Source organism: Ruegeria sp. CG8 (genome assembly GCF_056537165.1).
On sequence record NZ_JBQFRA010000004.1, the window covers coordinates 171,000 to 286,342 of the forward strand.

General features: G+C 61.7%; 98 protein-coding genes and 2 pseudogenes (2 of these 100 cut by a window edge). 54 read left to right on the plus strand and 46 right to left on the minus strand.

All coding sequences use genetic code 11. The annotated features are described in order from the left end of the window. The 9 genes from ACR0EF_RS13865 to ACR0EF_RS13905 form a co-directional block, all read right to left on the minus strand. Positions 1–586 carry the 5' portion of an ABC transporter permease gene (locus ACR0EF_RS13865; protein ID WP_170365990.1) on the minus strand. The gene continues 671 nt to the left of window position 1, outside the view, so 586 of the gene's 1,257 nt are visible here — the first part of the coding sequence; its start codon is at positions 584–586; its stop codon lies beyond the left edge, outside the window. Then, positions 583–1,503 (minus strand): ABC transporter permease, encoded by a 921-nt coding sequence (locus ACR0EF_RS13870; protein ID WP_170341829.1) that lies wholly within the window; start codon positions 1,501–1,503, stop codon positions 583–585. The genes ACR0EF_RS13865 and ACR0EF_RS13870 overlap by 4 nt, the downstream gene beginning before the upstream one ends. A gap of 12 nt (positions 1,504–1,515) precedes the next feature. Continuing rightward, complete coding sequence (locus ACR0EF_RS13875) at positions 1,516–2,628, minus strand: ABC transporter ATP-binding protein (RefSeq protein ID WP_093963159.1); 1,113 nt, start codon at positions 2,626–2,628, stop codon at positions 1,516–1,518. A gap of 124 nt (positions 2,629–2,752) precedes the next feature. Then, the gene (locus ACR0EF_RS13880) at positions 2,753–3,877 is read right to left on the minus strand and encodes an extracellular solute-binding protein (protein ID WP_170341827.1); all 1,125 of its coding nucleotides are present in this window, start codon (positions 3,875–3,877) and stop codon (positions 2,753–2,755) included. Positions 3,878–4,228: 351 nt separating this feature from the next. Then, positions 4,229–5,311, minus strand: coding sequence for an ABC transporter ATP-binding protein (locus tag ACR0EF_RS13885; protein ID WP_170372742.1), 1,083 nt, complete (start codon positions 5,309–5,311; stop codon positions 4,229–4,231). A gap of 3 nt (positions 5,312–5,314) precedes the next feature. Continuing rightward, positions 5,315–6,970: an alpha-glucosidase gene (locus ACR0EF_RS13890; protein WP_170371970.1), complete on the minus strand. Its 1,656-nt coding sequence runs from the start codon at positions 6,968–6,970 to the stop codon at positions 5,315–5,317. 9 nt (positions 6,971–6,979) lie between these two features. Continuing rightward, a complete protein-coding gene (locus tag ACR0EF_RS13895; RefSeq protein WP_093963163.1) occupies positions 6,980–8,128 on the minus strand; it encodes a carbohydrate ABC transporter permease in 1,149 nt (382 codons plus the stop codon). A gap of 11 nt (positions 8,129–8,139) precedes the next feature. Further along, positions 8,140–9,147, minus strand: a complete 1,008-nt coding sequence (locus tag ACR0EF_RS13900) for a carbohydrate ABC transporter permease (protein ID WP_170372740.1) — start codon at positions 9,145–9,147, stop codon at positions 8,140–8,142. Positions 9,148–9,210: 63 nt separating this feature from the next. Continuing rightward, entirely contained in the window at positions 9,211–10,479 is a 1,269-nt protein-coding gene (locus ACR0EF_RS13905) for an ABC transporter substrate-binding protein (protein WP_170372738.1), read from the minus strand. A 231-nt stretch (positions 10,480–10,710) separates the two neighbouring features. On the opposite strand from ACR0EF_RS13905, the gene ACR0EF_RS13910 reads away from it, so the two are divergent. The 5 genes and pseudogenes from ACR0EF_RS13910 (at position 10,711) to ACR0EF_RS13930 (ending at position 15,722) form a co-directional block, all read left to right on the plus strand. Then, positions 10,711–11,742 carry a LacI family DNA-binding transcriptional regulator gene (locus ACR0EF_RS13910; RefSeq protein WP_093963166.1) on the plus strand — a complete coding sequence of 344 codons (1,032 nt, stop codon included), beginning with the start codon at positions 10,711–10,713 and terminating at the stop codon, positions 11,740–11,742. Positions 11,743–11,744: 2 nt separating this feature from the next. Beyond that, positions 11,745–13,043 (plus strand): annotated as a pseudogene (locus ACR0EF_RS13915) (GH1 family beta-glucosidase); the annotation flags it as partial. Between the two features lie 48 nt (positions 13,044–13,091). Continuing rightward, the gene (locus tag ACR0EF_RS13920) at positions 13,092–14,072 is read left to right on the plus strand and encodes a glucokinase (RefSeq protein WP_244952458.1); all 981 of its coding nucleotides are present in this window, start codon (positions 13,092–13,094) and stop codon (positions 14,070–14,072) included. Between the two features lie 39 nt (positions 14,073–14,111). Next, complete coding sequence (locus ACR0EF_RS13925; protein ID WP_170367402.1) at positions 14,112–15,038, plus strand: carbohydrate kinase family protein; 927 nt, start codon at positions 14,112–14,114, stop codon at positions 15,036–15,038. 18 nt (positions 15,039–15,056) lie between these two features. Next, complete coding sequence (locus ACR0EF_RS13930; RefSeq protein ID WP_170372734.1) at positions 15,057–15,722, plus strand: D-lyxose/D-mannose family sugar isomerase; 666 nt, start codon at positions 15,057–15,059, stop codon at positions 15,720–15,722. Here ACR0EF_RS13930 and ACR0EF_RS13935 read toward each other — a convergent pair. After that, the gene (locus ACR0EF_RS13935; protein ID WP_170372732.1) at positions 15,716–16,681 is read right to left on the minus strand and encodes a cation efflux transmembrane domain-containing protein; all 966 of its coding nucleotides are present in this window, start codon (positions 16,679–16,681) and stop codon (positions 15,716–15,718) included. The genes ACR0EF_RS13930 and ACR0EF_RS13935 overlap by 7 nt on opposite strands. Before the next feature lie 41 nt (positions 16,682–16,722). After that, the gene (locus tag ACR0EF_RS13940; protein ID WP_170372730.1) at positions 16,723–18,348 is read right to left on the minus strand and encodes a GMC family oxidoreductase; all 1,626 of its coding nucleotides are present in this window, start codon (positions 18,346–18,348) and stop codon (positions 16,723–16,725) included. 161 nt (positions 18,349–18,509) lie between these two features. Here ACR0EF_RS13940 and ACR0EF_RS13945 point away from each other — a divergent pair, with 161 nt between their 5' ends. Beyond that, on the plus strand, positions 18,510–20,060 hold the full coding sequence (locus ACR0EF_RS13945; RefSeq protein WP_170372728.1) for a trimethylamine methyltransferase family protein: 1,551 nt from the start codon (positions 18,510–18,512) through the stop codon (positions 20,058–20,060). A 42-nt stretch (positions 20,061–20,102) separates the two neighbouring features. Here ACR0EF_RS13945 and ACR0EF_RS13950 read toward each other — a convergent pair whose 3' ends face one another. The 7 genes from ACR0EF_RS13950 to ACR0EF_RS13980 all read right to left on the minus strand — a co-directional run bounded on the left by ACR0EF_RS13950 (position 20,103) and on the right by ACR0EF_RS13980 (position 27,849). After that, the gene (locus ACR0EF_RS13950) at positions 20,103–21,443 is read right to left on the minus strand and encodes an NAD(P)/FAD-dependent oxidoreductase (protein ID WP_170371954.1); all 1,341 of its coding nucleotides are present in this window, start codon (positions 21,441–21,443) and stop codon (positions 20,103–20,105) included. Next, positions 21,440–22,936: an aldehyde dehydrogenase gene (locus tag ACR0EF_RS13955; RefSeq protein WP_170372726.1), complete on the minus strand. Its 1,497-nt coding sequence runs from the start codon at positions 22,934–22,936 to the stop codon at positions 21,440–21,442. The genes ACR0EF_RS13950 and ACR0EF_RS13955 overlap by 4 nt, the downstream gene beginning before the upstream one ends. 3 nt (positions 22,937–22,939) lie before the next feature. Continuing rightward, the gene (locus tag ACR0EF_RS13960) at positions 22,940–23,857 is read right to left on the minus strand and encodes a dihydrodipicolinate synthase family protein (protein ID WP_170371950.1); all 918 of its coding nucleotides are present in this window, start codon (positions 23,855–23,857) and stop codon (positions 22,940–22,942) included. A gap of 152 nt (positions 23,858–24,009) precedes the next feature. Further along, positions 24,010–25,161, minus strand: a complete 1,152-nt coding sequence (gene nagA / locus ACR0EF_RS13965; RefSeq protein WP_170371948.1) for an N-acetylglucosamine-6-phosphate deacetylase — start codon at positions 25,159–25,161, stop codon at positions 24,010–24,012. After that, positions 25,158–26,189, minus strand: coding sequence for an SIS domain-containing protein (locus ACR0EF_RS13970; RefSeq protein ID WP_170371946.1), 1,032 nt, complete (start codon positions 26,187–26,189; stop codon positions 25,158–25,160). The genes nagA and ACR0EF_RS13970 overlap by 4 nt, the downstream gene beginning before the upstream one ends. A gap of 8 nt (positions 26,190–26,197) precedes the next feature. Further along, positions 26,198–26,965 carry a GntR family transcriptional regulator gene (locus ACR0EF_RS13975; protein WP_170367411.1) on the minus strand — a complete coding sequence of 256 codons (768 nt, stop codon included), beginning with the start codon at positions 26,963–26,965 and terminating at the stop codon, positions 26,198–26,200. Beyond that, the gene (locus ACR0EF_RS13980; protein ID WP_170372724.1) at positions 26,962–27,849 is read right to left on the minus strand and encodes a glucosamine kinase nucleotide-binding domain-containing protein; all 888 of its coding nucleotides are present in this window, start codon (positions 27,847–27,849) and stop codon (positions 26,962–26,964) included. The genes ACR0EF_RS13975 and ACR0EF_RS13980 overlap by 4 nt, the downstream gene beginning before the upstream one ends. A 157-nt stretch (positions 27,850–28,006) precedes the next feature. Between ACR0EF_RS13980 and ACR0EF_RS13985 the strand changes: the two genes are divergently transcribed. The 6 genes from ACR0EF_RS13985 (at position 28,007) to ACR0EF_RS14010 (ending at position 34,042) form a co-directional block, all read left to right on the plus strand. Then, complete coding sequence (locus tag ACR0EF_RS13985; protein WP_254438867.1) at positions 28,007–28,900, plus strand: N-acetylmuramic acid 6-phosphate etherase; 894 nt, start codon at positions 28,007–28,009, stop codon at positions 28,898–28,900. Positions 28,901–28,932: 32 nt separating this feature from the next. Then, positions 28,933–30,183 carry an ABC transporter substrate-binding protein gene (locus ACR0EF_RS13990; protein ID WP_170372722.1) on the plus strand — a complete coding sequence of 417 codons (1,251 nt, stop codon included), beginning with the start codon at positions 28,933–28,935 and terminating at the stop codon, positions 30,181–30,183. A 68-nt stretch (positions 30,184–30,251) separates the two neighbouring features. Further along, on the plus strand, positions 30,252–31,166 hold the full coding sequence (locus ACR0EF_RS13995) for a carbohydrate ABC transporter permease (protein WP_093963180.1): 915 nt from the start codon (positions 30,252–30,254) through the stop codon (positions 31,164–31,166). A 14-nt stretch (positions 31,167–31,180) separates the two neighbouring features. After that, positions 31,181–32,020: a carbohydrate ABC transporter permease gene (locus ACR0EF_RS14000; RefSeq protein WP_170341791.1), complete on the plus strand. Its 840-nt coding sequence runs from the start codon at positions 31,181–31,183 to the stop codon at positions 32,018–32,020. Then, positions 32,017–33,045 (plus strand): Gfo/Idh/MocA family protein, encoded by a 1,029-nt coding sequence (locus tag ACR0EF_RS14005; protein WP_170341174.1) that lies wholly within the window; start codon positions 32,017–32,019, stop codon positions 33,043–33,045. Before ACR0EF_RS14000 ends, ACR0EF_RS14005 begins: the two co-directional genes overlap by 4 nt. A 1-nt stretch (position 33,046) precedes the next feature. Then, positions 33,047–34,042, plus strand: coding sequence for an ABC transporter ATP-binding protein (locus tag ACR0EF_RS14010; RefSeq protein ID WP_170341172.1), 996 nt, complete (start codon positions 33,047–33,049; stop codon positions 34,040–34,042). Positions 34,043–34,052: 10 nt separating this feature from the next. Here the strand turns inward: ACR0EF_RS14010 and ACR0EF_RS14015 are convergent, their stop codons facing one another. After that, a complete protein-coding gene (locus tag ACR0EF_RS14015; protein WP_093963736.1) occupies positions 34,053–34,754 on the minus strand; it encodes a Crp/Fnr family transcriptional regulator in 702 nt (233 codons plus the stop codon). Between the two features lie 179 nt (positions 34,755–34,933). Between ACR0EF_RS14015 and hemA the strand changes: the two genes are divergently transcribed. Continuing rightward, a complete protein-coding gene (gene hemA, locus ACR0EF_RS14020) occupies positions 34,934–36,157 on the plus strand; it encodes a 5-aminolevulinate synthase (protein ID WP_170372720.1) in 1,224 nt (407 codons plus the stop codon). A gap of 58 nt (positions 36,158–36,215) precedes the next feature. Here the strand turns inward: hemA and ACR0EF_RS14025 are convergent, their stop codons facing one another. The 6 genes from ACR0EF_RS14025 to ACR0EF_RS14050 are packed head-to-tail and all read right to left on the minus strand — an operon-like array spanning position 36,216 to position 41,619. Beyond that, the gene (locus ACR0EF_RS14025; protein ID WP_170371938.1) at positions 36,216–36,491 is read right to left on the minus strand and encodes a cytochrome C oxidase subunit IV family protein; all 276 of its coding nucleotides are present in this window, start codon (positions 36,489–36,491) and stop codon (positions 36,216–36,218) included. Between the two features lie 4 nt (positions 36,492–36,495). After that, positions 36,496–37,044, minus strand: coding sequence for a cytochrome c oxidase subunit 3 (locus ACR0EF_RS14030; protein WP_170371936.1), 549 nt, complete (start codon positions 37,042–37,044; stop codon positions 36,496–36,498). After that, complete coding sequence (locus ACR0EF_RS14035; protein WP_170372718.1) at positions 37,041–38,963, minus strand: nitric oxide reductase activation protein NorD; 1,923 nt, start codon at positions 38,961–38,963, stop codon at positions 37,041–37,043. The genes ACR0EF_RS14030 and ACR0EF_RS14035 overlap by 4 nt, the downstream gene beginning before the upstream one ends. Before the next feature lie 8 nt (positions 38,964–38,971). Further along, a complete protein-coding gene (locus ACR0EF_RS14040) occupies positions 38,972–39,781 on the minus strand; it encodes a CbbQ/NirQ/NorQ/GpvN family protein (protein WP_254433978.1) in 810 nt (269 codons plus the stop codon). Between the two features lie 5 nt (positions 39,782–39,786). Continuing rightward, on the minus strand, positions 39,787–41,154 hold the full coding sequence (locus ACR0EF_RS14045) for a cbb3-type cytochrome c oxidase subunit I (RefSeq protein WP_170371929.1): 1,368 nt from the start codon (positions 41,152–41,154) through the stop codon (positions 39,787–39,789). Positions 41,155–41,169: 15 nt separating this feature from the next. Next, a complete protein-coding gene (locus tag ACR0EF_RS14050) occupies positions 41,170–41,619 on the minus strand; it encodes a c-type cytochrome (RefSeq protein ID WP_005977183.1) in 450 nt (149 codons plus the stop codon). A gap of 244 nt (positions 41,620–41,863) precedes the next feature. Between ACR0EF_RS14050 and ACR0EF_RS14055 the strand changes: the two genes are divergently transcribed. Beyond that, positions 41,864–42,970: a Hint domain-containing protein gene (locus ACR0EF_RS14055; RefSeq protein WP_170371927.1), complete on the plus strand. Its 1,107-nt coding sequence runs from the start codon at positions 41,864–41,866 to the stop codon at positions 42,968–42,970. Positions 42,971–42,975: 5 nt separating this feature from the next. Here ACR0EF_RS14055 and ACR0EF_RS14060 read toward each other — a convergent pair whose 3' ends face one another. After that, positions 42,976–44,169: an NnrS family protein gene (locus ACR0EF_RS14060; protein ID WP_170372715.1), complete on the minus strand. Its 1,194-nt coding sequence runs from the start codon at positions 44,167–44,169 to the stop codon at positions 42,976–42,978. Between the two features lie 233 nt (positions 44,170–44,402). Between ACR0EF_RS14060 and ACR0EF_RS14065 the strand changes: the two genes are divergently transcribed. The 27 genes from ACR0EF_RS14065 (at position 44,403) to ACR0EF_RS14195 (ending at position 72,527) form a co-directional block, all read left to right on the plus strand. Next, positions 44,403–46,079, plus strand: a complete 1,677-nt coding sequence (locus ACR0EF_RS14065) for a cytochrome D1 domain-containing protein (RefSeq protein ID WP_170371923.1) — start codon at positions 44,403–44,405, stop codon at positions 46,077–46,079. Positions 46,080–46,223: 144 nt separating this feature from the next. Next, positions 46,224–48,011, plus strand: coding sequence for a NapC/NirT family cytochrome c (locus ACR0EF_RS14070; RefSeq protein WP_170359696.1), 1,788 nt, complete (start codon positions 46,224–46,226; stop codon positions 48,009–48,011). A gap of 54 nt (positions 48,012–48,065) precedes the next feature. Next, the gene (locus ACR0EF_RS14075; RefSeq protein ID WP_170371921.1) at positions 48,066–48,473 is read left to right on the plus strand and encodes a cupredoxin domain-containing protein; all 408 of its coding nucleotides are present in this window, start codon (positions 48,066–48,068) and stop codon (positions 48,471–48,473) included. 213 nt (positions 48,474–48,686) lie between these two features. After that, a complete protein-coding gene (cobA, locus tag ACR0EF_RS14080) occupies positions 48,687–49,448 on the plus strand; it encodes a uroporphyrinogen-III C-methyltransferase (RefSeq protein ID WP_170372713.1) in 762 nt (253 codons plus the stop codon). Then, positions 49,441–49,791 carry a c-type cytochrome gene (locus ACR0EF_RS14085; RefSeq protein ID WP_174820311.1) on the plus strand — a complete coding sequence of 117 codons (351 nt, stop codon included), beginning with the start codon at positions 49,441–49,443 and terminating at the stop codon, positions 49,789–49,791. The genes cobA and ACR0EF_RS14085 overlap by 8 nt, the downstream gene beginning before the upstream one ends. After that, complete coding sequence (locus ACR0EF_RS14090) at positions 49,788–50,936, plus strand: cytochrome D1 domain-containing protein (RefSeq protein ID WP_170372711.1); 1,149 nt, start codon at positions 49,788–49,790, stop codon at positions 50,934–50,936. The genes ACR0EF_RS14085 and ACR0EF_RS14090 overlap by 4 nt, the downstream gene beginning before the upstream one ends. A 3-nt stretch (positions 50,937–50,939) precedes the next feature. Beyond that, a complete protein-coding gene (ahbB, locus tag ACR0EF_RS14095) occupies positions 50,940–51,929 on the plus strand; it encodes a siroheme decarboxylase subunit beta (RefSeq protein WP_170372709.1) in 990 nt (329 codons plus the stop codon). After that, positions 51,926–52,378: an Lrp/AsnC family transcriptional regulator gene (locus ACR0EF_RS14100; RefSeq protein WP_170372707.1), complete on the plus strand. Its 453-nt coding sequence runs from the start codon at positions 51,926–51,928 to the stop codon at positions 52,376–52,378. Before ahbB (ACR0EF_RS14095) ends, ACR0EF_RS14100 begins: the two co-directional genes overlap by 4 nt. Next, positions 52,375–52,857, plus strand: a complete 483-nt coding sequence (gene ahbB / locus ACR0EF_RS14105) for a siroheme decarboxylase subunit beta (RefSeq protein ID WP_170372705.1) — start codon at positions 52,375–52,377, stop codon at positions 52,855–52,857. Before ACR0EF_RS14100 ends, ahbB (ACR0EF_RS14105) begins: the two co-directional genes overlap by 4 nt. 5 nt (positions 52,858–52,862) lie before the next feature. Continuing rightward, a complete protein-coding gene (gene nirJ / locus ACR0EF_RS14110) occupies positions 52,863–54,077 on the plus strand; it encodes a heme d1 biosynthesis radical SAM protein NirJ (protein WP_073279680.1) in 1,215 nt (404 codons plus the stop codon). Then, positions 54,052–55,605, plus strand: a complete 1,554-nt coding sequence (locus ACR0EF_RS14115; RefSeq protein ID WP_170371914.1) for a nitrite reductase — start codon at positions 54,052–54,054, stop codon at positions 55,603–55,605. The genes nirJ and ACR0EF_RS14115 overlap by 26 nt, the downstream gene beginning before the upstream one ends. Before the next feature lie 34 nt (positions 55,606–55,639). After that, complete coding sequence (locus tag ACR0EF_RS14120) at positions 55,640–55,825, plus strand: hypothetical protein (RefSeq protein WP_367647728.1); 186 nt, start codon at positions 55,640–55,642, stop codon at positions 55,823–55,825. A gap of 120 nt (positions 55,826–55,945) precedes the next feature. After that, positions 55,946–56,410, plus strand: coding sequence for a DUF2946 family protein (locus ACR0EF_RS14125; RefSeq protein ID WP_170372701.1), 465 nt, complete (start codon positions 55,946–55,948; stop codon positions 56,408–56,410). Positions 56,411–56,454: 44 nt separating this feature from the next. Then, a complete protein-coding gene (locus ACR0EF_RS14130; RefSeq protein ID WP_174825228.1) occupies positions 56,455–58,578 on the plus strand; it encodes a NosR/NirI family protein in 2,124 nt (707 codons plus the stop codon). A gap of 14 nt (positions 58,579–58,592) precedes the next feature. Then, positions 58,593–60,506 carry a TAT-dependent nitrous-oxide reductase gene (gene nosZ, locus ACR0EF_RS14135; RefSeq protein ID WP_170372697.1) on the plus strand — a complete coding sequence of 638 codons (1,914 nt, stop codon included), beginning with the start codon at positions 58,593–58,595 and terminating at the stop codon, positions 60,504–60,506. A gap of 3 nt (positions 60,507–60,509) precedes the next feature. Next, a complete protein-coding gene (locus ACR0EF_RS14140) occupies positions 60,510–61,766 on the plus strand; it encodes a nitrous oxide reductase family maturation protein NosD (RefSeq protein ID WP_170372695.1) in 1,257 nt (418 codons plus the stop codon). Continuing rightward, positions 61,756–62,649 (plus strand): ABC transporter ATP-binding protein, encoded by an 894-nt coding sequence (locus tag ACR0EF_RS14145; protein ID WP_170372693.1) that lies wholly within the window; start codon positions 61,756–61,758, stop codon positions 62,647–62,649. Before ACR0EF_RS14140 ends, ACR0EF_RS14145 begins: the two co-directional genes overlap by 11 nt. Then, positions 62,646–63,467 (plus strand): ABC transporter permease, encoded by an 822-nt coding sequence (locus ACR0EF_RS14150; protein ID WP_170371900.1) that lies wholly within the window; start codon positions 62,646–62,648, stop codon positions 63,465–63,467. Before ACR0EF_RS14145 ends, ACR0EF_RS14150 begins: the two co-directional genes overlap by 4 nt. Then, positions 63,464–63,982: a nitrous oxide reductase accessory protein NosL gene (locus ACR0EF_RS14155; RefSeq protein ID WP_170371898.1), complete on the plus strand. Its 519-nt coding sequence runs from the start codon at positions 63,464–63,466 to the stop codon at positions 63,980–63,982. The genes ACR0EF_RS14150 and ACR0EF_RS14155 overlap by 4 nt, the downstream gene beginning before the upstream one ends. Continuing rightward, positions 63,979–64,878, plus strand: a complete 900-nt coding sequence (locus ACR0EF_RS14160) for an FAD:protein FMN transferase (RefSeq protein WP_170372690.1) — start codon at positions 63,979–63,981, stop codon at positions 64,876–64,878. Before ACR0EF_RS14155 ends, ACR0EF_RS14160 begins: the two co-directional genes overlap by 4 nt. A 112-nt stretch (positions 64,879–64,990) precedes the next feature. Continuing rightward, the gene (locus ACR0EF_RS14165; protein WP_170372688.1) at positions 64,991–66,022 is read left to right on the plus strand and encodes a LacI family DNA-binding transcriptional regulator; all 1,032 of its coding nucleotides are present in this window, start codon (positions 64,991–64,993) and stop codon (positions 66,020–66,022) included. Between the two features lie 98 nt (positions 66,023–66,120). Then, positions 66,121–67,422 carry an ABC transporter substrate-binding protein gene (locus ACR0EF_RS14170; protein ID WP_170341744.1) on the plus strand — a complete coding sequence of 434 codons (1,302 nt, stop codon included), beginning with the start codon at positions 66,121–66,123 and terminating at the stop codon, positions 67,420–67,422. 107 nt (positions 67,423–67,529) lie between these two features. After that, complete coding sequence (locus ACR0EF_RS14175) at positions 67,530–68,396, plus strand: carbohydrate ABC transporter permease (RefSeq protein ID WP_149775359.1); 867 nt, start codon at positions 67,530–67,532, stop codon at positions 68,394–68,396. A gap of 13 nt (positions 68,397–68,409) precedes the next feature. Continuing rightward, positions 68,410–69,240 carry a carbohydrate ABC transporter permease gene (locus ACR0EF_RS14180; RefSeq protein ID WP_170341115.1) on the plus strand — a complete coding sequence of 277 codons (831 nt, stop codon included), beginning with the start codon at positions 68,410–68,412 and terminating at the stop codon, positions 69,238–69,240. Positions 69,241–69,250: 10 nt separating this feature from the next. After that, on the plus strand, positions 69,251–70,255 hold the full coding sequence (locus ACR0EF_RS14185) for an ABC transporter ATP-binding protein (RefSeq protein WP_170359663.1): 1,005 nt from the start codon (positions 69,251–69,253) through the stop codon (positions 70,253–70,255). Further along, positions 70,252–71,025, plus strand: a complete 774-nt coding sequence (locus ACR0EF_RS14190; RefSeq protein WP_170367441.1) for an L-iditol 2-dehydrogenase — start codon at positions 70,252–70,254, stop codon at positions 71,023–71,025. Before ACR0EF_RS14185 ends, ACR0EF_RS14190 begins: the two co-directional genes overlap by 4 nt. Next, positions 71,025–72,527 (plus strand): mannitol dehydrogenase family protein, encoded by a 1,503-nt coding sequence (locus ACR0EF_RS14195; protein ID WP_170371892.1) that lies wholly within the window; start codon positions 71,025–71,027, stop codon positions 72,525–72,527. Before ACR0EF_RS14190 ends, ACR0EF_RS14195 begins: the two co-directional genes overlap by 1 nt. 12 nt (positions 72,528–72,539) lie before the next feature. Here the strand turns inward: ACR0EF_RS14195 and ACR0EF_RS14200 are convergent, their stop codons facing one another. Beyond that, a complete protein-coding gene (locus ACR0EF_RS14200) occupies positions 72,540–73,241 on the minus strand; it encodes a GntR family transcriptional regulator (RefSeq protein ID WP_170371890.1) in 702 nt (233 codons plus the stop codon). Positions 73,242–73,343: 102 nt separating this feature from the next. Here ACR0EF_RS14200 and ACR0EF_RS14205 point away from each other — a divergent pair, with 102 nt between their 5' ends. From ACR0EF_RS14205 to ACR0EF_RS14230, 6 genes and pseudogenes are all read left to right on the plus strand, one after another. Beyond that, positions 73,344–73,946 (plus strand): amino acid synthesis family protein, encoded by a 603-nt coding sequence (locus tag ACR0EF_RS14205; protein ID WP_170341773.1) that lies wholly within the window; start codon positions 73,344–73,346, stop codon positions 73,944–73,946. Continuing rightward, a complete protein-coding gene (locus tag ACR0EF_RS14210) occupies positions 73,918–74,733 on the plus strand; it encodes an alpha/beta fold hydrolase (protein WP_170372686.1) in 816 nt (271 codons plus the stop codon). The genes ACR0EF_RS14205 and ACR0EF_RS14210 overlap by 29 nt, the downstream gene beginning before the upstream one ends. Next, complete coding sequence (locus tag ACR0EF_RS14215; RefSeq protein WP_170372684.1) at positions 74,730–75,644, plus strand: flavin reductase; 915 nt, start codon at positions 74,730–74,732, stop codon at positions 75,642–75,644. Before ACR0EF_RS14210 ends, ACR0EF_RS14215 begins: the two co-directional genes overlap by 4 nt. Position 75,645: 1 nt before the next feature. Continuing rightward, a complete protein-coding gene (locus ACR0EF_RS14220; protein ID WP_170372682.1) occupies positions 75,646–76,683 on the plus strand; it encodes an LLM class flavin-dependent oxidoreductase in 1,038 nt (345 codons plus the stop codon). Positions 76,684–76,694: 11 nt separating this feature from the next. Next, the gene (locus ACR0EF_RS14225; protein ID WP_170372679.1) at positions 76,695–78,158 is read left to right on the plus strand and encodes an aldehyde dehydrogenase; all 1,464 of its coding nucleotides are present in this window, start codon (positions 76,695–76,697) and stop codon (positions 78,156–78,158) included. Between the two features lie 168 nt (positions 78,159–78,326). Next, positions 78,327–78,667, plus strand: a pseudogene (locus ACR0EF_RS14230) (preQ(1) synthase); the annotation flags it as partial. 86 nt (positions 78,668–78,753) lie between these two features. On the opposite strand, the gene ACR0EF_RS14235 reads toward ACR0EF_RS14230, so the two are convergent. From ACR0EF_RS14235 to ACR0EF_RS14250, 4 genes are all read right to left on the minus strand, one after another. Further along, a complete protein-coding gene (locus ACR0EF_RS14235) occupies positions 78,754–79,674 on the minus strand; it encodes a hypothetical protein (RefSeq protein ID WP_170341765.1) in 921 nt (306 codons plus the stop codon). 154 nt (positions 79,675–79,828) lie between these two features. Next, positions 79,829–82,975, minus strand: a complete 3,147-nt coding sequence (locus ACR0EF_RS14240) for an adenylate/guanylate cyclase domain-containing protein (protein WP_170372677.1) — start codon at positions 82,973–82,975, stop codon at positions 79,829–79,831. 509 nt (positions 82,976–83,484) lie between these two features. Further along, the gene (locus ACR0EF_RS14245; protein WP_170372675.1) at positions 83,485–84,552 is read right to left on the minus strand and encodes a ParB/RepB/Spo0J family partition protein; all 1,068 of its coding nucleotides are present in this window, start codon (positions 84,550–84,552) and stop codon (positions 83,485–83,487) included. Next, positions 84,545–85,930: an AAA family ATPase gene (locus tag ACR0EF_RS14250; RefSeq protein ID WP_170371875.1), complete on the minus strand. Its 1,386-nt coding sequence runs from the start codon at positions 85,928–85,930 to the stop codon at positions 84,545–84,547. The genes ACR0EF_RS14245 and ACR0EF_RS14250 overlap by 8 nt, the downstream gene beginning before the upstream one ends. Before the next feature lie 582 nt (positions 85,931–86,512). Here ACR0EF_RS14250 and ACR0EF_RS14255 point away from each other — a divergent pair. Next, positions 86,513–87,787 carry a replication initiation protein gene (locus tag ACR0EF_RS14255; protein ID WP_170372672.1) on the plus strand — a complete coding sequence of 425 codons (1,275 nt, stop codon included), beginning with the start codon at positions 86,513–86,515 and terminating at the stop codon, positions 87,785–87,787. A 21-nt stretch (positions 87,788–87,808) separates the two neighbouring features. On the opposite strand, the gene ACR0EF_RS14260 is transcribed toward ACR0EF_RS14255, so the two are convergent. Then, positions 87,809–90,115 carry a Tex family protein gene (locus tag ACR0EF_RS14260; protein WP_302476752.1) on the minus strand — a complete coding sequence of 769 codons (2,307 nt, stop codon included), beginning with the start codon at positions 90,113–90,115 and terminating at the stop codon, positions 87,809–87,811. A gap of 297 nt (positions 90,116–90,412) precedes the next feature. Between ACR0EF_RS14260 and ACR0EF_RS14265 the strand changes: the two genes are divergently transcribed. From ACR0EF_RS14265 to ACR0EF_RS14285, 5 genes are all read left to right on the plus strand, one after another. Next, on the plus strand, positions 90,413–92,626 hold the full coding sequence (locus ACR0EF_RS14265) for an NADP-dependent isocitrate dehydrogenase (RefSeq protein ID WP_170372668.1): 2,214 nt from the start codon (positions 90,413–90,415) through the stop codon (positions 92,624–92,626). Positions 92,627–92,943: 317 nt separating this feature from the next. Beyond that, positions 92,944–93,729 (plus strand): metallophosphoesterase family protein, encoded by a 786-nt coding sequence (locus ACR0EF_RS14270; protein ID WP_170341754.1) that lies wholly within the window; start codon positions 92,944–92,946, stop codon positions 93,727–93,729. 1 nt (position 93,730) lies between these two features. Continuing rightward, positions 93,731–94,765 carry an ATP-grasp domain-containing protein gene (locus tag ACR0EF_RS14275; RefSeq protein WP_170371871.1) on the plus strand — a complete coding sequence of 345 codons (1,035 nt, stop codon included), beginning with the start codon at positions 93,731–93,733 and terminating at the stop codon, positions 94,763–94,765. Beyond that, positions 94,762–95,649, plus strand: coding sequence for an NAD-dependent epimerase/dehydratase family protein (locus tag ACR0EF_RS14280; RefSeq protein WP_170372666.1), 888 nt, complete (start codon positions 94,762–94,764; stop codon positions 95,647–95,649). Before ACR0EF_RS14275 ends, ACR0EF_RS14280 begins: the two co-directional genes overlap by 4 nt. Before the next feature lie 191 nt (positions 95,650–95,840). Then, on the plus strand, positions 95,841–97,010 hold the full coding sequence (locus ACR0EF_RS14285) for an O-antigen ligase family protein (protein WP_170372664.1): 1,170 nt from the start codon (positions 95,841–95,843) through the stop codon (positions 97,008–97,010). A gap of 9 nt (positions 97,011–97,019) precedes the next feature. On the opposite strand, the gene ACR0EF_RS14290 is transcribed toward ACR0EF_RS14285, so the two are convergent. The 14 genes from ACR0EF_RS14290 to ACR0EF_RS14355 all read right to left on the minus strand — a co-directional run bounded on the left by ACR0EF_RS14290 (position 97,020) and on the right by ACR0EF_RS14355 (position 114,502). After that, positions 97,020–98,462, minus strand: a complete 1,443-nt coding sequence (locus ACR0EF_RS14290) for a pectate lyase (protein WP_174820310.1) — start codon at positions 98,460–98,462, stop codon at positions 97,020–97,022. 42 nt (positions 98,463–98,504) lie between these two features. After that, positions 98,505–99,224, minus strand: coding sequence for a class I SAM-dependent methyltransferase (locus tag ACR0EF_RS14295; protein ID WP_170371865.1), 720 nt, complete (start codon positions 99,222–99,224; stop codon positions 98,505–98,507). Positions 99,225–99,476: 252 nt separating this feature from the next. Next, entirely contained in the window at positions 99,477–100,415 is a 939-nt protein-coding gene (locus ACR0EF_RS14300; protein ID WP_170372067.1) for a UbiA family prenyltransferase, read from the minus strand. A gap of 75 nt (positions 100,416–100,490) precedes the next feature. Next, positions 100,491–101,921, minus strand: a complete 1,431-nt coding sequence (locus tag ACR0EF_RS14305) for a hypothetical protein (RefSeq protein WP_170341741.1) — start codon at positions 101,919–101,921, stop codon at positions 100,491–100,493. A 143-nt stretch (positions 101,922–102,064) separates the two neighbouring features. Continuing rightward, the gene (locus ACR0EF_RS14310) at positions 102,065–103,906 is read right to left on the minus strand and encodes a GumC family protein (protein WP_170341739.1); all 1,842 of its coding nucleotides are present in this window, start codon (positions 103,904–103,906) and stop codon (positions 102,065–102,067) included. A gap of 309 nt (positions 103,907–104,215) precedes the next feature. Beyond that, positions 104,216–104,656 carry a GtrA family protein gene (locus ACR0EF_RS14315; RefSeq protein WP_170367210.1) on the minus strand — a complete coding sequence of 147 codons (441 nt, stop codon included), beginning with the start codon at positions 104,654–104,656 and terminating at the stop codon, positions 104,216–104,218. A 106-nt stretch (positions 104,657–104,762) separates the two neighbouring features. Continuing rightward, on the minus strand, positions 104,763–106,178 hold the full coding sequence (locus tag ACR0EF_RS14320; RefSeq protein WP_170371861.1) for an ArnT family glycosyltransferase: 1,416 nt from the start codon (positions 106,176–106,178) through the stop codon (positions 104,763–104,765). Positions 106,179–106,448: 270 nt separating this feature from the next. Further along, a complete protein-coding gene (locus ACR0EF_RS14325; RefSeq protein WP_170372661.1) occupies positions 106,449–107,792 on the minus strand; it encodes a hypothetical protein in 1,344 nt (447 codons plus the stop codon). 129 nt (positions 107,793–107,921) lie between these two features. After that, complete coding sequence (gene asnB, locus ACR0EF_RS14330; protein ID WP_170372659.1) at positions 107,922–109,868, minus strand: asparagine synthase (glutamine-hydrolyzing); 1,947 nt, start codon at positions 109,866–109,868, stop codon at positions 107,922–107,924. A gap of 12 nt (positions 109,869–109,880) precedes the next feature. Further along, positions 109,881–110,999, minus strand: a complete 1,119-nt coding sequence (locus ACR0EF_RS14335; RefSeq protein WP_170367214.1) for a glycosyltransferase — start codon at positions 110,997–110,999, stop codon at positions 109,881–109,883. A gap of 78 nt (positions 111,000–111,077) precedes the next feature. Continuing rightward, positions 111,078–112,259, minus strand: a complete 1,182-nt coding sequence (locus tag ACR0EF_RS14340; RefSeq protein WP_170371855.1) for a DegT/DnrJ/EryC1/StrS family aminotransferase — start codon at positions 112,257–112,259, stop codon at positions 111,078–111,080. Between the two features lie 13 nt (positions 112,260–112,272). After that, the gene (locus tag ACR0EF_RS14345; protein WP_170372657.1) at positions 112,273–112,968 is read right to left on the minus strand and encodes a PIG-L deacetylase family protein; all 696 of its coding nucleotides are present in this window, start codon (positions 112,966–112,968) and stop codon (positions 112,273–112,275) included. Beyond that, positions 112,965–113,879, minus strand: coding sequence for a methionyl-tRNA formyltransferase (locus ACR0EF_RS14350; RefSeq protein ID WP_170371853.1), 915 nt, complete (start codon positions 113,877–113,879; stop codon positions 112,965–112,967). The genes ACR0EF_RS14345 and ACR0EF_RS14350 overlap by 4 nt, the downstream gene beginning before the upstream one ends. Continuing rightward, entirely contained in the window at positions 113,876–114,502 is a 627-nt protein-coding gene (locus ACR0EF_RS14355) for a sugar transferase (RefSeq protein WP_217354738.1), read from the minus strand. Before ACR0EF_RS14355 ends, ACR0EF_RS14350 begins: the two co-directional genes overlap by 4 nt. Before the next feature lie 668 nt (positions 114,503–115,170). On the opposite strand from ACR0EF_RS14355, the gene ACR0EF_RS14360 reads away from it, so the two are divergent. Further along, a protein-coding gene (locus ACR0EF_RS14360; RefSeq protein ID WP_170372655.1) for a polysaccharide biosynthesis/export family protein crosses the window boundary here: on the plus strand, positions 115,171–115,343 show its 5' end (the start). The gene runs 1,048 nt beyond the window's last position; 173 of the gene's 1,221 nt are visible here — the first part of the coding sequence; it begins with the start codon at positions 115,171–115,173; its stop codon lies beyond the right edge, outside the window.

Genomic DNA, 115,343 nt, shown 5'->3' on the forward strand with positions numbered 1-115,343 from the left:
TGAACGGCAGCAGGATCTTGCGAAACGCCTGTGCATGCGTTGCGCCAAGGTCCAGTGCCGCCTCGGTCAGCGCCAGGTCATATCGCTGCAGCCGGGCCACTAGAACCAACATGCAATAGCTGGCGATGAAGGTGGATTGGCCAATCACGGTCAGGAAAATACCGTTCGACAAAAAGCTGTCGGCGCCCAGCCCCAGCATCCGGTTGATCCGGTCCCAGAAGACCAGCGTCGAGATACCCAGAACAACGCCCGGGATCAGGATCGGAGCGATGATGATCGTGTAGTAGGTGGCGCGCAGCTTGGGCCAGATCTGGGTCAACATCAGCGCTCCGGCCAAGCCCATCGCCACCGACAGAACCACGGTTCCCGCGCCGATGATCAACGAGTTCTTGATGCCGTTCAGGATGCGTTGGTCCTGAAACAACTCGCCGAACCACTGGAAGGTCAGGCATTCCCACGGGCTCATGCGCGGGAAACCGGACGAGTTGAAGGCGGTGATCGACATGATCACCAAGGGACCCAGCAGGTAGGCGAAGAAGATCGCCAGATAGACCCAGATGCTGATACGGAGGAAGGACATGTTCATTTCCCGATATCCCCCATGTTCACCTTGAACAGGCGCATCATTGCCAACACGAACAGGATACAGGTGACCAGCAGAACGATGGCGTAGGCCGCGCCTTGTGGCCAGTCGTTGTTGTCATTGAACTGCTGATAGATCAGTTGCGTAAACCAAAGACTGGACGGCCCACCCAGGATTTGCGGTGCGGCCAGCGCACCGGCCGACAGCATGAACACCATCGTACAGCCGGAACTGATGCCGGGCTTGGCATAGGGGATGACCACCCTCCAGTGGATCCGCCACCACGGAGCGCCCAAGTCGCGCGCGGCTTCGATCTGGTTTCCATCCAGGCTTTCGATGACGTTGTACATCGGGAAGATCATCAGCAGGATGTACGCGTAGCCGAGGCCCGCATAGAGCGCGATGTCGTTGCGAATGAAATCGAACGGCGTGTCCCAGATCCCCAATCCGACGAACAGCGTGTTCAAAACACCCGTCTCTCCGAAGATGATGCGCAGCGCAAAGGCACGCAGGATCTCGTTGATCCAATAGGGGATGATCAGCATGATCGCGAAGATACGGATGTGATTGCCCTTGGACTGACCCAGATAATAGGCAATCGGATAGCAAATAATCAGGTTGAAGATCGTCACGCAGACCGCGGCGATCAACGTCCGGAAGAACACACGCAGATCAACGGCGTTGTAGGACTGGCTACCGCCTTCCGGGCCGTAGATCAGGTATTTGTAGTTCTCCAGCGTGTACACGTCCTTGGGGCCGCCGATTTCCGGGGGCGGCAGGTTGGGACGGAAGGAAAAGTCCAGCATCGACAGCTGCGGCAGAATGATCAGGCCGATCGTCCAGAACAGGACAAGTCCCAGAATCGCGAGCCCCATGCCGAAACCGTTGCGGTTGAAGAAGTCCCTGAGGAAGCCAGGCATCGTCGGGCCTCCTTATTCCGCAGCCAGCTCACCCGCCGGAACGACGACCGCGTTGCGGGTTTCGTATTCCAGCGTGATGTTCTGCCCGGTGTGATCTTTGAACGACTGCCCGTGGTTCGGGATCGAGACCTTAATCTCCTTGCCGCCCTCTCCTTCGGTGAAGATGTTGAAGACGTTGCCTTCGAATTCCTCGTGGGTCACCCGTGCCGTGACGAAGTGATCGCCGCTCGTCCCCTCGGGTGCAATCGAGAACGCCTCGGGACGGATGAACATCATGGCGTCGTCACCTTCGGCCAACTTGCCCTGATTGGCGGTCGATATCCTCGCCACCAGATCGCCGGACCGGTTGGTCGAGATCAGGGCCTCTTCGCCCATCACTCTTTTGACCTTGCCGCGGAAGACGTTGTTTTCGCCCACGAACGAGGCGGCAAAAGCGGTTGTCGGGTCGTTGTAGATGGTCTTGCCATCGGCGATCTGGTCGATCACGCCAGCGCGCATCACGGCGATGTTGTCCGACATGGTCAGGGCCTCGCCCTGGTCATGGGTGATGTAGATGAATGTGATGCCCACACGCTTTTGGATTTCGCGCAGCTCGGTGCGCATGTGCTGGCGCAGCTTGAGATCCAGCGCCGACAGCGGTTCGTCCAGCAGCAGCACGTCTGGCTCGGCGCATAGAGCGCGCGCGATGGCCACTCGTTGGCGCTGACCGCCCGACAACTCGCTGGGCAGCTTGTCACCCTGATCAGGCAGGGCGATCATGTCCAGCAGCTCGTCCGCGCGTTTGCGCCGTTCGGCGGCACTGGCCCCTTTGATCTCCATCGAAAAAGTTATGTTCTCCCACACCTTCATGAGCGGAAACAGCGCGAGGTTCTGAAAGATCAGAGCAGTAGGACGCTTGTTCGGCCCGATGCCCTTCATGTTCTTGCCGCCGATCAGGACATTGCCTTCGCTGGGCTCCAGGAACCCGGACACCGCCCGAAGGATCGTGGTCTTGCCGCAGCCCGAAGGCCCAAGGAACGAAAAGAAATCGCCCCCGTTGATGTTCACGTTCGCATCTCGCACAGCGACAAAATCGCCGAAGCGGATCCACAGGTTTTCCAGATCAACTCCGATCCCTGCACTCATTTTTGGTATCTCCCTGTGATGCAGCCTCAGGTCGCACCGCATCGTTGTCCGGCACGCGGGGCAAACGCGTGCGGGGTCCAAAGGCCCCCCGCGCGACAACGCGAGGGGCGCGATCTCAAGGCGATCAGGCGCTCTTGAACTTGTTGACGAACTCGGTCCGGGTCTCGGCATACCACGGTGCTTCGGCAGGCCACGGGTTCAGGTTGGCCAGCGAGTCGCCCGGATAGGCCTCGGCAAAGTTCTTCTTGTAGGTGTCGCCCGAATACTGGTCGGCACCCAGAACCGGCGAGTTGTAGCCGTGGCTGTCGATCGCGACACCGGCCGGCTTGGCCTGATAGGCGAAGTCAATGAAGGCGTAGACCTGGTCGATATTGGTTGCGCCGGTCGGCATCGAAATACCGTCGACCCAAGCCATCGCACCCTCGACCGGAGCCTGGTAGTGCACCGGTTCGCCAGCGGATTTCAGTGCCAGCGGCGGACCATCCCAAGTCTGTCCGACGACAACCCCTTCGTTCAGCAGGCCGTTCTTCTGGGTGTCGGCATCGTTCCAGATCAGTTTGATCCGGTCCTTGCGGGCGATACACCAGTCGGTGATCTGACCCCAGACCTTGCGCATGGTGTCTTCGTCGCCATATGCGGCCCAGACCGAGCCGGGCTCCATCTCGCCGATGCGCTCCATGTACAGACCCGCGCCCAGCATCATCGAATGTGCGCGACCCATGGTCTTGCCGGCGTTTTCTTCCGACCAGACATCACCATAGGACGGAGCGTCGCCTTCGGGCAGCCACAGGTCGGTGCGATAGGCTATGCCTTCGGTACCCCAGATATGCGGCAGCCAATGCGCGCCGCTGTCACCGAAGTTCCAGGCATCGGTGCCGATCTTGGCCATCGCCGGGTTGACCTTGTCGATCGGAACCCTGTTCATGTCGAACGGCTGCAGAAGCTCCAGCGGCTCCCACTGCAGCGACCGGTTGTTGGTCGGCGAAACGATGTCAAAGCCCTGGCCCTTGGTGGCCTTCATCTTGTTGATGATCTCTTCGTTCGAGCCGATACCGGTGTAGTTCACCTTGATCCCGGTCAGGGTCTCGAACTCTTCGATGAAGCTGGGCGGCAGGTAATCCGACCACATCAGGATGTTGACTTCGCCCGAAGATGCCAGGGCGCTTTTGCTGTACAGAGGTGCCGCCAGCGCTGCGGCGCCGGCCCCTTTCAACACCGTACGACGGCTGAAGTTTGACGATTTGGTCATTCGTGTTTCTCCCGTGTTTGGACTGAGTTTTGTTTTTTATCCGTGCGTCACGTTAGAGTTTTGCGATCGCCCCGTCAGTCCAAAAAGTGACAGTTTGCGAAATTCTTAGGTCCAGTTCCCTTGGAAGCCCAAGCCCGGAGCCCGCCCAAACAGGGCGCGACTCTGCGGGAATTCGCGCGAGGATCATATATCAAAAGGGCCGACGATACCTAACGGCGCATCGGAACTGGCCTCATGTCACACAGGGAGATCACGCGAATTTTTTGCGCATCCGCCTAATCGATGCGCATCATTTCAGCCGCAAAAATCGAATTGCGACAAATTCAGACCAGAATCACGACACGGTTGGAGCTATTTGCGCATTGACCGGCCGTCATGGAACAGGTGGATCTTCTCCGGCGCGGCAGTCACCGAAACCGTCTGGCCACGCAAGCCACGATGGATGCCCGGCAGTTTGCCGATCACCGACTCGGCGCCGGGGGCTTTCGCGAAATAGAGCAACGTCACCTCGCCCAATGCTTCGGTAAAGTCCACGGTCCCGGTCAGGATGGGGTCACCGTCGGCAACCACCAGATCCTCGGGGCGCACACCCACGTTGACCTTCTTGCCGGCGTCGGCGTCCTGGGTCGGGATGGCCGAAACTGCCGTGCCGCCACAGTCCAGCGCGACGGTCGTGGTGGCACCGGTGCCGGTGATCGTGCCCGGCAGCAGGTTCATGGCGGGCGAGCCGATGAACTGGGCCACGAATTCATTGTCAGGCGTCTCGTACAGTTCCAGCGGCGTGCCGACCTGCGCGATACCCTTGTTGGCCAGAACCACGATCCGGCTGGCCAGGGTCATTGCCTCGACCTGGTCGTGGGTGACATAGATCATCGTGCTGTCAGGCATCGCCTCTTTCAGGCGCGCGATCTCGATCCGCGTGGCCACCCGCAGGGCGGCATCCAAGTTCGACAGCGGCTCGTCGAACAGATAGACCTTGGGGTCGCGCACGATAGCCCGGCCGATGGCGACCCGCTGTCGCTGACCGCCCGACAGGGCCTTGGGCAGCCGGTCCAAAAACGGTTCCAGCTGCAGGATCTGCGCCGCGCGGTTTACCGCCGCGTCGATCTGATCGGTGGGCATCTTGGCGATCTTCAGGGCAAAGGCCATGTTCTCGCGCACGGTCATGTGCGGATACAGCGCGTAGCTTTGGAACACCATGGCGATGCCGCGCTGTGCCGGGGGCACGTCGTTCATCACCTGCCCCTCGATCTCCAGCGTCCCGCCCGAAATGCGTTCCAGCCCCGCGATCATCCGCAGCAGGGTGGACTTGCCGCAGCCCGAAGGGCCGACGAACACGATCAACTCGCCGCGCTCGATCTCGAGGTTGATGTCCTTCAGGACATCAACATTGCCATAGGTCTTGGCGACATCGGTCAACTTGAGCTCGGACATGGGTTACCCTTTCTCTCGGACCATCAGGCAAAATTGCGACGGCGCCAGCGTGGCGCGGCCCTGCGCCTCGACTGCGCCCAGATCCTGACCGATGCAGCGCCAGTTGCCTTCGGGCAGGTCGATTTCCGCGGTGCCATCGCCTAGGTTGAAGGCACAGAACACCTGTTGGGTGTCATCCTCGCGCAGGAAGCTGAGGATCGGGCCGGTTTCGCGCATGTCGGACTGGGTGCCCGACATCAGCGCCGGATATTCATGGCGCAAGGCGATGGCACGACGATAGTGGTTCAGCACCGACTGCGGGTCGGCGTCCATCCGGTCCACGGCGCGCTCGGCCTGCGCGGTGCTGACGGGCAGCCAGGGCGCACCGGTGGTAAAGCCCGACTGTTCGTCCTGCGCAGCCCAGACCATGGGCGTGCGGCAGCCGTCGCGGCCCTTGTATTCGGGCCAGAACTCGATGCCATAGGGGTCCTGCAGGTGCTCAAAGGGCACGTCGGCCTCGGGCAGGCCTAGCTCTTCGCCCTGATACAGGCAGGCCGAGCCGCGCAGGCACATCATCAAAACCGCGTGCTGCCGGATGCCGGCCTCGTCCAGATCCCAGCGCGAGGCGTGGCGCTGCACGTCGTGGTTGGAGAACGCCCAGCATGGCCAAGCGTCGCCGGCCTTGGACAGAAGCTGGTCGAACACATGCTTGGTGTATTCTGCCGTCAGGCGGCGTTTCTCCAGAAATTCAAAGGCATAGCACATGTGCATGCGCTTGTCGCCACGGGTGTATTCGCCCATGATCTCGAGCCCGCGCTGTGCGTCGCCCACCTCGCCCAGACAGGCGCGACCGTCATATTGATCGGTCAGGGCGCGCAGCCGTTCCAGGAAGGCGATGTTTTCCGGCTGGCTCTTGGAATACAGGTGGTCCTGATGGTTGTAGGGGTTGACCATCGGCGCGATGGTGGCGTTGCGCTGATCCAGCGGCAGCGCCGGGTTGTCGCGCAGTTGCGCGTCGTGGAAGTAGAAGTTGATCGTGTCCAGCCGGAACCCGTCAACGCCCATATCCAGCCAGAACCGCGCGACGTCCAGAAGCGCGTCCTGCACATCGGGGTTGTGGAAATTCAGGTCCGGCTGCGAGGTCAGGAAGTTGTGCAGGTAATACTGCTGCCGGCGCGTATCCCACTGCCAGGCCGAGCCGCCGAAGATCGACAGCCAGTTGTTGGGCGGGGTCCCGTCAGGCTTGGGGTCGGCCCAGACATACCAGTCGGCCTTGGGGTTTTCGCGGTTGCTGCGGCTTTCGACGAACCACGGATGCTGGTCCGAGGTATGCGACAGAACCAGGTCGATCATCACCCGCAGACCCAGACCATGGGCGCGGTCCAGCAACGTCTGGAAATCCTCCATCGTGCCGAACATCGGATCGATGGCGCGATAGTCGCTGACATCGTACCCGAAATCCTTCATCGGCGACTTGAAGAAGGGCGAGATCCAGATCGCATCGACCCCCAGACCAGCGATGTAATCCAGCCGCTGGGTAATGCCCCGCAGGTCTCCGATGCCGTCGCCGTTGCTGTCCTGAAAGCTGCGCGGGTAGATCTGATAGATCACGCCGCCGCGCCACCAGTCGGACGCCGTCTTGGTTGAGTGCTTGAGGTCCACGTTGTTCTGCACGTTCATCACACGCCCTTATTTGACTGAACCGGCCAGCAATCCGCGGACCAGGTATTTCTGCATTGCAAAGAAGACGACCAGCGGCACCGCGATCGACACGAATGCGGCCGTGGCCAGGATTTCCCAGTTGCCGCCACGGGTGCCCAGAAGCTCGACGATACTGTTGGTCATCACGGTAGTCTCGCCGGATGCGTCGATCAGGAACACCTTGGCCACCAGCAGGTCGTTCCATGTCCACAGGAACTGGAAGATCGCGAACGAGGCCAGCGCCGGAAAGCTCAGCGGCAGGATCAGCTTGGTAAAGATTTGAAACTCGGTGGCGCCATCGACCCGCGCATTCTCGATCAGGTCGCGGGGCAGCCCGGCCATGTAGTTGCGCAGAAGATAGATCGCCAGCGGCATGCCAAAGCCGGTATGGGCCAGCCAGACGCCCAGATACCCTTTGCCGATGCCGATGTTCAGGTGGAATTTCAGCAGCGGGATCAGCGCCAGTTGCAAAGGTACCACCAGCAGACCGACCACCGCTGCGATCAACAGCGCACGGCCCGGGAAATCCATCCAGGCCAGCGCATAGGCCGCAAATGCCGCCACAAGGATCGGAATGATCGTGGCCGGAATCGTGACCGTCAACGTGTTGAAGAACGCCTTGGCCATGCTGTCGGTGCTGTCCTCGGCCAGCAGGACCTTGTGGTAATTGTCCAGCGTGAATTCGGGCGGCAGTTCGGCGGTCACGAAGACCCGCGTGCCCCGGCTGCCGGTGAATTCCTCGGTGTTCTCCATCCGATAATCGCCATTGGCCTGAACGGTGACCGTGCCGCCCTTGCGCAGCTCGGCCGTCTGGCCCGGCTCAAACGCATCGATCTCGCGGGAGCTGATGCCCCATTTCGAGATGCGCGCCGTGGTTCCGGCGTCAAACAGGTTGCCCTCGATCACATACAGGCCGTTTTCCTGCACCTGGGTGTCGGGCGCGGCGCTGCGCAGCGTCAGGTTCTGCTCGGACGGGAAAATCGCCCGCCACCAGCCGCTGGTCGCGATCTGGTCCGCCGTGCGGAAGGACGAGATGAACAGGCCCAGCGTGGGCACCACCCACAGCACCACCAGAAACAGAACCGAGGCATGTACGGCCCATCTGAGCGCCGGGCGGGTTCCTGCGATCTCACTCATGACGCGCCCTCCTATTCCATTTCCTTGCGCGCGTTGCGCACGTTCCAGACGAGGATCGGCGTCACCAGCAGCATGATGATCATGGCTGAAGCCGAGCCCACGCCCCAGTCATTGGCGCGGAACAGCTTGTCGAACATGTAGTTGGCCAAGACCTGTGTCTCCCACTGGCCGTTGGTCATGGCGAAAACGATGTCGAACACCTTCAGCACGACGATGGTGATCGTTGTCCACACCACCAGAATCGTTGTCTTGATCTGCGGCACCTTGATCTTGAAGAAGATCTGGAACGGGCTTGCGCCATCCAGAATGGCGGCCTCGACCGTTTCTTCGGGAATGCCGCGCAGTGCCGCCGACAGGATCACCATGGCAAAGCCCGTCTGAATCCAGACCAGCACGATCATCAGGAAGAAATTGTTCCAGAACGGAATCGTCAGCCAAGTCTGCGGGTCGGTTCCGCCAAAGAAGATGTACAGGGCATTCAGCATGCCGATCTGGTCCTGCTCGACGGGACGGGTGTCATAGACAAGCTTCCAGATCACCGATGCGCCCACGAACGAGATCGCCATCGGCATGAAGATCAGAGATTTGGCGACATTGCCCCATCGGATGCGGTCGGTCAGCTGGGCGACCAACAGGCCAAATGCTGTCGACAGCGCCGGGACCACGATCAGCCACAGCATGTTGTTGCGCATCGCTTCCCAGAATTTGGGCTCTCCCATCATCTGGACGTAGTTGTCCAGACCCACCCACTCGTATCCGCCGCCGGGCACCCGGTCGGTCAGGGACAGGCGTAGCGTTTCCACCACGGGATAGGCCAGGTACAGCCCCAGCGCGACCAGAGCGGGCAAAAGAAACAACCATGGCCGGACCATGTTCGCCCGATTGATGTTGCGTCCGGCGTTCGGGCCGCGCGGCGGGAACAGAATCTTGTCCAGAAACTGGTTGGACAGGTAGAAGTATCCAACGCAGCCGGATACGCCGATGGCGATCGTCAGCAGACCTTGCAATGCGGGATGCATGTCACCCTCCCTGGCGACAATGGGTCGGGCAACCCGAAGGCCGGGTTGCCCGGTTTCACGGCTTTACTGGATCGCGTCCCAAGACGCCTGGATCTCGTCCGCCACGTCTTGCGCGGGTTTGCCACCGGCATAGTCGACCATTCCCGTCCAGAACGTGCCTGCCCCAACCGCACCCGGCATCAGGTCGGACCCGTCAAAGCGGAAAGTGGTCGCCCCCAGAAGAATGTCGTTCATCTTCTTCAGTGTCGGATCCGAGAAGGCCGAGGTATCGACACCCTTGTGCGGGGTCAAAAAGCCGCTGAGCGCCATCCAGGTCTCGTGCGCCTCGGGCGTCTGCAGATAGGCGATCAGGTCATGCGCTGCGGGGCTGTCATTGGTGATCGCCCACAGGGTGCCCGCGCCCAGAACCGGGCTGCCCAGATCCTTGCTTTCATAGGCCGGGAAGTAGAAGAAATCGGCATCTTCACCCACGACCGTGCCTTCGGGGAAGAAAGCCGGGATGAACGAGGCCTGACGGTGCATGTAGCACTGCGGCGGCGAGCTGAACATGCCTTTGGGGCTGTCGCGGAAATCCGTGGTTGCAACCGCACCGGCCCCGCCGGCGACATAGTCGTCATTGCGGGCGAATGCGCCGAATTCCTCGATCGCGGCCACGACCTTGGGGTCGTTGAACTTCAGCTCGTTGGCAACCCACGCGTCATAATCCTCGGGGGATTGGGTGCGCAGCATCATGTCCTCGACCCAGTCGGTCGCAGGCCAACCGGTCGCGCCGCCCGACCCCAGGCCGATGCACCAGGGGGTGCCGCCATCGGCGACGATCTGGTCGGTCAGGGCTTTGAGTTCTTCCATCGTGGTCGGAACTTCATAGCCAGCGTCCTCAAAGTTCTCGGGCACGTACCAGACCAACGATTTCACATCGACCTTGTAGAAGAAGCCGTAGAGATGATCTTGGCCGTCCGGTCCGGCATAGGCGCCCAGGTCGACCCAGGACTGGCCCGCGGCATAGTTGTCCCGGATCCAGTCGGCGGTCCCGTCAGCAAGCGGTGTCAGAAACCCGGCTTTCGCCATGTCGGCCGCCAGACCCGGCTGGGGGAACACGGCGATGTTCGGGGCCGACCCGGCCTCGGCGTCGATGCGGATCTGCTGCTCGAAGCTGTCCGACCCGACATAGGCATATTCATGACCGGTGGCCGCGGCAAAGCCGTCCAGAACCTTTTCGACATTCTCCTGGTCCGGGCCAAGCCACGGGCCGAACACGGTGACCTTTTCGGCCTGCGCCGCGCCCGCCATCAGGGCGAACGTGGCCGCACCTGCCAAAAGCGAGTGTTTCATTGATTTTCCTCCCAACTGTATCCGCGCGTGTGAGACTCAGTTTTCAAAGCGCTTTGAATGCGGCCGTTATCCGCTAACATGTTGGCCCTGTCAATGGCTAGATTTTGGCTTGGGCCGCCTGTGCTCATGTTTTCATGGTATATTGCAGAGAATGGCAAAACAACTTGACGCAAGCGGCAAATCCCCACACAACAGGGCGCACACAAGCATTGAAAGCGTTTTGAAACCGCTATGAACCTCAAGCAGCTCTCTCAGATCCTGGGTCTGTCACAGACAACGGTCAGCCGCGCGCTGAACGGTTACCCAGAGGTGAACGAAGAGACTCGCATGCGGGTTCAGGCGGCGGCGGCCAAACATGGCTATCGGCCGAACGCCCGCGCCAAGGGGCTGGCGACGGGTCGTTCGATGGTGATCGGCCACGTGATCCCCAGCTCGTCGCGCCACGAGATGGTAAACCCGATCTTCGGCGATTTCGTCGCCGGCGCGGTCAAGAAATATGCCGAGCACGGCTACGACATGATGTTCACCAATGCCGACGACACCTCGATCGAAGACGCCTATCGCAGCCTGTTCCAACGCGGTGCGGTCGACGGCGTGGTGCTGCAGGGCCCCAAGGTGAACGAGCCGCGGATCGAGGTTCTGACTCGGATGCAGGTGCCGTTCATCGTGCATGGCCGGTCGACCGGCGTCAGCGTGCCCTATGACTGGATCGACGTGAACAACAAAAGCTCGTTCCTGCGTGCGACCCGCTTTCTGATCGACCTGGGCCACCGGCGGATCGCGCTGATCAACGGTCTGGAAGACATGGATTTTGCCCAAAGGCGCCGCGACGGGTATCTTGAGGCGCTGAAACAAGCCGGTCTGTCGCCCGACCCGGCCCTGATGCGCAGCGCCGAGATGACCGAAGTCTATGGCCATCACGAAACCCGCGACATGCTGCGGCTGGACGATCCGCCGACCGCGATCCTGACCTCGTCGATGATCTCGGCGATCGGGGTGCGGCGCGCGCTGGACGAGGCCGGGCTGAAAATGGGCCGCGACGTGTCGGTGATCGCACATGACGACGACCTGTCCTATCTGAAGAACGGGCAGGACGTTCCGATCTTTACCGCCACCCGGTCTTCGGTGCGCCACGCCGGCGAACTGGCCGCCGAGATGCTGATCGAGCGCATCCGCGCGCCCCACGACCCGGCCAAGACTAGATTGCTCGAAGCCGAACTGGTAGTCGGCGGCTCGACTGGTCCCGCCCCCAACAGGTTCTGAACATGAAATACACCCGCGCTGATTTCCCCAAAGACTTTCTCTTTGGTGTCGCAACCTCTGCCTATCAGATCGAAGGCCACGCACAGGGCGGCGCCGGCCCGACCCATTGGGACAGTTTCGCGGCCACGCCCGGCAACGTGGTGCGCGCCGAAAACGGCGATCTCGCCTGCGACCACCTGCACCGGTACGAACAGGATTTCGACCTGATCCGCGAGGCCGGGTTCGACTGCTATCGTTTTTCCACCAGCTGGTCGCGCGTGCTGCCCGAAGGGCGCGGGCCGGTGAATCAGGCCGGGCTGGACTATTATGACCGGTTGGCCGACGCCCTGCTGGAACGCGGCATCCGCCCCTGCGCCACCCTGTATCATTGGGAACTGCCCTCGCCGCTGGCTGATCTGGGCGGCTGGCGCAACCGCGACATCGCCGACTGGTTCGCCGATTTCACCGAGATCATCATGGGTCGCATCGGCGACCGAATGTACAGCGTCGCCCCGATCAACGAGCCCTGGTGCGTCAGTTGGCTGAGCCATTTCGAGGGCCACCACGCCCCCGGCCTGCGCGACATCCGCGCCACGGCCCGCGCCATGCATCACGTCCTTCTGGCCCACGGCCGCGCGATTCAGGCGATGCGGGGCCTTGGCATGTCGAACCTGGGCGCGGTGTTCAACCTTGAATGGGCCGAATCTGCCGATGACACCCCCGAGGCCCGCGAAGCCGCCGATCTGTACGACGGCATCTACAACCGGTTCTTCCTGGGCGGCGTTTTCAACAAGGCCTACCCCGAGAATGTCCTGCAGGGGCTGCAGGCCCACCTGCCCGACGGGTGGCAGGATGATTTCGACACGATCGGCACGCCGGTCGACTGGTGCGGGCTGAACTACTATACCCGCAAGCTGATCGCGCCCGCCGACACGCCCTGGCCCAGCCTCCAAGAGATCCCCGGCCCCCTGCCCAAGACGCAGATGGGCTGGGAGATCGAACCAGGCGCGCTGACCCGGTTCCTGACCCGTACGGCCCGGGACTACACGGGCGATCTGCCGATCTATGTCACCGAAAACGGCATGGCCAGCCCCGAGCGGCAGCAGGATGACGACCGCATCGACTATCTGAATCAGCATCTGGCCGCGGTGCAGGACGCGCTGGATCAGGGCGTCCCGGTCACGGGCTATTTCATCTGGTCGCTGCTGGACAATTACGAATGGGCGCTGGGATACGAGAAGCGGTTCGGCCTGGTCGATGTCGATTTCGACACGCTGGAACGGCGCCCCAAGGCCTCGTTCCGGGCGATGCAGGCCGCTTTGGCTAAGGGCGATCCGGTCTCGGTGCCGATGGCGCAGCCCAAGGGCGCGATGCACGACCACTGGAACCTGGTGGCCGATATCGGCGGCACCAACACGCGGCTGGGGGTCGTCACCAATGGCACGCTCACCGATCTGCGCAAATCGCCCACCGGCACGCTGCCCGAGTTTCTGGCCGCCCTGCACGACCTGTACGCCGAGATAGGAACCCCGCCGCGCGCCGTGGTCGCCGCGGGCGCGGGCCCGGTGCGCAATGGCACGATCCGTCTGACCAATGCCAATCTGGACCTGTCCGAGGCTGACATCGCCTCGGCCACCGGCGCGGACCACACCTTTGTCATCAACGACTTCACCGCCGCCGCCTGGTCGGTGGCCGAGATCACCGGCGACGACGTGCAGGCCCTGCAGGGCGACCCGACCCCGCCCAAGGGCACCCGACTGGTGGTCGGCCCCGGCACCGGGCTGGGCGTCGGCGCGCTTTTGTATTCCGAAGGCCACTATCACACCGTCTCGGGCGAGGGCGGCCATGTCGGTCTGTCGCCCCGTACCCGCGACGAGGTGGACGTGTTCGAAGCCGCCCGCCGGATCGCGCCCGAGTGTTTCTTTGGCGACAGCCTGACGCTCGAGGCCGAGATGTTCCTCAGCGGCACGGGCCTGCCGATCCTGTATCGTGCCGTGGGCATGGCCGCAGGCCAGCCCGAAACGCCCGTCCTGCCCGCCAAGGACATCCTGCAGGCCGCGCGCGACGGGTCCGATCCGCTCGCCATACGCGCCGCGCAGATCTTCACCACCCATCTGGGCGCCGTGATGGGCGACATGGCCGTCACCGTGATGCCCACAGGCGGCGTCTTCTTGGTGGGCGGCGTGGCCGAGAAGAACCGCTGGCTGTTCGGCGACGACTTCCTGGCGGCCTTCAACGCCGGAGGCCGGTTCGACGCGCTGCGGCAGGGCTTTGGCGTTTATGTGTCGGAACAGGCCGAATTTGGCATTGTTGGCGCTAACAACTTCTGCAAAAATGCGCTCGCGCGGTAAACTCACCGCCAGATCTTTGCAGAAGGAAGGAGCCGGGACATGATCCTGTGCTGTGGCGAGGCCCTGATCGACATGATCGCGGAACCGACGGTTTCGGGCGCGCAAGGTTTTGTGCCGCATTCGGGTGGCGCGGTGTTCAACACCGCCATCGCCCTGGGCCGGCTGGGTGCGCCTGCCGGAATGCTGACCGGGTTGTCGCGCGACATGTTCGGCCAGCAACTGGCGCAGGCCCTGAAAGACAGTCATGTGGATGGCTCGCAGGTTGTTCTTTCGGACCGTCCGACCACGTTGGCCTTCGTACAACTGCAGGACGGGCACGCCACCTATTCCTTCGTCGATGAAAACTCGGCCGGGCGGATGCTGCGCCCCGAGGACATGCCGGACCAGCTGACCGCGACCTCGGCGCTGTATTTCGGCGGCATCAGCCTGGCCTGCGAGCCCTGCGCCGATGCCTATGCCGCCCTGCTGGACCGTCACGGGGCCGAGCGCGCGGTGATGATCGACCCCAACATCCGCCCCGGCTTCATCCAGGACCAGACCCGCTATCGCACCCGGCTGAACCGGATGATCGCGCAGGCCGACATCGTCAAAGTCTCGGACGAAGATCTGGACTGGATCGTCCCCGGCCCCGAAACGCTGGAGGAAAAGGTGCCGCTGCTGCTGCAGGCCGGTCCCGCCGTGGTGATCGTCACGCGCGGCAGCCAGGGCGCGACCGGGTATCTGGCCGATGGCCGCACGGTTTCAGTGCCGGTCACGCCGGTTCAGGTGGTCGATACGGTGGGCGCGGGCGACACGTTCAACGCCGGAGTGCTGGCGCAACTGCACCGCGCCGGGCTGCTGACCAAACAGGCGCTCCGCGCGATCTCGCCCGACGACCTGCGCGCCGCGCTGGAACTGGGCGGCAAGGTCGCCGCCGTCACCGTATCCCGCGCCGGGGCCAACCCGCCCTGGGCGCACGAGCTGTAAGTCATCGAAAGCACCGATATGAAACGATCCGAGATCAACCGCATCAAGGCCGAGGCGCAAGCCTTCATCAATTCGTTCGGCTTTGCCCTGCCGCCCTTTGCCGACTGGACGCCCGAGCAGATGCGCAGCCCGCAGGCCGCCGGCATCCGCGCCCGTGGCCTTGGCTGGGACATCACCGATTACGGCCAGGGCAGGTTCGACGAACTGGGCCTGTTCCTGTTCACCCTGCGCAATGGCGACGAAAAGGACCTGAGCGCAGGGCGGGGCATGCTCTATGCCGAGAAGTTGTTGATTTCGCGTGACAAACAGCTGTCGCCGATGCATCGCCACATCGTCAAGGCCGAAGACATCATCAACCGCGGCGGCGGCGATCTGGTGATGGAGATCTACGCCTCGGCCCCCGATGGCAGCATCGACCGCAACACCCCCGTCACCGTGCCCAGCGACGCCTGCCCGGTGACCATCCAGCCCGGCGAGCATCTGCGCCTGAAACCGGGCGAAAGCGTCACGCTCATGCCCGGCATCTGGCACGCCTTCTGGGCGGAAAAGGGCGATTGTCTGATCGGCGAGGTCTCGACCGTCAATGACGACCGCACCGACAACGTGTTCGAACAGCCGATCCCGCGCTTTGCCACGATCGAGGAAGACACCGCGCCCGAATTCCTGCTGGTCGCCGATTACTGAGCGCGCGGGGCCGGACCAAAGGGCGGATCCGAGGCCAGCGTCAACGCGACCCGGCCCGGGCTTGCGGCCTGGGCCAGCCGGTTGCGGACGGCCTCGAAGGCTTCGATCGTCACGGGTTCGGCGGGTTTCAGATAGACAAGGTGGAACAGCGCCCGCCCGCTGCGCACCGTCGCCACGTCCAGCACCTGAAACTGGCTGTCTGCACAGATCCGGCGGGCCTGCTCAATGATCTCGGCCCGGGCATCGGCCGGCAGCGCCACACCCACGATATCGCGCAGCGCGCCCAGAAACACCTTGATGGGCTGCGGCAGCAGCGCCAGGCACAGCAACAACACCACCAGCGCATCCGACACCGGAACCAGACCGGCAAGCGGCCCGCCCTCAAGCAGGTTGATCGCGAAAAACGCCGCCCCGGCCCCAAGGCTCAGCACACCGTCGACCATCGCGGCCCGGGACTCGACCCGCAGCAGATCGCTGGTCTTGCCGGTGCGGCGCCAGTTCCAGCGATGATAGGCGAACAGCGTCAGACAGATCGCCGCCATCGCCCCGGCATAGATCAGGATCCATTCCAAAACCACCGGCGCGGCTTCGCCCATCTTGGCATAGGCCAGCAGACGGTTCACCGCCGAACCCGCCGCCATCACGATGATCCCGAACAGCAGCAGGCTGCGGAACATCACGAAGACGGATTCGTCAATCTCGTATCCGAAGGGGCGGTTCTGGTCCGGGGCCCGTCGGATCGAGGCGGCGACCCATCCCACCACCACAGCCGTTGCGAAATTGAGCCCCGAGAACAGCCCGTCCAGCAACAGCGCATCGGAGTTTGCCAGCAACCCGGCCACAACCCCGGCGCATGCCATGAACAGGCTGGCCCATTTTGCCGCGTTCAACGACCGGCGTTCAAAAATCAATGTGTCCTGCATCGGTTCAGCTTTTCGGTTGATGAGGCTGGCGGTCATTTATGTCCGGCGAGCCAACCCGCAAGCCCCGTGTGCCGTTTTCATGCCCGTCCGCGTATCATGTCGGCAGCCTTTTCCGCGATCATGATCACCGGCGAGGCGGTATTGCCCGAGACGATCTTCGGCATGACCGAGGCATCGACCACCCGCAGCCCCTCCAGCCCCCGAACGCGCAACCGTGGATCGACCACCGCGGCGGCGTCACTGCCCATGCGGCAGGTGCCGACCGGGTGAAAGATCGTGGTGGCGATGTCGCCCACCGCATCCAGCAGGCCCTGTTGATCGTTGATCTCGGGGCCGGGCAGAACCTCTTGCGGGTGATAGGGTGCCAACGCCCGCGCGGCCATCACCTGCCGGGCCTGCTGCACGGATTTGACCGCCACCTGCCGGTCACGCTCGGCCGAGAGGTAGTTCAACCTGATCTCGGGCTGGGCCTTCGGATCGGGCGTGGTGATGTGGCAGTGCCCCCGGCTTTCGGGCCTCAGATTGCAGACCGAGACGGTGATCGCGGGGAACGGATGCAGCGGATCGCCCAGCCGGTCGGTCGACAATGGCTGCACGTGATATTCCAGATCCGGCGTGGCCAGCATCGGGTCGGACTTGGTAAACATGCCGAACTGGCTGGGCGCCATCGCCATCGGACCCGACCGGGTCAGGGCGTATTGCGCCGCGATGCGCGCCTTGCCCCACAGGCTGTTGGCCATGGTGTTCAGGGTTTTCGCGTTCTGCACCTTGAACACGGTTCGGATCTGTAGATGGTCCTGCAGGTTCGCCCCCACGCCCGCGCTTTCATGCTGAACCGCGATTCCCTGCGCCGCCAGCACGTGAGGGTCGCCGATCCCCGAAAGTTCCAGCAGCTTGGGCGAGTTGATCGCCCCCGCCGCCAGCAGAACCTCGGCCCCGACCAGGGCCTGGTATTCGGTGCCGCCACGGGCAAAGCGCACGCCACGCACGGTCTTGCCCTCGAGGATCAGGTCCAGAGTCTCGGCCTCGGTCAGGACCCGCAGGTTGGGCCGTTTCATCGCCGAGCGCAGAAATCCCTTGGCCGTGTTCCAGCGCACGCCGTTCTTCTGGTTGACCTCGAAAAACCCCGAGCCTTCGTTGTTGCCGTCATTGAAATCGGCACGCGGCTGGATGCCGATCTCGCGCGCACCGTCCTGCACGGCCTTCAGGATCTCCCAGCTCAGCCGCTGTTTCTGAACCTTCCATTCGCCGCCGGACCGGTGCAATTCGCTGTCGCCAGCGTGATGATCCTCGGATTTCAGGAAATAGGGCAGCACATCGTCCCAGCCCCAGCCCGCATTGCCCAGCTGCCGCCAATGGTCATAGTCGGCCGCCTGCCCGCGCATGTAGATCATCCCGTTGACCGAGCTGCACCCGCCCAGCACCTTGCCGCGCGGATAGACCAGCGACCGCCCGTTCAGCCCCGGCTCGGCCGCGGTTTTCATCATCCAGTCGGTGCGCGGATTGCCGATGCAGTAAAGATACCCCACCGGGATGTGGACCCAATGGTAATTGTCCGACTTGCCCGCCTCGAGCAGCAGAACCCGTGTCCTTGGATCCTCGGTCAGCCGGTTGGCCAACACGCAGCCCGCGGTACCCGCGCCTACGATGATATAGTCGTATTCACCCTCAAGCCGGGCGGTTTCAGATGTGGCGGAAGTCATTCTCGGTCTGCTCTGTGCATTGTTCCTGATCCTGCGGAGCGCAGCTTAGCAGCTGTTGCGGGCAATGCACGGGCTCGATGTCGCATTCCGCAACAGTATTTCGCAATCCTGCAGGTCGCGCCCCCGGTCGGCGGTCAGACTAGGGTCAAAGGAGGCCAAGAATGACCCAGACCGCCACCCGCGCCCGCACCGGAGGCCGCGCCGCCCGCCGCGCCCTGCGCACCGCTCCCAGCTTTGACATGTTGCCGGGCCTGACCCGCAACATCCCGCTGTGCGAGGTGATGGACGGGTCGCAGGTCGAGCGGATCGACGAGGCCTCGATGGATATCCTCGAAAACGTGGGCGTGCAGTTCCGCGACCCGATCGCGCTGGCCGACTGGAAGGCGGCTGGAGCCAAGGTTGACGGCGAGCGGGTGTATCTTGATCGCGGGCTGGTCCGCGACTTGATCGCGACGATCCCGTCGGATTTCACCTATCACGCCCGCGACCCGCGCAAGAATGTGCGGCTGGGCGGGCCGCACGCGATTTTCGTGCCGATGACCGGCGCGCCGTTTCTGCGCGATCTGGACGACGTGCGCCGCAACCCGACGCTGGACGATCTGGCGATGTTCCACAAGCTCAGCCACATGCTGCCGGCGCTGCATTCCAGCGCCCACCACATCGTCGAGCCCTATGACCACCCGATCAGCCAGCGGCACCTTCGCATCACCTATTCGTCGATGAAATATTCCGACAAGACCTTCATGGGCATGACCACCTCGCCCAGAAACGCCGAAGACGTGATGGAGATGTGCGCGATCCTGTTCGGCGCAGAGTTCATGGAGGATCACCCCGTCACCACCGGCAACTGCAACGGCAACTCGCCGCTGGTCTGGGACGAGACCATGCTGGGGGCGATGCGCGCCTTCTGCCGCCGCAATCAGCCTGTGCTGTGCTCGCCCTTCGTGCTGGGCGGGGCCAACACGCCGGCCAGCGTGCCGGCGACGGTCGCGCAGCTGAACGCCGAGGCGCTGAGCGCGCTGGCCTATACGCAGGTGATCCGGCGCGGCTGTCCGGCGATCTACGGGCACTACCTGTCGACCGTCAGCATGAAATCCGGCGCGCCGATGGCCGGCACGCCCGAGATCAGCCTGATGAACTTCATGATCGGCCAGATGGCCCGGCACTACGGCGTGCCCTGGCGCAGCTCGAACACGCTGGGCGGGGCCAAGACATTCGATGCGCAGGCGGGCTACGAATCCGCCACCACGCTGTCGGCGGTGATCCATGCGGGGGCCAACTATATCTGGCATTCGGCGGGCTGGAACGAGGCCGGGATGCATTGTTCAACCGCCAAGTTCGTTGTTGATGCCGAGCAATGCGCCATGGCCTACCGCATGGCCGAGGGCCCGAAATGGCACGATTTCGACGAGGCCGTTGCGGCCGTATCCGATATCGGCCCCGGCGGGCACTATCTGGGCCATCCGCACACGCATGAGAACTTTCAGGAGGCGTTCTTCATGCCCGAACTGTTCGACAACAACTCGATCGAGCAATGGGTGGCCGAGGGCGAGATCGAAATCACCGAGCGCGCCTTGAACCACGCCCGCAAGCTGTTGGCCGAGTATCAAGAGCCCCGCCTGGACCCGGCCACCGACGAGGCGCTGCGCGACTACATCGCCCGGCGCGAGCGGGAAATTCCCGCCGCCGACGAATTGAACCAGCACTATTAGGAAACACTCCACTTGCCCGCCTGCCTGTCAGGCGGGCCTTTTTCATTCGTCGCGCGCGCGCCATTCCTTCCAGCGCAGCACCATGTTGGCACCGATCTCAGACAACGGCCTGGGCGGCAGGCGTTTGGGACGGTCCTCGGCACCGAAATGATCGCTGATCCCGGACCGCACGCCACAGGCCAACTCGGCCGCGGCGATCCCGGTCAGGGTGCCGCGCGCTGTGCCCAACCCGTTCTGGACGCAGGCGGAATAAACGCCGGTCTCGATCTCGCGGGTGACCGAGACGCCATTCAGGCTCAGGCACAGATGGCCGGACCATTCGTACTCCATCGAGATGCCGCGCAACGGCGGGAAGCGCCGGTCGAATTTGCGCCGCATCACCGCAGCCGCGCGCCGCAGGTCCGCTGCCCGCGCCTCCATGCCCGGGCGCAGCACGGCGCAGGTGCGGGTGATGATCCGGTTGCCGCCCTGCCCGGTGTCGATCCGGCGCATGGTGGTGCCCATCGGATCGGACGGGGTCACGCCCCAGCGCGGCTGGCCGCCCAACCGGGCCAGCGCATCGGCCTCCAGTTCGCGCGTCATCGCCGCGAACAGAAACAGCTGCATCAGCCGGCCACGTTCCACCCCGAAACTTTCCAGGTGACCGTTGACCGACAGGATCAGCCGGCCGGTCGAGACCTGCCCGAGCGCCGTCTGCACGCGCCAGCCCGCCCCGTCGCGCTGGAACCCAGTGACCGCACTGTTTGCAAAAATCTGCACCCCATCGGCCGCCAAACCCGCCGCCAAACCGCGCACATAGCCCGCCGGCTGCAGCATGACCGTGCCCGGCGTGTACAGCCCCGACACATAATGCCCGGACCCGGTGAGTTCCTGCATCTGCTGCCGGTCCAGCAACTCGGACCGCTCACCGAGGCTGTCCAGATGGCGGGCATAGGTTTGGTTGTGCGCATGTCCCGCTGGGCTGGCCGCGCCGTTCACTTTGCCCGCCGGATCGAAATAGTTGGGGTCGATTCCGTAGTCCTCGACCGCCGCGCGGGCAAACGCGATGGCTTGACGGTTCAGTCCGATCATCACCCGGTCATCACCCGCCCCGGCATAGTCGTCCGAGGCCAGATCATGCGGCAGATCGATCATGAAGCCCGAGTTGCGCCCCGCCGCGCCTTCGGCCACGCGTCCGGCTTCAAGCACTACGATCCGGGCATCCGGCACCAGCTGCCTCAGACGCCGCGCCGCAGACAGCCCGGCAAAACCGGCGCCCACGATGGTGAAATCTGCGGTGATATTGTCCGAAAGCTGCCGCGCGGGAGGTTGCGGGCCCAGCAGGGCATTCCACGCCGCCGGGCCGCGCTGCAGCGGTAGGCGGCAAGCGGTGAACCGCGTCAATCCACCGCCTCGTCGGCATCATCAGACAGGTCGATCCACAGCGTCTTCAGCTGCGTGTACTGGTCATGCGCGTGCAGCCCGTTGTCCCGCCCGCCAAAGCCCGACTGCTTGTAGCCGCCGAACGGGGTCGAGATGTCGCCCTCGCCAAAGCTGTTCACCGTCACGGTCCCGGCCCGGATCGCGCGGGCGCCGCGCAGGGCGCGCTTGGCATTGGCCGTGAACAGCGACGCGCACAGCCCATATGGCGTGTCATTGGCCATCGCGATGGCCTCATCGAACCCCGCGACCTCGATCACCGACAGAACGGGGCCAAAGATCTCCTCGCGCGCCAGCGGCGTGTCATTGTCCGGCAGCTCGACCACGGTTGCCTCGACGAACCCGTTCTCGGCCTTGCCGCCCAGAAGGACTGACGGCGCCTTGTCCAGATAGCCGCAGACCTTGCTGAAATGGTCTTTGCTGACCAGCGCGCCCAGCCGGGTTGCAGGGTCCAACGGATCGCCCACAGTCCACTGACGGGCGTGATGGGCGATGCGCTCCAGCAACTCGGGTTTGACCGCACGATGCACGATCAGGCGCGACGTGGCCGAGCAATTCTCGCCCATGTTCCAGAACGCTCCGTTCATCACATGGGCGGCAACCCGGTCGAGGTTCTCGGCATCCTCCATCACGATGGCCGGGTTCTTGCCGCCCATTTCCAGCACCACCTCCTTGGCGTTGCTTTCGGCCGCATAGGACAGGAATTTCTTGCCCGTCACGGTCGATCCGGTGAAGGACACCATGTCGATATCCATGTGCCGCCCGATGGGTTCACCCACCTCGGCGCCGCCACCCGGAACTACGTTCAAAACCCCGCGCGGCAGCCCGGCCTCGGCCGCCAGCTCGGCCAGACGCAGGGCGGTCAGCGGGGTTTCCATCGCCGGCTTCACCACCACCGAGCACCCGGCCGCCAGCGCCGGGCCGATCTTCCAGGCCAGCATCAGCAAGGGGAAGTTCCACGGCAGCACCAGCCCCACCACCCCGATCGGTTCGCGTAGGATCATCGCGATGTGGTCGTCGCTTGCAGGCGCGACTTGATCGTAAATCTTGTCGATCGCCTCGGCGTGCCATTTCAGGCAGTGGACCGCCTCGGGCACATCCACGGTTTCGCAGTCAAAGATGGTCTTGCCGCTGTCGATGCTTTCCATCACCGCCAGTTCACGGGCATTGCGGGTCATCAGCTTGGCCAGGCGGATCAACACATCCTTGCGCGCCGACGGGTGCAGGCGCGACCAGCGGCGGTCGTCGAAGGACTCGCGCGCCTTCTCCACGGCCAGGTTCACATCGGCGGCGGCGCAGGCCGCGACCTCGGTCAGCACCGCGCCTGTGGCCGGGTTCACCGTGGGAAACACCGCGCCCGAGATCGCCGGACGATAGCCGCCGTCGATGAAGGCGCCGGTGGGCAGGTTCAGCCCGGCGGCGATGGATGCGTATTCGTCCCGTGTCAACAAGCCCATGCCTCAGCCCTCCGTCATGATGTCTGCGATCTTGCGTTTCAGCACGCGGGTCACCTGTTCCAGCGCGCGCTTGTCATCCTTGTTCAGCCCCTTCAGAGGCGGCCGAACCGCGCCTGCCGGGATGCCGTTCATCGTGACCCCATGCTTGATGGTCTGGATGAACTTGCCGCCCTGTTCGAGGACCCGCATCAACGGCATCAGCGCCGACATGATCCGGCGGCCCTTGGCGAAATCGCCTTGCAACACGCAGGCCTCATAAAGCGCCACATGCTCGCGCGGCAGAAAATTCGACCCGCCACAGACCCAGAACGGCGCGCCCCAAGCGAAGAATTCCAGCGCCTGATCGTCCATGCCGCAGCCGAGCTGAATATGCGGATAGTCCCGCGCCAGCATGTGTACACGGTTGATGTCGCCCGAGCTTTCCTTGATGCCGCAGAAATTGCGGCTGCGCCCGACACGGTCGAGGAACTCAGCCCCCATCATCGTGCCGGTGCGGTGCGGATAATTGTACAGCATCACCGGCAGATCGGCCGCCTTGTCGATGACCAGCGCATTAAGGGCGTTTTCCCGGTCGGTCGGCACCGAATAGGGCGGGCTGGCCAGCAGGATGGCATCGGCCCCGATCTGGCGCGCGCCTTGGGCCAACGCGATCGAATCCGGCGTCAACATCGCGCCGGTCCCGACCACCAAAGGCAGCCGACCCTTCAGTCGTTGGTGGGTAAAACGCGCCAGTTCCAGCCTTTCATCGACGGTCTGGGCATAGTTTTCGCCGGTGGATCCGCCCGAGATCAGACCGTGCACGCCATTCTCGACCAGGTATTCGATCACCTCGGCCAAGGCATCCCAATCGACGCTATAATCATCCGCATAGGGCGTCACCACCGGGGTATAGATCCCCTGAAATCTGAACACGGGCGTCATCTCAATCCTCTTGCCGGGCACGCGTGAAGCTTGCGCCCGACACCAAGGCTAAGAAAAATACAAGATGTGCACAATGTAGATTCCCGACATGAACGGCCCAGGGTCCGACATGTCGAGGAAAATCAGACGACCATGGGTCGCCGTGGACACCGTCAGTCCAGTGCCTGACCTTCCTGCCAGACCCGGAGAAGCCCATGATCGGAGACATGCAGCACATTGGCGCGGGCACCGGCCGCCAAACGGCCAAGATCCGATCTACCGATCAAGTCCGCAGGCAACCGGGTCGCCATGTCGAAAGCAGCTTGCAAAGGCAGTTGCGCAAATGCAACCACGTTGCGAACCGCGTCCAACAGCTCGAGATGCGCACCGGCGAGCGTTCCATCGGCGAGGGTCAACCGGTTGCCGTCGCGCAAGATCTGCCGTCCGTTCAGCAGGAAGCTGTCGATATCCGATCCGGCGGTCGCCATCGCGTCGCTGACAAGGAAGACACTACCCGGCCCATTTTTTGCCCGGATGGCATTGCGCACTGAAACCGGGTGGACGTGAATTCCATCAGCGATCAGGCCCGCAGACAGCTCGCCAAGCGCCAGCGCAGCGCCTACGACGCCGGGCTCTCGGTTACCCATCTGGCTCTGAGCATTGAACAAATGTGTGACGCAACGCGCCCCGGCCTGAGCCGCTTTCTGACAGGTTTCAAAACTCGCATCCGTATGGCCCAGCGAGACGACGATCCCCGCTTGGGTCATGGCGTGTATCTGATCATCCGTCACGCTTTCCGGCGCCACCGTAACCTTGAGAATCGGCAACCGCGCGACTGTATCCAGCAACAAATCCAGATCAGCCTGCGCCATCGGTCGGATCAGGGCAGCATCATGTGCGCCCTTGCGGGCTTGGGACAGGTGCGGGCCTTCCAGATGAAGCCCGACAATGCCGGCAATACCTTCGTTCACGGCGGCAATCGTGGCCGCGATGGCCCGCCGCGTGACCCCAGGCGTATCCGTGATCAGCGTTGGCAAGATCGACGTTGCTCCGATACGAGCATGCGCCCGCGACATGGTGCGGAGCGTTTCCAGTTCGGGGGCGTTGTTCAGCATTGCCCCGCCGCCGCCATTCACCTGCAGATCGATGAAGCCCGGAACCAGCAGGCCACCGTCCAGCCGCGACACCCTCGCTGTTCCGGGAGTTTCGAAGACAGGCGTCACGCCCTCGATACGCCCTTCCGCGAACAGAAGGGCATGATCCTGCAGGATACCTGCAGGGGTCAGAATGTCCGCGCCCGCCAGAGCCTGCAGTTCGCTGGTCATACGGTTTCCGTCACCTTGTTCAGATGCCGCGGTGCGTCCGGATCGATCCCGCGCGAGGCGGCAAAGGCCTCGACCATCGCGTAGAAGGAGACGATCAGGCTCAGCGGATCAGTCAGGGAATGCCCCGTGCGGACATGCGGAATGCGGGTCGCGGAAGTAACCCTGTCCGTGGTTGCAAAGACCCGTGCACCCTTGGCGCTGATTGCGTCGGCCACCTCCGCCAACGCAGGCTCCGCCGCATCTGCCGCTGCAAAGCTGAGTACCGGAAAGCCGTCCTCGACGATGGACACCGGTCCGTGCAGAACCTCGGCCGAGGAATAGCTTTCAGCGTGCAACTGGCAGGTCTCCTTGAACTTCAGTGCAGCTTCGTTCGATACGGCCAGTGCCTGGCCCCGGCCAAGCGTGAACAAGGACGGGTGAGCACCGATTGCGTCACGCACTTCGGGCCAATCGATCCGGGCCGCCTGATCCAACTGCTCGGGCAGGTCGCGCAACGCGGCCAGCAACGCCGCATCCTGCCCCCACTCTGCCAACAGCCACAAGCCGGCCACCGCCGAAGTGACGAAGGTCTTGGTGGCCGCAACACTCAGTTCGGGGCCCGCCTGTATTTCTATGGCGTGATCGCTGACTTCGGCCAACGGTGAAGCCGCGTCGTTGGTCAACGCTACTGTCAATGCGCCGTCGCGCCGGGCATTGCGGGCCATGGCCACGATGTCGGGGCTTTTGCCGGATTGCGACACCGACAGGCACATCGCCTGGCGCATGCGCAGAACCGAGTCGTAGATCGATCCGATCGACGGCCCGACCGAGGCCACCGGCACACCCAACAGGATTTCCGAGGCGTATTTGAGATAGGTGCAGACGTGATCGGAAGACCCGCGTGCGACCGTCACGACAAATGTAGGGTCCAGTTCGCGGGCAACCGAGGCGACCGCCTCAATATCTGCCTGACCCCGGCTCAGAAGCCGCTCTACGGCCACGGGGATTTCATCAATTTCCCGGCGCATCCGGGTGATCTGCTGTTGCATGATGTGTCCTAGCTGTTGGCCAACCGCAACTCGGCGACAAAATCATAGGCGTCGCCGCGATAGATCGACCGAGTGAATTCAACGACCCGCCGGTTGGACAGGTATGATGTTCGAACGATGCGCAGCCCGGCCGCACCGGGTTCGACCCCAAGCAAACCCGCGTCGGCGATGTCCAGATTGATCGCCGAAATCCGCTGGAGCGCCCGTACCGGCCGGTTTCCATCCCGTTCCAGGACTTCGTACAATGAGGCTTCGACCTCCTGCGGGCGCGGCAGAATGTCGATCGGCAGCGAGGCCCGTTCGATAGCCATGGGCCGATCATTGGCCATACGCAGGCGCGAGATGCGCGCAACCGCTTCGCCCGAGGACAGGGCCAGCGCCATCACCTCCTCGGGCGACGGAGTGTGCACGCCGCGCTCAAGCCACTCGCTTGAGGATTCAAGACCGCGTCGATTCATGTCCTCGGTGAACGAGGTCAACCGTGACAGAGATTGCTCGACCCGAGGCGTGCCGTCGGCCACGAAACTGCCCGAGCCCTGGCGCTGAATGACGATTCCCCGATCTACCAGATCCTGCATCGCCCGACGCACGGTGACGCGGGAAAGGCCCGTCAGGTTTGCGATCTCGCGTTCGGCCGGCAGCGGTGCACTTTCCGCCAACAGACCGTTCTCGATGCCCTCTTCGATCCGCTTGCGCAACCGAACGTACCGCGGCCCAACGGCCCGCTGCATCCAGTCACCGGTCCTGAGGAAGGTTTCGATCGTTTCGGCGGTCATGCTGCCCCCAATCTGGCGCGCTCGGCCAGCTGTGCGGCGAGCTGCAGCGCCCCGTCAAGGGCGGTGCCCGCAGGTTCGATCATCGCGCTCTGCACCTCGGTGGAAAGATAGGCGATGTAATGCGATGCCACCCCGCCTACTACACAGACCGGCTCGGCATCATCGCGACCAAGGGCCTGAAGCCCTGCAGCGACATAGTCGGCGCCCTCGCGCATCAGGGCCACGGCCACCACATCGCCTTTTTGAGCCGCCGCAATGATTTCGGGTGCGAAGTCTGCGATTTTGGCCGGCCGTGCCTGCCCCGCAAATCGCACGATCTGCATCGGGTCTTCGTCAAAACGTCTGCGTATGGACCGCGTCAGCGCGCTGTCGGGGATTATTCCGTCCGCTGCAAGCAACACCCGCCGCAGCAGTTGCTGTCCTAGCCAATACCCGGACGCATCATCACCGATGAGCGCCCCATATCCGCCAATCAACCGGATTTCGCCATCGCTTTGCCGCGCCAGGAACGATCCAGTGCCGATCCCGATCAAACATCCATCGACCGGCCCCAAAGCTCCAACCACGGCCGAGCGGCGGTCATCCTCGACCTGCACAATGCGCGATGGCAGGTGCCGTGCGATTTCAGCGCCTGTGTCCGCGTCTGTCACGCCAGCCAGCCCTGCGTAGATCGGAATCCCGGTCAAAGCCGCTTCGGGCATCGCAGCACGCTCGGCCAGAGCCCGCAGCCCGGCATTCAGCGTTGAGATAGCCGCCGCACGATCGGAATAGACATTGGCACTTCCCAGAACCAGATCATGCCGCCCGGTGGGGCCGGCCATGGCAAACCGGCAGCGTGTACCGCCACCGTCAATTGCAATGAGATATGGGAGGGACTCATCCATATAGATACCTTTACAATACCTTTTGGCTGAAAAAAAGACCTCTTGTGGCCAAGACTCGCTATTTTTTGCGCTTTTTGGCGGGTATTTGGTGAATTGAAACGAATGGTAGACAAAAGGTATTATATAGGTATTATCTTTGGTGCCAAAGGGGAATCACATGACGCCGCAAATGCTGCCGCAAACCGAAATGCTGCGCGACGAATCCGAGGGGCTGGACCTGCGCCCGGACACCGAAGTTCTGCGCCTGCTGCTGGATGCGCAGAAAGCCGCGCTGAACGGGCTGGATGCTTGCCTTCCGGATATCTCGAAAGGTGCGGCATTGATGGCAGAAACCATCCGCGCCGGCGGGCGGCTCTATTATGCCGCCGCCGGGTCGTCCGGGCTGATGGGCTTGGCCGATGGGGCGGAAATACCGGGAACATTCGGCCTGTCGCCAGATTCGATCGCCATCTGCATGGCCGGCGGCATACCGACCGGGGCAGAGATGCCGGGCCACACCGAAGATGACACTCGGACGGCCGAAATCGCCGCCGCCGACCTCCGCCCCACGGACACGGTGATCGCGATATCCGCCAGCGGCACCACGCCTTACCCGTTGGCCTTTGCCGGAATTGCAAGGTCCCGCGGCGCCAAAACCATCTGCATTGCCAACAACGCCGACGCTTTGCTGTTCGAGCACGCCGATTGCGCAATTTGCCTGAACACCCCGCCCGAAGTCATTGCCGGATCGACCCGACTGGGCGCCGCAACCGCGCAAAAGGCGGCGCTCAACATGCTCTCGACCCTCATGGGTGTCAGGTTGGGCCATGTGCATGACGGCATGATGGTCAACGTGGTGGCCGACAATGCCAAGCTGCGTCAGCGCGCAGAAGGAATCATCCGGAACATAACCGGCGCCACACCTCAGCACGCCGCTGATGCCCTGGATCGTGCCGAAGGCAACCTGAAGCTTGCCGTACTTTTGGCCGCCGGTGCCGCAACACCGGCGCAGGCCAGTGAACTGCTGACGGCATCGGGCGGCCATCTGCGCCCTGCGTTGGACCAGATTTGAACCAAGAAGAAGACCAAAAGGGAGAATACATCATGAGAACAACCACACTGACCGCCGTGCTGCTGGCGTCATCGGCCCTGGCCGGTGCGGCAATGGCCGAAACCACGCTGACCATCGAAAGCTGGCGCAACGACGACCTGGCCCTGTGGCAGGAAAAGATCATCCCGGCCTTTGAGGCCAAGCATCCCGACATCAAGATCAAGTTCACCCCATCGGCCCCGGCGGAATACAACGCCGCCCTGAATGCCAAACTGGATGCCGGCTCGGCCGGAGACCTGATTACCTGTCGCCCCTTCGACACCTCACTTGGCCTGTACGAGGCGGGCAAGCTGGCCGATCTTTCTGATCTGGAAGGCATGGCGAATTTCTCGGACGTCGCCAAATCAGCGTGGCAGACCGATGACGGCTCGGCCACCTTCTGCGTGCCAATGGCCTCGGTGATCCACGGGTTCATCTACAACAAGGACGCGTTCGACGAACTGGGCCTGTCGGTTCCGGAAACCGAAGCCGAGTTCTTTGCCGTTCTGGACAAGATCAAGGAAGACGGCACCTATATCCCCATGGCCATGGGCACCAATGACCAATGGGAAGCGGCCACCATGGGTTACAACAACATCGGGCCGAACTACTGGAAGGGCGAAGAAGGTCGCCTCGCCTTGATCGAAGGTTCTCAGAAACTGACGGACGAGCCGTGGGTCGCCCCCTACCGCCAGCTGGCCAAATGGGGCGCCTATCTGGGCGACGGGTTCGAAGCGCAGACCTATCCCGACAGCCAGAACCTGTTCACGCTGGGCCGCGCCGCCATCTATCCGGCCGGCAGCTGGGAGATCAGCGGCTTCAACAACCTGGCCGAATTCGAAATGGGCGCCTTCAAGCCGCCGGTCCAGAATGCCGGGGACGAGTGCTATATCTCGGATCACACCGACATCGCCATTGGTCTGAACGCGGCGTCGCCCAACGCCGATGCAGCACGCACCTTCCTGAACTGGGTCGGTTCCGAGGAATTCGCGCAGATCTATGCAAACGCCCTGCCCGGCTTCTTCTCTCTCTCCAGCTTCGATGTAGCGATGGAGGACCCATTGGCACAGGAATTCGTCAGCTGGCGGAACGAGTGCAACTCGACCATCCGGTCCACCTATCAGATCCTGTCGCGTGGAACGCCCAACCTTGAGAACGAGACCTGGAACGCATCGGCTCAGGTGATCAAGGGTGAGGAATCGCCAGAGGACGCCGGCAAGCGCCTGCAGGACGGGTTGGCCAGCTGGTACGCCCCGCACCAGTAACCCGTCTATCGTGACACAAACGGCTCTGGCCAGGCGGCCAGAGCCACCCTGAGCTTTCGAGGAACAACATGGGCAATCGCCGGATCAAATGGCACATCGTGGTGTTTCTGGCACCCGCAGTGCTGGTCTACTCGGCCGTCATGGTCTTTCCGCTGTTCAACACGCTGCGGCTGGCACTGTACACTGAGGTCGATCAGGCCCGTGTGTTCGTAGGCCTGGACAACTTCCGCACCCTGTTCGGCGACCCGATTTGGTCGGATGCGTTCTGGAACGCACTGGGCAACAATTTCTGGTTCTTCTTCATTCACATGCTGGTGCAGAATCCGATCGGGATCGCACTGGCGGCAATCCTCAGCCACCCACGCCTGCGCTTTGCTGCGTTTTATCGATCGGCCATCTTCATCCCGACGATCCTGTCCTTCGTGATCGTTGGCTTCGCCTGGAAGCTGATCCTGTCGCCGATCTGGGGCATCGCCCCCGATATGCTGGCCGCGGTGGGACTCAAATCTCTGTTCGCGCCTTGGCTGGGCAAAGAAGAATACGCGCTGACCACGCTGGCCCTGATTTCGGTCTGGCAGTTCGTGGGCATTCCGATGATGTTGATCTATGCCGCCCTGCTGTCGATCCCCGAAGAGATCCTCGAGGCTGCCGAAGTCGAAGGCATCACCGGCATGTCCGCCTTCTGGAAGATCAAGCTGCCGCTGATCCTGCCTTCTATCGGCATCATCTCGATCCTGACATTTGTCGGCAATTTCAATGCGTTCGATCTGATCTACGCATCCCAGGGCGCTCTGGCGGGGCCGGACTTCTCGACCGACATCCTTGGCACGTTCATGTACCGGACCTTCTTCGGGTTCCAATTGCAACTCGGTGACCCGCATATGGGATCGGCCATCGCAACGGGCATGTTCGCCATCATCCTGACAGGGGTCTGCATCTATCTGTTCCTGATCCAGACCCGCATCCGCCGGTATCAGTTCTGAGGGGCCCGAAGAGCATGAACAAAGCCCGCAGAAACCCCTTCAACATCGCCGCCATGCATGGCGCGCTGATCCTCTATACGCTGATCGCCCTGTTTCCGGTCTTCGTGATCGTGATCAACAGCTTCAAATCGCGAAAGGCGATCTTCCGTGAACCGTTGGCGCTGCCGGATGCCGACTCGTTCTCGATGATCGGATACCAGACGGTGATGAAACAGGGCGACTTCTTCCTGTATTTCCAGAATTCGATGATTGTCACCGTCGTGTCGCTGTTCCTGATCCTGCTGTTCGGTGCAATGGCGGCTTTCGCGCTCAGCGAATACCGGTTCAAGGGCAACACGCTGATGGGCCTGTACCTTGCGTTGGGCATCATGATTCCAATCCGCATCGGCACGGTTGCGATCCTGGACATGATGGTGGCGACCGGTCTGGTCAACACGCTGATGGCGCTGATCCTCGTCTACACCGCACAGGGCCTGCCGCTGGCCGTATTCATCCTGTCCGAATTCATGCGGCAAGTCAGCGACGACCTCAAGAATGCAGGCCGCATCGACGGGCTGAGCGAATATACCATCTTCTTCCGCCTTGTTCTGCCGCTGGTACGTCCGGCGATGGCGACCGTGGCCGTGTTCAACATGATACCTATCTGGAACGATCTTTGGTTCCCGCTGATCCTGGCCCCGGCCGAAGAGACCAAGACCCTGACCCTCGGTAGCCAGGTCTTCATCGGGCAGTTCGTCACCGACTGGAACGCGGTGCTTTCCGCGCTCAGCATGGCGATCCTGCCGGTCATGGTTCTGTATGTCATCTTCTCGCGGCAACTGATCCGCGGGATCACTTCGGGGGCGGTCAAATGATCCGGGTTCTGATCGCAGGTTTGGGCAACATGGGTCTCAGCCACGCGCTGGCGCATCATCACCATCCCGACGCCCAGATCGTGGGTCTGGTGAACCGATCCGGGACAGTGGATCACCCGGATTTGCAGGGGTATCCGGTCTTCACTGATTTCCATACGGCGCTTGCGGACACCAACCCTGATCTGGCCGTGATTGCCACCTATTCCGACAGCCATGCCGATTATGCCTGTGCCGCAATGGACGCCGGTGCGCATGTGTTCGTCGAGAAACCCTTGGCCACCACCGTCGCGGACGCACGCCGTGTCGTCGAGAAGGCCACTGAAGCCAACCGCAAGCTGGTGGTTGGGTACATTCTTCGGCATCACCCGTCGTGGATGCGGCTGATATCCGAGGCGCGCGACTTGGGCGGCCCCTATGTCTTTCGCCTGAACCTGAACCAGCAGTCCGACGGCCCGACATGGGAGACGCACAAGGCGCTGATGCAAACCACCTCACCCATCGTGGACTGCGGTGTGCATTACGTCGACGTCATGTGCCAGATTACCGATTCCCGGCCCGTTCGGGTCAACGGCATGGGCCTGCGATTGTCGGACGAGATCGCGCCCGACATGTACAATTACGGCCAGTTCCAGGTGGTGTTCGAAGATGGCTCGGTTGGTTGGTATGAGGCCGGTTGGGGTCCGATGATGTCCGAAACGGCGTTCTTCGTGAAGGACATCGTTTCACCCAATGGCGCGGCTTCCATTACCGAAGGCAACAAGGGCGCATCCGACGATGTTGACGGCCACACGAAGGTGGGGGGAATTCTTGTGCACAAAGCCAGCGGCGACACCCTGATCGAGATGGATGGCGAACCCGGCCACCAGGAACTGTGCGACGCGGAACAAGCCTACATGCTGCAAACCATCGCGCAGGACATCGACCTGACCCGCCACATGAATGACGCGGTGCAATCCCTGCGGATCTGCCTTGCCGCCGACCAAAGCATTCGATCCGGCCAGCCGGTCGACCTGAAGGAGACGTGACGTGACCGCCCTGAAACTGACCAATGTGTGCAAGTCCTTCGGACAGGTGAACGTGCTGAAAAACATCGACCTGACCGTCGAGGAAAACGAATTCGTGGTCTTTGTAGGCCCCTCGGGATGCGGCAAGTCCACCCTGCTGCGCGTGATCGCGGGGCTTGAAGAGGCGACCTCGGGAACGGTCGAAATCGATGGCCAGACCGTCAACGAGGTCCCACCCGCCAAGCGCGGCATTGCAATGGTGTTCCAGTCCTATGCGCTGTATCCGCATCTGACTGTTCGGGGGAACATGGAACTGGGCTTGAAGCAGGCCGGGCATCCCAAGGACGAAATCGCGCGCCGCATCACCGAAGCCAGCCGCATGTTGTCACTGGATCCCTATCTTGAACGTCGCCCGGCCGAGTTGTCCGGCGGTCAGCGCCAGCGCGTCGCGATTGGCCGCGCGATCGTGCGGAACCCCAAACTGTTCCTGTTCGATGAACCGCTGTCGAACCTGGATGCCGCGTTGCGCCTGAACACCCGGGTCGAAATCGCAAACCTGCACCGCCAGATCGACGCCAGCATGATCTACGTGACCCACGACCAGACCGAGGCGATGACTTTGGCGGACAAGATCGTCGTGTTGCGGGACGGCCGAGTCGAACAGATCGGCAGCCCGATGGAGCTGTACAACAACCCCGCCAACCGGTTCGTGGCCGAGTTCATCGGATCTCCCGCGATGAATTTCGTGCCCGCCGATCGGGTCGGTGGATCTGGCCGGCAACTCATCGGCATTCGCCCTGAATACGCTCGCCTTGGGCAGTCGGGTCCGCTTTCAGGCACAGTCGTTCACGTGGAAAACCTTGGCGCAGATACCAACGTGTTGGTCGATATCGGTACCGAAAAGCCTTTTACCGTTCGGGCCTTTGGTCAGCATCAGGTGTCCCCGGGGACGCAGGTCGGCATCGACTATGATCCGGCCAATGCACTGACGTTCGGAGAGGACGGGTTGCGGGCTTGACCGGGCGCGTTTAGCGCCCCCAGTTGTCGGCCGGGTCGCTGTCGGCATAGTCGCGCAGCTGCGGAATGTCCGAGATTTCGGCATGGTTGCGGTTGATCTTCACCCCAACCGCCTTGAGCCGCGAAAACGCACGGCTCAGGCTTTCGGGTTTCATGCCCAGACGCCCGGCGATCAGCATCTTGTCATAGGGCAGCTCGACTTCGCAGGCGCCTTCGTCGCAGTCACACAGGTTCAGCAGGAACTCGGCCACCCGCTGCGCCCCGGTTTGGGCCTTAAGCTGTTCCAGCTGCGACACCAGCGAATGCAAATGTGTGAAGGTCGAAGCCAGGATCGAGATCCCGATCTCGGGATCGGTCTTCATCAAGGAAATCAGCACCGGGCTGGGAATGTGCATGATCTCGCAGGCCGAGACCGCCTCGGCCGAAACCGGATAGGGCACGTTGCGCAGCGCCACCGCCTCGCCGAAACTTTCGCCGCGGGTGAAAACGCTGACCACGGCCTCGGCCCCGGTGGGCGACATGCGGAACAGCTTGACCCATCCGGCCAGCACCACATGCACGGCCTGGGCGCTTTCTTCCTGCACAAAGATCGTCTCGCCACGGTCATACTGGCGCCAGATCGCGTGGCTCAGCAGGGTTTCGACATGCTGATCCGGCAGGCTTTTGAGCAGCAGCGACTGCCGCGCAATGGCTTTTTGTGCTTCATGCGCCACGAAGGCATCCCCTTTCGTCCGGCCGAAATCCCGGCCCATCCATCCCTGCGCCAGCCTATGCCAAACCCGCGCGCCGCGCACCACCCTTTTCCTGGCGTCGCTTGACTATTGTCATGTTCCCGGCGTGCGCGCACCCATAGTCTGCCCGCCAACAGCCAGTTTTCCGGGGAGATCGAGACATGGATTACGAGCATTTCTTCAGCCAGAGCCTCAGCGACCTGAAGGCCGAGGGCAACTATCGTGTCTTCATCGACCTGCAGCGCAAATGCGGCGCCTTTCCCAATGCCCGCCAGACCGATGGCGCGGCGGCACGGGACGTGCGCATCTGGTGTTCGAACGACTATCTGGGCATGGGCCAGCACCCGTCGGTTCTGGCGGCGATGCATGATGCGCTGGACCGCTGCGGCGCCGGTGCGGGCGGCACCCGCAACATTTCCGGCACCACCCATGACCACGTCCTGTTGGAACACGAACTGGCCGACCTGCACGGGAAAGAGGCGGCGCTGCTGTTCACCTCCGGCTACGTCTCGAACTGGGCGGCGCTGGGGACGCTGGCGGCAAAGATCCCCGGCCTGATCGTGTTCTCGGACGCGCTGAACCATGCCTCGATGATCGAGGGCATCCGCCATTCGCGGGCGCAGAAGGTGATCTGGAAGCACAACGATCTGGACGACCTGCGCGCCAAGCTGGCCGCCGCCGACCCCGAGGCGCCCAAGATGATCGCCTTTGAATCGGTCTATTCGATGGACGGCGACATCGCTCCGATCAAGGAAATCTGCGACCTGGCCGATGAATTCGGCGCCATGACCTATCTGGACGAGGTCCATGCCGTCGGCCTCTATGGTCCCCGCGGCGGCGGCATCGCCGAGCGCGAGGGTCTGATGCACCGTCTGACCGTGATCGAGGGCACGCTGGGCAAGGCCTTCGGCGTGGTGGGCGGCTATATCGCCGCGTCGGCCGCGCTGTGCGACTTCGTGCGCAGCTTTGCCAGCGGCTTCATCTTCACCACCGCCCTGCCCCCGGCGATCGCCGCCGGGGCGGCGGCCTCGATCCGGCATCTGAAACAATCGAATGCGGAACGCGACCTGCAGAAGGCGCGCGTGGCCCAGGTGCGCGCCCGGCTCGACACCGAGGGCATCCCGCATCTGCCCAACCCCAGCCACATCATCCCGGTGATGGTGGGCGACCCGGTCAAGTGCAAGTTCATCTCGGACACGCTGCTGGAAGAGTTCGGCATCTACATCCAGCCGATCAACTATCCCACCGTGCCCAAAGGAACCGAGCGGCTGCGCATCACGCCCTCACCCGTGCACACCGATGCCGATATCGACCATCTGGTCGGCGCGCTCTCGGCTTTGTGGCAACGGTGCCAGATCGCCCGGATGCCGATGGCCGCGCAATAGAATTCTGTCCCTGAACTGGCAAGCCGCCGTGCCCCTGTGCGCGGCGGTTCTTTTTGCCTCAGACCAAGTAGAGCGCGAAGATCAATGCCGCAAAGGCGCTCAGCACCAGCGTGAAGCCCCGCAGCCAGGCCGGGCTGCGTTCAAGATCGAGATACCGCGCCAGGATGATGCGGGCCTTGAACAAGGCCAGCAGCAGGATGCCGCCCCCTACCAGCCGGGGCTCAATGGGCACGAGGGTCAGCAGGGCCGAGGCCAGGCTGAGCGCGATCAGGCCGGCCCAGGCGCAGGTCAGGCGATCCGCGCGGGTGTATCGGGCAAAGAAAAACCTCGGCATCGCGTCACCCCAACAGGTAGATCACCGGAAACAGCAGGATCCAGACCAGATCGACCATGTGCCAGAATTGACCACCAGCCTCGATGTTGCGGGGATCGTCGCGCCAGGCGACCAGCAGCAGAATGGCGACCCCGGCCAGCACATGCGCGGCATGGAACCCGGTGAGAAGGTAGTAGAACAGGAAAAACGGGTGGGTCTCGTAGCTGATGCCTTGCGCGGCCTTGCCGGCATATTCCGCGCCCTTGATGATCAGGAAAATCACGCCCAGCAGGGCCGCGCCGATCAGGGACAGCCGCGCGGCGCCGCGGCGCGCTGCCTGTCGCCAGCGCAGGGCCCGCGCCGCCAGAAAACCCGAGGTGACCAGAACCCCGGTGTTGAGCGCGGCGCCGGTGCGGTAGAGATGTGATTGCGCCTCGGCAAAGCCTGTCGGGTCGGTCAGGCGGACACCCATGAAGGCGATCAGCCCAGCCCCGAACACCAGCAGTTCCGAGACGATCAGAACCCACATCAGCAATTCGCCGGGCAGCTCGTCGATCAGGGACGTATCGCTCATGCGCCGACCAGTTGGCGATAGATCTGCGGCAGGGCCATGGTCAGGCGGTTGGGGTCGGGGATCACCGCAAACCCGCCCTGCCCGAACATGCGCGGGAACCAGCTTTTGCCGGTCTTGTCGATGGTGACGCCAAAGACCGACTGCCCCGCCCGTCGCGCCTCGCGCACGGCCATGCAGGTGTCTTCGATGCCGTGGCGGCCCTCGTAGTGGTCGAGATCATTGGGCTTGCCATCGGTGATCACCAGCAGCAGCCGGCGTTTGCGCGCCTGCGCTGACAGATCGGCCGAGGCATGACGAATCGCCGCCCCCAGCCGCGTGTAATGACCCGGCCGCAGCGACGCGATGCGCTGCTCGACGGTGGCGGTCATGGGCTCATTGAACATTTTGCAGCGCTGCACATAGACCCGCTGGCGTTTCAGCGAACTGAAGGCGTGGATGGCAAAATCGTCGCCGCAGGCGTTCAGACCCCAGGCCAGCGCCGCCAGTGCCTCGCGTTCGATGTCGATCACCGCACGCCCCGCGACCGCGCTTTCGGTCGAGCGGCTTATGTCCAGCAGGATCGACACCGCCAAGTCGCGCGCCTCGGGCCGGGATTGCATCCAGATGCGCTCGTTGCCCTCGCCATTGGCGTGGCGGTCCACGGCGCTGCGCACGGCGGCCTCGATGTCCAGCTGGTCGCCGTCCAGATGGCCGCGGGTCATCACCCGGCCCGGGCGCAGCGCCTCGAACTGGCGTTTGACGGCGCGGATGCGGCGGGCGGTGGCCGGGTCCTTGCCGAACTCGGCGGCATCCTCGCGGATCTCGGCATCCGAGGTCAGAACGTTGACGTGATCGGGCAGATACTGCCCCGTGCGCACATCCCATTCCGGGTACAGCACACGCCCCGAAAGGCGCTCGCGGTTCACGTCCTCGGGCGCGAGATCGAGATGCAGCTTCAGCCGCGTCGGCGGCGCCTTCGATATCTGACCCAGCCCGATCTCGTCCTGATCATCGGCGGCCTTTTTCGCGTTGTCCGGATCGTCATCGTCGATACGACGGTTGAGGTTCAGGAATTCGGCCCAGCTGAGGATCGCTTCGAACTTGTGCAGGATCAGACTGTCCTGCCGCTCGGCCTGGTCGGATTTGCGACGGCGGGCGCGGTGGGTCTTTTCGCCCGATTCCTCGGGTGGGCCGTCGGTATCGCGGCTTTCGACCTCGGTGTGTTCGGAAAAGGCGACAGCGCGCAGTTCGGGCCACAGGGGCACCGGGCGAAACGGCTGGTACCCGCGCGGGGCGGCCACATCGTCGCTTAGGGCGTCATATGCCTGGGCGCGGGCGGACAGCGGGGCGGGGTCGCCCAGAATCCGGCGGATCAGGCCCTCGACGGCGGCCTCGGCCGGGGGCAGGCCGGGCAGGTCGCGCTGATACAGCACGCCCTTGCACAGCTCGGTGTAAAGCGGGCGCAGGCCCGACGCGTCCTCGAGCGTTGCGGCGACCATCGCGCGGGCCGCCTGCAGGGCGCGCAGATCGGCGCGCAGGGGGTCTTCCTCGTCGATGCGGGTTCCGGCATGGGCGGCCACCGCCGCCAGCCAGACATAAAGCGCACCATTGGCTTCGCGTGCGGGAAACACCGCCAGCCGGTCAGGCAGGCGCAGGACCTCGCCGTCGAAACTGGCGCGCGGGATCAGCTCGGCCTCGGTGGCCAGCTTGCGCCGCCAGCCCAGCCGGTGGCGCGAGAGCTCGGGCGACACCGGGCGCAGTTCGACGCCCGGACTGCCCCCAAGCCCCCGGAAAAGAACGGCCAGCCGCCCCGCGACCTGCGACAGGTCGACCGCGGCTCCTTCGTGCACCTCTGGTGCATCAAGGCGGCTGGCAAGGGTGTGCCACAGTTTCCCGATGGTTTCTTCGGGTTCCCATGGCTCAAAGTCGATCCTGACCATCGCCGGCCTCACCCAAAGACGGCGGTGACAAGATCGAGGAGCCCGCGTTTGATATCCTCGTCATCGGTGAGAGGTTCGATCATGGCGGCAAGGATGGCGCGGTCGGTGGACATGCCCTGCGCGATCAGCGTCGCGGCATAGACGACCAGGCGGGTGGACACGCCTTCCTCGAGGTCCTGACCCTTGAGCCCGCGCAGCTTGCCCGCCAGCCGCACCAGCGGCTTGCAGCGGACCAGCGGCAGTCCGCTTTCCTGTGCGACCACCTCGGCCTCCAACTGAGGCGACGGAAAGTCGAATTCCAGCGAGATGAACCGCTGCCGGGTCGAGGGTTTGAGGGTTTTCAGGATGTTCTGATAGCCGGGGTTGTACGAGGCCACCAGCATGAAGCCGGGCGCGGCATCAAGCTCTTCGCCGGTGCGGTCGATCGGCAGGATGCGCCGGTCGTCGGTCAGCGGGTGCAGCACCACGGTCACGTCCTTGCGCGCCTCGACCACCTCGTCCAGGTAGCAGATCGCGCCCTCGCGCACCGCGCGGGTCAGAGGGCCATCGACCCAGACGGTCTCGCCGCCTTTCAGCAGGTAGCGCCCGATCAGGTCAGCGGCGGCCAGGTCGTCGTGGCAGGCCACGGTATAGAGCGGCCGACCCAGGCTGGCAGCCATATGGGCCACGAAGCGGGTCTTGCCGCAACCAGTCGGCCCCTTCAGCAGGACCGGCAGCTTGTTGGTATATGCGGCGGCGAACACGTCGCATTCGTCGCCCTGGGGCAGGTAGAAGGGGGCGTCTGCCGCCCCCGTTCCCAGTTTCATGGAGCCGTCCATATCCATCACTCCGCAGGAGTTTCCGCGACGCCGGGTTCGATGACCTCTTTGCGCGGAACCCAGATCGAGTAGATGAACAGCAGCGCACCGATGACCACGACCAGTCCGGAGCCAAAGCGCATCCAGTAGAAGATCGCAACCTGATCCTGCACATCCATGTAGTAGTCACCCACCACGCGCTGCATGTGCGTCTGGACGGTGCCGGCAAAGGTCAGCACGAAGGTCATGAAGACCATGCCGCCGGTCATCAGCCAGAACGAGGCCATGTTCAGCACCTGGTTGTACGGATCGCGGTTCTTCAGGATCGGCATGGCATAGGTGAAGATCGCCAGGTTGAGGCAGACATAGGCGCCGTAGAAGGCCAAGTGCCCGTGCGCCGCCGTGATCTGCGTGCCGTGGGTATAGTAGTTCACCCCGTGCAGCGTGTGCAGGAAGCCCCAGACACCGGCACCGAAGAAGGCCAGCGTGGCACAGCCCAGCGACCACAGCAGCGCGGCCTTGTTGGGGTGGTCCCGACGGCCCTTCCAGACCATGACGAACGCAAAGGCCATCATCGCAAAGAACGGGATCACCTCGAGGCTTGAGAAGATCGACCCGATCCACTGCCAGTAACCCGGCGTACCGATCCAGTAGTAGTGGTGGCCGGTGCCCAAAATGCCCGAGAACAACGCGGCGGCGACGATGACATACAGCCATTTCTCGACCACCTCGCGGTCAACTCCGGTCAGCTTGAGCATCAGGTAGGCCAGGATCGAGGCCATGATCAGCTCCCACACGCCTTCGACCCACAGGTGAACGACGTACCACCAGTACTGCTTGTCGAGGCTCAGGTTGCCCGGGTTGTAGAAGGCGAACAGGAACAGCAGCGCCAGCCCCCACAGGCCCAGCAGCAGAATGTTGGTGATAGCGGTCTTCTTGCCCTTCAAAACGGTCAACGACACGTTGTAGAGGAAGATCAGCGCCGCCACGACGATGCCGGCCTTGACCCATTTGGGTTGTTCAAGGAACTCGCGCCCCTCTTTGCCCAGCAGCCAGTTGCCTTCGAACAGGTTGAAGACATAGGTCACCACCACACCCAGCGTACCCAAGATCAGGATCGCCAACTGGATATAGGCCAGCTTGGTCGAGTGGATCTCGCGCTCGGCCTCTTCGGGGATCAGGAAATAGGCCGCGCCGAAAAAGCCGGTGATCAGCCACACGATCAGCGCGTTGGTGTGCAGCATCCGCACGATGTTGAACGGCAGAAGCTCGCTCAGAAAGTTGGGGGATACATAGATCCAGCCGGCCAGCAGACCGCCGATCACCTGGATCGCGAATAGGCCCATTGCGAATGCGAAATAGGCGTAGGCCACTTTTTGGGATTCGTATTTCATTGCTCCGTTCCCTTCTCAGCCCGCGTCATTCGGGGGCCAGTCCTGAGCGTCGATGTTGTCCGTCCAGATCAGGAAGTTGGCCAGATCACGGATCTCTTCGTCGCTGAGGTTGAACCTTGGCATCTGCCGGCGACCGGGAATGCCGGTGGGTTGCGCCTCCATCCAGCCCTTGAGGGATTCAAAGGCCGATTCCGGGTCGTCCAGAACGCCCCAGCGGGTCATCACGTTGGCGACCTCGGGGGCGAAATAGGCACCCTCACCCATGATCGAGTGACAGTTGATGCAGGCGTGTTTTTCCCAGACGTGTTTGCCCCGGATCACGCTCTCATCCAGCTTCGCCGAGTTCGGCGAATTGACGATGTACAGGTGTGAGTGGGCCGACAGGGCCAGAAAGATTAAGATGAAGAACAGTGACCCGCCATAAAATATGTTGCGGGCCATGCTCTTGGTCATGACTTCTCGCATTGCGCTCTCCTTTGCGCCGCTTTGCTGGTGGGTGGACAATGGCGAGATGGGCGGTTTGCCGCCTTAACGAAAGTCAAGACTCTGTCCTGGCAAGCGGCCAATAGGCTACATTCCCTTAAAATAAGCGTGAAATGCCCCGAAATCGCCTTGAACCGCTGTTATCAGGGTGCAAAGTCAGATGGAGTTTCCGGGTCCGTGATGTGCTGTTCCGGTGTCTTTGATTGAGCGAGTGAACGAGTAAGAGATGGCGAACTATTCCTATATCGGCTACGCGCCAGGGGTGATTTCACTTAGTTTTACCGGGTTTAACTCCGGTACCATCACTCTGAGTTCAGGCTATGATCCGAACACCGATCGCCGGGTATTTGACGTAACCGACGCGGCCGGTGGAACGCTCGTGAACGGAGATCCGGACAACGGAACTGATTTCAACGGCGACCGTTTCAACAACGAAGTCGGCGATGACCTGACACAGACAGGCGTCGTCACCAGCCTTGACGGATCAACCACCTTTGATTCCGGCGCTATCTATCTGGAAGAATCCTACGCCCTGACCAAACCGGGCGGCGGTACGATCGATGTTTTCCGGGTCGAGGTTGAAGGAAATCTTGTCGGATACATCACGTCCGAACCTTTAGTACCCGGTACCGCCTATTCCTTCATTCGTTCGAATGTGACCCCGTCGAACGCTCCGGACACCACCGATCCCACAGCCATTGTCGACGTGCCCTGTTTTACCGCCGGTACGCTGATCGAAACACCCACCGGCGCCAAGGCGATAGAGGATCTGGCCGAAGGCGACCTGGTGCTGACGCTCGATCACGGCCCGCAACCGATTCGCTGGATCGGCTCGCGCATCCTGACGTCGGTCGATTTGCAGGCCAACCCACGCCTGCGTCCGATCTGTGTATTAGCCGGAGCGCTGGGGGCCGGCCTGCCGCGGCGCGACCTGCGGGTCTCTCCGCAGCACCGGATGCTGGTTCGCTCGGCGATCGCCGTGCGCATGTTCGACGCCCAAGAGGTGCTGATCCCAGCCCACAAGCTGGTCGGCGTTCCCCGCGTTCATGTCGATGAAACCGCCAGCAGCGTGACGTATTACCACATTCTGTTCGACCGCCATGAAATCGTGACCGCCGAGGGGGCTCCGTCGGAAAGCCTGTACACCGGGCCCGAAGCACTCAAAAGCATCGGCCGCGATGCCCGAGACGAGATATTCGAGATTTTCCCCGAGCTTGACGACCCGGATCATGTCCCGATCGCCGCTCGGCCCATTCCCGAAACCGGCAAGCGTGCGCGGCACATGATCCATCGGCATGTCAAAAACGCGCGACCATTGATCGACCGGGCCTGAGCCGCTCAGGACGGTACCGCACGCGGACCCACCAAGGCCGGCCACATCGCCACCACATACAGCGCCATCGCGCTGATCCACAGGCCGTCAGCGACCAGCATGGCGGTCAGAAATTGCGCGTCCAACCCGGACCCAAGCCAGCGCAAGATCGCGGCCAAAGCCATCGCTGCGTAGGCGACGACCACCGGAGCGGGGGCGACCAGCGCCCTGCCGCTATGGCCAAGCGCAGCGCGGCTCATGACCGCCAGGGTCATCCCGCCCACACAGCCGATGCCCAACACATGCAGCGCACCGAGTTCGCTGCCGAAGCCCAACAGGCTCATTCCCCACAGAACCAAGCCAAGGCCCAGCATCCCCAGGGCCAGATGCAGCGCAAACAGGATCGGCTGCCGGAGCGCCCAAGCCCCCCGCCAACCTGACAGGCGCAAGCCCTGTATCGCTCCGAGGACCAGCGCCAAAATCGCGACCGCGTGCCCGGCCCCGAAGATCAGCATCACAGCGGGCAGCAGCAGGGCCAGCACCATGTTGCTTTTTTCCATCCAATCACGACTGACAGGCCAGTCAGCTTCGGGCACGCCTTCGCGCTTCATTGCATTGCGCGTAAAGGCCGGAGTGATCCGACCTCCCAAAATGGCGATCATGGAACACAAGGCCAGCAGTCCTGTGCGGAGGCCGACATCCAAGGTTCCGACCGTCACACCGATCCAGTCCAGATGGGTCAGCAGGTTTGAGACCCAGATGTAGGCCAGCAACAGAAGAAAGATCATGTTCTGCGGTTTTGGTCGCCGGATCAGCTGGGTGGCGATCTTGGCCGCAAGAACCGGCACGAAGGCGAGGTCGAGCACCGCGACAATCACCGGGTCGATCACACCTGAAAACCACAGTGCCACGCGCCCGGCCAACCACAGCGCCGCTGCAGCGGCAATAAACAAGCGCCGCGCCTCGGGGGCGCCGGTCCAGTTGGGAACGGCGGTCAGAAAGAACCCGCCCAGTGCGGCACTGGCATAGCCGAAAATCATCTCGTGCGCGTGCCACATCGGCGGGCTCATGGCATAGGGCGCCTCGGTCCACAGCTCGAGCCCGGCCAGCGTTGCCAACCACCCTCCCCAGGCCAGACCGGCAAACACGCCGTAAAGACCTGCAAACAGAAAAAAGACCCGGAACCCCTCACCCATAACGCGCGTGATTGCCGATGGCATGCCTGCTCTCCTTGGCCAAGCTGTTCGTTTGCCAAGCACTAGCAACCGCTGGGCCCGCGCCCCTTAACCAAAATCAAGCGTCGGCGAAAACATGACCCCAAAAAGCACTTATTTTCATGGCTTTTTTCCACCCCATTTCCCTCTGAACGCCCCCTCCGTTGACTTTCGTCAAGGAGAAGACGCCCGTCCCGGCGCAGTGTCCGGCCTGCCTCACCAGCAAACGGAGAGTGATCATGTCACTTGGAATCAGCCATTACACCACCGGCCGCGCCTTCAGGGCCGGTCTGGCCATGTTGTTGGGCAGCGTCGCTGCTCCGACATTCGCCGAAGAGCCAACCCTGAGCGACGAGGCCTTCGAGGCTTCGAAACAGCTCTATTTCGAACAATGTGCCGGCTGCCACGGCGTGCTGCGCAAAGGCGCCACCGGCAAGAACCTCGAGCCGCACTGGAAGAAAACCGCAGCCGACGGCACCGTGACCGAAGGCGGCACCCTGCAACTGGGCCAGGAGCGCCTTGAAAAGATCATCGCGTGGGGCACCGAAGGCGGCATGAACAACTTCTCGGACATCATGACCGAGGAGCAGATTCGCGACATGGCGACCTACATCATGATGGACGCGCCCAAGCCGCCGGAAATGTCGCTTGAACAGATGAAGGCGACCCGCAAGGTCTATGTCGAAGAGGCAGATTATCCGACCGAGCCGTTGCACGGTCGCAACTGGGAGAACTTCTTCGTCGTCATCGAACGTGACGTGGGCAAGGTTGCCGTAATCGACGGCGACACCAAAGAGGTGCTGACCCACATCCCCACCGGATATGCCGTGCACGTTCTGAAAGCGTCCGAACACCACAGCCTGACCGAACCGGAACATCCCGGCCGTTTCTGGTACACCATGGGTCGCGACGGCAAGATGACCAAAATCGACCTCTGGCAGACGCCGGACAAGATGTTGGTCTCGGAGGTCAAGATCGCCTATGACGCCCGCGACGTCGCAGTTTCCGGCGACGGCAAATACGTCATCGGTGGTGGTTACTGGCCGCCGCACTTCGCGATCGTTGACGCCAAAACCATGGAACCGCTCAAGGTCGTTTCGACCCGCGGCGTGAACGTGGACGGCGACTATGTCGAAGAAAGCCGCGTGGCCGCGATCTACACGACACCGAACGAACCGACCTGGATCGTCGCCGTGAAAGAACTGGGCCAGTTGTGGCAGGTCGATTACACAGACCTCGACAACCTGCGCATCGACAAGATCGACAGCGCCAAGTTCCTGCATGACGGGTTCTTTGACCCGACAGGCCGCTATTTCCAGATCGCCGCGAACGCGTCGAACAAAATGGTGGTCGTCGATACCGAAACCCACAAGCTGGAGGCGATGATCGACACCGCCGCCCTGCCGCACCCCGGACCGGGCGCAAACTGGGTCGATCCGAACTGTGGACCGGTTGCCGGCACGACCCACCTGGGTGTCGGTACCGTGACCGTTTGGGGCAACGACCCCGAAGGCCACCCGGATCAGGCTTGGAAGGTCTGCTACGAAGTAGAGACGGACGGCCCCGGCCTGTTTGTCCGCACCCACCCGAATTCGGACTACATCTGGGCTGACCAGACCAAACACCCCGAGCCGGAAATCCAGCAGTCGGTGCAAGTCATCTCGAAAGAGACCGGCGAGATCGTGAAAACGATCCAGATCACCGAGGACGAAGGCAGTGCCGCCGTTCACTTTGAATTCAATGCCGACGGCACCGAGGTCTGGGTCTCCAAGTGGAACCTGTCGGACTCCAAGGAGCCCAACGGTCAAATCGTGATCTTCGACGCCAAGACGCTGGAAGAGATCGGCCGCATCGACGGGCTCTATGCGCCGACCGGCAAGTTCAACGTCTACAACCGCTCGAACCACGTCACCTGACGGGTTGGCAGCAAGCACAGGAAAGGGCGGGCCCCTCGCCCGCCCTTTCCACGTTTGTCCGCGGCGCCCTGCCCGGCATCCCAACCGCCATTCCAACCGGCCTGACACCAAGGCCAGACATGACAGCCAAAACGGAGCCTGGACATGACCCAGTCCGAACCGGAAAAGAAAAAACCGATCTGGCGCCGGTATTTCCTGTGGGGAATGCCCGTGGCAGGCATCGCCGCGGCCTTTGTCGCCGGCATCATCTTCTGGGGCGGGTTCAACACCGCCATGGAAGCCACCAACACCGAGAAATTCTGTGTCTCGTGCCATGAGATGCGCGACTATATCTACACCGAGTACAAGGGCACGATCCATGACGTGAACCGCTCGGGCGTGGGCGCGGTCTGTTCGGACTGCCACGTGCCCAAGGACTGGACACACAAGATCATCCGCAAGATCAAAGCCTCGAGAGAGCTGTACGGCAAGATGGTCGGCTCGATCAGCACGCCCGAGAAATTCGAGGCCAAGCGCATCCATCTGGCCATGAACGAATGGCAGCGGATGAAAAAGACCGACTCGCGCGAGTGCCGCAACTGCCACGATTTCGAGTCGATGATGCCCGAGTTCCAGAAGCCACGCGCGCGGCAGCAGCACCTGAACGCGATGGAGGTGGGCCAGACCTGCATCGACTGCCACAAGGGTATCGCACACTCGAACATCCGTGACCGCGCGCCCGAGGATTTTCTGGAAGAGCTCGAAGCCCCGAACCCGGCCTTCGCCCGTCCGATCCCGCCGGAATACCTGGCCAGCCTGGAGCGGATCGAAGCCAAGGAGGCCGCCGAGGCCGAAGCCGAGAAAGCCGCCCGCAAAGCCCAGCAGGAGGCGGTGCAGGCGCAGATCGCTGCAGCGGTCGACACCGCCTTGGCCGAGGAACGCGCCAAGGCCGATGGCACAGCAACCGACGCCGCGGCCTCGGGCGGCAGCGACGTTGGTGGCAACATCGACTGGAACGCCGTGGCCAGCACCGATCTGAAACTGTTCTATCCGGGACAGGCTTCGTTCGAATGGGTGCAGAACGGCAAGACCCACGGTGGCGCACGCCCTCTGACCAAGGGTGGCGACCAGTGCTCGACCTGCCACGCCAAGGAGCTGGACGCGATCGGCAACAAGATCGTCGCTGGCGGTGATCTCGAACCGACCCCCATCCCCGGCAAGCGCGGGGTGATCGACGCTACGGTTCAGGCCGCGCATGACGACGAAAACCTGTATATCCGGCTGCAATGGGCGGATGCGGGCCACAATCCCGCGCCCTTCGTCGACGGCGGCAAGATGGACCCGGACAACCCGATCAAGGTCGCCATGATGATCACCGGCACCGGGATCGAGCTGGGCGAACAGGTGGGGTGCTGGGCCTCGTGCCACGCCGACAACACCTATATGCCCTTTGCGCCCGATGCCGAAACCATCGCCGCCAACCCGGACGTGGCCGCACGCCTGACGGCCAAGGACACCGTCACCAAGTACATCAGCGAAAGCCGCACCGAGGTCGAAGTCAAAGGCCGGCGCGGCAAGCCGCTAGGCGGCTGGGACAAGCTGCAGGCCGAAGAGCAGATCGCGCAATACCTGCAGGACGGCACATTCCTTGACCTGATGCGCGTCTATGCCGACGGCAGCGCCACCAATGGCTATCTGCTGGAACAGCGCGTGGTCAACGATGGCGAGATCTCGGCCTCGGCCAGCCTGTCGGGCGGCATGTGGACGGTGGTGTTCTCGCGGCCGCTGAACTCGGGCGCACCGGGCGACGTGCCGCTGGAGCCGGGCAAGACCTACACGGTGGGCTTTGCCATCCACGATGACCACTCGGCCGCACGGTTCCACCACGTCACGCTGAACACCAGCCTCGCGCTGGATGACGACAGCGCCGACATCAACGTGGTCAAACAGTAACGAAAAGGGGCCGGCGATACGGCCCCTTTTCCACGGCCGAGGAGACACGCGACCATGACGACCAAGCCCCTTCTGACCACAGTCCTGACCCTAGCGATGGTTCTGCCAGCCCTAGCCGATGAAGCCGACCAGATCTGCGCCGAGGCCGAGGAGCGCTATGTCGAACTCTTCGGCGAACCCTCCGACGCCGTGCAGGATGCCGAGGTGGTGCTGATGTACAAGTACCACTTCTGCCCGGCCCAGATCACGGTCAAGCCCGGCACCACGGTGCGCTGGGTCAACGTGGACAAGCGCACCAGCCACTCGGTGCTGTTGAAGGATGGCAGCCAGCCCGAATCCGACCGCATCTTCCCCGAGGAATCGGTCGAGATGACGTTCCTTGAACCCGGCCCGCAGGACTATCTGTGCGGCCCGCATTGGGAAACGCAGAACATGGTCGGCATGGTCACTATCGAACCCTGATCGAAGGCAGACATACAGGCAAACCAAAGGAGCGCGGGCGCAAATCCCGCGCTCCTTAACTTATGTCAAGGAGGCCCCTTTGCGAATGCGCCAGTCTGCGGCCATGACACGCCCGGCCACCCCAGCAACGTCCCGATCCGCCGCTCTGTCCGCGCTCGGAACCGACCGGAACGCCCGGGTCCCGATGACATTCAGACCAAGCGAGATTGCACCATGAGCGGTAAGGTTTTTCTGATAGGCGCCGGACCCGGAGACCCCGAATTGATGACCCTGCGCGCCCTGCGGATGCTGCGCGAGGCGGATGTGGTGGTCTACGACCGTCTGGTCTCGGAGGAAATCCTGGCCATGCACGCCCCCGGTGCGCGGCTGATCCCCGTGGGCAAAGCCCCCAAATGCCATACCGTGCCGCAGGACCGGATCAACCAGATCCTGCTGGAACAGGCCCGCGCGGGCCACAGGGTTGCCCGCCTCAAGGGGGGCGATCCGATGATCTTTGGCCGCGGCTCGGAAGAGGCGGCGTTTCTGATGGACCATGGCATTGCCGTGGAATACGCACCCGGCATCACCGCGGCGCAGGGCGCAAGCTGTTCGACCGGTGTGCCGCTGACCCATCGCGGGCTGGCCACCTCGGTTCAATATGTCACCGGCCATCGTCAGGCCGACAAGGTGTTGGACCTCGACTGGAAGCGCCTGGCGGACCCTGACACCACCCTGGTCATCTACATGGGCGTCGCCAATATCGGCCAGATCGCCATGGGCCTGATGACCGAGAATCTGCCGGGATCGACCCCCGTCCTGGCCGTCGGCAAGGCGACCACCCCGGACGAGCGCCGCCTTGTCTCGCGTCTGGACCGTGTCGCCGCCGACGTGCGCGCGGCCGGTCTGGCCGCCCCTACCCTGTTCATCATCGGCAAGGTCGTGTCGCTCTATGCCGAACGGCCCGTTGCCGAGTTGCTGGAGCACGCTCATGGCTAGGACTTTTCCCATTGAACCGGCCCGTCGGGACTGGCCCGGGCGCGCGGTGCTGACCGCCGCCGTGCTGGTGGCCACTTCGGCCTTTGCGGCCGATGCGCTGGACCCTAACGCGCTGAAACGTCTGGTGCATCAGGATTGCGGGTCCTGCCACGGCCTGACCCTGAAAGGCGGGCTGGGCCCCGATCTGCGCGCGGGAAACCTGCAGCACTATGACCCCGAAATCCTGACCGGCGTAATCCTGGACGGCATCCCCGACACGGCCATGCCGCCCTGGCGGCCCCTCATCAGCGCGGAAGAAGCCGAATGGATCGCCCGTTATCTGCTGAAACCGGAGGCGCAATGAAACAGTTTGTCCTTGGCCTCGCGGCCTCGCTGCTGATGACCGCAGCCCATGCCGAACCCACCGCCACCGGAGACCTGGGGCTGGTGATAGAACGGGCCGCCGGTTCGGTCCTGCTGGTCGATCAGTCCGACCGCGCCGCGCTGGCCCGGATCGAGGGGCTGGGCGATCTGTCCCATGCCTCGCTGGTCTATTCGCCGGATGAACGTTTTGCCTATGTCTTCGGGCGCGACGGCGGGCTGACCAAAGTCGATATCGTGACCCGTCAGATCGCCAAGCGCGTCGTGCAGGCCGGGAACGCCATCGGCGGGGCGATCTCTGACGACGGCACGCTGGTGGCAGTGTCGAACTATGAACCCGGCGGGGTGCACGTCTTTGACGCCGACACGCTGGATCTGGTGGCCGACATCCCCACCGGCAGCAAGACCATCGGCTTGGTCGATGCGCCCGGCCGCCGTTTCGTGTTCACCATGTGGGATACGGGCGAAACCTGGATCGCCGATTTCGCGCGCGGCACCGACCCGCAGATCATCAAGATCACCGACATGGGCAAAAACCCCTATGACGCGCTGATCACCGCCAATGGCCGCACCTACATCACCGGCCTGTTCGGGCAGGACGGGCTGACCGCGCTGGACCTGTGGGCAGATACCCCCGAACCGATCCGGGTACTACCCGGATATGGGCGCGGCCAACAAGAGATGCCCGTCTACAAGATGCCCCATCTGGAAGGCTGGGCGCATACGGGCGCCGAATTCGTCTTGCCGGCCGTCGGCCATCACCAGGTGCTCTGGGTCGATGCCGACACACTAACGGAAACCGGGCGCACCCAGACGTATGGCCAGCCCGTCTTTGCCATGGCGCGGCCCGACGGCCGGCAGGTCTGGGTGAACTTCGCCCACCCGCTGAACGACACGATCCAGGTGATCGACACGGTCAGCAAACAGGTCATCCACGAGTTCAAACCCGGCCCGGCGGTGCTGCACATGGAGTTCACCCCGCGTGGGCACGAGGTCTGGATCAGCGTGCGCGATGCCAACACGGTCATGGTCTATGACACCCACAGCTTTGAAAAGCTGCGGGAAATCCCGGCTGACAGCCCCTCGGGCATCTTCTTCACCGCGCGTGCGCACAGAACGGGGCTGTAAGCGATGTGCCATATCACCGACCCGATCGACCGCAGGCTGCTGGATGACTGGCAGCGTGATTTTCCCGTTGCCGACCGGCCGTTCCAAGTGCTGGCTGCGGCGCTGGGGCTGGATGAGGCCGAGGTGATCGACCGCCTGGCCCGCATGCGCGCTGCCGGGCGCATCACCCGCGTCGGCGCAACGGTCGCACCCGGCGTGGCCTCGGCCAGCACCCTGGCCGCCGTCGCCGCGCCCGAGGACAAGGTGGAACAGATCGCCGCCCTGATCGACGCCGAGCCGGGCGTGAACCACAATTACCAGCGCGAGGATGACTGGAACCTGTGGTTCGTGGCTACCGGCCCCGACCGGGCGCATGTGGACGCCACGCTGGCCCGGATCAGCGACCGCACCGGGCTGCGCGTGCTGGACCTGCGTCTGGTCCGCCCGTTCAACGTCGATCTGGGTTTTCGCATGTCGGATTGTTCGCGCCGCGTGCCACGGCCTCGTGCGGTCGACCGGCGCGTTCTGAAGCAAGGCGACCGCGACATCCTGCAGGCGCTCAGCGCGGGGCTGCCGCTGATGGCAGATCCCTACGCGGCGCTGGCCCTGTCCCTGAACCGCACCCCCGAGGACGTGATGGACCGTATCCTGGTGTTGCACAGGGCCGGAGTCATCTCGCGCCTGGGGGTCATCGTGCGGCATCGGGCGCTGGGGTGGTCGGCCAACGCCATGGTCGTGTGGGACCTGCCCGCCGACCGGATCGACCACGCGGGCCCCGCACTGGCCGCGCATCCCGGCGTGACCCTGTGCTATGAACGCCAGCCGGTCGAGGGCGTGTGGCCCTACCGGCTCTATTCCATGATCCACGCCCGGTCACGCTCCGAGGCGCGGGGTATCCTGGCCGGCGCCGCCGCCCTGCCCGAACTGTCGGGCGCCGCGCACAAGGTTCTGTTCTCGACCCGCTGCTTCAAGCAGACCGGCGCACTGATCAAACCGAAAGAGGCCGCCGCATGACCCCGCTGGACGACACCGACCGCCGCCTGCTGAACCGATTGCAGGAGGACCTGCCGCTGACCCCCCGCCCCTATGCCGACGTGGCGGCCGAACTGGGGATCACCGAGCACGACCTGCTGGACCGGCTGGCGCGGATGAAGGCCGAGCGGGTCATCACCCGGTTCGGCCCGTTCTTCGACGCCGCCGCCATGGGCGGGGATTTCTGCCTGTGCGCCATGGCGGTGCCCGAGGCCGAGTTCGAAACCGTCCTGACCAAAGTCAATGCGCATCCCGAGGTGGCGCATAATTATGAACGCACGCACCGGCTGAACATGTGGTTCGTTCTGGCGACCGAAACGCCCGAGGCGATCACCGCCACGGCCGACGCGATCGAACGCGAGACGGGACTCACGGTTCACCGGTTCCCGAAACTGCAGGAATTTTTCATCGGCTTCCGGGTGGCAGCATGATCGACGCAACCGACAGACGGATCATCGAGGCGCTGCAGGGCGGGCTGCCCCTGGTGCCCGCGCCCTATGCGCAGGTCGCCGACGACCTGGGTATGCCCGAGGCCACCCTGCTGGACCGGCTGGCCACACTGAAAGCGCGCGGGGTGATCCGGCGGATCGCCGCCGCCCCCAATCACTACAAGCTGGGCATGACGTCGAACGGCATGACGGTATGGGACGTGCAGGACGACCTGATCGGCGAACTCGGCGCGCATATCGGAGCGCTGCCGTTTGTCACCCATTGCTACGAACGGCCCCGCGCCCTGCCCCACTGGCCCTACAACCTGTTCGCCATGGTTCATGGCAGCTCGCCGGTTGAGGTCGAACAGAAACGCGGCCAGATCGCCGCGATCCTCGGATCGGCCTGCCGGGGCAGCGACATCCTCTATTCCACGCGCATCCTGAAGAAAACCGGGCTGCGCCTGAAAGCGAAAGGCTGAGACCGATGTTCCGCCTGACCGAATACATGCAGCAGCTGGTCAACCCGACGCCGGTGCGCAAACGCCGCCCCGGACCGGTGAAACCGGTGGTGATCTGGAACCTGACCCGGCGCTGCAACCTGAAATGCCGCCATTGCTACACCGTGTCTGCGGATGTGGCCTTCCCGGGCGAGCTCAGCCACGAACAAGCCATGGTCACCCTTGAGGATTTGGGCCAGTTTCGCGTCCCGGCCCTGATCCTCTCGGGCGGGGAGCCATTGGACCGGTTTGATTTCTTCGACATCGCCCGGCGCGCGCGCCAGCTGGTGCCGATGCTGGCCCTGTCGACCAACGGCACGCGGATCCACGACGAAACCGCCGACATGATCGCCGACGTGGGCTTCAACTATGTCGGCATCTCGCTCGACGGGATCGGGGCCACGAATGACTGGTTCCGCGGGGTCGAGGGCGCCTTTGACGACGCCCTGCGCGGCGTGCGCGAATGCAAGAAACGCGGTATCAAGGTGGGCCTGCGGTTCTGCCTGACCGAAGGCACTCAGCACCATCTGCCCGACCTTCTGAAACTGTGCGACGACGAGGGGGTGGACAAGTTCTATCTCTCGCATCTGGTCTATGCCGGGCGCGGCGACAAGAACCGGGGCGAGGACGCGGAACATCAGCGCACCCGGCAGGGGCTCGACCTGTTGCTGGACCGCGCATGGGAGGCCGCTTCGGGCGGACGCCCACTGGACATCGTGACCGGCAACAACGACGCGGATGCCGGGTATTTCCTGAACTGGGCCGCCGCCCGGTTCGACGCCGACGCCGTAGCGCATGTGCGCGAACACCTGGCCCATTGGGGCGGCAATTCCAGCGGGCTGGGCGTGGCCAATATCGACAATCTGGGCCGCGTCCATCCCGACACCTACTGGTCGGACTACACGGTGGGCAACGTCAAGCTCACTCCGTTTTCCGAGTTGTGGACCGGAGATGACCCGATGCTGGCCCTGCTCCGCACGCGGCCGCGCCCGTTGAAGGGGCGCTGTGGCGCCTGCCGGTTGCAGGATGTCTGCGGCGGCAATACCCGCATCCGGGCCCTGCAACTGACCGGCGACCCGTGGGCCGAAGACCCGGCCTGCTACTTGACCAATGATGAAATCGGCGTGGACGGTGCCGGCGAGCGCCTGCAGGTCACGCCTTTCCGGGGGAAAAGCCATGATCCGGCGCATCAGTTCTTTTAAGGCACTCAAATTCGGTACTTTGTGCTCGGTGTTGTTGGCTGGAACGGCTTGGGCGGATGCTCAATCAGATTACGCCGAGCATTGCGCCAGCTGCCATGGCGAGGCGCGGCTGGGCGGCGTCGGTCCGGCACTGATCCCCGAAACGCTCAAACGCATGCGCGGCCCGCGCGTGGCCGCCGTCATCGCCGAGGGGCGCCCGGCCACCCAGATGCCCGCCTTCGCACACGAACTGGACGCGCTGCAGATCGAGGAACTGGCGGGCTGGCTGAAATCTCCGCTGGAGGTGGACCCCGAATGGGATGCCGAACAGATCATGGCCAGCCGTACTCTGGATGCCGATTACGCACCGGTCGATGCGCCGGTTTGGGACAGCGACCCGATGAACATCACGCTGGTGGTGGAAACCGGCGATCACCATGTCAGCGTTCTGGACGGCGACACGTTCGAGGTTCTGGACCGGTTCGAGACCCCCTTTGCCGTGCATGGCGGCCCCAAGTTCAGCCCCGACGGGCGCTATGTATTCATCATGTCGCGCGATGGCTGGGTGCAGAAATACGACATCTGGGCGTTGAAACAGGTGGGCCGCATCCGCGCCGGCCTGAACAGCCGCAACATCGCCATGTCGGGCGACGGCAAGTGGCTGGCCGTTGCGAACTATCTGCCCAACAGCCTGACCCTGCTGTCGACCGAGGATCTGTCGGTGGCCAGGGTGGTCGAGGTCAAGGGCAAGAAGGGCAAGCCCAGCCGGGTCTCGGCCGTGTACCAGGCCCCGCCGCGCGAAAGCTTCGTGCTGGCGCTCAAGGACGTGCCCGAGATCTGGGAAGTGTTCTATGGCGACAACCCGCCGCAATTCGGGCTGGGCCATGATTTCCGGATCGAGGGGCAGTTCAAGAACCCCGACCCCTTCCCCGTCCGCAAGATCACCACGCCCGACTATCTGGACGATTTCTTTTTCGACCAGAGCTATGAATACGTCATGGGCGCGTCGCGCGATGGCAAGGGCGGTCAGGTGATCGACCTCGTGATCGGGCAGAAAGTGGCGGATCTGGACCTGCCCGGCATGCCGCATCTGGGCTCGGGCATCACCTGGCAGCGGGGTGGCACCACGGTGATGGCCACGCCGCATCTGACCGAAGGCACCATCTCGGTCATCGACATGGGCACATGGGAAACGATCAAGCGGATCGAGACCGAAGGCCCGGGCTTTTTCATGCGAAGCCACGAGAACTCGCCCTATGTCTGGGCCGACGTGTTCTTCGGCCCCAACAAGGACGCGATGCATGTGATCGACAAGCAGAGCCTCGAGATCGTCAAAACCCTGCGGCCTGCGCCGGGCAAGACCGTGGCGCATGTGGAATTCACGCGCGAAGGCGCCCATGCGCTGGTGTCGATCTGGGAGGATGACGGCGCGGTGATCGTCTATGACGCGCAGACGCTCGAGGAAATCAAACGCCTGCCGATGCGCAAACCTTCGGGGAAATACAATGTCTGGAACAAGATCACCTTCTCGGAAGGCACCAGCCACTGACGGGCGCTGGCCGGTCTGGAAACTGGCCCTTCTGATGTATCCGGCGACGGCTCTGACCGTCGCCATCAACCTGTTTCTGGCCGGGTTGATCGTCCATGCGCTGGGGTTCGGCGCCGTGACACCGGTGGCCGCGCTGATCTGGTGTGTGCCCCTTGGGGTTCCGGCCAGCTGGCTGGCGGGGCGCTGGGTGCGGCGGCTGATGGATGAGGCCGAGGGCTGATCCCGGGCGAACGGCCGCCAAACCGAAGTGCCATTTTTTTGACCACCTGATCGAAGTCAAGTCGCGCCGCCTGCCAATCCCTTACGACTCGGGCAAAATCAGATTCGAGTCGGAGTCTCCATGCCCGCCGCCCGCCAACACCACAGCCTCCCTGTCCGCGCGACACGCGTGGCCGCCGGGCTGGCGGGCATCTTTCTTTTGATGTTGCAGGTGCTTGGGCCAGCGCTGGCGAGTCCCGGTGAAAGTGTCTGGGTGGAGATCTGCTCGGAAGGCGGCGCGGTCTGGGTTAAGGTTGACCTTGAGGAGGGCACCGAAGACCCGACCGCGTATTGCCCGAAATGCGCCGATTGCGCGCTGTGCGCTGTCACCAGCGCGGCACCCGTGCCCGCGCTGACGCAAGTGCCGCAAATCGGAATCTTCCGTGTTGTACAGGTTCAAAACAGCAAATCTTCCGTGTTGTACAACTCGGATAAGCTGTGGCCCGAGACCCGAGGACCCCCGTGCACGACCCAAAACATAACTGAACGCGCCCTGCGCGCGTCCATGGCGTCCACCCAAGTTATCGGAGGTGCGCCGTGGTCGTAAGTCGCGCAATCCATATCCTTCTGGCCCTTGCCCTGTCCTGCCTGATGGCGATCAGCGCCCATGCCGACAGCCTTGCCAGCTTCCTGCCCGAGATTGAACCCGCCGATCTGGCCCCCGGTGCCGATGCCTTCGGGCCGGTCCGCGATGACGTTCCGGTCGCACCCGTCCTGAAGGGCGGCGAGACCTTAGCCTGGGCCTTCCTGACTTCTGACTTCGTGGGCACCACCGGATATTCCGGCAAACCGATCCATGTGGTTGCCGCCATCGATGACGACGCGGTGCTGACCGGTGTGCAGCTGGTCAAACACTCGGAACCCATCGTTCTGATCGGCATCCCCAATTCACGCATGGTCGAGTTGACCGAAGGCTATGCTGGTCTGGACCTGAAGGTAGAGGCCGAAACCGGCGGCGAGGGGCATGACCTCGACATCATCTCGGGTGCGACGGTGACGATCATGGTGATCGATGACAGCCTTGTGCGCGGCGGGATCAAGGTCGCGCGGGCGCTGGGGCTGGGCGGATTGTCTCCGCTACAGGCAGACGGGCCGAAACGCGAAGTTGATATGGCGCAGGATGCCGTTTACGACTGGACAACGCTTTCGGGTGACGGCTCGATCCGGCGGCTGACGCTGGATGTCGGTCAGGTCAACGCTGCCTTTGAAGCCACAGGAGATCAGCGCGCCATCAAACGCCCTGAACCGGGCGAGCCTGATGATACGTTCATCGACATGCACGTGGCGCTGGTCTCGGTTCCATCGATCGGCAAATCACTGTTGGGCGAGGCGGAATATCAGAACCTTGTCGAATGGCTGGATGAGGGCGAACAGGCTATTCTGGTGCTAGGGCGCGGGGCCTACAGCTTCAAGGGATCAGGCTACGTACGCGGCGGAATCTTCGACCGGATTCAGCTTATCCAGGGCGACAATTCGGTACGGTTCTTCGACAAACAGCAAGAGCGTCTTGGCCGGGTTGCAGCCCCGGATGCGCCCAGTTTCACCGAACTGGATATCTTCAAGATCCCCGCCGAAGCCGAGTTCAACCCGGCCGAGCCGTTCCGCCTGCAATTGCTGGTGCAACGGGCCGTGGGTGCGGTTGAAAAAACCTTCCTGACCTTCGATCTGGGCTACAAGCTGCCCGAGCAGTATCTGTTGCCAGTCGCAGCCCCCACTGTTGTGGATGACGCCACTGGCGAAGCCGCTGCGAAAGCTGCCTTGTGGAAACGCATCTGGAAAGATCGCACGGTCGAGATTGCGGGTCTAGGCGTCATGTTGCTGGTGCTGACCGCTACTTTCTTCTTCCAATTCCACGCCACGATGAACGCCCGGGTCTTTTACTGGTTCCGCATCGGATACTTGACCCTGACACTGTTCTTCATCGGCTGGTACGCAAATGCGCAGCTGAGCGTGGTGAACCTGATGGCACTGGCCGGCAGCCTGCGCACTGGTTTCAGCTGGGATGCCTTCCTGCTGGATCCGCTGGTCTTCATCCAGTGGTTCGCGGTGGCTGCCGCCCTGCTGTTCTGGGGACGCGGGGCCTATTGCGGCTGGCTGTGCCCGTTTGGTGCGCTGCAGGAACTGACCAACAAGATCGCACGCGCGCTGAAAGTGCCACAATGGACGCTGCCATGGGGACTGAACGAACGCCTGTGGCCTGCGAAATACATGATCTTCCTCGGTCTCTTCGGGCTCAGCTTTGTCTCGATCCCGCTGGCTGAGACCTATGCCGAGATCGAGCCCTTCAAGACCGCGATCATTCTGAAGTTCATGCGCGACTGGCCCTTTGTCGTCTTTGCGCTGACCCTGCTGGGGATCGGACTGTTCATCGAACGGTTCTATTGCCGCTACCTCTGCCCGCTCGGCGGAGCGCTGGCGATCCCCGCCCGAATTCGCATGTTCGACTGGCTGCGCCGCTACAAGGATTGCGGCAACCCCTGTCAGACCTGCGCCAACGAATGCCCCGTTCAGGCCATCCACCCCACCGGTGAGATCAACCCGAACGAGTGCGTCACCTGCCTGCATTGTCAGGTGCTCTACCAGTCCGAGAGCAAATGTCCCGTCGTCATCCGCCAGCTGAAACGGCGGGCCAAGACCGGGTCGGTCAAACTCAAGACCCCCCTCGGACAACCACCGGCGAACCATCCGAACGCCAAACCGCAAACCGTTTCCTAAAAGGAGGAACGATCATGTCGGATCATGACACCAAACTGAACATCACCCGCCGCGGGTTGCTGGGGGCCTCGGCCACCGGGGCCGTGCTGGCCGGAACCGGGCTGGGCGTCGGCGGCACGCTGATGACCGCCAAGCAGGCCAGCGCCGCCGCCAAGGTCGAACTGGCGCCAGGCGAGTTGGACGAATATTACGGCTTCTGGTCTTCGGGCCAGACTGGCGAGCTGCGCATCATGGGCTTCCCGTCCATGCGCGAACTGATGCGGGTGCCGGTGTTCAACCGCTGCTCGGCCACCGGATGGGGCCAGACCAACGAGTCGCTGAAGATCATGACCGAAGGCCTTCTGCCGGAAACCAAGGAGTTCCTGGCCAAGCGCGGCATGAAAACCTATGACAACGGCGACCTGCACCACCCGCACATGTCGTTCACCGACGGCACCTATGACGGCCGTTATCTGTTCATGAACGACAAGGCCAACACACGCGTGGCCCGCGTGCGCTGCGACGTGATGAAATGCGACAAGATCATCGAGATCCCCAACGCCAAGGCGATCCACGGTCTGCGCCCGCAGAAATTCCCGCGCACCGGCTATGTCTTTGCCAATGGCGAGGACGAAACCCCGCTGATCAACGACGGCAGCGTGCTGGACGATCCGTCGCAATACGTCAACATCTTCACCGCCATCGACGGTGACACGATGGAGATCGCCTGGCAGGTGATGGTGTCGGGCAACCTCGACAACACCGATTGCGACTATCAGGGCAAATACGCCTTCTCGACCTCGTACAACTCGGAAATGGGCATGAACCTGGCCGAGATGACCGAGAGCGAGATGGACCACGTGGTCGTCTTCAACCTCAAGGAAATCGAGGCCGGCATCGCCGCGGGCGACTATCAGGAGATCAAGGGCGTCAAGGTTCTGGACGGGCGCAAGGGGTCGAACAAGAAATACACCCGCTACATCCCGATCCCGAACTCGCCGCACGGCATCAACACCGCGCCCGACGGCAAACACGTCTGCATCAACGGCAAGCTGTCGCCGACCGTGTCGATCATGGACGTGACCAAGCTGGACGCGCTGTTCGAAAGCGACGCCGATCCGCGGTCGTGCATCGTGGGCGAGCCGCAGCTGGGCCTTGGCCCGCTTCACACCGCCTATGACGGTCAGGGCAACGCCTTCACCACGCTGTTCCTGGACAGCCAGATCGTCAAATGGAACATCGACAAGGCCATCCGCGCCTACAATGGCGAAGACGTGGACCCGATCATCTCGAAGGTCGACGTGCACTATCAGCCAGGCCACAACTCGACCTCGATGGGTGAAACCAAAGACGCGGACGGCAAGTGGCTGATCTCGATGAACAAGTTCTCGAAAGACCGGTTCCTGAACACCGGTCCGCTCAAGCCCGAGAACGAGCAGGTGATCGACATCTCGACCGACGAGATGAAGGTTGTTCATGACGGCCCGACCTTCGCCGAGCCGCATGACTCGATCATCGTGCGCCGCGACATTGTCAACCCGGTCAACGTCTGGGACCGCAACGACCCGACCTGGGAAGATGCGCGCAAACAGGCCGAGGCCGATGGCGTCGATCTGGAGGAAGGTGCCGAAGAGCCCATCCGCGACGGCAACAAGGTGCGGGTCTACATGGTCTCGCAGGCCCCGACCTTCAGCCTCGAGAAGTTCACCGTCAAACAGGGCGACGAGGTCACGATCTACGTCACCAACCTGGATGACGTGGACGATGTGACCCACGGCTTCTGCCTGGGCAACTACGGCATCGCCTTCGAGGTCGCGCCGCAGGCCACCGCCTCGATCACCTTCACCGCCGACCGTCCGGGCGTGCACTGGTTCTATTGCCAGTGGTTCTGCCACGCGCTGCACATGGAAATGCGCGGCCGGATGCTGGTCGAACCGCAAGGAGCCTGACCCATGCGCTGGCCCCTGCTCATCCCGCTTCTGCTCGGCTCGCCGCTTTGGGCGGCGGACTGGGACGTGCCCAACCGGGCGGGGGCCATCACCGAGACACTGGCGCAGGCGGCGGATGGAGACACCCTCCGCCTGAGCCCCGGCGTCTATGCCGAACGCCTGGTTCTGGACCGGCCCGTCACCATCGACGGACAGGGCCAGGCCACCATCGACGGTCAGGGCACCGGTAGCGTCATCACCGTGACCGGGCCCGGCGTCACTCTGCGCGGCCTGACCGTGATCGGGTCGGGATCGGACCATGGTGAGATCGACAGCGGCATCCAGCTGACCAAGACGGCCCGCGTGGCCGTGGTGGAAAACAACGTGCTGCTGGGCAATCTCTACGGCATCGACATCCACGGCGCCGATGACAGCATCGTGCGCGGCAACCGGATCGAGGGCCGGCAGGACCGCCGGATGAACGACCGCGGCAACGGGGTCTATGTCTGGAACGCGCCCGGCGCTGTGGTCGAAGGCAATGACATCCGCTTTGGCCGCGACGGGATCTTCGTGAACTCGTCGAAGAAGAACACCTTTACCGGCAACAGTTTCCGCGACCTGCGCTTTGCCGTGCACTACATGTATGCCGACGATTCCATCGTCAGCGACAATGTCTCAATCGGCAACGATCTGGGCTATGCGGTGATGTTCACCTCGAACGTGCAGGTGATCAACAATGTCTCGGTCGGCGACCGCGAACACGGGGTCATGCTGAACTATGCCAATGACAGCGTGATCTCCGGCAACGTGGTGAAAGGCGCCAAGGAGAAGTGCACCTTTCTGTACAATTCCAACAAGAACGAATTCACCGACAACTGGTTCGAAGGCTGCGGTATCGGGATCCATTTCACCGCCGGCAGCGAACGCAACCGGATCGTCGGCAACGCCTTTGTCGGCAACCGGACACAGGTGAAATACGTCTCGACCAAATGGGTCGAGTGGTCGGAAGACGGCCGCGGCAACTACTGGTCCGATTTTGCCGCCTATGACGTGAACGGCGACGGCATCGCCGACGCCCCCTATCGCCCCAACGATAGCATGGACCATGTGCTGTGGACCCAACCCGCAGCCAAGCTGCTGCTCGGCTCGCCCGCCGTGCAGCTGGTGCGCTGGTCGCAATCGGCCTTTCCGGCGCTGCTGCCGGGCGGCGTGATCGACAGCCACCCCTTGATGCAAGCCCCTCAACCCCCAGCCATGAAAAAGGTGCCTCATGACGGATAAGGCCCTGACAATCGAAACGGTCTGCAAGGATCGCGGCAAGACCCGCGTTCTGAGCGATATCTCCCTGACGCTCGAGCCCGGACAGCGCGTGGCGCTGCTGGGCCACAACGGCGCCGGAAAATCCACCCTGATCAAGTCGATCCTGGGCCTGACGCCCATCCAGGCCGGCACGATCCGCATCGGCACCGCTGCCCCCGGCAGCGCGCAGGCGCGCCGCGACACGGCCTATCTGCCCGAGGCGGTCTCATTCCACCCGGCCCTGACCGGGCGCGAGCAGCTGACCCTGTTTGCCAAGCTATCAGGCACAAAAGCCGACGTGCCCGCCCTGCTGGACCGTGTCGGGCTGGGCGATGCGATGGACCGCCGGATCGGCGCCTATTCCAAAGGGATGCGGCAGCGGCTGGGCCTTGCGCAGGTGCTGCTGGGTCAGCCGAAACTGGCGCTGCTGGACGAACCCACCTCGGGGTTGGACCCGATCTCGCGCCAGGACCTGTACGCCATCATCGACGAGTTGGCCGCGCAGGGCACCGCGGTGCTGATCGCCAGCCATGCCCTGACCGAGGTCGAGGCCCGCACCGACCGCATCGCCATCATGCGCAAGGGCCGGATGGTGGCCGATGACACGCTGGCCAACCTGTCGGCGCTGGCCGGGCTGCCGATCCGTCTGCGGGTCCGCGCGCGCGCCAATGCCGACGCGCTGGCCGCCGAACTGGGCGGCAACCGGGTCAACGGCGCCTCGGTCGAGCTGCTGTGTTCGCCCGCCGACAAGATGCAGGCCCTGCGCCGCATCGCCGCCATGGGAGATGCCGTGGCCGACGTAGAAATGACCCCGCCCAAGCTGGAAGACCTCTATCGCCACTATGCTCAGGAGGCGCTGCAATGACCCGTTTCCTCGCCATCACACGCACCGAGATGCTGATCCTGCGCCGCAACCGCTGGCTGCTGGTGGCGACGCTGATCATGGTTCTCTTCGCGCTGGCCCTGACCTTTGCCGGCAGCGCGCCCACCGGCACGCTGGGGGTCGACATGCTGACGGTGTCGGTCGCCTCGATGACCACGCTGTCGGTATATCTGGCGCCGCTCTTGGCGCTGATGATTTCCTTTGACGCCATCGCCGGCGATGTGGACCGGGGCAGCCTGTCGCTGCTGCTGTCCTATCCGGCGGGGCGCGGAGAAATTCTGCTGGGCAAATTCACCGCCCATCTGGCGGCGCTGGCCTTTGCCATGACGGTCGGTTTCGGCACTGCCGGGGCGGTCGCCGCGTGGTTCGGCGGCGCGGGCGCGGACAGCCTGTTCGCGCTTGGCCGGCTGATCGTCACCTCGATCCTGCTGGGCGCCGTGTTTCTGGCGCTGGGATACCTGCTGTCCGCCCTGGCGAGGGGCGCAACGGCGGCGGCAGGTCTGTCGGCCGGGCTCTGGCTGGTCTTCGTCGTCCTCTATGATCTTGGGCTGTTGGGAGCCGTCGTCATGGACAAGGGCGGCGTCTTCACCCAATCCGTCTTTCCCTGGGTGATGGTGGCCAACCCGGCCGACGCTTTCCGTCTGTGGAACATCGCCGCGACCGAGGGCGTGGCCATGGCGTCCGGCATGACCGGCGCGGCGCAGGCCCTGCCCGCCTGGGCGGCGCCCGCCTCGCTGCTGATCTGGCCGGTTCTGAGCTTTGCCCTGGCCCGGTTGGCGTTTCGGAGGGTCGAGCCATGACACGCCTTGCCCTGATGGCGCTGATCGCGCTGGCGGCCTGCAAGGAAGAACAGGCCGCCGCCCCGCCGGATCCGGTCGATCTGACCGAAACCGCGCTCAGCTATTTCTGCCAGATGAACGTGGCCGAACACGGCGGGCCCAAGGGGCAGATCCATCTGGAGGGCTATCCCGCGCCGCTGTTCTTTGCCCAGGTGCGCGACATGGTGGCCTATCTCAAAAGCCCCGAGCGGGATGCCGAGATCACCGCGATCTATGTCAGCGACATGGGCGCGGCCCCCAGCTGGCACGAGCCGGGCATATCGAACTGGATCGCCGCCGATCAGGCCACCTTCGTGGTGGGCGCCGGCGTGGCCGGCGGCATGGGCGCGCCCGAGATCGTGCCCTTTGCAACGCCGGACGCCGCCGCGGGGTTCATCGAAACCTATGGCGGCACCGCCCTGCCCCTGACCGACATTCCCGACGACGCGGCGCTTGGCCCCGTCGATCTGACGCAATCCCTGGAGACACCCGCATGACCCGCCTGTCCCGACGCCGTTTTCTGACCATCTCGGCCGCCTGCGCCGCCTTGCCGACCGTGGCGCACGCCGCACCGGTGGCCCGCTGGCGCGGCACCGCGCTGGGGGCACCCGCCAGCCTTCAGCTGGTCGGGTTGAGTGACGCGCAGGCCGCGCCGACCATCTCCGCGCTCGAGGCCGAACTGGACCGTCTGGAGAATATCTTCAGCCTGTACCGCCCGGATTCGCAGCTGAGCCGCCTGAACCGGGACGGCACCCTGCCCGCCCCGGCGCCGGAGCTGCTGCAGGTGCTGACCCAAAGCGCCGCCCTGCATGACGCGACCGGCGGTGCGTTCGACCCGACCGTTCAGCCGCTGTGGATGGCGCTGGCGACCGGCGCGCCGGATGCCCAAGTGGCGCAGGCCCGGGCGCTGGTCGGCTGGCAAGGGGTTTCGGTCTCGGCCGAGGCGATCCGCCTGCCCCATCCGGGCCGCTCGGCGCTGACGCTGAACGGGATCGCGCAGGGCGCCGTGACCGACCGCATCGCAGCGCTGTTGCGGGCGCAGGGGCTGACCGATGTGCTGGTCGACATGGGTGAGATCGCCGCCATCGGCACCCGCGCCGACGGGTCGGGCTGGCGCGTCGGCCTGGCCGGCCCCGAGGACGTGACCCGGCGCATCGAACTGCGCGACAGGGCGGTGGCAACCTCGGCCCCTGATGCGACACAGCTGGCCGGGCGTCATGGCCACATTCTGGGCCCGCAGGGTCAGCCGGTCCGGCATCGGGCGGTTTCGGTCTCGGCCCCTGACGCGGCGCTGGCCGACGGGTTGTCGACCGCGCTGTGTCTGCTGCCCGCCGACCGGATCGCGCCGGTGCTGCAACGGTTTCCCGGCGCCCGGCTCGAGATGCTGATCTGACCCGAATGGCCGTCGCGGAACTCTGCCGTTGAAATTTGTCGCGCGATAAGAAAAGGTAAAACACCGACAAATTCAGAGCGGCGCGGGCCTGGCCCCGCGCCAGAGGCAAGGCATGGCACCCAGAAAAATCCGGAACATGGAGGAGTTTGCGGCGGTCAGCGGGATCTCGCGCCCGACGGTGTCGAAATATTTCAACGATCCCGACAGCGTGCGCCGGTCGACCCGCGAACGGATCGAGCAGGCGCTGGAGCGGTTCGACTATCGCCCCAACATCTTTGCCATGAACCAGAACCGCAAGCTGACCAAGAATGTCGGCATCGTGGTGCCCTATCTGGCCGACCCGTTCTTTGCCGAGATCGCCCGCAACATCGAGGAAAAATGCATCGAGGCCGGGTTCCGTCCGACGCTCTACAGCGCCTATGGCGACCCCGCGCAAGAGGCCGAGATCCTCGACAGCCTGCGCGCGTTGAAACCGGCGGGCGTGCTGCTGGCACCGCTGGGGCGCGATTCCGACCGGTCGTTCATCGAGAAATTCTGCAAGGACATCCCCACCATCCTGTTCGACAGCAACCTGGAAGGCATGGGCGCGGCCTTTGTCGGGTCGGACAACGCGAGCTTCATCGAACAGACCGTCGATTACCTGTGCCGCAGCGGCGAACCGCCCGCGTTCTTCGAGATGCGGCACCCCGCCAACCCCAACGCCAACAAACGCCGCATCGCCTACATCAAAAAAATGGAGAGCCTGGGCTTTGAGCCGCAGGTGATCAAGGTCGACGGTCGCGGCTGGGGCTTCGAGGAAATCGGCCGCCAGGGCGCATTCAAGCTGTTGGAGGAGCCTCGGTTGCCTTCGCGCACCATTCTGTGCAGCAACGACCGTCTGGCCATCGGGTTTCTGTCAGCCTGCTATGAAAAGGGCCTGCGGGTCGGGTTGGGCGAGGATTGCGACCTTCGCGTCGCCTCGCATGACGACCATCCGTTTTCCAAGTTCACCTGCCCGTCGCTGACCACCGCGGCGCATGATTACAACGCAGTATCGAATCGCTCCGTCGAGACGCTGACGCAACTGGTCGAATCCGGTGGGCAACTCAAGGCCCGCACCGAAACCCTGTTTCCGGCCCGCTTGATACTGCGGAGTTCGGCCTAATTTTCGACAACTTTTTTACGCGCGTAAAATTTTAGTTGACGCGCGCCAAATAATTCGTGATGCTTTCCTCCAGGTAATTCGACACCAGGGAGGAAAGAATGTACCTGAAATCCGTTCTATGGGCGGCAAGCGCAGCGGCTTTGACCGCCGGCGCCGCAACTGCAGAGACGATCACGATCGCCACCGTAAACAACGGCGACATGATCCGGATGCAGAAATACACCGACAAGTTCACCGAAGCGACCGGCCACGAGGTGGAATGGGTCACTCTGGAAGAGAACGTATTGCGCCAGCGTGTGACCACCGACATCTCGACCAAAGGCGGCCAGTTCGACATCATGACCATCGGCATGTACGAAACGCCGATCTGGGGCGCGAACGGCTGGCTTGTGCCGCTGGACGGTATGTCCGCGGAATACGACGTGGACGACATCCTGCCCGCGATGCGCGGCGGCCTCAGCCACGACGGCACGCTGTACGCGGCGCCGTTCTATGGCGAAAGCTCGATGATCATGTACCGCACCGACCTGATGGAGAAGGCCGGTTTGGAGATGCCCGAGGCACCGACCTGGCAGTTTATCCGCGAAGCGGCGGCTGCGATGACGGACCGCGACAACGACATCAACGGCATCTGCCTGCGCGGCAAGGCCGGCTGGGGTGAGGGCGGCGCCTTCATCACCGTGACCGCGAACTCGTTCGGCGCGCGCTGGTTCGACGAAGACTGGAAACCCCAGTTCGATCAGCCAGAGTGGAAAGAGGCGCTGACCTTCTTCGTCGACATGATGAACGAATCCGGCCCCGCCGGGTATGCCACCAACGGCTTCAACGAGAACCTGTCGCTGTTCCAGCAGGGCAAATGCGGCATGTGGATCGACGCCACCGTTGCCGCGTCTTTCGTGACCAACCCCGACGACTCGACTGTCGCCGATCAGGTTGGATTTGCTCTGGCGCCGAACTCGGAAGGCGTTGACAAGCGCGCCAACTGGCTGTGGGCCTGGGCGCTGGCCATTCCGGCCGGCACCCAGAAAGAGGACGCCGCCAAGCAGTTTATCGAATGGGCCACTTCGAAGGAATACATCGAACTGGTCGCCGAGAACGAGGGCTGGGCCAACGTTCCGCCGGGTGCGCGCACCTCGCTGTACGAGAACCCCGACTACAAGGACATCCCCTTCGCGCAGATGACGCTGAAGTCGATCCTTGCGGCCGATCCGGAAAACTGCTGCGTCAAGCCGACGCCGTATACCGGGATCCAGTTCGTCGCCATCCCCGAATTCGCGGGCATCGCCACCCAGGTGAGCCAGGAATTCTCGGCGGTCTATGCCGGACAGCAGTCGGTTGACGAAGCTCTGGCCAAGGCACAGGCCTTCACGGCCGAAGAAATGGAAGCCGCAGGGTACTGAGGCCTCCTCCCGGCGGGTGGGCAGGTTTCTGTCCCCCGCTCTCCCCCTTCCACAACCCGTGTTAGTCTCGCAGGCAACAAGTCGCCTGAACAGAGAGGTCTTGCGTCATGGCAACTCAACACTCCCGATCCGTCGCACGCCTTATGATGGCCCCCGCCGTGGTCCTGCTGCTGGGCTGGATGCTGGTTCCGCTGACGATGACGCTGTATTTTTCCTTCAAGAAATACCTGCCGCTGCGCGGTGGTGATCTGGGTTGGGTCGGGTTCGACAACTACGTCCGGTTCGTGACCTCGAGTTCCTTCTGGCCCGCCGTTCAGGCGACGCTGGTGATCGTGGGCGGTGTGCTGGCCATCACCGTGGTGCTGGGCATTCTGCTGGCGCTGCTGCTGGATCAGCCGATGTGGGGCCAGGGCGTCGTGCGCATTCTGGTGATCGCCCCGTTCTTCGTGATGCCCACCGTTTCGGCGCTGGTCTGGAAGAACATGTTCATGGATCCGGTCAACGGCCTGTTTGCCCATCTGTGGCGGTTCTTCGGGGCCGAGCCGATCTCGTGGCTGTCCGAGGCGTCGATGCCGTCGATCGTGATGATCGTGTCCTGGCAATGGCTGCCCTTTGCCACCCTGATCTTGCTGACCGCGATCCAGTCGCTGGACAGCGAACAGCTGGAGGCCGCCGAAATGGATGGTGCGCCACCGCTGAAACGCTTCTTTTTCATCATCCTGCCGCATCTGAGCCGTGCGATCACGATCGTCATCCTGATCCAGACGATCTTCCTGCTGTCGATCTTCGCCGAGATCTTCGTGACCACCGGCGGCGCCTTCGGCACCCGCACCCTGACCTATCTGATCTACCAGCGCGTGCTGGAAAGCCAGAATGTCGGGCTGGGCTCGGCCGGCGGAGTCTATGCCATCATCCTTGCCAACATCGTCGCCATCTTCCTGATGCGCATCGTCGGCAAAAACCTGGACGCGTGAGGAGGACGAAAACATGGCCCGCACCGTCACCACACCACGCAAGCTGATCAACACCGCCTTTGCCTGGGCTGTCGGCCTGCTGATCTTCTTCCCGATCCTCTGGACGATCCTGACCAGCTTCAAGACCGAGGCCCAGGCCATCGCCAGCCCGCCGATCTTTCTGAACTTCGACTGGACGCTGGAGAACTATGCCGTGGTTCAGGAACGGTCGAACTACATGCGGTATCTGTGGAACTCGATCATCATCGCGGGCGGGTCCACCCTGCTGGGCGTGATCGTCGCGGTGCCCGCCGCCTGGGCCATGGCCTTCGTGCCCTCGGCGCGCACCAAGGACATCCTGCTGTGGATGCTGTCCACCAAGATGCTGCCGGCGGTGGGGGTTCTGTATCCGATCTACCTGCTGTTCATCCAACTGGGCCTGCTGGACAGCCGCGCCGGGCTGGTGGTGGTGCTGATGCTAATCAACCTGCCGATCATCGTCTGGATGCTGTACACCTATTTCCGCGAAATTCCCGGCGACATCCTGGAAGCCGCGCGCATGGACGGCGCCACGCTGAAAGAGGAAATCCTTTACATCCTGACGCCGATGGCGGTGCCGGGCATCGCCTCGACCGTGCTGCTGAATTTCATCCTGGCTTGGAACGAGGCGTTCTGGACCCTGAACCTGACCGCCGTCGACGCGGCGCCGCTGACCGCGTTCATCGCCAGCTATTCCAGCCCCGAGGGCCTGTTCTTCGCCAAGCTCAGCGCGGCATCGACCATGGCCATCGCCCCGATCCTGATCCTTGGGTGGTTCAGTCAGAAACAACTGGTCCGCGGCCTGACCTTCGGCGCCGTGAAGTAAGGAAAGACACATGGGACGCATCGTACTTGAGAAAGTCAGCAAGAGCTTTGGCGACGTGGAAGTCATTCCGCCGCTGGATCTGGAAATCAACGACGGCGAATTCGTGGTTTTCGTGGGCCCCTCGGGCTGCGGGAAATCCACCCTGCTGCGCCTGATCGCGGGGCTTGAGGACGTCAGCGGCGGCCGCATCCTGATCGACGATCAGGACGCCACCGCGGTGCCGCCAGCCAAGCGGGGCCTGGCCATGGTGTTCCAGTCCTATGCGCTGTATCCGCACATGACCGTGCGCAAGAACATCGCCTTTCCGCTGCGCATGGCCGGGCTGGACAAGGCCGAGCAGGACCGCCGCGTGGAACAGGCGGCCGAGGTTCTGAACCTGACCGACTATCTTGACCGTCGCCCCGGCCAGCTGTCCGGCGGCCAGCGCCAGCGGGTCGCCATCGGCCGCGCCATCGTGCGCGAACCGGCGGCCTTCCTGTTCGACGAGCCGCTGTCGAACCTGGACGCCGCGCTGCGCGTGGGCATGCGGCTGGAGATATCCGAGCTGCACAACCGGCTGGAAACCACGATGATCTACGTCACCCATGACCAGGTCGAGGCCATGACCATGGCCGACAAGATCGTGGTCCTGCAGGCGGGCGTGATCGAACAGGTGGGCTCGCCTCTCGAACTGTACCGCGCGCCGCGCAACAAGTTCGTGGCCGGCTTCATCGGCTCGCCCAAGATGAATTTCATCGAAGGCCCCGAGGCCGATAAACACGGCGCCCACACGATCGGCGTCCGCCCCGAGCACATTGCCGCCTCGCCCAGCGAGGGCCTGTGGAAAGGTACGGTCGGGGTGTCCGAACATCTGGGTTCGGACACGTTCTTTCACGTCCATGTGGACGGCTTCGCCGAGCCGATGACCGTGCGCGCCGGCGGCGAGGTCGGCCTGCGTCACGGCGACACGATCCATCTGACGCCGGAGGAGGACAAGATCCACCGGTTCGACGCGGCGGGGCTGCGGATCGCATGAACCGGCTGGTTGGAAAACGGGCCCTGATCACCGGGGCGGCGCGGGGCATCGGGCTGGCCTTTGCCCAGGCCTATGCCGCCGAGGGCGCGCAGGTAGCGCTGGCCGACATCGACGTGCAGCAGGCGCGCAAGGCCGCGCGCGAGATCGGGCCGCAGGCGATTGCGGTCGAAATGGATGTCTCGCAGCAGGACAGCATCGAGGCGGGCGTGGCCGACGCCGCGGCGCGGATGGGCGGGGTCGACATCCTGATCAACAACGCCGCGATCTTCACCGCCGCCCCGATCGTGGAAATCATCCGCGCGGATTACCAGCGCGTGTTCGACATCAACGTCGCCGGCACCCTGTTCACGATGCAGGCAGTCGCGCGCCAGATGATCGAGCAGGGTACCGGCGGCAAGATCATCAACATGGCCAGCCAGGCCGGCCGCCGGGGCGAGCCGCTCGTGGCGGTCTATTGCGCCAGCAAGGCGGCGGTGATCAGCCTGACCCAATCGGCGGGGCTGAACCTGATCAAACACGGGATCAACGTGAATGCCATCGCCCCCGGCGTGGTGGATGGCGAGCACTGGGACGGCGTCGATGCCTTCTTTGCAAAATACGAGGGCAAGGCGCCGGGACAGAAAAAGAAGGAAGTGGGCGAAGCGGTGCCCTTCGGCCGGATGGGCCGGGCCGAGGACCTGACCGGAATGGCGGTCTTTCTGGCCTCGTCCGAGGCCGACTACATCGTGGCCCAGACATACAACGTGGATGGTGGAAATTGGATGAGCTGATGGTGGAGCGCCCCGCGGATACCCGACCGGTCCGGTTGTGTCAGACCAATCTGGGCGCGTTGCCCAAAGGTGTTCTGCGGCCCGAATACGATCGCGCGGCGCTGAAGCCGGGGATCGTGCATATCGGGGTGGGCAATTTTCATCGCGCGCATCAGGCCTGGTACCTGCACCGGCTGATGCAACAGGGCGCGGCGCAGGATTGGGCCATCATCGGCGCCGGTGTGCGCGCCTATGACGCCGAGATGCGGTGCAAGCTGCTGGCGCAGGACTGTCTGACCACCCTGGTCGAGCTGACCGAGGGCCAGCGCCGTGCCGAAGTGACCGGCGCGATGATCGATTACCTGCCCCCGCAAGAGGACAACGGCCCACTGATCGCACAGTTGGCCGACCCGGCAATCCGCATCGTGTCGCTGACCGTGACCGAGGGCGGCTATTTCGTGCATCCCGTCACCAAGGGGCTGGACATCGACCACCCCGACATCCGCCACGATGCCGCCAACCCTGACCGTCCGCGCACCGCCTTCGGTGCCATCGTCGCGGGCCTGCGGCGGCGGCGCGATGCGGGCGTCGGTCCGCTGACCGGGCTGAGCTGCGACAACCTGATCGGCAACGGGCAGGTTCTGCGTCAGGCGGTGGTGGGGCTGGCGCGCCTGTCGGACCCGCATCTGGCCGACTGGATCGACAAGCAATGTACTTTCCCCAATTCGATGGTCGATTGCATCGTGCCCGCCACCGGCCCGACCGAGCTGGAGCTGGTGCGCGCGCTGGGGATCGACGACGCCGCCCCCGTCACCCATGAAAGCTTCCGCCAATGGGTGATTGAGGATGCCTTCTGCGCCGGGCGGCCGGATTGGGACAAGGTCGGCGCCACATTTACCGACCGCGTTCATGACTATGAGGTCATGAAGCTGCGCATTCTGAACGCGGGCCACCAGGTTCTGGCCAATGTCGGCGAGATCCTGGGCCTGAATACGATCGCAGACTGCATGGCCGATCCACTGGTTTCAGCATTCTTCCGAAAGGTTTTGATCGAAGAAATCGCGCCTTTTGTGCGTCCGGTGCCCAATCAGTCGGTTGCGGACTACATAACCTTGATCGAGGAGCGGTTCCGCAATCCAGCCATCGTCGACACCACGCGTCGCGTTGCTTTTGACGGATCATCCCGGCATGTGGGATTTGTGCTTCCTACCGTCTATGATGCGTTGGCCGCCAGCGCGCCGATCAATGGGCTGGCCCTGGTCGAGGCGCTGTGGGCCCGCATGTGCGCCGGCACCCGCGAGGATGGAAGTATTATCGAACCCAACGATCCCAACTGGTCCGATTTGGTCACCTCGGCAAACGCGGCCCGCGACAACCCGACCACCTGGCTTGAGCAGACCCAGTACTATCAGGATCTGTCACAATCCGGCGCGTTTGGCGATGCGTTTGACCGCTGGCTCAGGGTGACCTGGGATCAGGGAGCGCGTCAGGCCCTGACGACGTATCTGGGCGCCCAACTCTGACCGGTGCATGACTTAGCTGTGCGCGGCTTTGCCCAGACCCTCTTCTGCATCGAACAGGGTTTCAGCAACCGACGCCGCATCGTCCAGATGCCGTTCGACGGCTCGGCGCGCGGCGGAGGGGTCGCCGGACTGAATCGCAGAACAGATGGCCTCAATATGCTCGATCCCGGGGCGGTCGCGTTCTGTTGCCGTCAAGGTCATCATCCGCAACCGGCTGATCCGACCATTCAGGCGCTGGACCACATCCCAGGCCACATGATGCCCTGCTCCCTCGAATATTTCTGAGTAGAAATCGGAAGTGGCGCGGAAGATCGAGCCCGGTGTCTTGTCCACGAAACCCTGCTTGAGCCGCTCCAGCGCCCCATGCAGGCTGCTGGCCCTGTCTGATGTGATATTGCGCGCGCAGTTCTCGGCGGCCGCGGTTTCCAGCATGCGGCGGATATCGTAGATCTGCCGTGCCTCGTCCCGTGTGATCGAAGCCACGATCGGCCCGCGCCCGGGCAGAATTTCGACCAGCCCCTCGGCCTCGAGATAGCGGATCGTTTCCCGGATGACTGTCCTGCTGACACCTAGCTGATCACATAGCGGACGTTCTACCAGCCGTTCGCCGGGCTGGAAAACACCTTCGATGATGGCCTCACGCATGCGCTCCTGCACCATGTCGCGCAGGGTTGCCGGGGGATGATCGATCTTGGTCAGTCTTGGCGTTGTCATGGACGGGAATCTACCGGTCGCGCGTTGCATCAGCAAGGTATGATTGACATCCTGTCTTATGGTATACCATCATGCCGAAAACGGAATCACAGGACCTTTGCGATGCCCGCCACCATTCGTAAAACACTGCTGCATGTCGAAAACACGCTGATCGAAGGTGGCAAAGCCGCCGAGCGCCCTTTGACCTTGATCGCGGCGGTTGCCGTCGTCACCAACCCCTGGGCCGGCCGCGGCTTTGTCGAAGACCTGCGTCCAGAGATACACGATTGTGCTCCGGGGCTGGGCCACATGCTGACCGAGATGATTCTCGAGGCGGCCGGCGGCGGTGACCGGGTTGAAGCCTATGGCAAAGCCGCCGTTGTCGGAGTGAATGGCGAGGTCGAGCACGGGTCGGCCCTGATCCATACCCTGAGGTTCGGAAATGCCTATCGCGAGGCGGTTGGTGCAAAATCCTACCTTGCCTTCACCAATACGCGCGGACCGGCGAATGCGGCCATGCAAATTCCCCTGATGGACAAGAATGATGGTGGGCGGCGCAGCCACTATCTGACCATCCACCTGCAGGTCGCCGACGCTCCGGCCCCGGATGAGATCATGATCGCTTTGGGCGCTTCGATCGGAGGGCGCCCGCATCACCGCATCGGGGATCGTTATCAGGATCTGAAGGATTTGGGACATGACGTCGACAATCCGGCAGCTGTCTGAACCATTCGGACGCCTTGGCTTGCGCTTTGCCGGCCCCCCCGATGGCGAACCTCTGGTCCTGTTGCACGGGGTCGGTATGCAGTCGGAGGCCTGGGCGCCGCAGATCGATGCCTTGTCCGACTTGCACGCGGTCTACGCACTGGATCTGCCAGGGCATGGCCAGTCCGGCCCGATCGCTGTGGGGGCGCAGTTACCAGCATTTGTGGAGTGGCTGCGGGCGGCGCTGGACGCTTTGAACCTGGATCGCGTGAACCTTGTCGGTCATTCGATGGGCGCACTGATTGCCGGCGGGTTTGCGGTCGACCATCCCGATCGGGTCCGGCGCGTCGCCCTGCTGAACGGAGTGTTCCGGCGGGACGACCAGGCCCGGGACTCTGTACTGGCGCGCGCCGGCTTGATCAGCGCCGGAACCTTTGATCTGGAAACTCCACTGCAACGCTGGTTCGCAAACGGTCCGGCCGACCGCGCCGCTCGGGACAGGGTCGCCGCATGGTTGGCCGCGGTCGACATAAACGGCTATGCGACGGCCTACGATGCCTTTGCCCGGGGCGACATGGTCTACGCCGATCGCTACCCTCGGATCTCTTGCCCCTTGCTGGCGTTGACAGGTGCTGAGGATCCGAATTCCACACCCGACATGACCCGCGCCATCGCCGCGGCCGCCAAGGGGCAGGCGGTTGTCGTCGAGGGTCATCGGCACATGGTGAACCTCACTGATCCAAAGACTGTCAACGCGGCCCTTGTTCAATGGCTGAAGACCCCAACGCACGAAAGGTCGCCCGCATGACCGATTTCGACCCTCGCGTTCTGCGCAGCGCGTTCGGAACCTTTCTCACCGGTGTCACGGTGGTCACGACCCATGACGAATCCGGCCGACCGATCGGCTTTACCGCCAATTCCTTTTCCTCAGTTTCGCTGGACCCTCCGCTGATATCGGTCTGTCTTGCCAATACATCCAGCAATTTCAACACATTCTCTGAAGCCACCGGATTCGCCGTCAACATCCTGTCGGAGGATCAGATCAGTGTTTCGAACACCTTCGCACGCCCTTCACAGGACCGGTTTGCCGATGTCGATTGGAAGCCCGGACCCAACGGCGCACCAATCCTTGACGGGGTTTCAGCCTGGTTTGACTGCTCGGTTTTCAAGACAGTCGAAGCCGGCGACCACCTGATCCTGATCGGTAGGGTCGAGGCCTTCGACCACTCGATCGCACCTGGCCTGGGCTATGCCCGCGGCGCCTATGTGACGCCTGCCGCCGAAGCCCTGGCGCTCAACCGTCGCGCGGGCGTCGTGGTTTCCGCGTTGATCGAGCGGGACGGCCAGATCCTTCTGCTGGACGATGGCAACGGCGGGCTGACCATTCCGGCGACCGAGGACATGGCGAACGGCGCCGATACTGCATTGGCCCAGTTGATCGCGGAATGTGGGATCAAGGCAGAACCGGGCTTCATCTATTCGGTCTATCAGGACAAGTCGCGACGACAGCATATCTCGTTCCTTTGCCAAGCCGAGGACGGCACCCCAGCCAACGGGGCTTTTACGCAAATCGTCGAGTCGACGCTGATGGATGTCGCGGACCCGGCGATCTGTACGATGCTGGAACGTTTCGCCCGGGAAAGCCGCATGGGCAATTTCGGCATATACTACGGAGATGAAACCAGCGGACGGGTCAAACCGTTGGTTCGGGGGAGTTGAGATGAAGTTCTCGCTGTTTGCGCATATGGAGCGGATTTCGCCAGAGCAGGACCAGAAGCAGTTGTATGACGAGTTCATCCAACTGTGCAAAATCGCCGACGACGGCGGGATGCATGCCGTCTGGACGGGCGAACACCACGGGATGAATTTTACAATCGCACCCAACCCGTTTCTCAGCCTGATTGACGTGGCTCGGCACACCCGGAATGTCCGGCTGGGCACCGGCACCGTGATCGCGCCCTTCTGGCATCCGATCCGTTTGGCCGGTGAGGCCGCGATGACGGACATCATCACCGACGGACGGCTGGATCTGGGCATTGCCCGCGGTGCCTACAGTTACGAATACGAGCGCATGATGCCTGGCATGGATGCGTGGGAAGCCGGGCAGCGCATGCGCGAACTCATCCCTGCCGTGAAACAACTCTGGCAGGGAGATTACGCCCATGACGGCGAATTCCACCAATTTCCCAAGACCACCTCGTCGCCCCTGCCCCTGCAACCTGGTGGGCCGCCCATCTGGGTGGCGGCACGCGACCCCAACAGCCACGAATTCGCCGTAAGCTCAGGGTGCAACGTACAGGTCACGCCATTGTGGAACGGCGACGACGAAGTCATCGACCTGATGGCCAAGTTCAATGCCGCCTGCGCAAAGTTTCCTGACATGCCGCGCCCCAAGATTATGTTGCTGCGCCACACTTACGTGGCCGAAGATCAGAACGACGTAAAACAGGCCGCCATCGAGTTGAACCGGTTCTACTGCTATTTCGGCGCATGGTTCATGAACAAGCGTGACGTTACCCAGGGGCTGATTGCCCCGCTGAGTGATGCCGATATCGCCGAGCATCCGTTCTATTCGCCCCAGAACATGGAGCGGGACCTTGTCATCGGAACAGCCGATACCGTGATCGACCGGCTTCGGAGATGCGAGGAACTGGGGTATGACGAGTATTCATTCTGGATCGACTCCAGCATGCCGTTTGAACGCAAAAAGGCCTCGTTGGAGCGTTTCATCAAGGATGTGATGCCGGCCTTTCAATAGGGGAATTCTGGATGCAACGGTTTCAGAACTATATCGGCGGCACTTTCCGCGATGGCGACACCTGGTTCGAAAGTGTCGACCCATCCACAGGTGAGGCTTGGGCGCAGATGCCCGCCGCCAGCCCAGCTGATGTGGACCGGGCAGTGACGGCTGCGGACAAGGCCTTCAATTCCCCGGAATGGGCGTCATTGACCGCAACGGCACGGGGCAAGCTGCTATACCGATTGGCAGATCTGATCGCTGAAAACGCGCCCAGACTGGCCGAGCTGGAAACCCGCGATACAGGTAAAATCATCCGCGAAACCTCGGCGCAGATTGCCTATGTTGCGGATTACTATCGTTACTACGCGGGCCTCGCCGACAAGATCGAAGGCGCCCATTTGCCCATCGACAAGCCAGATATGGAAGTTTGGCTGCGGCGAGAACCCGTGGGGGTTGTCGCGGCGATCGTGCCCTGGAACTCGCAATTGTTTTTGTCGGCGGTCAAGATCGGCCCGGCCCTGTCGGCCGGTTGCACTGTGGTGCTGAAGGCCTCGGAAGAGGCCCCTGCCCCAATGCTGGAATTCGCGCGGATCTTTCACAAGGCCGGATTTCCCGAAGGCGTATTGAATGTCCTGACGGGCGGGCCCGACGTCGGCGCTGCCTTGACCCGGCACGAAAGAATTGCCCATGTCGCCTTTACCGGCGGGCCGGAAACGGCTCGGCATATCGTGCGAAACTCTGCCGAGAATCTGGCATCGACCTCTTTGGAGTTGGGTGGAAAGTCGCCCTTCATCGTGTTCGAGGATGCTGATCTGGACAGTGCGGTCAACGCTCAGGTCTCCGGGATTTTCGCGGCGTCGGGTCAAAGCTGCGTTGCCGGGTCGCGGCTTGTGGTTCAGGCATCGATCAAGGACGCGGTCCTGGACCGTCTGCGGCAAAAGGCCGAAGCGGTCGTGATCGGCGCACCGGATGACATGGCGACCGAAGTCGGGCCCCTGTGCACGCAGCGGCAGCAGAATTGGGCCGCCGAACTTGTCGCCCGGTCGCAGGCCCAAGGCGCGCAATTGATCACCGGGGGCCAGCCACTTGATCGCGCGGGATTCTACTTTCCACCGACCATTCTGGATTGCAGTCGGGCGCGCGATGCTGATTGCCTGACGCACGAATTCTTCGGCCCCGTCCTGTCGGTCGTTTCCTTCGAAACAGAGGATGAGGCCATCGCGATCGCAAACGATACCCGGTTTGGCCTAGCCTCGGGCGTGTTCACGCAAAACCTCACGCGGGCCCATCGGGTGGTTCGGTCAATCCGAGCCGGCATTGTCTGGGTCAACACCTACCGCGCAGTCAGTCCGATCGCTCCGTTTGGGGGGCATGGATTGTCGGGGCATGGGCGCGAGGGCGGGCTGCAGGCTGCATTGGACTACACCAAAATCAAGTCCGTTTGGTTGCGCACCAGCGACGACCCTATTCCTGATCCTTTTGTCATGCGCTGACCCGCCGGCCACCCCGAAATGCGTAAAACTCGGCAGGAAACTCAGAGACCACGAAACAGATCGGCTTGGCAGTAGCTTGCCCACCGTTAAACACTGCGCATCCCGGTTGCAGCGTAAACGAGTTGCAAAACAAGGGTTCAGATTCCACAAGCCGATTTCGAATAGTGCGTGAGGTTCACCGCGCCCGAATTCACTTCGCTCTGCCCGATGAATGGACAGGCTGACTATGGTCATCTGGTGATCGATTGAATTCGGGGGGCTGGCTTGTCAGTTCGAAGTCTCTGAAACTGTTTCTGGGAACGTTCCGAAACCACGGCTCCTTCCAAGAGAACTGCACCGTTTCCATTACCCGGCGCCGGGTCAGGTTTCCGACGCAGCGGTGGTTCCGGATTGGAAGGCACTGGTATCCACGTGGCGGCATCCCGATCGACCTGTCCTGGCAAACAGGCGCCATGCCTGAAAATGTCTCGATCTCCGATCAGGGTGTGCCGCCTGATCGCGGACGGGGAAATTTTGGGAAACCCTGCGCCTTGATCAGACGAGAAATGTCGCGGCGCAGGGTCTGCGGTATGGTCAAACCGGAACAGAAGTAGCCTTACTTGGTAGCGCTTACATCTCCGGGAATGCATCCACGGGCGCAGAACCTCATGTCGCTGGGCGCAACAGACCACACGTCGACATCATTCGGCGGCTTGTTCTTGAAGTCGATATCAAGGCAACTTGCGGCCTTCGGAGTGTAGTACTTGTTTCTGGGGTCGACATTGCCGAGTTGGTCGAACCCGGAAATTAGACGCATATCCGGTCCCCATCTTTCGCCATGCAGTGTCAGATTGGAGTAATAAGCCATCAGCTTGATCGATTTACCCTGCGCGAACATCTTATAGGTCATCTGGACCCCACCGATTGTCTTGTCGATCGGCCCCTGTTCCAACCCGGAACCAATCGAGATTACCCACCGGCGCTTGAGAGGAATGGAAATATCAACTCCGTCTTCACTGCATTCCAGCAATTTGTACGAAAAAATGTTCAGCACGGCGTTTGTTCTAATCGGGTTCGTGTGAAGCCTCAGAACGCTGTAAACCGGCTTGATGGTGGCACTTTGGATCGGAGCGCCGTTGACGACACAATTTTTCTGCAGCACCGCAAGTTCCGTCAGAACCATGTCCGAAAAGGACGACGCAAAACCGCCTTCCAGGGACTGCGCCATAAGCGCCGACATTCCGGGGGCCTCCAAAACCCGCGTGGAGTCTCCGTATTCACGGAAGAGTTCAACGGGATCCAAGGAAACCAATTGACGGTCAGCTGAAAACAGCAGGTTCTCAGGATCATTTTCATCGATGACTTGATGATATTGAAAAGTAAACAACTCGGTGCCGCCGGAGTACTGCGGTATCCCATCTTCAAATTTTACGGTTCCGTCTTCGGACAAAATCTCTTGTGCCGTTGCTGGTCCGTGGATTGCAAGCGCCATCGCTGCGCAAAGAATTGAAACGCCTAAAGCCTTAAGTCTGAACATGATTATCCCCAGTTTTTTGATCTAAAAATCGAAACAATGCCGTCAAACACTATCAAATTTTCGTATATGTTTCAATAATCGCACCTTTCGGCAGTTCGGTTGAAGTTATGTCCAGACCAAAAACTTGGCACGAAAAGTGCGTCGACCGGGTGGCTCACTTCATTGCGACTTCGGACTGCGCATTGCGCAAGGCCGCCTCGACCCGGTCGGTGAATGGGAGCTGATACCGGACACTCCAGGATTTCTCACCCGCTCGCACAAGTTCGATCACCTTCAAGCCTTCAGCAATCTCTCCAGCCATCAAGTGCGCGTCTGCGAGCAAGGTCTGAGCGTAGAGAACGATCTGAGTTGAACCTGTATCAACATAGGCGTCGATACCGGCCGAGATCTCGGCGATCCCCTCGGCAGGGTGACCTTCTGATGCCCGCGCCCAGCCGTGCAGGATGCGGCCCCAGGCATCCCAGTAGTGGAACTCCCGCTGCCCACTGATCTCGAGCGCGCGGTTGACCATATCCAGCAATGACCCTGTGTCGCCCAATATCTGATAGATGGTCGCCAGGATGTTCAGCCCGTAGCACCGGGTGAAATCGTGTGGTTCACGACTGATCCGCTCAGCCAGTTCCGCTAGCTCGGCGCGAAACGTTTCGCCGTCTCCGCTTTGCAGCACCACGGCCCAGCACCTCATCGCCTGATCAACCAAGTATATGTCTGCCTCGTGATAATTCAGCAGATCGTCCGGGCCGGTTGCCCCGCGCAACGCAATCGCACGGTCGAAAGCAGAAATGGCGACCTCCAGACGGCCAAGCATGAAGTTGCTCATGCCGATATTGTGCGCCGCGAGCGCCTCCATCGTCGGGTTTTCCGCGCGCCGTGCGACCTCCTCCAGGTAATCACACAAAGCCAACGCGCCCCTCGGATCGCCCAGAGTCAACTGAGCACCGAACTGCACATGCACGGCCAAAAACGCATCCGTCACACTGGCGGAGGAACGGTCAAGCAGGTGGCGGAACCGGTCCAGATTGGCCAAAACCTCTTTCGACCCGAACGCCCTGGTACTGAGGGCCACGTTCAGCATCTTGCGCAGCGAAATCTCTTCTCGATCCCGTTCGGGGCTTGGGGTGATTTTGTCGTTCTCGGTCAAGGCTTCATTGAGATGGTGGATGGTTTCTTCGTTGGCAAATCGCTCGCCCGAGATGACTGCCGCCCGGCGCCACGCGTCCCGGGCCTGTTTGGGCATGTCCGCGCGGGCATAGTGCTGGGCCAGCAATTCAGGGTTCTGACCCACAAGGTCACTGAACGAAGTGTCGAGGACCTCGGCGATCCGGCTGTGCACCGCCCGCGCCCGACTGGGCAACATCAGGTCATAGGCCGCGTCCCGTATCAAAGCGTGGCGGAACGCATAGGCGCCTCCCATATTGACCCCGCGCCGCACCAATATTTGCGCTTCGACCAACTCGTCCAACATGCGCAGGGTTGCCTCGTACGATTGACCGCTGACCGAACTGACCATCGCAGGCAGGATGTTGCGGTCAATGGCGGCGCAGACCGGCACGATATCGCGGGCCGTGCTCAGCCGGTCGAACATGGCCCAGAACAGTTCCTTGAGCGTCGATGGCAGTGCCTGTTGCATCTGCATTGCGGAGGCGTCGGTCTGGTCGAAGAACCCGTCCTGGATCATTCGTGCCATCTCTTCCGCAAACAGAGGGACGCCATCCGTCCTGTTCGCGATCCGGTCTTTCATGGTCTGTGTCACTTGCATGGACTGTAAAAGCGCATCCAGCATTTGGTGGACGTGGTCCCGGTCCAGGCGGGAAATCGTTAGTGGGACGACACCCTCCCGGCCTTCCCACGGTGGATGGTAGGACGGGCGGAACGTGCACATGATCATGACGGGCATGGACCTGAAGCGTTCGATCAACAAAGCGATGATTTCCTCAGTCGAGGGATCGATCCAATGCAGGTCTTCAAACAGCAACAGAACCGGTCGATGCCGCGCCAGCGCAGCAACGGTCTGCACCAAGGCCTCCTGAAACTGCTGCTTGAGCCGGTCAAAGGGCAGTTTCAGCAGGTCTTCCTCGGCTTCCACCGGCAACGACATGGCATAGGCAAACAGAGGAAGATAGTCTTCCGGAACCTCCGACCATTCCTGAAACAGTTGCCTGAGTTTGCGCAGCTTCCGCTGGTCGGAGTCGGATCTGCGGAAATCGGCCATGTGGCTGATCCAGCTGAGCACCGGGAAATGGGCACTTCGCTCGTGGTTCGGCGAGCATTGGAACCCAAGCCGCAGATATTGCTTCTCTTCGAATCCGCGGGTCGCTTCCTCGACAAGACGCGATTTTCCGATGCCGGCCTCACCGGAAACCATAACCGCCTGCCCTTCCCCATTCAGTGCGGCCTGCCAATGCTTCTTGATCGTCGCGATCTCATCGACCCGGTTGACGAAGGGGGAGCCTTGAACCCCGGGACGCGCCTGAAACCGCAGCATCGGCTCTTCCGCACTCAGAACTTTCCAGATGCCGATCGGGTTCTCAAACCCCTTGAGGCTTTGCTTCCCCTTCCACTCGCAGCGAAAGTTGCTCCCGATCAGCAGCTTGGTGTGCTCGCTGATGGCGACCGTCCCAGGGTCCGCCAGTTCCTGGATACGGGCCGCCAAATTCGGCACCTCTCCGACCACCAGACCTCCTAAAGTCGAGTGATTGTCAACCACGGCTTCCCCGGAAGAAATCCCGACCCGAACCCCGATGACCTCACCCTTGCCGTGTTTGATACGACCAATGGAGCCGCAGATTTCCAGTCCGGCGGCAACAGCCCTTTCCGCATCGTTCTCTTCGACCGTCGGATAACCGAAATAAGCAACCACTCCATCTCCGATGAATTGGGCAATGTGCCCCTGGTGCCGGGTCACGACATCAAAACAAAGGGCTTGATAGTCGTGCAGAACGGAGCGGTACTCCTCAAGATCCAGATGACTGGACAATTCAGTCGATCCAACGAGATCGACAAAGACCAAAGTCAGATACCTGCGCTCGGGGACACCCTCCAATGCCGTGGGTTGAGGCGCGTGAGGCCCAGTTTGCGATGACGTGAGAGCATTCTCGGAATGTGAAACGCCACCTTGATCCGAGCGAAGCGCCTCGATCGCCCGCATCATGCGTTTGCGATCCCCGAGGTTCAGTCCAAGCTCGACCAGGTCATTTTCTGTGAGGGTGGCAAGAACATCCAATTCGATCGCGTTCGAGGCGAACACATCATGGTACTTCTCAAGGGAATACTTCTCCAACCACGCCTTGATGTCAGCCATCTTCAGTCCTCGGTCGAAATTACTTCAATGTGCTTTGCCTTTTGTCCAATCGGCGTCAGTCAGAGAGACCTGGTTTCTGACGAAGCTAAAATATGTCCGACCGTATGCCGGCCCTTATAGTCAGCGCGTTGCGTATTAATTGCCAATGCAAGGCGGAACGCCCGCATTGTTGCCCCAACACGAACCTATCCCAAGTCGGAATTTGCGTCTACTGGCTGGCAAAATGCACCTTCGGGCCAAGCGGGATTCAATCAAGAACGCATCCAGCCAGAATTGGCCCAGCCGACGTTCACACTACCCAAGTTTCAGTCTGTCTCTCCGCTACTCATAGCGGTGGCGGTTCGGCGTCAAAATGGTCAAACGCCGGCGTATTGGAAACAAACCGAGCGTCCGTCATAATGATCATAATTATGCCTTTTTGCATACTACAGGGGAAGTGGCGGAAAGGTACCTGTTTACAGGAAGGTTTGGCCGGTGGAAGCACAGGCCAAACCAATGGTTAAAAATGGTCAGCCCAAATGCTCAACTAGCCGTTCCAACAACCGCGCGGCTTCGTCTACGCTCAGAGTCCGGCCGCGAAGATGTATCCGCAATTCGCCCGCTGATACCTCTGCTCGCAATTCTCCGCCTTTGGGCAGCGTCTGAATAGGCAGCCGTTGAATCTGTTTCGGGCGGCCCCCACGCGGCTTTTCCTGAGTCGGTGCAGGCGCGTCTTTCAACGCAGCCTCTATCACGGTCAGTTCCGATTTCGGGTCCGTGGCCTCACCCCGGGACAAGGCCTCCCTCAGCTTGGCCTGCGCGCCATCCCGGATAGCCGCGGCAATCCTGAGACCTGCCTTTTCCGACAACGCAACCGGGTACTGCAGTAAGTCGCCCAAGGCCTCGTGAACCACCGCAAAGCTGCGGACCTTGGACCTTTTGGCCTTGGAGGCTGCGGCGAACAGAACATCCACGGCGGCTTCGGTCGACGGGAACACACCCTGCCCCACAGCGAGGACAGCGATGCGCCCACGTTCATACGGGCTGAGGTTTGATCGAAGTTCGTTCTCCTCGACCATCGAAACATACGCCCCCTGCCCTGCGCCAGCCTGGCGCACGAACGCGGGAATTTGGGCGAATTTCGGGTCACCGCCGGCCAAACGGCGGAAGGCGTCCAACCGGCGATAGCCCGATATCAGGCCATAGCCATCCTCGGTTTTGGTCACCTCGATCGGCGTCCGCAGCCCGTTGGAGCGCAGAGATTCCAGCAGTTCGGACATTGCCTCTTCGTCATCGACCATGCGGTCGCGCCGCAAGAAATCGGCATCGATCTGATCTATGGGCACCATCTCTGCGACCAGACCGGCGTCTTGGGCATCCCGCCAACGCGCAGCGTCGCCTTGGTCTTTTGCAAGGGTTGCGCGGTCGGTCACTGCTGCCATGCCATTCAGCGTCGCGGCCTCGGCCGCGACCTGCGCGATTGGCGGAGTTGACGGGTTGGCCTCGAACGGGCTGATCGAGGGTTTCGCGGCGAAACCAGCCTCAAGCTCTTCAAGTTCCGCCGCATCCGGCGCCGTCAGTCTTCTGCGTTTAGCCATCGGCCTGTCCTCCCATCTGGGCGTCGCGCCACCAACACCCGATCAGCACTTCTTTGAATTCCGCGTAGGTCCGGTCGAAGGTCTCTCGCCCCCGAACATAGGTGTCGCGGTTAAAGTCACGGTAGTCCGCTTCATAGATTCCGTTCACCTGTTCTCCGGCCTGTCCCACCAAAGCGGTGTAATCCTGCCGATAGGCGTTCATGAAATCACCGAAATACGCCTGGATCACGTTGGCCATGTCCGTTTGCTGACTGGCGTCGAACCGGGTGATGATCGCGCGCACGACATCCCACTCAAACTTGAGTTCGGGCAACCCAGCCGCCCTTTGTGCCGCGTTCTCGCCATCCTCGATACTGGCGAATGTGGTGTAGAGCATGTCGAAGAAGCGCCCGGTGGAATCAAATTCCAGGAATGAAGCTCCGAGTGGCACCAGCAAAATGTCCGCTGCGGCCAGCGCATTGATCGTTAGGTACCCAAGTGCAGGAGGAGTATCGAGGAACACGATGTCGTAATCATTCAATACGGCCTCGTCCTGCAAGAAGTTGGTGAGCCCGTCCCACAGCGGCCAACTGCGAAGGCCCATCCGCCAGACCGGGATCTGAAATTCAGCCCAATAGAGGTTCAGTTGAGCACCAATGAGATCAATGTTGGGCCAATGGGTCTTCTGGATGACATCCTGAGGTTGGGTCCTCAGTGCCTCTTGCAGAGTTTCATCCAATGGGATTTCGGGTTGACCGGCAGCCGCGCGGACCCTGTTCTCCTCCTGAACCGCGCGCGCATAGTCTTTTGCGATCAAGGGGAAAACCGTCTGCCATTCATCCGCGACGCGACCACCTAGGATGGACGTCATGGATCCCTGGCTATCAAGATCAATCACCAGCACTTTATAACCGTCCAACGCGGCCGACATTGCCAGATGAGCAGCGGTCGACGTCTTGCCAACGCCACCTTTGAAATTGGCAACGGCAACAACTTTTGCCGGCAGATCTTCCGGCCGGTAGGGCAGGTATTCCTTGGTGCTTACACCTTCGGCGGCGAAATGGCGCCTCAAGGTCAGAACTTCTTCGAGGGTGAACCATTTCGATCCTGCTTCGCCTTCGCCTTGCGGGAGGTCAGGATTTGCCTTGAGGACGCGGCGCAGGTGGGCCGGAGCCACCGGGATCAGGTACTTGGTAATCTCCCAAATCGAAAACCGGCGGAGGCGCTTTTCGCCATCGGGCGCATACCCGCGGCGGGCCAGATCTTCGCGCCCTTTGGCACAGAAGGTTGCAGCTTTTGCGAATCGAGATGTCCCGATAGGATCGGGTAACTTTGATGCAGCCTTGGCCGGATCCAGATTGAAGTACGGCGGGAGAGCAGGTTGCTTAGATTTTGTCACTGTCGATGCCTCGAATAATGTTCGCCTTTCCGGCGTATATCAGGAAATGTACCGAACATTTTCCTTCTGCGCTATCCTCGAAAGAGCAGTTTTCCACAGAAGAATGCCGAAGAGTTCGGTTTCGCGACGAAACCTGCATTTATTTCCAGAAAAGGGCACACCAAAGAGTTTATTCTTTTTAAGGGTTTTAGATTCTTTGCGGACAGAAAACAAAAATAAATCATATATTTGTGTTCGCATTGGCACCCGGATACAGGACCAAGGGTTCCAGGCTTCGGGATCAAAGGCACCTGTATACAGGATCAAAGGGTCCCGAATCCGGGGAGAGGGGCACCGATTCGCGGTTCGGCTCTATCGTGGACTATTTTGGGTCTAATCCGATTGCGCTGATCGCCGCCCACGCGTGTCACGACTCCAAGTTTGAACCAATTGGCCTCCGCTTCTGTGGATAACTGGGACGCCGATTCGGATAGGTACCTGTCTACGGGATTCGCTTCATCCTGCAAATGGGGACCCAAATATGGTTGATCCACGGGTACCTTTTGTGTCACAAACTTGGCAAAAGAGCAGCCGGGCAGAATCATGCCGGATACACAACTGGACATGGATCACCTCTCAGGCGCTTTGCGTCGGGAAACGGTGAAAAAGAATGTGGCCGCGATCCATATCAGCGGCAAGCTGACGCTGTTGCAGCGAAAGCTTTCCAATGTGTTGCTTCTCAATGCCTACGACTCACTGACCACGGCGCAGACCCATACGATTGATGCCCGCACCCTGGCGATGATGGTGGGCTACAACTCGAACGACTTCGACACATTGCGCGCCAGCCTGAGAGCGCTTGCCGAGACAGTGGCCGAATGGGACATGCTCGATGAAAAAGGGCGGCAAGAGTGGGGCGTGTCGTCGTTGCTGAGTTTTGCCAAGCTCAAGGGCGGGATCTGCGAATACGCCTATTCCCCGGCCCTGGCGCAGAAGCTGTACGATCCGAAAATCTATGCGTTGATCAATGTGCACATCCAACGCAATTTCAGCTCGGGGCACGGGCTGGCCTTGTATGAAAACTGTTATCGTTTCGTACGCACCGGGTCGACCGGATGGTGGGCGCTCGAGGTGTTCCGCAAGTTGATGGGTGTGGACGGCAGCGACTATTACACGAGCTTCAAACACCTGAATGCCAAGATCATCAAACCTGCAGTGGCCGAGGTGAACAAAAGCTCGGATATTCTGATCGAGCCCGAGTTCCGCAAGAAGGGCCGCAGCGTCACCGACATTCGGTTCCTGATCAAGGCGAACCCGCAGAAGGCAATGTTCGAGATCGACGACAGCGATGGGGTGCGCAACCTGGCGGTCTACAAGACCTTGCGCAAACAAGGGGTGTCCGATCGGCTGGCGCGTCAGTGGATCTCTGAGCATGGTGAGGATTATGTGCAGCAGAAGCTGGACTATGTAGCCGGGCAGGGGGACGTTAAATCAACGCTGGGGTATCTTTCGGCCGCCCTGCGCGATGACTACAAGGCCCCCGCGGCAGAGACCGTGAAACCGCCTAGTCCCGAGGCGCTGGCCGCAGCCAAGCAGCGGGAGGAAGAGAAGGCACGCGAAGATCAAGCCTATGCCGCGCGCGTGGCGGAGCGCGCCGAGCGTGCTCGCAAGCTGGCCATCGTCGAAGACCTGGTTTCGCGGCGAAACCCCACTCAACGGGATGCCGACAAACGCTTGTTCATGTCGACTTTGTCGGACGAGCTAGACCGAGAGAACTTCCAGCAACATGGGTGGCGATCAGGTTTGAACGCCAACGCCATTTTTGCCTTCTGGGAGGAGTTGGAGCCCGATGCGTTCCAGACGGAAACCCCCGCCTGAGGCTCAGGCGGGGCAGGGGGCCTATTGATTTTTCAGTGCATTTTGCAGCGCATCCCCAATTGCGCTGTACTGTGCATTATGGGCAGATTTTGCGCGTTGTGATTTCGGGATGCCTTTATTCTTTTCGCGCGCGTTCTGGCCCTTGACGTCGCGATCTTGCCGGGCAGAAGCTCCGCCATCCTTGCGCATGCTCAACCCGATCCGCTTGCGCGGCACGTCCACTTCAACCACGCGGACGCGCACGACCTGCCCGGCCTTGACCACCTCATGCGGGTCTTTCACGAACCGGTCGGCCAACTGGCTGACATGCACCAGCCCGTCCTGATGCACGCCGATATCGACGAAGGCGCCAAAGGCAGCGACGTTGGTGACGGTGCCTTCCAGCACCATGCTGGGTTTGAGGTCGGTGATCTCTTCGACGCCTTCCTTGAAACTGGCGGTCACGAAGCTGGGACGCGGGTCGCGGCCGGGCTTTTCCAATTCGGCAAAGATGTCGCGCACCGTGGGCAGGCCGAAGCGGTCATCGACGAACTGTTCCGTGCGCAGACCACGCAGTGCGCCGTCATTGCCCATGATCTGACGGATGTCTCGGCCGCAGGTCTGCACGATGCGGCGGGCGACGTCATAGGCCTCGGGGTGGACGGCCGAGGCGTCCAGCGGTTCGTCCCCGTCGCGGATGCGCAGAAAGCCCGCGCATTGCTCAAAAGCGCGGGGGCCAAGGCGCGCGACCTTCAGAAGATCCTGCCGCGATCGGAACGCACCATTGAGGTCGCGATGCGCCACGATGGCTTCGGCCAGACCGGGACCCAGGCCCGAGACATGGGCCAGCAGCGGCGCCGAAGCGGTGTTCAGATCGACGCCCACGGCGTTCACCACGTCTTCGATCACGGCTTCCAGAGACTGGCCCAGCCGGTGTTGATCAACGTCGTGTTGATACTGGCCGACGCCGATGCTCTTGGGTTCGATCTTGACCAGTTCGGCCAGCGGGTCCTGCAGGCGGCGGGCGATCGACACCGCGCCACGTAGCGAGACATCGAGATCGGGAAACTCGCGCGCGGCCAGTTCCGAGGCGGAATAGACCGAGGCCCCAGCCTCGGACACCACGACCTTGGTAGGCGCCTGCACCCCTTTGGGCAGCAGTTTCAGCGTGTCGGCCACCAGGCGCTCGGTCTCGCGGCTGGCGGTGCCGTTGCCGATGGCGATCAGTTCGACCTTGTGCGTTGCGATCAGGTTCAGGATGGTGGCCTGCGCGCCGCGCAGATCGTTCTTGGGTTGGAATGGATACAGCGTGTCAGTCGCCACCAGCTTGCCCGTCGCATCCACCACCGCAGCCTTGACGCCGGTGCGGATGCCCGGGTCCAGCCCTAGGGTGGGGCGGGGGCCCGCTGGAGCGGCAAACAGCAAGTCCTTGAGATTGCGCGCAAAAACCTGAATGGCCTCCTCCTGCGCGCGGCTGCGGAGATCGGCCATCAGCTCGACCATCATCGACAGCGACAGCTTTACCCGCCAGGTCCACCCTGCGACCTCGCGCAGCCACGCGTCTCCTGGGCCGTCGCCACGCGTCTGCAGATGCGCCGCCACGATCGCCTCGGCCCGCGCTGCGCCGGTTTCGGGGTCGGGGGCAATGTCCAGCGTCACGATCCCCTCTTTCGACGCGCGCAGCATCGCCAGCGCCCGGTGCGAGGGCACCTTGGCCCAGGGCTCGGCATGGTCGAAATAGTCGCTGAACTTGGCGCCTTCCTGTTCCTTGCCGTCGATCACCTTCGAGGTTAGCAGTGCCTCGGCCTGCATGAAGCTGCGCAGCTCGCCCAGAAGGGCGGCGTCTTCGGTCAGACGCTCGGTGATGATGTCACGCGCGCCATTCAGCGCGTCCTTGGTGGTGGGCACGGCCTCGTTCACATAGGCCTGGGCCAGAACTTCGGGGTCGGCGCTGCGGTCGGCCAGGATCGCGTCGGCCAGCGGCTCCAGCCCGTTTTCCCGCGCGATCATCGCCTTGGTGCGACGCTTGGGTTTGTAGGGCAGGTAGATGTCTTCCAGCTGTGCCTTGGTTTCGGCGCGGGCAATGGATTTGGCCAGATCGTCGGTCAGCTTCCCTTGATCCTTGATCGAGTTCAGGATCGTCTCGCGCCGCGCCTCGAGCTCGCGCAGATAGGCCAGCCGGTCGGACAGGGTGCGCAGCTGGCTGTCGTCCAGCCCGCCCGTCACCTCTTTGCGATAGCGCGCCACGAAGGGCACGGTGGCGCCTTCGTCCAGCAGCTTGACCGCCGCTTCGACCTGCTGCGGCCGGGCATTGATTTCGGTGGCGATGGTACGGGCGATGCGGTCCAACGGGGCCTCCTTGATCTCGGGTTGGAGAACCGTCTTAGCCAGCGCCCGCGCCAAGGGAAAGGCGTCGCGTATCGTCGGCGGGCTGAAAATACGAGCATTTGCGCGGTTTTGCGCAAACTGGGTCAAAATGCGCGTTCAGATGCGATTGATCCCGGGCCTCGGGTGATTTAAGGGAAGCCCTGTCAAATCAGAGTCACCCCGGAGCGGAACAGCATTCACGCTCCTCGCACGCCGCGCTGCACGCGGCACAACTCTCGGATCGCACGCCCCTGAAAGGCTTAAAAAAGGTAAGGGAACATGGCAGAAAAATCGAACTTCGACATATTGTATACCATCGTAGACGAAGCGCCGGAGCTGGCCAGTGCCTCGTTCCTGCCCATCATCCGCAAATTCGCCTCGGCTGCGGGCGTCAGCGTCGGCACCAAGGACATTTCGCTGGCCGGGCGCATCATCGCGGCCTTCCCCGAAAACCTGACCGAAGAGCAGCGTCAGCCCGACGATCTGGCCGCCTTGGGTGAGCTGGTGAAGACCCCCGAGGCCAACGTGATCAAGCTGCCCAACATCTCGGCCTCGGTGCCGCAGCTGGTCGCTGCCATCAAGGAACTGCAGGGGCAGGGCTATGACATCCCGAACTATCCCGAGGACCCCAAGACCGACGGCGAGAAAGAAATCCGCGCCCGCTATGACGCGATCAAGGGCTCGGCCGTGAACCCGGTTCTGCGCGAGGGCAACAGCGACCGCCGCGCCGCCAAGGCGGTGAAACGTTATGCGCAACAGCACCCGCACTCGATGGGCGAATGGTCGGCCGACAGCAAGACCAAGGTGTCGTCGATGCCGGGCAATGATTTTTATGCCAACGAGAAATCGGCCACCATCACCGCCGATCAGGCCGGTGATGCGCGGATCGAATTCGTGGGCAAGGACGGTGGTGTTACCGTCCTGAAAGACGGCTGGTCGCTGGAAGAGGGCACCGTTGCGGACGCAACTTTCATGTCGGTCAAGGCGCTGTCGGAGTTCCTGGATGCCGCGATCGAGGACACCAAGAAAGACGGCACGATGTTCTCGCTGCACATGAAGGCGACGATGATGAAGGTCAGTGACCCGATCATTTTCGGCTACGCCGTAAAGTCGTGGCTGGCGCCGGTGTTCGAAAAATTCGGCGACCGCATGGCTCAGCTGGGCGTCAACCCGAACTCCGGCCTGGGCGATCTGCTGAACCGCGTCAAGGACGATGCCGAGATCATGGCCGCAATCGAAGCGGTCAAGGCCGAGCGTCCCTCGATGTACATGGTCGACAGCGACAAGGGCATCACCAACCTGCATGTGCCGTCGGACGTGATCATCGACGCCTCGATGCCGGCCGTGATCCGCGCGGGCGGCAAGGGCTGGGACGAGAGCGGCAAGAAGGGCGACACCAACTGCGTGATCCCCGACCGCTGCTATGCGCCGGTCTATGACGAGACCATCAATTTCTTCAAAGCCAACGGTGCGCTGAACCCGGCGACCGCCGGTTCGGTGGCCAATGTGGGCCTGATGGCCCAGAAGGCCGAGGAATACGGCAGCCACCCGACCACATTTGAGGCGCCCGCCGACGGAACGATCCGCGTCGTTCTGTCCAATGGCGAAACCCTGCATTCGCATGAGGTCGAAAAGGGCGACATCTGGCGCGCCTGCACGGCCAAGAAAGCCCCGATTGAAAACTGGATCCAACTGGCGATGGACCGTCAGCGTCTGACCGGCTCCGAGGCGATCTTCTGGCTGGATGCAAACCGCGCCCATGACGCCGAGCTGATCAAATACGTCAAGCCGGCGCTGGAGGCTGCGGGCGTGGCTGACAAGTTCCTGATCATGGCGCCACGTGAGGCGACCCGCAAGTCGCTGGAAACCATCACCGCCGGCAAGGACAGCATCGCCATCACCGGCAACGTGCTGCGCGACTATCTGACCGACCTGTTCCCGATCCTCGAACTGGGCACTTCGGCCAAGATGCTGTCGATCGTCAAGCTGATGAATGGCGGCGGCCTGTTCGAGACCGGTGCAGGTGGCTCGGCGCCCAAGCACGTTCAGCAGCTGGTCGAGGAAAACCACCTGCGTTGGGACTCGATGGGCGAATTCTGCGCGCTGGGGGAATCGTTGAACTTCCTGGCCGACAGCAGCGGCAACGCCAAGGCCGCGGTTCTGGGCGCTGCGGCCGAGGCCGCAACGCAGGGCATCCTGGACCACGACCGCTCGCCCAGCCGCAAGGTTGGCGAGCCGGACAACCGCGACAGCCACTATTGGTTCGCCCGCTACTGGGCCGAGGCACTGGCCGCGCAGTCGGATGATGCTGAACTGGCCGCGCATTTTGCTCCGATCGCCAATGAACTGGCGGAAAAGGAAGGGCAGATCCTGTCCGAACTGCTGGCCGCTCAAGGCGAACCTGCAGATCTGGGCGGCTATTACCACGGCGATCGCACCAAAACTGCGGCGGTGATGCGCCCCAGCGCGACACTGAACGCGATCATTGGCTGAACACAAAAGGCCGGGCGAATGAGCCCGGCCTTTCTATTTTGTCGGATCAGGCGACAGTTGTTATTTTCCTGTGCTATTGTTTGCTTTGGCTTGATTGGCCGCACCTGAACAGTTCCAGCACGACCCGGGTTGGACAAAGGGAGTTGCGGCACGGTTCTCAGCCGGTATCATCCCAGAAAGTTTGCACCGTCGAACGGTTCGGCCGGACTGTGCATTTGATTTGTTAAAGGGTGTTTCAGAGCGCCTGTGTTGCCAGTGATTGGAACCAGGGCCGGCGCTGGATTTGGATTGCCGGACACGGTCGGCGGAGAGTGGTCATGAGTACGCTGAAGATCGCGGTACTGTCCGACATACATGGAAACGCCACGGCGTATGCGACCGCGATCCAGAAGGCCGAAGCTTTTGCGCCGGATGTCGTCGTCATGTTGGGCGATCTGCTGACATATGGTGTGCGCCCTCGGCAGGTGTTGGAACTGACCGATCAACTGATGGCTCGCCAAAACTGCGTGTTCATCCGCGGCAACCACGACCAGTTCTATTTCGATCTGGATAAAGGCAACCCGTCCTTCTACGACAACATAGCAGGATTTGTGTTGGAGTCCGTCGAGTGGACTCATGGTGAGGTCCGGGGCGACCCACCGTTGGCCGATCGATACCCCTGGGCCGACCGCCATAGCATGGGGCCGATCCTGTTTTCACATGCCAACCCTTATGATTATGGGAACTGGTCCTATGTCTCGAAACCGGATCAATGGGCACCAGCTGCAGCGGCCTTGCGACAAATGGGAAAAACGGTCGGGGTCTTTGGGCATTCGCACCGGGCCTTTGCCGTCATGATCGACGAAGCCGGAAGACCGACACCAGCGGATCAACGCAAGTGGATAAGGATTCCGAAAGGGTCAGTGCTGCTACTGAACCCCGGAGCGGTCGGGCAGGGGCGGGGCACGGGCCTGTCTTATCTGACCCTCGAGCTGGATGGCGACCGGGTGAGAATCGACATCCCGTCGATCAGCTTTGATCTGGAACAGATCCGCGCGGATATTCAGGCCACTGACCTCAGTCAGGGGACAAAGGAACGGCTTATTTCATTTATGGAGAAATGAATTGATCACGGTTTTGGTTACAGGTGCGGGTGGCGGTGTGGGCCAGGGCATCATCAAGTCGCTCAGGCTGATTTCTGATTTGCCGCTGCGTATTCTTGGAGCCGACATGTCTGCCCTATCTGCCGGCCTTTATGCCTGCGACAAAGCCTTTCTGGTCGAAGGGTGCCGCTCGCCGGGATATCTCGACTCACTGGCGCGGATATTTCAGTCAGAGTCCGTGGACTACTATTTCCCCGGAACGGATATCGAACTGGCATTGTGTGCCGAAAACCGGGATCGCATTGTGGAACATTTCGGGACAAAGGTCGTGGTCAACAGTCCAGAGACGGTGCGTATTGCCGATGACAAGGGACGGACCTCGGCTTTTTTGGCGAGTAACGGGCTGCCCTATCCGCGCACGTGGCCTATGGCCGAGGCTTTGGAAATGGATGATCTGGTCTACCCGGTTATTGCCAAACCGGCGGTCGGGTTTCGGTCCATCGGGGTCGAGCGGGTGAATTCTCGGGACGAGCTGGCCAACTACCCCGGTGATCCGGCGGCAACCATCGTACAGGAGCTGATCGGCGATGACTCGCGCGAGTTCACGTGCACGATCGTCGGGGCGAAGGGGAGTCTGTCGCCGGTTCTGGCACTGCGCCGAGTGCTTCGGTCGGGCGATACATATCGGGCCATTCCCGAGCGGAATCCGGTGATCGAAGACTATGTCACAGCTATCGCGCGCAAGCTGGACGTCGAAGGGGCCAGCAATTTTCAGCTGCGCCTTGGCGACGACGGAGTACCCAAGGTGTTCGAAATCAATGCCCGGTTCTCTGGCACTACACCGTTTTGTGCTCAACTGGGATTCAACCCGGTCGAATGTTACCTCAAGACCGATCGCGGCCTTGCCTATGAGCCGGAAATCGCCTGGGACAGCATGGTTTTGCGGTACTGGAGCGAGCTGGTCGTTCCGCGTTCAATGACAGATACATTGGATCAGGTCGGCCAGTTGGAACCTCAGATCCCGGCCCAGTTCAGCCTCTATGGCGGGACGCCATGAAAGTTGCCCTGACAGGGGCGACCGGCCTGCTGGGTCGCCATCTTGTGGCCTGGTTAAGCCGACGTGACATTCCTGTTGCGCGGATCGACCGGTCGGACTGGGATCTGCAGGACGCGATCACCCATGACAGGCTGGATCAACTGGCTCAAGGTGCGGATGTATTCGTGCACTGCGCGGCCCGGATTGACCTTGCCGGGCCTGCGGATGACGGCTCGGCTTGGCAGGTGCTGTTTGACAGCAATGTGCGAGCCACGTTGAATGCGGCGCGTTGGGCGGCAGATCGTGACGTGCACTTCATCTTTGTGTCCAGCGGGTCAGTTTATCGCGATCCTCATGCCCGCGGAATCGACGAAAGCGCGGAAACCGCCCCGGGGCCGCTTGGGGGTGATTACGCTACAACCAAGCGTTTGGCCGAAGCGGGGCTCGCTGAGTTTGCCCAGACTTCTGGAGCGCGAGTGACCGTGCTCAGACCTTCGGCGCTCTATGGTCATGGGCTGCCTGATGACAAGTTTCTTGTGCGGATGCTGAATGATGCTGCCGCGGGGCAAAACATCACAGTAACAGGTCCGAAGAATAGCATTGATTTCGTGCATGCGCATGACTTGAGCCGGGCGATTTTGCAATCGGCCCAGGCCAAAGCTTACGGTGTATTCAATATCTCCGGCGGAGATCCGGTTTCCTTGGCGGATTTGGCGCAGGAGATCATGTCCGTCGCAGGTGGCCGGGGTGTGATCGAAACCCGACCCGGAGACAGTCCGCCATTCACCCGCTTCGATCTGTCCTCGGACGCAGCCCGGGCAGCATTCGGCTATGCGCCGGTTGTGGACATCGCAACGGGTCTGGAAATGACGTTGAGGGGCCAATTGCTGCCGGGAGCGGCATGACCCGGTCCGGCAGCCGGGCGATGGGAGCCGGAAACATGTTTTTTGAAGGTATCTTGGGTGTTACCGTCATATTCCGGGTACCAGTCTGCGGGCCAGGTAACCCACCGCCGTTTGGAATGTAGAATATGGTGCCAGTCAACAGTATCAGCCGGCCTAAGCCGATTTTGGAGCAGATCGAATTCGCGTGTCTGATGACTGCGTTGCTGTTCAGCACGTTCACTGCCTTTCGCCATCCGGCGGTTCTGTTCACGGCCAGCGACATGTTTTTGACGGTTGCCGTGATCCTGCGGTGCAACCGCAGCCTGCCGCTGTTTCCCTTGGAATCCGCGTCTTCGGTCTGGTTCATCGGCATGCTGATGATGGTGGCGGGACTGTCGATCGGCTCTATCGCGCACGGCGATCCGGTGTCGGCCTTCGTGGTCATCGTGCAGTATTTCTTTTCGTTCGTGCTTTTGCCTCTGGCGATCCTGGGCCGCCCGTATGAAGAGGCGGTTACTCTTGCAAAGGTCGGCGTGATCTCGATTGCCTTGAACTGTCTTGTCGGGATGATCGCCTATGGCGTGGGCTATTCCGGTGGCGAATCCCGGTATTTCATGCTGGTCAGCGGCAACTACCGCGTGGCGGGGTTGGTGGATAATCCAAACGGGTTGGCTGGACTGATCGTGCTTTGGTTCCCGGTGCTGTGGTATCTTGGGTTGACGGGTGCGCTAAGAAAACTGCCATTCTTGGCCCTCTTCGGGCTGCTTGCCATCACTTTGATCTACGCAAGTTCGAATTCCAGCCTTGCCGGTGCGGTCATCTGCGGTGCTTTGTTCCTGCTGCTGGTCGGAAATCAGCGCGTGCTGATGATCTGGGGAACAGCTGTGATGACGATGGCTTGGATCAGCATCCAATGGGCCGAGTTCATCTTTCCGCCGACGTTCCGCAACCGGGTATTGTCACCTCTGCTCGAGGGGGACCTGAGTCACGCGGGTACATTCGAGGACCGCGCCGATCTCATGATCGAGGCCTGGCGGTTTCTGCCGGATTACTTTCTGGTGGGTATGGGCGCGGGACAGTATCGCGAACTGAGCAGTCAAGGCATTCCCGTTCACAACCTGTACCTGTTGCTGGCCAACGAAGGGGGCATTCTGGCCTTGCTGGGATTGTGCTTCGTTTTGGGGTCCGCCATCGTCTACGCCGTAATGGCCCGGCATAATGTGCCGAACAGGGTGTACGGGCGCGCGACCGTGGTGACGGTCACGCTGACCTTTGCGGCGCTGTCAATGAACTACACCCATGTTTACCAGCGCGGTATGCTGATCCCGTGGATCGTGGCATTGGGGCTGTTGGCTGCGTCCGATCGGTACCGGCGCCGCTAGCGATACACGTCACGGGTTGCTTTGTCCCATGCCGTTCCCGTCGCCAGCCAATTCGTGGAGGAACTCCTCAAGATTGGTCCAGCCATCTTCGTCCGAATCTGCAATTGCATCCGTCGGGTCCGTGGGATTAAGGCCCCATTGCGTTTCCCATTCATCAGACATCCCGTCGACATCGCTGTCTGCATAGGGCAGGGCGCTTTCAAGCTCGGGCCAACCGCCGACCTTTTCAGGGTTCTTCTTTAGGATTTTGCCGGAACGGTCACGGACCTCCTGAACAACCCTCTGATCCACCGCGTCGCGAGACGGGCGCGTCGCTCCAGCGTTTTGCAGGACCGTTTCAAACACTGTCGAAACCGGATCGGCCTGGACCAAAGGTGGGGTGACCGGCTCATCAACGACATAGACACGATGTTCGGGGGCAAGGACCAGTTCCTCGGGAAGGTCCAGGCTGTTGCGGTTGTCTTCATCAAGATTGTCCCGAAGGTACAACCGGTAGCCGTTCTTGAAGCCGTCGAACAGGTGCACCAGTAGATTGGAATCGATGCTTTCACCGGACAGCTTCAGGTTGCCAATGATATTGGCGTCCAGCTCGGTCCAGCGATTGTCCAGCGAAACGACATATTGCCAGATCGGTGAGTACATCAAGTTGTTTACGATCTCGGTCGTGGTCCCCGGAGTCTGGGGCGCGATTTGGGGGTTTCTGAACATCCCGTGAGAGAACAGGTTGTGATGGATGCTGAAGTTGCCGCCCTTTGTCAGCAGCATGTTGCGGGCCCGGTTGCTTTTGCCTGGTCCGCCATGCAAGAGGGGCTCGCTGATGATGCTCCACTGAAAGGTCAGCCTTTCGGCGTTTTCTGAGTCAATCGTCTCGTCGCTGCCCCAACTGGCGGAAATGTGGTCGAAGATCACGTCACGCGCGGCTTTGGTGTAGACGCCAATGGCCCCTGAACAGCAGGATTCTACTTCGTGCGGCCCGGGCCGGAACCGAACATGGCGCACGATGACATCATGCGTCCGGATTTCCAGTGATGGGCGCAATTGACGTGGGCCGTTTCGGATCGCAATCCCACCGCCCGGAGCGGTTTCTCCGGCGATGGTCAGAAAAGGACTGTTTGCGATCAGAGACGCCTTTTCCAGTGTAATCGTTCCGCTGACCCGAAAGATGCAGGTTCGAGGTCCTTTGGCATCAATGCATGCACGTAGAGAGCCGGGCCCGAATTCTTCGGTAGTGGTGACATAAATCACGCGCCCGCCGCGCCCACCTTTGGCCGCGGCGCCATGCCCTTCGGCGCTGGGAAATGCTCTTTGGGAGCCATCCGGCAGTTGCGCCGAAAAGGACCGGTTCGCGTTCTCGGCCAGCAGCGTACCGGGGCTGCTGCCAATCGCCAGAACAGTCGCAAATAGCGAACCATGGAATACGGCGAGCAGTCTTGGCCTTTTTGCAATGGGCATTCTGAAAACCTTGGCTGTTGTCAAAATTCTTCTGCCTTTGGTCTAGAGCGCGGTGCTCCGGGTTTGGGCTTTGGTCGCGCAGACCATCATTGAATCCCGCAGGTGCACTGGGATCACCAGGTCAGACAGCCGTGCCGGAACCTTGAAGTGCGCCCATCTGGGTAGATAACGATGCACTCTTTCAACCAGATATCCTAACGGAAAATACCACGTTGGCCGATGAAATTGGGTTTGTTGCAAGCCAGCTTTGGCCAAGGCAAAGCGCAGTGTTTCAGGGTCGAAATAGCCGATATGCGCAACACGATAGTGCCACCATTGGTCTCCCATGATACGCGCCAACAGGGACGAGCGGTCGGGCGTAACGACGACCAGTACTCCATCATCGGCCAGCAACCGCGCAGCCTGAGTGATCAGGTCCAGCGGATCCGGAACATGTTCGACTACGTCTACCAGAGTGACTACATCGTAGGGGCCGGTCAGATCGGGATGTGGAAGAACGCCTTGGACCACTGGCAGGCCATGGTGTTTTGCGCGTGCGCAAAACCGCCGCGACGGCTCAACCCCGATCGCGTCGTAACCACAGGCGATGGCCTCCTCGACCAGAATACCGGTTCCGGCCCCCACATCCAGCAACCGGTTCGCGCCGGCAGCGGGTCTTGGCAACCTGTTCAGCAGCACCCGCTTCTGCCGCGCCCTTTGGGGGCGCGTCATCTCATAGGCCGGGTCTTCGAGGTCTTCGTAGAATTTAAGGACATCGACCATATCCGTGCATTGGCAAAAACCGCAGCGGACGCATTGGTCGATCGCGGCGGTTGTACCGTAGTCGGCATTCGAGATTTCAAAGTTCCGCGACGTCGGATCCCCGCGCAGGGTGCTTTTCTTTATCCTCCTGAGGCCGCCGGTGCCGCACAACCAGCATCGCCGGATCGGTGCGGAAACAACATCATCTGAAGGCTGGTTCACCATGCGCGCATCACCTCCAGTCTGGCAGCAAGCCGGTCCGTTGCCCGGCACCTATGACCCGACTGGCCGGATTTCAAGCAACTGTTCAAAGAACGGAAGCTTGATCTCGAGCAGAACGAACATGACCACCACCAGCAGAATAACCTGAAAAACAAGGCCGCGTTGTTTGTACAGATTTTCGGGGGCCTGTGCGATCGAGTCCCGCGCCAGCCCGACGGCAAGATAGCGCCCGAACAACATCGCCACGAAGGGCAGAGACAGAAGAAGCTCGATTTTGTACTTGGTCAGGAAAACGCCCAGGAAAGCGGTGGACAAGATTGCGTAGACCAGCGCCGACACCAATAGCTTCGACTCGTCGTAGTCTTTGAAAGATGCGCGGTACCGCGCGGCAAGCGCCGGGTCGTCAATGGTACGATATTCGGCAAAGCGCTTGATCGCCATCAGATATGCGCCTCCGAACCAGTACGAGATCAACACGCTGGATGGTGCCACGATCGGCGGAACCATAATGAACCAGCCAGCAAAGAACCGGATGGGGTTGTTGATGGCCTCGCTCAGAACGTCCAAATAGGCGCGGTCCTTGGACCGGATTGGTTTGACGTTGTAGATGATTCCCATGATCAGCAGGGACAGCGCCGTCAGGAAGAACGGCGTATTGATCAGCAGCGCGAGTCCCAGACCGACGATGGCCAGACCCAGCCATTGCAACCAGACGATCCGGCCGTCGATCTCGGTCACGACCGAGGCACGCTCTTTTTTCTTCGGGTGGTGTCGGTCGAATTCACGGTCCAACCACTCGTTGATAGTATAGTTGGCCGATGCGATCAGACAGATCGAAAAGATCCCGACGGCGAGGTCGATTACCGACCGACCGGTGAACTCGGCACCCATGATGACCGCAAGAACGGCACCCGGCAGAATGAAGATGTTCTTGAACCAATGGTCGATGCGCGCAATGGACAGATAGTCTTTGAATCCGGCTTTTACCATTGCAACCACTTTCACCGACACAACAACATTTGCCGGACCCGAAAAGGCGGGAAACAGAACAATACGGGCGGCATGTCAGATTTCCAGACTGCGCCTTGCGTGCTTCTTCCGGCGATCATAAAGCTTCAAAACCACAAGGAAACTAGCACATATGACCACCGCGACGATAGGCCAAAGTGCTGCAAGATACCTTACCGACGCAATGGATAGTGTTGCAGACAGAAACAATAACGCATGCAGGCTCAGCACCCCCAACCCAGCCAGCGTCAGCATCTGACGTCCGGGCCAGTTTCGGCGCAGCCAAAGGATTGAGGCCGCCAGGATCAAGATCGAAGCCAGCCAACCTATCGCAAGCGCGGAATGGATAAGACGTGCATGCGGCGGATCAAATACATCGCGGGTGATGTAGCCGAGCGCATTGTCCATCGGGAACGGCCCATTCTGCGCGATGTAGGCGGTGATGTCGTTCGCGGTTACGGCATGGTAGAAGGGCTGCCAGAGGGCGGCATAGTGTTGTAGCGGCAACCGCAGAAACCCCGTTGGATTCGCCAGAATTCGTCTTGAACCGATTTCGGCCATGAGTTCAGTCTTTGGAATGCCAATTCGGTCGGCAATGGACTGCAACCGGTCCTTCTCGTACAGAAACATCAAACTGGCTTCGTAGCTGTGCATCAGAAAGAAGGAGACCGGTCCAAATGGCGCCCGGGAAATCGCCTCGCGTGCGCCTGCCGGACCCTCTTCTTCAAGAATAATCCAGACTTCGGTTCGTGGGTCATCGGGGGCATAGGGGCTTGGGCCTGCAGCGAACATGGCGCTTTTTGCGAATAAGACGTTCCCCAGCACGCTTTCGCGAGGTTCATCGTGGCGAAGATCGTAAGCGGCGCGGTCTGCAAGCAGCACGAAGGTGACGCCCAGAACTGCCAGAGCCAGCCCAGCCCACGGGCGCCTGCCATTGAAATAGCTCGCGCAAAGCACCACCACGATAAGGATGGGCAGAAGAGCAAAACCAACTGGACGGATCGCGATCATGACGCCGACTGTCATGCCCAAGGCTGCAAAGTGCCAGGGCTTGGGGCCGTGGATCGCTTGCACCAGACAGGCAAGATAGACGCATGTCGCGCTCTGGAACAGAGACTCGGACAGGATGCTGTAGTTGAAGTAGAACGTCATCGGGTTGATGATCAGAAGCCCAAGCAGGACCAGACCGGCACCGGAGTGGCCAGTGGCCCGGGCCAGCGTGACCGACAACAGACATGCTGCAGCCGAGAATACCCAGATCTGGCCCACAACAGCGGCGCGTAGCGGGTCCGCGAACCCGTCGAAAAGGTCCAGAAAAAAAGGATATGCAAAGCCGCGATAGGCGGCGGCCTGAACGTAGTCTGCAGAGTCGCTGGAGAATTTTACGTCAACCAAGGGAAAAGCCGTCTGAATCACCGCCTGGACCAGTGCCAGCGCGATGATTATGAGTCCCCCGTTTTCATCTGCCCTTGAAGAAGCTTTCCCCAAAACCCACTCCAAGCAAAGTCCGGTATTTCCGACCGCGCCGCACGTCGGTCAGTACCCGCGCGCAGCATTCGGTGCCCGCATGGTAGCACAGACTCGGCCACCAGACATCCCCGGTGGCCGGAACGGCGCGGTCGCCGGATTTTCTAGTAGTCGTCGTAAGTGCCGTAATACCCTTCGTACGTGGTCCAGCGGTACTTCTTGGGGTCGACGTCATTCAGAATCGTACCCAGCACATTGAAGCCGGATGACTGAAGTCGTTTTGCCGCGGCTTGCAACGCATGCTGTGGCGTTTTTCCCCAGCGCGCGACCAGCAGAACGGCGTCGGCGAGAATGTCGTTGCGGTACACTTCATCCATCACCAGTGCCGGGGGTGTGTCCACGATAATTATATCGTATTGATCCAGCAGCGTTTCTTTGAGTTGCTTGAGCTTGTTTGACGCGGCATCAGACAGCTCGTGCGTAGGGGAGGCTGCGGTGATCAGATCCAATGACCCTTTGGTTTCGGTGGTCAGAGCATGCTGCAGGGTGACACTGTCAGAATAGATTTCCGAAAGTTGCACCTCATCCATGTCCGGAATGAACGTCTTCGTTGCGCCACGACGGTGCGTGTCCAGATCAATCAGCAGAGCGTTCAGTCCGTCGACCGCCGCCGAGGTCGCCAGAACGCTGCTGACGAAGGATTTGCCCTCGTTCGGCAGGCCTGAGGTGATCAGGATCACCTTGGAATGCTGGAACTTGATACAATTGGTCAAGATGCCCCGGGCGGCTTCGGCCAGGGGCGATTTCTGGCTCTGCAACAGGTTTTCGATCGCCTTGTTCTCACCGGCGAACATTTTGCTGCGTCGCTGACGGGCGATATATCCCAGGTTGCTGAGGCCGGTCATTCGGAAGATCTGGTTTTCGCTGCGCACCGTTCTGTCCAGGCCCTCGCGCACCAGCGCGATGATGAAGCCAACGATCATTGCGAACAGGCCGGCCAGCACCGTGATCAATGACCTGCTGGGGGCATAAGGTTCAACCGGGATGCGTGCTTTGGAAACCTGAATCGTGCCGTCCTCAAGCTGGCCGATGCGAGTTTCCAGCAAGGTCAGGTTGTCGATCGTGGTTTGATAGCGGGTTCGCAGTAGTTCGACCTCGCGTTCCCGGCGCAGCAACGACAGCTCCAGACGGGTGCGGGCCTCCAGCTCCTGCTCGGATGTGACCAGCTGTTCCTGGAGGGCCAGAATTTCGTCTTCTGGCAGGTTGCGTTCGATGCCGATGCGCAGCTGGGCCTTGCGCCGCTCCACCTCGGCCCGCAGCCGGGTCACGACCTGTTCGTCATCCAGATTGTCCTCGCGGATGAACTCGGCCAAATTCGATTCCGCCTGGGTCAATTCTTCGCCGAGGATACCGACCCGGCGTTTGAGATTGTCGATCGATGTCATCAAGCGATTGACGCGTGCATCGCGTTCGTTCGCGATATAGACGGCAATGACGGTATTTGGCAGGGCTGCAGCCAGCACCGGCGATGTGGATCGGCCTTCGATGCTGATGGCGAGGCTTTCTCCCGCGCGGGAGACGGAATAAGAGGCCAGAACCTTGTCGGTGACCGCAGCGCGGTGAATCTCTTCATCCGCCTCGCTGTCCGCGCCGGGCGCGCGGCGCACAAAGCTGGGGTCGTCGAACAGACCCAGGCGGTCTGCCACCTGCTCGGCAAAGTCGCGAGACCGCAGTCGGGCCAACTCGGTTTCCACGCTCGACCGGTTCAGTTCATAGGTTTCCAGCTGTCCGGTCGACTCGCTGAAGCGTGTTTCCGTGAGAGCCAGAACCATCTGCGCGTCCGACCGATACTGGTCGGGGATAGTCGACATGTAGAAGGCTGTTGCCGAGACCGCACCGACGACCAACAGAAAGATGACCAGCAGGTTCCGGCGCAGCAGCAACCAGATGTTGATGAAATCGTTGGTTTCATGCTGGTTGGCAATTACGTCGTCACCGGATTGCACGAGTGTTCTCCATTTTTTTCGGACCGTGAATACGGCTTAAAATCGGCGTCAGAATCGAACTGTTTTTTATCATATTGTTTTACCTGTACTTTGATCGGCTCGATAGATTTATCTAGCCATATCAGGCCAAAAGGCCGTCCCTGTGCGTTTGGCGGGCAAAAAAAGCGATGCAAATCCGAGAGCAGAGAGTTTTTGGCCATTCTGGCGTCGGGCGAAGAGCGGCCTTTTCGAGGTCTCAAAATCGTGAACAAATCGCTTGGTTGCCGGCGTTGTTTCCAAAGTCGATACAGTGGGTTTGGTCCGGCATACCTACCTTCCGGCGTCCTGCGCCCGGGCTTCCGGTGGTTCAGCAGCAGGCTCGCGAAAGGTGATTTTCCAGTTCAGGGTAAAATTCAGGAGGAATATGCACCCGGTCACGAACGCCTGAATGATCAAGTAGTGGAAAGGCAACAACGCAAAGAGAAGAGAGAACAGCGCCACGTTTATCGCCGAGGTCGTCGCCGTGACCAGAATGAACCTCTGCAGGGCACTGCGATGTGGAACGCTGGACCGAAACACCCATAGTCTTTGGATGCAGTAATTGAATGTGGCCCCCATCAGAAACCCGATTGCCGAAGCGATCGTTTCGTAGATGCCCAAGACCTCGACCGAGAACGCCATCGCCGAGAAATGGATGATGACGGCCGTGCACCCGGTCACGAAATAGCGACCGACCAGAACCGAGACGTGTTTGAGGTCTTCAAACTTCATCAAGCAATCCTTCAGGGCGTGAATGCAGTGCCACCCGATTGAATATCATCGATCCTATCATTGTTCGGCCCCGAGTGTTGGAACAAGCTTCATGACATACGATCCTTCATTCGATCGGTTTGAAACTGGCGGGAGATCCATAGATCCGCCCGTCGGCCTCCTCATAGAGTAGCGTCAGATCAGCTTCGCGGATCAGCCGTTCCTCATCGACCAGATAGAACCGCCAGTTGACCTCGTTCAGGATTGCGACAACCGCGTTTTGGTCTGCCACGCGTTTGCGGACCTCCTGAATTTCTTTTTCTGGCGATGTACCAGGGTCCGGCCTGCCGGTTCTGCGCTCGAACAACTCAGGGGACTTGAGCGCATTCACGCCCTTGACCAGCCGAATGACATCATAGCCGTTGGAATAGACCACGACACCGTCCCGCAGATTGTCCAGATGCGCCAAAGTCGGAGAGTTCTTCCAGACCGGTGAGGCATAGAAATTCCCATCCGTCATGTGGGTGCGGGTCATCGCTGCCGTACGTACGGCATAGGTTCCGGTCAACGCCAGCGCAAGTATGAGAGCTACGGGACGCAGTCGGTTCATCATATCCGTTCCGGGCTGACCGCCAACGAGAGCAAACCCCAGTACCAGAGCCGAAATGAACACTGGCAACAGGTACCTGGCATGGATGGTCAGATTGGCCTCGATAAACAGGGCCAGAACCAGGAAAGGAACGTAGACCAACAAAAAGAACGAGATCGGACGCGCAACGGGCAGACCGGGAAGGTCATCAGGGTTGGTCTGAACCTTCAAAGCTGTGCCGATCAGAGCAATGACGAATCCCAAAACCACAACCAAAGCGGTCAACGTGATAATCGGCGGCAGAGAGCTTGGCAGCACGTAGGCTGATAGCGTGGTCAGTGCCGCGCGGAAGGTCTCGGTGTCGGGATCCCCAAGGAACGCAGCTTGACGCCCGATGCCGGTCCCGCCGGAGGTTTGATTGTACAAGTACCATCCGATGATGATTGCGGATGCGATCAGGCCAAACACAATCGCCGAAACCAGTCGACGGCGCAGATCACCGTGCCCATAAACAAGGATTGTCAGCGAGCAGGCCGCGATCAGTGGGACCAATGCGAACCGGGTCAGCACGCACAGGGCGGCCAGACAGCTTGCCAACACAAAGGCGGACAGGCTGTCGCCGCGCAGGTAACGGGACATGAAGAAATAGGTGCCCAGCAAGCAGTTTGTCGTGAGCGGTTCCGACAGGATCGTGACATGCGCGTACATGAACTGGGGACTCAGGACCATGATCAGTGCTGCCAGAAAGATCATCCGTGGCCGAACCTTGCAGTCGTTCAGGATCAAGAACATCAAAGCGATGTTCAGGATCAAACTGAGGATATTCAGTACGGTGGCCGCAAGCACGGGCTGGACATCCATTCCGGCCAGCAGATCAATCAGCGCGGTATAGGTTGGCGCCTGTTGAAACCGGTCGGGGGACAGCCCCAGATAGGCCATAGAATCCGGACGCATTCCGATTCCGTGCCATGTGCCGGCGGCAAAAAGCCCGGCTGCGCAGGCAACTAGGAAAAAGAAAAATACCTTCAGTTCGGTGGACTGCCGCATGAATTCAACCCAAAAACACTTTTACAACCAACAGCGTGAAACATTGCCGAATGGCGCAAGTAACCGTTTGCGAATTCGGCGTATCCATAATTTTTCACCGGCGGAGACGATGACCCAGAACGCTAAGTAGGGTCACTTTTGTTGTCAAGTTTACCCACAGCCGCCGCCCAGACCGGCCTAGTTTCGACCTCCGTGCGGACAGCATTGCGCCGGATCGAATGAAGCCGGATCCGCAAGAGGCGATACATTCACATACAGGCTGAGCGCCACAATTCCACTCAACAGCAAGACAAGTCCCGGCTTTTCCCTCAGCAGAATGACCGAACCCAGGATTATGGCCGTGGTCCAGTGAGAGCTGTAAAGCAACACTTCGAGCGGGTTGAAAAACAGGTAAAACACAAAGAACGTACCCACCAACGTCCACACTGCCAGCACAAGCGGGGCGCGGCCAGGTGTTCTGGTGCCGGAAACAATTGCCCATCCGATCAGGATTGTCGCCAGAATTGTCAGGGCCAAACGGCTTGGATCGCGGAGAATCTCCCATAGCCGATCCAGCAAAAAGCGGCACTGAACGGTTTCGGCCGGCGCGACCCAGGAAAACAGGAAGAAGCCGGCAACATAGTCTTTGATGATTTCCGGGTTGGTGAAGTTCGCGGCGTCCGCGTACCGGCCAACCATCTCGGTCGGTTCCATGAATGGATCACCGTCCAGAACGATGCCAAGAAAAACGACTGGAGCCATCATGCAGGTTACGGCAATCACCGACGGAACCGCCACTCCGAATGTCAGTTTCCGCCCGACACCTCCGTTGAGAGACGCCCATGCAAATCCAGCATAAACCAGTGAGAATGCAGCCGCCGGCAAATGGGACCATCCGGCCAGCACACCGCAAGCCAGGCCAGCGATCACGCTGGTAAGGGCCGGGTATTTGGCGCAGTGTCTGGCCATCTCGGCCATGATCAACAATGACATGGCGATCGCCCAGAGTGAGACGCTGTAGGTCTCGACAACGCTGAGCGTGGTGACGGTTCCGAAGGTCAGGAGAACAGCAAGCGTCGCCAGAATGGAAACGGAGAGCGACAGGTGTTGGCGCAGCAGGAATAGTGCAATCGTGACAGACGACATGGCAGCCCAGAATGCGAGGCTGATCGAAATCGCGACAGGCTGCCGGATGCCCAGCCAAGTCAACGGCTCGGCGATGGCGGCATTCAGCATCACAACCAGCGGGTGGCGCGCAAGGTGGAAAGCCAGGTAGTGCCCCTGAAACAAGCCATGCGAGTAACGGCCAGGGTCCGAGGCGAGGATGCAGTCGTCGTTGTAGAACGGTTTGCCCGGTGGTGCGGGCATGTCCAGAAACTGCCGCGCGAATTCCAGCCGGAAATAGAAAAAAGCAAAGACCACGCCAAACAGAAGCAGTAGCGCGAGGCCCACCTGCCGTCTCATTGCAGGAGAGTTTAAAGACCGAAATTCGGACCGGATATCGCGCCAAAGGCCCGAGCAGGATGCAATCAGTTCAGTCATGAACAGACTTAGGCACGTCGGTACGGCGCGTGACAAACGAGACAGGCCTGAACCTCTGTTTCGCATGACAATCCGCTGAATTGCGTCCTTTTGTGCGAATTTGGTGAACAGAAGTCCGCGCTTCGAGGATCAGACCAGCCATTTTTTCTGCCAGAAATGATACATCAGAACCGTCCACAGATGGGGCCCCCAATTGCGACGCCCGCTGAGATGCTCGCGCCATCGTCGCGCCAAGGTGGCTGTATCGAATACGTCCTCGACCCCTTGTCCTGTTGAAAAAACCTCGTTTGCCACAGGCTTCAGCGGGCCACGCAGCCAGTCGTTGACGGGAATTCCGAACCCTTGTTTTGGGCGATCATACAAGGCCTTTGGTACGCGCTTGTCCACGAGGCGCCTTAGGGCCACCTTGCCCTGTTTGCCGTCGAAACGCAGGGATCGGGGCGCCTGCCAAGCGGCGGCGACGACGCGGTCATCCAACAAGGGCGCACGCGCCTCAAGACCGACGGCCATCGATGCTCGGTCGACTTTCACAAGAATGCCTTCGGGCAAATACAGGCAGGAATCCAGCAGCAGCATCGTGTCGATTTCATCAAGGCCGTTGGGCAATCCGAGTGTTTGATAAACCCCGCCGTCATTCACGTCCTTCAGCGCTGCGGACGGGTCCCAAAGACTGAACAGGGTATTGTATCGGCTTCTGAAATCAGGCTGCGCGATGACCGAGGCGACTTTGGAGATCCTGTCGGCTGTGATCTGGTCGCGCATGGTGTCTGAAACGAATTTACGCAGGATCGGCGCAACGGCTGCACGCAGGGCATCAGGGGATGCTGCCAAGACTGACGCAGCCGGCCTTGGAAGTTTTCGGCCCAGGCGTTCCATCGCCATCATTCGGGCGTAGCGTTCGTACCCGCCAAAGGATTCGTCGCCGCCATCACCCGACAGGACGACGGTCAGCTGATCGCGGGCCAGTTTGGACACCAGCAGGGTTGGAACACCGGACGGGTCGGCAAAAGGTTCGTCATAGACGTGTGGTAGGTCATCGAGCAATTCGAACGCCATGGAGGGTGTCGCAGTGACCTCGTGATGGTCCGTGCCCAGATGTGCAGCGATTGCGGCGGCATGGTCTGCTTCGTTCAGCCCTTCTTCCTGGAAACGGACTGTAAAGCTGGTGACCTTGCCGTTGGTTTGTTCCTGCATCATGGCAGTGATCAGGGTCGAGTCTATCCCCCCGGACAGGAAGGACCCCACCGAGACGTCCGCGACCATGCGCTCCTGCACGGCGCGTTGCAATTCCTCTTCAATACGAGCCAGCGCCCGGTCTTCGTCTTGGATTGGTGCGGCAAGTCCCTGTTTCGCGCAGTCGCGAAGGTCCCAGAACGTCCGGATGGCATCTACCAGGTCCTGAGCCGTCCCGGGCGGTTGGTCCAAGCGGACTTCGACCATTGATCCGGCGGGCAACTTCATAACTTCGCGATAGATCGAGAGTGGTGCCGGCACATATCCATAGCGGGCGTACTGCGCCTGAGCACGCCGGTCGGCTTCCGGTGAGCCAAATGCGGGGTTCGCGCGCAGCGCCTTGAGTTCGGAACCAAACAAAAGCTGGCCGGATTTGAGGCCTAGATACAGGGGTTTCTTGCCCAACCGATCGCGTGCAAAAACCACCCGGTTCAGCTTGCGATCCAAGACCGCGAAGGCGAACATGCCGTGCGCCTGTTCCAATGTCTTGCGGATGCCCCAGAGGTCCATAGCCGCCAGTAGCACCTCGGTATCTGATGTGCCGCGAAACGTGACGCCCTTGTCCAGCAACGTTTGCCGCAGGGCCAGAAAGCCGTAGATTTCCCCATTGTAGACGATGGTGAACCGGCCGCTGGGCGAGGTCATTGGCTGCGCCCCGGTCTCCGACAGGTCGACGATCGAAAGGCGGCGATGGCCCAGAGCTACACCGGCGTCTGGATCGACAAACAATCCGTCGGCATCGGGACCCCGGTGCTGAATAGCGTCGCACATGGCCTGCAGCGTGGTGCGGCCCGAGTCGGCGCCCATGGGCTGAAAAGTCAGAAATCCGGCGATACCGCACATGGGTCAGGTCCTTTATTCGACTTGAGGCGCTGTGGGTGGCGCCGGGTTGGCAGCTTGGTTCAGGGCCTGATCATAGGCGCGGGCAATCGCGTCGAGGGAGTAGTGTGTGGCGATGCGGTCGCGGGCAGCATTGCTATGGGCCTTGTAGGTTTCGGGCGGCCAGTTGGCAGCTTGGACCAGTGCCTCTGCCAATGCCTGCGGATCACGTGGCGGCACGACATAGCCGCACGAGTCCACCACTCTGGCGCTGTCGCCGACATGAGTCGTCACGACCGGGCGGCCGTGGCTCATGGCTTCGGCGATCACATTCGGAAAGCCTTCGGTGCGCGAGGCCAAAACCAGCAGGTCAATGCTCGCGTAGAACTCGGACATATCGTGCAGGTCGCCGCACAACGTCACGCTGTCTTCGGGCAGATCGTTGTCGGCCAGCATCGCGCGGATCTCAGGGTTCTCCAGCGTTACGCCGTCTCCGGCCAGACGGGCATGCAGGTCCGGGACGGACTGGCGCGCAATCGAGAAGGCGCGGAAGAAAGTTTCGAAGTCTTTCTGCGGGTGAAACCTTGCCGCCACTCCAAGCACGCGGGCAGGTCCCGGCCGCGCCGTTGGATCGGGCGGAAGGATAAACCCGTTTGGAATCACCGTGGAATGGTCCCCGGCAAAGCCGTATTTCTCGTGCTGAGTTTGAGCGCGGGTCGAGTTGTAGAGGATCCCCTGACAGAACCGGGAAAGCACCTTCGACAGAGCCACCGCAGCGCGGGTGCTGCGGGTGAAGGCAGCCGGGTCGTCCAGCGCTTGCCGCACGGTCCAAACGACGGGAACGCGCCGCCCGGCAAGTTTGCCGGCAATCAGGCCCAGGACCATCGCATGGTACATCCAGCACAGAACCACATCCGGCTGATGGGTCCGGATCAAACGTCGGATCTGCCAAACCGCGCGAAACAGGGCCAACGGCGATCTGGCACGCAGCGAAACGTATTCGACCTTGTCATTCGCCGCCATTGTGCGGCAGCGGTCCGAAACCTCGGTCAGGGCGACGACGCAGGCCCGTTCGCCGGAATGGGCCAAAAGTCGGGCCAACATGGCTTGTGCGCCACCTTGGCCTGAGAAATCAGTGGTGACATGCAAGATCATCGGGTCACCCTCCGCAGCTCACCGGTGGGTGTTCGACTCAAGCTGTATGTTGATCGGCCACACATCACCGGTTCGCGCTCAGCCCTGCGCCATGTGGCGGGCCGTCGCCTTTTGGCCCGCATCAACGATGACCTGCGCCAGACGAGCGACGTTCTCGGCGGACCAGGCCGGGTCGACCAAGAAGGCAAGGCTGGTATCGCCTAGCTCGCGCGCCACGGGCAATGGCTCCTTGGGTCCCAGGCCTCGGCTGGTGAAGGTTTTCTCGAGGTAAATCTCAGAGCAGCTGCCGGAAAAGGCGGGAAAGCCGGCCTCGGCGATCTCGGCGATGATGCGGTCCCGGCTCCAGCCGGGCGCAAGTGTTTCCGGCCGCACAAATGCGTAGAAGCGGTAAAATGCGTGGGTAACGCCGTCGGGTGGCATTGGCACGCGAAAGGCCGGGCAGGTCGCAAGGGCCTTGTGCAGGATATCCGCATTTGCCGTCCGGTGCGCGCGCCATGCGTCCAGGCGTTTCAGCTGTATTCGACCAAGTGCCGCCGAAGGGCCGTTCATCCGCAGATTGGTGCCGGGTCCCGAGTCGTGCAGCCAGCGAAAGCCGGGTGGGTGTTCCGTGTTGAACACGGTGTCATAACCTTTGCCGTGATCCTTGTAGCTCCAGATGCGGCTCCAGAGATCAGAATTGTCGGTCAGCAGCAGACCGCCTTCGCCGCCTGTGGTCATGATCTTGTCCTGGCAGAAGGAAAACGAGCCCAAGGTCCCGATGGTTCCCACATGGCGGTCGCCAATCATCGCACCGTGGGCCTGGGCGCAGTCTTCGATGACCCAAAGGTCGTGAGCGCGGGCCAGATCCATGATGCCGTCCATGTCACAGGGCCAACCGCCCAGATGCACCGGTATGATCCCCCGTGTGCGCGGCGTGATCGCCGGGGCGATGGTTTCGGGCGTGATATTCTGGGTGTCGGGATCGACATCGACAAAGACCGGAACTCCGCCCGCCAGCATCACCGAGCTGGCCGAGGCGATGAAGCTGCGCGGCGTTACAATGACCTCATCACCTGGTTGCAGGCCTAGCCCGAGCATCGCGGCGTCCAGCGTTACTGTCCCGTTGGCCATGGCGATCGCGTGTTTGGCTCCGGTATATGCGCAGTATTCGGCCTCGAATGCGCGAACATCTGGGCCGGTCCAGGCGTTGACTTTGCCAGAGGCCAGAACTTGCGCTACGGCGTCGATCTGTTCCTGATCATAGATGGGCCACATCTGCATTTCGCACCTCCTGTCAAATCACCGATCGGACCAGAACAAAGCCTTCAGCCGCCGACCGGTGCACCGTCGCGCCGCGCAGGGTGGCCAGTGCGCGCAAACTGTCGATCGATCGTTCGTGCGGCGCCTGTTTGACCTGGCTTTCGAACTTGCCGAACGCCTCCAGCTTCCGCTCGATCGTGTCCGAGATGTCGACAAACACGTTTGGCACGAAGGCCGGGGTCAGATAGGGGGCGTTCCAATTTGTTTCGGAAAGGGTTTCGTAGGCCAGAATATTGGCCGGATAGTCATGTTGATGCGGGCGGCTTGCCACCAGCGTGGACAGAAAACTCAGCTGGTGATCCATATGGATGTCGCCTGGATGCGGAGCCAGGATCAGGCTGGGGGCGATGTCGCGGACCAGCTTTCCCAGCGCGCCGTTCAGGTCCGAATGGGCATGTTCTGACAACTCCGCCGCATTGAAGTCCATCCAATGTGTTTCGGTGACGCCCAGCAGATCATGCGCATTGCGTGCCTCGCGCCGTGTGGTTGCGACCTGTTCATCGGTAAACTTCGGGGGCTTGCCACGAGTGACGACAACCACATGCACTTCGCGCCCAGCATCGGCCATGCGGGCCATCGTGCCGCCGGCACCCAGAACCTCATCATCGGGATGCGGAGCGACGATCAGCGCGGGGCCGGCGTGGCCAGTGGTCAGGTCGGAAGCGATCATGGATGTGTCCTCAGTTTCGCGTGAAGGGCAGGGGGGGTATCGGCCCCTGACCATTCAGTTATGTCCAGACAGCGCCCGTCGCCGCAGGCCACCGTAAAGCCGCCGTTGCCGATGGCCTGGATCTGGCCGGGCAGGCCGATGAAGTAGCCCTCCGGCTCGGTATATCTGACCCCCGTCAGAACCAGTTTCACGCCATCGGGGCTATAGGTGTAGGCGCCAGGGTAGGGCGGACCCGAGGCACGGATCAGGCGGTGGATGTCCGCAGCAGGATTGGTCCAGTCAATCAGGCCGTCCTCGGGGCGGCGGCGGGCGCACAGGCTGATTCCGTCGGTGCGTTGTGGTTCGGCCGGGATGTCGCCATTGGAGATCTGGTTCAACAGAGGCGGCAGCAGTCCTGAGACGGCACGCAAAGCCCGATTGTACAACTCGCGTGCAGTGACGGTTTCGGGATCGACCGCATAGATGGCCTGAGCGGCAATAGGGCCGTCATCGGCACCTTCGCCCAACCAGAAAAGCGAGGACCCGACGTTTCGTTCCTGCAACAGGATCGTCCAGGGGATGACACCGCGCCCCCGCAAGCGGGGCAGGGCCGATGGGTGAAATCCGATGCAGCCAATCCGCGCCAACGCCCGGAACTCGGGGCCGCAGATCTGTGACCAACCGAGCACAAGGATCAGGTCGGGTTTGACCTTGGCAATCTGTTCGAGAGTCGCGGGGTCGTTGGTTTTCTCGATATGCAGAACCGGGACACCATACTTTTCGGCCGCCGGTGACAGGTCGACGAAATCCGAATGCCGCGCGGACAGGCGCGGCGACAGGGTTACCAAAAGGGCCGGAACATGCCCGGCACCGCACATCGACATCAGGGCTGCAAGCGTGGTCTCGACGGCGCCGACAAGTACGATATTCACGCGTTCATCTCCTGCATGTCCTGGGCCAGCGGGCCATTCGAGTCCATCCATTTCCGGGCCGTCTCGATCCGGTCGTCGCGGCGGGGTTCGTTGTGCAGGGCCGCTCCGACCGTTTCGCCCAGAATCTGCAGGTCCAGCGCCAGTGACCGATGCGCCACGTACCATAGATCAAGGCTCAGCTTTTCACTGTTGCTGAGGTTGGTGTTGCCGCTGACCTGCGCCCACCCAGTCAGCCCCGGCCGAACGGAACATCGGTATTGTCCGGCGGGTCCGAAGTCTTCGATCGTTTCAGGCAGCAAGGGGCGAGGCCCAACCAGGGCCATTTTGTTCTGCAGGATCAGAACGAGTTGCGGGATCTCGTCGAGCCTCAGGCGTCGGATCATTGCCGTTGCGCGCGTCTGGCGATCCGCATCGGGGTGCAACGATCCATCCGCCGCGCGTGTCTCTTTCATGCTGCGCAGTTTGTAGAGCCGGAAATTGCGACCCTGTCGTCCGGCTCGGATTTGTGAAAACATCAAGGGACGGCCGATGGACAAAAGCACCACGACGCACGCAATGACAAAGAAGGGAAGCGCGAGCAGGCCCAGCAGCAGGCAGATCAGGATTTCAAGCAACCGGTTCACAAATCAAATCCAACTCGCAACACGCGGGGTCCCGCGACACACAAAAAATCAACCAATACAAAGGGACGCGACACGCCACCCGAGCAACCGCGACTGAAATACCGACAACCCGGGTCGACAAGCGGCGATGCAGCAAGATTGGTCGAAACGGATTCTGTTTGCAAGCCGTCGATGCCGCCGCGGGATGCGGGGGCTGAGAATGCTGGGCTGACTAGACGCTGACGCTGATTTGGCTTCTGTATTGCGTCAACGATTCGAGCCAAAGCTGTGAACTGTTGCCAGTCAGGAAAAGCAGGAGCCAGAGCCGCGGTGTGATTGCCGCGAAACTAGGCGGGGTGTTCTGATCGGGTGTTTCGCCCAAAACACCCAGCCTTCGGGCTGCATTCACAGGGGGTTGCGACTGCGGCCGACGCGGTGGCCCAGGCGCTGACAGGTCAGTGTCGACAGGAAAGCCAGCGCCAAAGGCGACGCGCCATTGGCTTTGCTTGTCAGCCTGAGGCCAAGCGCCTATGATTTGCCGAGCGGGATCGTTTCTGTCCCGCCGATGACCGAAATTGCTTTTGACGACCGACTTGCGCTGTGGGTGCGGTTTGTGTTTTCGAGATTTGAGTATCGTGCCCGGCACCCACGCCCGGCTTGTTGGTGTTTAAGAGTTGGGAGGCAAGGTTTTGCGCAGCTTCTTTCGAGTAATTCTGGCGACGCTGTTGTTTGCGCTGGCCGCTCTGCCGGCCCTGGCCGAAAGCTATCGCCTGCTGCCGCAGGATCGCCTGTCGGTTCGTGCCATGCGTTGGGACCCATTGTCCGCAAGTTACATGATTTGGGATGGCGTGTCCGGCGAGTT

Excerpts from the sequence above, each read along its gene's own strand:
- ACR0EF_RS13870 (WP_170341829.1), bottom strand. The coding sequence starts at position 1,503 with ATGCCTGGCTTCCTCAGGGACTTCTTCAACCGCAACGGTTTCGGCATG.
- ACR0EF_RS13875 (WP_093963159.1), bottom strand. The coding sequence starts at position 2,628 with ATGAGTGCAGGGATCGGAGTTGATCTGGAAAACCTGTGGATCCGCTTC.
- ACR0EF_RS13880 (WP_170341827.1), bottom strand. The coding sequence starts at position 3,877 with ATGACCAAATCGTCAAACTTCAGCCGTCGTACGGTGTTGAAAGGGGCC.
- ACR0EF_RS13885 (WP_170372742.1), bottom strand. The coding sequence starts at position 5,311 with ATGTCCGAGCTCAAGTTGACCGATGTCGCCAAGACCTATGGCAATGTT.
- ACR0EF_RS13890 (WP_170371970.1), bottom strand. The coding sequence starts at position 6,970 with ATGAACGTGCAGAACAACGTGGACCTCAAGCACTCAACCAAGACGGCG.
- ACR0EF_RS13895 (WP_093963163.1), bottom strand. The coding sequence starts at position 8,128 with ATGAGTGAGATCGCAGGAACCCGCCCGGCGCTCAGATGGGCCGTACAT.
- ACR0EF_RS13900 (WP_170372740.1), bottom strand. The coding sequence starts at position 9,147 with ATGCATCCCGCATTGCAAGGTCTGCTGACGATCGCCATCGGCGTATCC.
- ACR0EF_RS13905 (WP_170372738.1), bottom strand. The coding sequence starts at position 10,479 with ATGAAACACTCGCTTTTGGCAGGTGCGGCCACGTTCGCCCTGATGGCG.
- ACR0EF_RS13910 (WP_093963166.1), top strand. The coding sequence starts at position 10,711 with ATGAACCTCAAGCAGCTCTCTCAGATCCTGGGTCTGTCACAGACAACG.
- ACR0EF_RS13920 (WP_244952458.1), top strand. The coding sequence starts at position 13,092 with ATGCACGACCACTGGAACCTGGTGGCCGATATCGGCGGCACCAACACG.
- ACR0EF_RS13925 (WP_170367402.1), top strand. The coding sequence starts at position 14,112 with ATGATCCTGTGCTGTGGCGAGGCCCTGATCGACATGATCGCGGAACCG.
- ACR0EF_RS13930 (WP_170372734.1), top strand. The coding sequence starts at position 15,057 with ATGAAACGATCCGAGATCAACCGCATCAAGGCCGAGGCGCAAGCCTTC.
- ACR0EF_RS13935 (WP_170372732.1), bottom strand. The coding sequence starts at position 16,681 with ATGACCGCCAGCCTCATCAACCGAAAAGCTGAACCGATGCAGGACACA.
- ACR0EF_RS13940 (WP_170372730.1), bottom strand. The coding sequence starts at position 18,348 with ATGACTTCCGCCACATCTGAAACCGCCCGGCTTGAGGGTGAATACGAC.
- ACR0EF_RS13945 (WP_170372728.1), top strand. The coding sequence starts at position 18,510 with ATGACCCAGACCGCCACCCGCGCCCGCACCGGAGGCCGCGCCGCCCGC.
- ACR0EF_RS13955 (WP_170372726.1), bottom strand. The coding sequence starts at position 22,936 with ATGGGCTTGTTGACACGGGACGAATACGCATCCATCGCCGCCGGGCTG.
- ACR0EF_RS13960 (WP_170371950.1), bottom strand. The coding sequence starts at position 23,857 with ATGACGCCCGTGTTCAGATTTCAGGGGATCTATACCCCGGTGGTGACG.
- nagA (WP_170371948.1), bottom strand. The coding sequence starts at position 25,161 with ATGACCAGCGAACTGCAGGCTCTGGCGGGCGCGGACATTCTGACCCCT.
- ACR0EF_RS13970 (WP_170371946.1), bottom strand. The coding sequence starts at position 26,189 with ATGCAACAGCAGATCACCCGGATGCGCCGGGAAATTGATGAAATCCCC.
- ACR0EF_RS13975 (WP_170367411.1), bottom strand. The coding sequence starts at position 26,965 with ATGACCGCCGAAACGATCGAAACCTTCCTCAGGACCGGTGACTGGATG.
- ACR0EF_RS13980 (WP_170372724.1), bottom strand. The coding sequence starts at position 27,849 with ATGGATGAGTCCCTCCCATATCTCATTGCAATTGACGGTGGCGGTACA.
- ACR0EF_RS13985 (WP_254438867.1), top strand. The coding sequence starts at position 28,007 with ATGACGCCGCAAATGCTGCCGCAAACCGAAATGCTGCGCGACGAATCC.
- ACR0EF_RS13990 (WP_170372722.1), top strand. The coding sequence starts at position 28,933 with ATGAGAACAACCACACTGACCGCCGTGCTGCTGGCGTCATCGGCCCTG.
- ACR0EF_RS13995 (WP_093963180.1), top strand. The coding sequence starts at position 30,252 with ATGGGCAATCGCCGGATCAAATGGCACATCGTGGTGTTTCTGGCACCC.
- ACR0EF_RS14000 (WP_170341791.1), top strand. The coding sequence starts at position 31,181 with ATGAACAAAGCCCGCAGAAACCCCTTCAACATCGCCGCCATGCATGGC.
- ACR0EF_RS14005 (WP_170341174.1), top strand. The coding sequence starts at position 32,017 with ATGATCCGGGTTCTGATCGCAGGTTTGGGCAACATGGGTCTCAGCCAC.
- hemA (WP_170372720.1), top strand. The coding sequence starts at position 34,934 with ATGGATTACGAGCATTTCTTCAGCCAGAGCCTCAGCGACCTGAAGGCC.
- ACR0EF_RS14025 (WP_170371938.1), bottom strand. The coding sequence starts at position 36,491 with ATGCCGAGGTTTTTCTTTGCCCGATACACCCGCGCGGATCGCCTGACC.
- ACR0EF_RS14030 (WP_170371936.1), bottom strand. The coding sequence starts at position 37,044 with ATGAGCGATACGTCCCTGATCGACGAGCTGCCCGGCGAATTGCTGATG.
- ACR0EF_RS14035 (WP_170372718.1), bottom strand. The coding sequence starts at position 38,963 with ATGGTCAGGATCGACTTTGAGCCATGGGAACCCGAAGAAACCATCGGG.
- ACR0EF_RS14040 (WP_254433978.1), bottom strand. The coding sequence starts at position 39,781 with ATGGACGGCTCCATGAAACTGGGAACGGGGGCGGCAGACGCCCCCTTC.
- ACR0EF_RS14045 (WP_170371929.1), bottom strand. The coding sequence starts at position 41,154 with ATGAAATACGAATCCCAAAAAGTGGCCTACGCCTATTTCGCATTCGCA.
- ACR0EF_RS14050 (WP_005977183.1), bottom strand. The coding sequence starts at position 41,619 with ATGCGAGAAGTCATGACCAAGAGCATGGCCCGCAACATATTTTATGGC.
- ACR0EF_RS14055 (WP_170371927.1), top strand. The coding sequence starts at position 41,864 with ATGGCGAACTATTCCTATATCGGCTACGCGCCAGGGGTGATTTCACTT.
- ACR0EF_RS14060 (WP_170372715.1), bottom strand. The coding sequence starts at position 44,169 with ATGCCATCGGCAATCACGCGCGTTATGGGTGAGGGGTTCCGGGTCTTT.
- ACR0EF_RS14065 (WP_170371923.1), top strand. The coding sequence starts at position 44,403 with ATGTCACTTGGAATCAGCCATTACACCACCGGCCGCGCCTTCAGGGCC.
- ACR0EF_RS14070 (WP_170359696.1), top strand. The coding sequence starts at position 46,224 with ATGACCCAGTCCGAACCGGAAAAGAAAAAACCGATCTGGCGCCGGTAT.
- ACR0EF_RS14075 (WP_170371921.1), top strand. The coding sequence starts at position 48,066 with ATGACGACCAAGCCCCTTCTGACCACAGTCCTGACCCTAGCGATGGTT.
- cobA (WP_170372713.1), top strand. The coding sequence starts at position 48,687 with ATGAGCGGTAAGGTTTTTCTGATAGGCGCCGGACCCGGAGACCCCGAA.
- ACR0EF_RS14085 (WP_174820311.1), top strand. The coding sequence starts at position 49,441 with ATGGCTAGGACTTTTCCCATTGAACCGGCCCGTCGGGACTGGCCCGGG.
- ACR0EF_RS14090 (WP_170372711.1), top strand. The coding sequence starts at position 49,788 with ATGAAACAGTTTGTCCTTGGCCTCGCGGCCTCGCTGCTGATGACCGCA.
- ahbB (WP_170372709.1), top strand. The coding sequence starts at position 50,940 with ATGTGCCATATCACCGACCCGATCGACCGCAGGCTGCTGGATGACTGG.
- ACR0EF_RS14100 (WP_170372707.1), top strand. The coding sequence starts at position 51,926 with ATGACCCCGCTGGACGACACCGACCGCCGCCTGCTGAACCGATTGCAG.
- ahbB (WP_170372705.1), top strand. The coding sequence starts at position 52,375 with ATGATCGACGCAACCGACAGACGGATCATCGAGGCGCTGCAGGGCGGG.
- nirJ (WP_073279680.1), top strand. The coding sequence starts at position 52,863 with ATGTTCCGCCTGACCGAATACATGCAGCAGCTGGTCAACCCGACGCCG.
- ACR0EF_RS14115 (WP_170371914.1), top strand. The coding sequence starts at position 54,052 with ATGATCCGGCGCATCAGTTCTTTTAAGGCACTCAAATTCGGTACTTTG.
- ACR0EF_RS14120 (WP_367647728.1), top strand. The coding sequence starts at position 55,640 with ATGTATCCGGCGACGGCTCTGACCGTCGCCATCAACCTGTTTCTGGCC.
- ACR0EF_RS14125 (WP_170372701.1), top strand. The coding sequence starts at position 55,946 with ATGCCCGCCGCCCGCCAACACCACAGCCTCCCTGTCCGCGCGACACGC.
- ACR0EF_RS14130 (WP_174825228.1), top strand. The coding sequence starts at position 56,455 with ATGGCGATCAGCGCCCATGCCGACAGCCTTGCCAGCTTCCTGCCCGAG.
- nosZ (WP_170372697.1), top strand. The coding sequence starts at position 58,593 with ATGTCGGATCATGACACCAAACTGAACATCACCCGCCGCGGGTTGCTG.
- ACR0EF_RS14140 (WP_170372695.1), top strand. The coding sequence starts at position 60,510 with ATGCGCTGGCCCCTGCTCATCCCGCTTCTGCTCGGCTCGCCGCTTTGG.
- ACR0EF_RS14145 (WP_170372693.1), top strand. The coding sequence starts at position 61,756 with ATGACGGATAAGGCCCTGACAATCGAAACGGTCTGCAAGGATCGCGGC.
- ACR0EF_RS14150 (WP_170371900.1), top strand. The coding sequence starts at position 62,646 with ATGACCCGTTTCCTCGCCATCACACGCACCGAGATGCTGATCCTGCGC.
- ACR0EF_RS14155 (WP_170371898.1), top strand. The coding sequence starts at position 63,464 with ATGACACGCCTTGCCCTGATGGCGCTGATCGCGCTGGCGGCCTGCAAG.
- ACR0EF_RS14160 (WP_170372690.1), top strand. The coding sequence starts at position 63,979 with ATGACCCGCCTGTCCCGACGCCGTTTTCTGACCATCTCGGCCGCCTGC.
- ACR0EF_RS14165 (WP_170372688.1), top strand. The coding sequence starts at position 64,991 with ATGGCACCCAGAAAAATCCGGAACATGGAGGAGTTTGCGGCGGTCAGC.
- ACR0EF_RS14170 (WP_170341744.1), top strand. The coding sequence starts at position 66,121 with ATGTACCTGAAATCCGTTCTATGGGCGGCAAGCGCAGCGGCTTTGACC.
- ACR0EF_RS14175 (WP_149775359.1), top strand. The coding sequence starts at position 67,530 with ATGGCAACTCAACACTCCCGATCCGTCGCACGCCTTATGATGGCCCCC.
- ACR0EF_RS14180 (WP_170341115.1), top strand. The coding sequence starts at position 68,410 with ATGGCCCGCACCGTCACCACACCACGCAAGCTGATCAACACCGCCTTT.
- ACR0EF_RS14185 (WP_170359663.1), top strand. The coding sequence starts at position 69,251 with ATGGGACGCATCGTACTTGAGAAAGTCAGCAAGAGCTTTGGCGACGTG.
- ACR0EF_RS14190 (WP_170367441.1), top strand. The coding sequence starts at position 70,252 with ATGAACCGGCTGGTTGGAAAACGGGCCCTGATCACCGGGGCGGCGCGG.
- ACR0EF_RS14195 (WP_170371892.1), top strand. The coding sequence starts at position 71,025 with ATGGTGGAGCGCCCCGCGGATACCCGACCGGTCCGGTTGTGTCAGACC.
- ACR0EF_RS14200 (WP_170371890.1), bottom strand. The coding sequence starts at position 73,241 with ATGACAACGCCAAGACTGACCAAGATCGATCATCCCCCGGCAACCCTG.
- ACR0EF_RS14205 (WP_170341773.1), top strand. The coding sequence starts at position 73,344 with ATGCCCGCCACCATTCGTAAAACACTGCTGCATGTCGAAAACACGCTG.
- ACR0EF_RS14210 (WP_170372686.1), top strand. The coding sequence starts at position 73,918 with ATGACGTCGACAATCCGGCAGCTGTCTGAACCATTCGGACGCCTTGGC.
- ACR0EF_RS14215 (WP_170372684.1), top strand. The coding sequence starts at position 74,730 with ATGACCGATTTCGACCCTCGCGTTCTGCGCAGCGCGTTCGGAACCTTT.
- ACR0EF_RS14220 (WP_170372682.1), top strand. The coding sequence starts at position 75,646 with ATGAAGTTCTCGCTGTTTGCGCATATGGAGCGGATTTCGCCAGAGCAG.
- ACR0EF_RS14225 (WP_170372679.1), top strand. The coding sequence starts at position 76,695 with ATGCAACGGTTTCAGAACTATATCGGCGGCACTTTCCGCGATGGCGAC.
- ACR0EF_RS14235 (WP_170341765.1), bottom strand. The coding sequence starts at position 79,674 with ATGTTCAGACTTAAGGCTTTAGGCGTTTCAATTCTTTGCGCAGCGATG.
- ACR0EF_RS14240 (WP_170372677.1), bottom strand. The coding sequence starts at position 82,975 with ATGGCTGACATCAAGGCGTGGTTGGAGAAGTATTCCCTTGAGAAGTAC.
- ACR0EF_RS14245 (WP_170372675.1), bottom strand. The coding sequence starts at position 84,552 with ATGGCTAAACGCAGAAGACTGACGGCGCCGGATGCGGCGGAACTTGAA.
- ACR0EF_RS14255 (WP_170372672.1), top strand. The coding sequence starts at position 86,513 with ATGCCGGATACACAACTGGACATGGATCACCTCTCAGGCGCTTTGCGT.
- ACR0EF_RS14265 (WP_170372668.1), top strand. The coding sequence starts at position 90,413 with ATGGCAGAAAAATCGAACTTCGACATATTGTATACCATCGTAGACGAA.
- ACR0EF_RS14270 (WP_170341754.1), top strand. The coding sequence starts at position 92,944 with ATGAGTACGCTGAAGATCGCGGTACTGTCCGACATACATGGAAACGCC.
- ACR0EF_RS14280 (WP_170372666.1), top strand. The coding sequence starts at position 94,762 with ATGAAAGTTGCCCTGACAGGGGCGACCGGCCTGCTGGGTCGCCATCTT.
- ACR0EF_RS14285 (WP_170372664.1), top strand. The coding sequence starts at position 95,841 with ATGACTGCGTTGCTGTTCAGCACGTTCACTGCCTTTCGCCATCCGGCG.
- ACR0EF_RS14290 (WP_174820310.1), bottom strand. The coding sequence starts at position 98,462 with ATGCCCATTGCAAAAAGGCCAAGACTGCTCGCCGTATTCCATGGTTCG.
- ACR0EF_RS14295 (WP_170371865.1), bottom strand. The coding sequence starts at position 99,224 with ATGGTCGATGTCCTTAAATTCTACGAAGACCTCGAAGACCCGGCCTAT.
- ACR0EF_RS14300 (WP_170372067.1), bottom strand. The coding sequence starts at position 100,415 with ATGGTAAAAGCCGGATTCAAAGACTATCTGTCCATTGCGCGCATCGAC.
- ACR0EF_RS14315 (WP_170367210.1), bottom strand. The coding sequence starts at position 104,656 with ATGAAGTTTGAAGACCTCAAACACGTCTCGGTTCTGGTCGGTCGCTAT.
- ACR0EF_RS14320 (WP_170371861.1), bottom strand. The coding sequence starts at position 106,178 with ATGCGTCCGGATTCTATGGCCTATCTGGGGCTGTCCCCCGACCGGTTT.
- ACR0EF_RS14325 (WP_170372661.1), bottom strand. The coding sequence starts at position 107,792 with ATGACTGAACTGATTGCATCCTGCTCGGGCCTTTGGCGCGATATCCGG.
- asnB (WP_170372659.1), bottom strand. The coding sequence starts at position 109,868 with ATGTGCGGTATCGCCGGATTTCTGACTTTTCAGCCCATGGGCGCCGAC.
- ACR0EF_RS14335 (WP_170367214.1), bottom strand. The coding sequence starts at position 110,999 with ATGATCTTGCATGTCACCACTGATTTCTCAGGCCAAGGTGGCGCACAA.
- ACR0EF_RS14340 (WP_170371855.1), bottom strand. The coding sequence starts at position 112,259 with ATGCAGATGTGGCCCATCTATGATCAGGAACAGATCGACGCCGTAGCG.
- ACR0EF_RS14345 (WP_170372657.1), bottom strand. The coding sequence starts at position 112,968 with ATGATCGCTTCCGACCTGACCACTGGCCACGCCGGCCCCGCGCTGATC.